The 112,189-nt window shown below is 71.2% G+C and carries 114 protein-coding genes and 1 riboswitch (1 of these 115 running past the window's edge); of the genes, 58 read left to right on the plus strand and 56 right to left on the minus strand.

Annotated features, from left to right (window positions below):
• A protein-coding gene (locus tag BCF44_RS44780) for a quinone oxidoreductase family protein (RefSeq protein ID WP_116180637.1) crosses the window boundary here: on the minus strand, window positions 1-787 show its 5' portion. It extends 182 nt beyond the left edge of the window; the window shows 787 of its 969 coding nt (coding positions 1-787); it begins with the start codon at window positions 785-787; its stop codon lies off the left edge, out of view.
• 30 nt (window positions 788-817) lie between these two features.
• The gene (locus BCF44_RS44785) at window positions 818-2,428 is read right to left on the minus strand and encodes a DUF885 domain-containing protein (protein ID WP_246016182.1); all 1,611 of its coding nucleotides are present in this window, start codon (window positions 2,426-2,428) and stop codon (window positions 818-820) included.
• A gap of 53 nt (window positions 2,429-2,481) precedes the next feature.
• On the opposite strand from BCF44_RS44785, the gene BCF44_RS44790 reads away from it, so the two are divergent.
• Window positions 2,482-2,778, plus strand: a complete 297-nt coding sequence (locus BCF44_RS44790; RefSeq protein WP_211353522.1) for a hypothetical protein — start codon at window positions 2,482-2,484, stop codon at window positions 2,776-2,778.
• A gap of 65 nt (window positions 2,779-2,843) precedes the next feature.
• Here the strand turns inward: BCF44_RS44790 and BCF44_RS44795 are convergent, their stop codons facing one another.
• From BCF44_RS44795 to BCF44_RS44805, 3 genes are read right to left on the minus strand one after another with little or no spacing between them, the layout of a single operon-like run.
• Window positions 2,844-3,821: an alpha/beta fold hydrolase gene (locus tag BCF44_RS44795; protein ID WP_116180639.1), complete on the minus strand. Its 978-nt coding sequence runs from the start codon at window positions 3,819-3,821 to the stop codon at window positions 2,844-2,846.
• A gap of 11 nt (window positions 3,822-3,832) precedes the next feature.
• Entirely contained in the window at window positions 3,833-4,921 is a 1,089-nt protein-coding gene (locus tag BCF44_RS44800; RefSeq protein WP_116180640.1) for a DUF1648 domain-containing protein, read from the minus strand.
• Complete coding sequence (locus BCF44_RS44805; protein WP_116180641.1) at window positions 4,918-5,310, minus strand: GntR family transcriptional regulator; 393 nt, start codon at window positions 5,308-5,310, stop codon at window positions 4,918-4,920. Before BCF44_RS44805 ends, BCF44_RS44800 begins: the two co-directional genes overlap by 4 nt.
• 200 nt (window positions 5,311-5,510) lie before the next feature.
• Here BCF44_RS44805 and BCF44_RS44810 point away from each other — a divergent pair, with 200 nt between their 5' ends.
• Window positions 5,511-6,011, plus strand: a complete 501-nt coding sequence (locus BCF44_RS44810) for a DUF4231 domain-containing protein (RefSeq protein WP_116180642.1) — start codon at window positions 5,511-5,513, stop codon at window positions 6,009-6,011.
• Window positions 6,012-6,301: 290 nt separating this feature from the next.
• A complete protein-coding gene (locus BCF44_RS44815) occupies window positions 6,302-7,477 on the plus strand; it encodes a right-handed parallel beta-helix repeat-containing protein (RefSeq protein ID WP_147328876.1) in 1,176 nt (391 codons plus the stop codon).
• A gap of 4 nt (window positions 7,478-7,481) precedes the next feature.
• On the opposite strand, the gene BCF44_RS44820 is transcribed toward BCF44_RS44815, so the two are convergent.
• Both BCF44_RS44820 and BCF44_RS44825 read right to left on the minus strand, forming a co-directional pair.
• Window positions 7,482-8,597, minus strand: coding sequence for an FAD-dependent oxidoreductase (locus tag BCF44_RS44820; RefSeq protein ID WP_116180644.1), 1,116 nt, complete (start codon window positions 8,595-8,597; stop codon window positions 7,482-7,484).
• A gap of 230 nt (window positions 8,598-8,827) precedes the next feature.
• Window positions 8,828-9,520, minus strand: a complete 693-nt coding sequence (locus BCF44_RS44825) for an RICIN domain-containing protein (protein WP_170218093.1) — start codon at window positions 9,518-9,520, stop codon at window positions 8,828-8,830.
• A 429-nt stretch (window positions 9,521-9,949) separates the two neighbouring features.
• Between BCF44_RS44825 and BCF44_RS44830 the strand changes: the two genes are divergently transcribed.
• The 3 genes from BCF44_RS44830 (at window position 9,950) to BCF44_RS44840 (ending at window position 12,897) form a co-directional block, all read left to right on the plus strand.
• Window positions 9,950-10,837, plus strand: coding sequence for a phosphotransferase family protein (locus BCF44_RS44830; RefSeq protein ID WP_116180646.1), 888 nt, complete (start codon window positions 9,950-9,952; stop codon window positions 10,835-10,837).
• A gap of 130 nt (window positions 10,838-10,967) precedes the next feature.
• Complete coding sequence (locus BCF44_RS44835) at window positions 10,968-12,374, plus strand: DHA2 family efflux MFS transporter permease subunit (protein ID WP_211353523.1); 1,407 nt, start codon at window positions 10,968-10,970, stop codon at window positions 12,372-12,374.
• Between the two features lie 61 nt (window positions 12,375-12,435).
• Window positions 12,436-12,897, plus strand: a complete 462-nt coding sequence (locus BCF44_RS44840; RefSeq protein WP_246016183.1) for a GbsR/MarR family transcriptional regulator — start codon at window positions 12,436-12,438, stop codon at window positions 12,895-12,897.
• 134 nt (window positions 12,898-13,031) lie between these two features.
• On the opposite strand, the gene BCF44_RS44845 is transcribed toward BCF44_RS44840, so the two are convergent.
• The gene (locus BCF44_RS44845) at window positions 13,032-14,006 is read right to left on the minus strand and encodes a COX15/CtaA family protein (protein ID WP_116180647.1); all 975 of its coding nucleotides are present in this window, start codon (window positions 14,004-14,006) and stop codon (window positions 13,032-13,034) included.
• A gap of 353 nt (window positions 14,007-14,359) precedes the next feature.
• On the opposite strand from BCF44_RS44845, the gene BCF44_RS44850 reads away from it, so the two are divergent.
• Window positions 14,360-15,523, plus strand: a complete 1,164-nt coding sequence (locus BCF44_RS44850) for a S53 family peptidase (RefSeq protein WP_246016184.1) — start codon at window positions 14,360-14,362, stop codon at window positions 15,521-15,523.
• Window positions 15,524-15,660: 137 nt separating this feature from the next.
• Window positions 15,661-16,842: a S53 family peptidase gene (locus tag BCF44_RS44855; RefSeq protein ID WP_116180649.1), complete on the plus strand. Its 1,182-nt coding sequence runs from the start codon at window positions 15,661-15,663 to the stop codon at window positions 16,840-16,842.
• Between the two features lie 59 nt (window positions 16,843-16,901).
• Here the strand turns inward: BCF44_RS44855 and murJ are convergent, their stop codons facing one another.
• The 4 genes from murJ to mptB form a co-directional block, all read right to left on the minus strand.
• On the minus strand, window positions 16,902-18,524 hold the full coding sequence (gene murJ / locus BCF44_RS44860) for a murein biosynthesis integral membrane protein MurJ (RefSeq protein WP_281283229.1): 1,623 nt from the start codon (window positions 18,522-18,524) through the stop codon (window positions 16,902-16,904).
• Window positions 18,525-18,561: 37 nt separating this feature from the next.
• The gene (locus BCF44_RS44865) at window positions 18,562-19,278 is read right to left on the minus strand and encodes an ABC transporter permease (protein WP_116180651.1); all 717 of its coding nucleotides are present in this window, start codon (window positions 19,276-19,278) and stop codon (window positions 18,562-18,564) included.
• Window positions 19,279-19,349: 71 nt separating this feature from the next.
• Window positions 19,350-20,288 carry an ABC transporter ATP-binding protein gene (locus BCF44_RS44870; protein ID WP_246016185.1) on the minus strand — a complete coding sequence of 313 codons (939 nt, stop codon included), beginning with the start codon at window positions 20,286-20,288 and terminating at the stop codon, window positions 19,350-19,352.
• Window positions 20,289-20,332: 44 nt separating this feature from the next.
• The gene (mptB, locus tag BCF44_RS44875; protein ID WP_246016186.1) at window positions 20,333-21,985 is read right to left on the minus strand and encodes a polyprenol phosphomannose-dependent alpha 1,6 mannosyltransferase MptB; all 1,653 of its coding nucleotides are present in this window, start codon (window positions 21,983-21,985) and stop codon (window positions 20,333-20,335) included.
• A gap of 229 nt (window positions 21,986-22,214) precedes the next feature.
• Between mptB and BCF44_RS44880 the strand changes: the two genes are divergently transcribed.
• The 10 genes from BCF44_RS44880 (at window position 22,215) to BCF44_RS44925 (ending at window position 29,957) form a co-directional block, all read left to right on the plus strand.
• Window positions 22,215-22,955, plus strand: a complete 741-nt coding sequence (locus BCF44_RS44880) for a helix-turn-helix transcriptional regulator (RefSeq protein WP_116180653.1) — start codon at window positions 22,215-22,217, stop codon at window positions 22,953-22,955.
• Complete coding sequence (gene sufB, locus BCF44_RS44885; RefSeq protein ID WP_116180654.1) at window positions 22,952-24,409, plus strand: Fe-S cluster assembly protein SufB; 1,458 nt, start codon at window positions 22,952-22,954, stop codon at window positions 24,407-24,409. Before BCF44_RS44880 ends, sufB begins: the two co-directional genes overlap by 4 nt.
• Before the next feature lies 1 nt (window position 24,410).
• Window positions 24,411-25,607 (plus strand): Fe-S cluster assembly protein SufD, encoded by a 1,197-nt coding sequence (sufD, locus tag BCF44_RS44890; RefSeq protein WP_116180655.1) that lies wholly within the window; start codon window positions 24,411-24,413, stop codon window positions 25,605-25,607.
• 2 nt (window positions 25,608-25,609) lie between these two features.
• Window positions 25,610-25,924: a non-heme iron oxygenase ferredoxin subunit gene (locus BCF44_RS44895; protein ID WP_116180656.1), complete on the plus strand. Its 315-nt coding sequence runs from the start codon at window positions 25,610-25,612 to the stop codon at window positions 25,922-25,924.
• A 40-nt stretch (window positions 25,925-25,964) separates the two neighbouring features.
• A complete protein-coding gene (gene sufC, locus BCF44_RS44900) occupies window positions 25,965-26,738 on the plus strand; it encodes a Fe-S cluster assembly ATPase SufC (RefSeq protein ID WP_116180657.1) in 774 nt (257 codons plus the stop codon).
• A 48-nt stretch (window positions 26,739-26,786) separates the two neighbouring features.
• Complete coding sequence (locus BCF44_RS44905; RefSeq protein WP_116180658.1) at window positions 26,787-28,070, plus strand: cysteine desulfurase; 1,284 nt, start codon at window positions 26,787-26,789, stop codon at window positions 28,068-28,070.
• Entirely contained in the window at window positions 28,070-28,528 is a 459-nt protein-coding gene (sufU, locus tag BCF44_RS44910; RefSeq protein WP_116180659.1) for a Fe-S cluster assembly sulfur transfer protein SufU, read from the plus strand. The genes BCF44_RS44905 and sufU overlap by 1 nt, the downstream gene beginning before the upstream one ends.
• Window positions 28,525-29,073 carry a Uma2 family endonuclease gene (locus BCF44_RS44915; protein ID WP_170218094.1) on the plus strand — a complete coding sequence of 183 codons (549 nt, stop codon included), beginning with the start codon at window positions 28,525-28,527 and terminating at the stop codon, window positions 29,071-29,073. The genes sufU and BCF44_RS44915 overlap by 4 nt, the downstream gene beginning before the upstream one ends.
• On the plus strand, window positions 29,070-29,453 hold the full coding sequence (locus BCF44_RS44920) for a metal-sulfur cluster assembly factor (RefSeq protein WP_116180661.1): 384 nt from the start codon (window positions 29,070-29,072) through the stop codon (window positions 29,451-29,453). Before BCF44_RS44915 ends, BCF44_RS44920 begins: the two co-directional genes overlap by 4 nt.
• A gap of 69 nt (window positions 29,454-29,522) precedes the next feature.
• Window positions 29,523-29,957, plus strand: a complete 435-nt coding sequence (locus BCF44_RS44925) for a hypothetical protein (protein ID WP_116180662.1) — start codon at window positions 29,523-29,525, stop codon at window positions 29,955-29,957.
• Here the strand turns inward: BCF44_RS44925 and BCF44_RS44930 are convergent.
• The 3 genes from BCF44_RS44930 to BCF44_RS44940 all read right to left on the minus strand — a co-directional run bounded on the left by BCF44_RS44930 (window position 29,920) and on the right by BCF44_RS44940 (window position 32,409).
• Complete coding sequence (locus BCF44_RS44930; protein ID WP_211353524.1) at window positions 29,920-30,672, minus strand: class I SAM-dependent methyltransferase; 753 nt, start codon at window positions 30,670-30,672, stop codon at window positions 29,920-29,922. The genes BCF44_RS44925 and BCF44_RS44930 overlap by 38 nt on opposite strands.
• 47 nt (window positions 30,673-30,719) lie before the next feature.
• Complete coding sequence (locus tag BCF44_RS44935) at window positions 30,720-31,229, minus strand: RICIN domain-containing protein (RefSeq protein WP_116180663.1); 510 nt, start codon at window positions 31,227-31,229, stop codon at window positions 30,720-30,722.
• Between the two features lie 112 nt (window positions 31,230-31,341).
• Window positions 31,342-32,409 (minus strand): 5-aminoimidazole-4-carboxamide ribonucleotide transformylase, encoded by a 1,068-nt coding sequence (locus BCF44_RS44940; protein WP_116180664.1) that lies wholly within the window; start codon window positions 32,407-32,409, stop codon window positions 31,342-31,344.
• 26 nt (window positions 32,410-32,435) lie between these two features.
• A riboswitch (ZMP/ZTP riboswitch) is annotated at window positions 32,436-32,520 on the minus strand.
• A gap of 18 nt (window positions 32,521-32,538) precedes the next feature.
• On the opposite strand from BCF44_RS44940, the gene BCF44_RS44945 reads away from it, so the two are divergent.
• The gene (locus BCF44_RS44945; RefSeq protein WP_116180665.1) at window positions 32,539-33,048 is read left to right on the plus strand and encodes a DinB family protein; all 510 of its coding nucleotides are present in this window, start codon (window positions 32,539-32,541) and stop codon (window positions 33,046-33,048) included.
• 3 nt (window positions 33,049-33,051) lie between these two features.
• On the opposite strand, the gene BCF44_RS44950 is transcribed toward BCF44_RS44945, so the two are convergent.
• The 3 genes from BCF44_RS44950 to BCF44_RS44960 all read right to left on the minus strand — a co-directional run bounded on the left by BCF44_RS44950 (window position 33,052) and on the right by BCF44_RS44960 (window position 37,242).
• Complete coding sequence (locus BCF44_RS44950; protein ID WP_246016187.1) at window positions 33,052-34,233, minus strand: carboxylate-amine ligase; 1,182 nt, start codon at window positions 34,231-34,233, stop codon at window positions 33,052-33,054.
• A gap of 163 nt (window positions 34,234-34,396) precedes the next feature.
• The gene (locus BCF44_RS44955; RefSeq protein ID WP_116180666.1) at window positions 34,397-36,115 is read right to left on the minus strand and encodes a GGDEF domain-containing protein; all 1,719 of its coding nucleotides are present in this window, start codon (window positions 36,113-36,115) and stop codon (window positions 34,397-34,399) included.
• A 53-nt stretch (window positions 36,116-36,168) separates the two neighbouring features.
• The gene (locus tag BCF44_RS44960; RefSeq protein WP_116180667.1) at window positions 36,169-37,242 is read right to left on the minus strand and encodes a lycopene cyclase family protein; all 1,074 of its coding nucleotides are present in this window, start codon (window positions 37,240-37,242) and stop codon (window positions 36,169-36,171) included.
• A 23-nt stretch (window positions 37,243-37,265) separates the two neighbouring features.
• Here BCF44_RS44960 and BCF44_RS44965 point away from each other — a divergent pair, with 23 nt between their 5' ends.
• Together BCF44_RS44965 and BCF44_RS44970 are read left to right on the plus strand one after the other, a co-directional pair.
• Window positions 37,266-38,813: a deoxyguanosinetriphosphate triphosphohydrolase family protein gene (locus BCF44_RS44965; RefSeq protein ID WP_116180668.1), complete on the plus strand. Its 1,548-nt coding sequence runs from the start codon at window positions 37,266-37,268 to the stop codon at window positions 38,811-38,813.
• A gap of 169 nt (window positions 38,814-38,982) precedes the next feature.
• Window positions 38,983-41,754, plus strand: coding sequence for a S8 family serine peptidase (locus BCF44_RS44970; protein ID WP_116180783.1), 2,772 nt, complete (start codon window positions 38,983-38,985; stop codon window positions 41,752-41,754).
• A 107-nt stretch (window positions 41,755-41,861) separates the two neighbouring features.
• Here BCF44_RS44970 and BCF44_RS44975 read toward each other — a convergent pair whose 3' ends face one another.
• Complete coding sequence (locus BCF44_RS44975) at window positions 41,862-42,725, minus strand: DUF6081 family protein (RefSeq protein ID WP_116180669.1); 864 nt, start codon at window positions 42,723-42,725, stop codon at window positions 41,862-41,864.
• A gap of 135 nt (window positions 42,726-42,860) precedes the next feature.
• Between BCF44_RS44975 and BCF44_RS44980 the strand changes: the two genes are divergently transcribed.
• Window positions 42,861-43,970, plus strand: coding sequence for an acyl-CoA dehydrogenase family protein (locus tag BCF44_RS44980; protein ID WP_116180670.1), 1,110 nt, complete (start codon window positions 42,861-42,863; stop codon window positions 43,968-43,970).
• Window positions 43,971-44,027: 57 nt separating this feature from the next.
• Here BCF44_RS44980 and BCF44_RS44985 read toward each other — a convergent pair whose 3' ends face one another.
• A complete protein-coding gene (locus BCF44_RS44985) occupies window positions 44,028-44,813 on the minus strand; it encodes an SDR family NAD(P)-dependent oxidoreductase (RefSeq protein ID WP_116180671.1) in 786 nt (261 codons plus the stop codon).
• Window positions 44,814-44,992: 179 nt separating this feature from the next.
• Here BCF44_RS44985 and BCF44_RS44990 point away from each other — a divergent pair, with 179 nt between their 5' ends.
• Both BCF44_RS44990 and BCF44_RS44995 read left to right on the plus strand, forming a co-directional pair.
• Window positions 44,993-45,424, plus strand: a complete 432-nt coding sequence (locus tag BCF44_RS44990) for a nuclear transport factor 2 family protein (RefSeq protein WP_116180672.1) — start codon at window positions 44,993-44,995, stop codon at window positions 45,422-45,424.
• Between the two features lie 217 nt (window positions 45,425-45,641).
• Window positions 45,642-46,457, plus strand: a complete 816-nt coding sequence (locus BCF44_RS44995) for an AfsR/SARP family transcriptional regulator (protein ID WP_211353525.1) — start codon at window positions 45,642-45,644, stop codon at window positions 46,455-46,457.
• Here BCF44_RS44995 and BCF44_RS45000 read toward each other — a convergent pair.
• From BCF44_RS45000 to BCF44_RS45015, 4 genes are read right to left on the minus strand one after another with little or no spacing between them, the layout of a single operon-like run.
• A complete protein-coding gene (locus tag BCF44_RS45000; RefSeq protein ID WP_116180785.1) occupies window positions 46,422-46,829 on the minus strand; it encodes a MaoC/PaaZ C-terminal domain-containing protein in 408 nt (135 codons plus the stop codon). The two genes, BCF44_RS44995 and BCF44_RS45000, sit on opposite strands and share 36 nt — an antisense overlap.
• Window positions 46,826-47,275: an FAS1-like dehydratase domain-containing protein gene (locus BCF44_RS45005; RefSeq protein WP_116180673.1), complete on the minus strand. Its 450-nt coding sequence runs from the start codon at window positions 47,273-47,275 to the stop codon at window positions 46,826-46,828. Before BCF44_RS45005 ends, BCF44_RS45000 begins: the two co-directional genes overlap by 4 nt.
• Window positions 47,276-47,277: 2 nt before the next feature.
• The gene (locus tag BCF44_RS45010) at window positions 47,278-47,763 is read right to left on the minus strand and encodes a flavin reductase family protein (protein WP_116180674.1); all 486 of its coding nucleotides are present in this window, start codon (window positions 47,761-47,763) and stop codon (window positions 47,278-47,280) included.
• Window positions 47,760-48,773, minus strand: a complete 1,014-nt coding sequence (locus tag BCF44_RS45015; RefSeq protein ID WP_116180675.1) for a beta-ketoacyl-ACP synthase 3 — start codon at window positions 48,771-48,773, stop codon at window positions 47,760-47,762. Before BCF44_RS45015 ends, BCF44_RS45010 begins: the two co-directional genes overlap by 4 nt.
• Window positions 48,774-48,917: 144 nt before the next feature.
• On the opposite strand from BCF44_RS45015, the gene BCF44_RS45020 reads away from it, so the two are divergent.
• The gene (locus BCF44_RS45020) at window positions 48,918-49,178 is read left to right on the plus strand and encodes an acyl carrier protein (RefSeq protein WP_147328877.1); all 261 of its coding nucleotides are present in this window, start codon (window positions 48,918-48,920) and stop codon (window positions 49,176-49,178) included.
• A gap of 6 nt (window positions 49,179-49,184) precedes the next feature.
• Here the strand turns inward: BCF44_RS45020 and BCF44_RS45025 are convergent, their stop codons facing one another.
• Together BCF44_RS45025 and BCF44_RS45030 are read right to left on the minus strand one after the other, a co-directional pair.
• A complete protein-coding gene (locus BCF44_RS45025; RefSeq protein WP_170218096.1) occupies window positions 49,185-50,513 on the minus strand; it encodes a helix-turn-helix domain-containing protein in 1,329 nt (442 codons plus the stop codon).
• Window positions 50,514-50,608: 95 nt separating this feature from the next.
• Window positions 50,609-51,616 (minus strand): acyltransferase domain-containing protein, encoded by a 1,008-nt coding sequence (locus tag BCF44_RS45030; RefSeq protein WP_116180678.1) that lies wholly within the window; start codon window positions 51,614-51,616, stop codon window positions 50,609-50,611.
• A gap of 346 nt (window positions 51,617-51,962) precedes the next feature.
• On the opposite strand from BCF44_RS45030, the gene BCF44_RS45035 reads away from it, so the two are divergent.
• The 11 genes from BCF44_RS45035 to BCF44_RS45085 all read left to right on the plus strand — a co-directional run bounded on the left by BCF44_RS45035 (window position 51,963) and on the right by BCF44_RS45085 (window position 61,960).
• Complete coding sequence (locus BCF44_RS45035; RefSeq protein ID WP_116180679.1) at window positions 51,963-52,790, plus strand: AfsR/SARP family transcriptional regulator; 828 nt, start codon at window positions 51,963-51,965, stop codon at window positions 52,788-52,790.
• A 205-nt stretch (window positions 52,791-52,995) separates the two neighbouring features.
• Window positions 52,996-54,264 (plus strand): beta-ketoacyl-[acyl-carrier-protein] synthase family protein, encoded by a 1,269-nt coding sequence (locus BCF44_RS45040; RefSeq protein ID WP_116180680.1) that lies wholly within the window; start codon window positions 52,996-52,998, stop codon window positions 54,262-54,264.
• Complete coding sequence (locus BCF44_RS45045; protein ID WP_116180681.1) at window positions 54,261-55,502, plus strand: ketosynthase chain-length factor; 1,242 nt, start codon at window positions 54,261-54,263, stop codon at window positions 55,500-55,502. Before BCF44_RS45040 ends, BCF44_RS45045 begins: the two co-directional genes overlap by 4 nt.
• 1 nt (window position 55,503) lies before the next feature.
• Window positions 55,504-55,758, plus strand: a complete 255-nt coding sequence (locus tag BCF44_RS45050) for an acyl carrier protein (protein WP_116180682.1) — start codon at window positions 55,504-55,506, stop codon at window positions 55,756-55,758.
• Window positions 55,758-56,687: an aromatase/cyclase gene (locus BCF44_RS45055; RefSeq protein WP_116180683.1), complete on the plus strand. Its 930-nt coding sequence runs from the start codon at window positions 55,758-55,760 to the stop codon at window positions 56,685-56,687. The genes BCF44_RS45050 and BCF44_RS45055 overlap by 1 nt, the downstream gene beginning before the upstream one ends.
• Window positions 56,684-57,601 (plus strand): MBL fold metallo-hydrolase, encoded by a 918-nt coding sequence (locus BCF44_RS45060; RefSeq protein ID WP_246016188.1) that lies wholly within the window; start codon window positions 56,684-56,686, stop codon window positions 57,599-57,601. The genes BCF44_RS45055 and BCF44_RS45060 overlap by 4 nt, the downstream gene beginning before the upstream one ends.
• Window positions 57,602-57,623: 22 nt before the next feature.
• The gene (locus tag BCF44_RS45065) at window positions 57,624-58,616 is read left to right on the plus strand and encodes a 3-hydroxyacyl-CoA dehydrogenase NAD-binding domain-containing protein (protein WP_116180684.1); all 993 of its coding nucleotides are present in this window, start codon (window positions 57,624-57,626) and stop codon (window positions 58,614-58,616) included.
• Entirely contained in the window at window positions 58,613-59,752 is a 1,140-nt protein-coding gene (locus tag BCF44_RS45070) for an acyltransferase family protein (RefSeq protein ID WP_116180685.1), read from the plus strand. The genes BCF44_RS45065 and BCF44_RS45070 overlap by 4 nt, the downstream gene beginning before the upstream one ends.
• A gap of 11 nt (window positions 59,753-59,763) precedes the next feature.
• On the plus strand, window positions 59,764-60,234 hold the full coding sequence (locus BCF44_RS45075; RefSeq protein ID WP_211353526.1) for a cupin domain-containing protein: 471 nt from the start codon (window positions 59,764-59,766) through the stop codon (window positions 60,232-60,234).
• Complete coding sequence (locus BCF44_RS45080) at window positions 60,231-60,953, plus strand: SDR family oxidoreductase (protein ID WP_116180686.1); 723 nt, start codon at window positions 60,231-60,233, stop codon at window positions 60,951-60,953. Before BCF44_RS45075 ends, BCF44_RS45080 begins: the two co-directional genes overlap by 4 nt.
• Before the next feature lie 14 nt (window positions 60,954-60,967).
• Window positions 60,968-61,960, plus strand: a complete 993-nt coding sequence (locus tag BCF44_RS45085) for a quinone oxidoreductase family protein (protein ID WP_116180687.1) — start codon at window positions 60,968-60,970, stop codon at window positions 61,958-61,960.
• Window positions 61,961-62,011: 51 nt separating this feature from the next.
• Here BCF44_RS45085 and BCF44_RS45090 read toward each other — a convergent pair whose 3' ends face one another.
• Window positions 62,012-62,812: an SDR family NAD(P)-dependent oxidoreductase gene (locus BCF44_RS45090; protein ID WP_116180688.1), complete on the minus strand. Its 801-nt coding sequence runs from the start codon at window positions 62,810-62,812 to the stop codon at window positions 62,012-62,014.
• A gap of 164 nt (window positions 62,813-62,976) precedes the next feature.
• On the opposite strand from BCF44_RS45090, the gene BCF44_RS45095 reads away from it, so the two are divergent.
• The 3 genes from BCF44_RS45095 to BCF44_RS45105 are packed head-to-tail and all read left to right on the plus strand — an operon-like array spanning window position 62,977 to window position 65,470.
• Window positions 62,977-63,951 (plus strand): 3-oxoacyl-ACP synthase III family protein, encoded by a 975-nt coding sequence (locus tag BCF44_RS45095; RefSeq protein WP_116180689.1) that lies wholly within the window; start codon window positions 62,977-62,979, stop codon window positions 63,949-63,951.
• A gap of 14 nt (window positions 63,952-63,965) precedes the next feature.
• Window positions 63,966-64,688, plus strand: a complete 723-nt coding sequence (locus BCF44_RS45100) for an SDR family NAD(P)-dependent oxidoreductase (RefSeq protein WP_116180690.1) — start codon at window positions 63,966-63,968, stop codon at window positions 64,686-64,688.
• The gene (locus tag BCF44_RS45105; protein WP_379801395.1) at window positions 64,685-65,470 is read left to right on the plus strand and encodes an enoyl-CoA hydratase/isomerase family protein; all 786 of its coding nucleotides are present in this window, start codon (window positions 64,685-64,687) and stop codon (window positions 65,468-65,470) included. The genes BCF44_RS45100 and BCF44_RS45105 overlap by 4 nt, the downstream gene beginning before the upstream one ends.
• A gap of 4 nt (window positions 65,471-65,474) precedes the next feature.
• Here the strand turns inward: BCF44_RS45105 and BCF44_RS45110 are convergent, their stop codons facing one another.
• Window positions 65,475-65,801, minus strand: coding sequence for an ArsR/SmtB family transcription factor (locus tag BCF44_RS45110; RefSeq protein ID WP_246016189.1), 327 nt, complete (start codon window positions 65,799-65,801; stop codon window positions 65,475-65,477).
• 97 nt (window positions 65,802-65,898) lie between these two features.
• On the opposite strand from BCF44_RS45110, the gene BCF44_RS45115 reads away from it, so the two are divergent.
• Window positions 65,899-67,362 carry an MFS transporter gene (locus tag BCF44_RS45115; protein WP_170218087.1) on the plus strand — a complete coding sequence of 488 codons (1,464 nt, stop codon included), beginning with the start codon at window positions 65,899-65,901 and terminating at the stop codon, window positions 67,360-67,362.
• A gap of 11 nt (window positions 67,363-67,373) precedes the next feature.
• Window positions 67,374-68,294: a zinc-binding dehydrogenase gene (locus BCF44_RS45120; RefSeq protein WP_116180692.1), complete on the plus strand. Its 921-nt coding sequence runs from the start codon at window positions 67,374-67,376 to the stop codon at window positions 68,292-68,294.
• Window positions 68,295-68,443: 149 nt separating this feature from the next.
• Here BCF44_RS45120 and BCF44_RS45125 read toward each other — a convergent pair whose 3' ends face one another.
• Genes BCF44_RS45125 through BCF44_RS45145 form a run of 5 tightly spaced genes read right to left on the minus strand, consistent with a single transcriptional unit; the run spans window position 68,444 to window position 74,348 of the window.
• Window positions 68,444-69,259, minus strand: a complete 816-nt coding sequence (locus BCF44_RS45125) for a hypothetical protein (protein WP_116180693.1) — start codon at window positions 69,257-69,259, stop codon at window positions 68,444-68,446.
• Window positions 69,256-71,295 carry an alpha-galactosidase gene (locus BCF44_RS45130; protein ID WP_116180694.1) on the minus strand — a complete coding sequence of 680 codons (2,040 nt, stop codon included), beginning with the start codon at window positions 71,293-71,295 and terminating at the stop codon, window positions 69,256-69,258. The genes BCF44_RS45125 and BCF44_RS45130 overlap by 4 nt, the downstream gene beginning before the upstream one ends.
• The gene (locus BCF44_RS45135; RefSeq protein WP_116180695.1) at window positions 71,292-72,137 is read right to left on the minus strand and encodes a carbohydrate ABC transporter permease; all 846 of its coding nucleotides are present in this window, start codon (window positions 72,135-72,137) and stop codon (window positions 71,292-71,294) included. The genes BCF44_RS45130 and BCF44_RS45135 overlap by 4 nt, the downstream gene beginning before the upstream one ends.
• Complete coding sequence (locus BCF44_RS45140) at window positions 72,134-73,063, minus strand: carbohydrate ABC transporter permease (protein ID WP_116180696.1); 930 nt, start codon at window positions 73,061-73,063, stop codon at window positions 72,134-72,136. Before BCF44_RS45140 ends, BCF44_RS45135 begins: the two co-directional genes overlap by 4 nt.
• Before the next feature lies 1 nt (window position 73,064).
• Complete coding sequence (locus BCF44_RS45145; protein ID WP_116180697.1) at window positions 73,065-74,348, minus strand: ABC transporter substrate-binding protein; 1,284 nt, start codon at window positions 74,346-74,348, stop codon at window positions 73,065-73,067.
• Between the two features lie 141 nt (window positions 74,349-74,489).
• Between BCF44_RS45145 and BCF44_RS45150 the strand changes: the two genes are divergently transcribed.
• Window positions 74,490-75,188 carry a FadR/GntR family transcriptional regulator gene (locus BCF44_RS45150; RefSeq protein WP_211353545.1) on the plus strand — a complete coding sequence of 233 codons (699 nt, stop codon included), beginning with the start codon at window positions 74,490-74,492 and terminating at the stop codon, window positions 75,186-75,188.
• 20 nt (window positions 75,189-75,208) lie between these two features.
• Here BCF44_RS45150 and BCF44_RS45155 read toward each other — a convergent pair whose 3' ends face one another.
• Complete coding sequence (locus BCF44_RS45155) at window positions 75,209-75,826, minus strand: bifunctional 4-hydroxy-2-oxoglutarate aldolase/2-dehydro-3-deoxy-phosphogluconate aldolase (RefSeq protein WP_116180699.1); 618 nt, start codon at window positions 75,824-75,826, stop codon at window positions 75,209-75,211.
• Entirely contained in the window at window positions 75,820-76,968 is a 1,149-nt protein-coding gene (gene dgoD, locus BCF44_RS45160; protein ID WP_116180700.1) for a galactonate dehydratase, read from the minus strand. Before dgoD ends, BCF44_RS45155 begins: the two co-directional genes overlap by 7 nt.
• A gap of 95 nt (window positions 76,969-77,063) precedes the next feature.
• Here dgoD and BCF44_RS45165 point away from each other — a divergent pair, with 95 nt between their 5' ends.
• Window positions 77,064-77,684 carry a cyclase family protein gene (locus BCF44_RS45165; RefSeq protein ID WP_170218097.1) on the plus strand — a complete coding sequence of 207 codons (621 nt, stop codon included), beginning with the start codon at window positions 77,064-77,066 and terminating at the stop codon, window positions 77,682-77,684.
• Here BCF44_RS45165 and BCF44_RS45170 read toward each other — a convergent pair whose 3' ends face one another.
• From BCF44_RS45170 to BCF44_RS45180, 3 genes are all read right to left on the minus strand, one after another.
• On the minus strand, window positions 77,685-78,377 hold the full coding sequence (locus BCF44_RS45170; protein ID WP_116180702.1) for an SDR family NAD(P)-dependent oxidoreductase: 693 nt from the start codon (window positions 78,375-78,377) through the stop codon (window positions 77,685-77,687).
• A gap of 9 nt (window positions 78,378-78,386) precedes the next feature.
• Window positions 78,387-80,504, minus strand: coding sequence for a DUF8189 domain-containing protein (locus BCF44_RS45175; protein WP_116180703.1), 2,118 nt, complete (start codon window positions 80,502-80,504; stop codon window positions 78,387-78,389).
• A gap of 152 nt (window positions 80,505-80,656) precedes the next feature.
• Window positions 80,657-81,640, minus strand: a complete 984-nt coding sequence (locus BCF44_RS45180; protein WP_116180704.1) for a helix-turn-helix domain-containing protein — start codon at window positions 81,638-81,640, stop codon at window positions 80,657-80,659.
• A gap of 227 nt (window positions 81,641-81,867) precedes the next feature.
• Here BCF44_RS45180 and BCF44_RS45185 point away from each other — a divergent pair, with 227 nt between their 5' ends.
• Window positions 81,868-82,431, plus strand: coding sequence for a hypothetical protein (locus BCF44_RS45185; protein ID WP_246016190.1), 564 nt, complete (start codon window positions 81,868-81,870; stop codon window positions 82,429-82,431).
• 5 nt (window positions 82,432-82,436) lie between these two features.
• Here the strand turns inward: BCF44_RS45185 and BCF44_RS45190 are convergent, their stop codons facing one another.
• A complete protein-coding gene (locus BCF44_RS45190; protein WP_116180706.1) occupies window positions 82,437-83,186 on the minus strand; it encodes a maleylpyruvate isomerase family mycothiol-dependent enzyme in 750 nt (249 codons plus the stop codon).
• A gap of 81 nt (window positions 83,187-83,267) precedes the next feature.
• On the opposite strand from BCF44_RS45190, the gene BCF44_RS45195 reads away from it, so the two are divergent.
• A complete protein-coding gene (locus BCF44_RS45195; RefSeq protein WP_116180707.1) occupies window positions 83,268-83,714 on the plus strand; it encodes a hypothetical protein in 447 nt (148 codons plus the stop codon).
• Here BCF44_RS45195 and BCF44_RS57040 read toward each other — a convergent pair.
• From BCF44_RS57040 to BCF44_RS45215, 5 genes are all read right to left on the minus strand, one after another.
• On the minus strand, window positions 83,689-84,048 hold the full coding sequence (locus BCF44_RS57040) for a PASTA domain-containing protein (RefSeq protein ID WP_211353528.1): 360 nt from the start codon (window positions 84,046-84,048) through the stop codon (window positions 83,689-83,691). The genes BCF44_RS45195 and BCF44_RS57040 overlap by 26 nt on opposite strands.
• Window positions 84,049-84,133: 85 nt before the next feature.
• Window positions 84,134-85,216: a hypothetical protein gene (locus tag BCF44_RS45205; protein WP_116180708.1), complete on the minus strand. Its 1,083-nt coding sequence runs from the start codon at window positions 85,214-85,216 to the stop codon at window positions 84,134-84,136.
• Window positions 85,209-85,739 carry an RNA polymerase sigma factor gene (locus tag BCF44_RS45210; RefSeq protein WP_170218098.1) on the minus strand — a complete coding sequence of 177 codons (531 nt, stop codon included), beginning with the start codon at window positions 85,737-85,739 and terminating at the stop codon, window positions 85,209-85,211. The genes BCF44_RS45205 and BCF44_RS45210 overlap by 8 nt, the downstream gene beginning before the upstream one ends.
• Window positions 85,736-85,876 (minus strand): hypothetical protein, encoded by a 141-nt coding sequence (locus BCF44_RS56130; protein WP_170218099.1) that lies wholly within the window; start codon window positions 85,874-85,876, stop codon window positions 85,736-85,738. The genes BCF44_RS45210 and BCF44_RS56130 overlap by 4 nt, the downstream gene beginning before the upstream one ends.
• An 83-nt stretch (window positions 85,877-85,959) precedes the next feature.
• On the minus strand, window positions 85,960-87,225 hold the full coding sequence (locus BCF44_RS45215) for a cytochrome P450 (RefSeq protein ID WP_116180791.1): 1,266 nt from the start codon (window positions 87,223-87,225) through the stop codon (window positions 85,960-85,962).
• Window positions 87,226-87,273: 48 nt separating this feature from the next.
• Here BCF44_RS45215 and BCF44_RS45220 point away from each other — a divergent pair, with 48 nt between their 5' ends.
• Both BCF44_RS45220 and BCF44_RS45225 read left to right on the plus strand, forming a co-directional pair.
• Window positions 87,274-88,005 (plus strand): alpha/beta fold hydrolase, encoded by a 732-nt coding sequence (locus tag BCF44_RS45220; protein WP_116180710.1) that lies wholly within the window; start codon window positions 87,274-87,276, stop codon window positions 88,003-88,005.
• Window positions 88,006-88,014: 9 nt separating this feature from the next.
• On the plus strand, window positions 88,015-88,839 hold the full coding sequence (locus BCF44_RS45225) for an LLM class flavin-dependent oxidoreductase (protein WP_116180711.1): 825 nt from the start codon (window positions 88,015-88,017) through the stop codon (window positions 88,837-88,839).
• Between the two features lie 119 nt (window positions 88,840-88,958).
• Here the strand turns inward: BCF44_RS45225 and BCF44_RS45230 are convergent, their stop codons facing one another.
• Window positions 88,959-89,984, minus strand: a complete 1,026-nt coding sequence (locus tag BCF44_RS45230; RefSeq protein ID WP_116180712.1) for a hypothetical protein — start codon at window positions 89,982-89,984, stop codon at window positions 88,959-88,961.
• 345 nt (window positions 89,985-90,329) lie between these two features.
• Here BCF44_RS45230 and BCF44_RS45235 point away from each other — a divergent pair, with 345 nt between their 5' ends.
• Window positions 90,330-91,958 carry an ABC-F family ATP-binding cassette domain-containing protein gene (locus BCF44_RS45235; RefSeq protein WP_116180713.1) on the plus strand — a complete coding sequence of 543 codons (1,629 nt, stop codon included), beginning with the start codon at window positions 90,330-90,332 and terminating at the stop codon, window positions 91,956-91,958.
• Between the two features lie 200 nt (window positions 91,959-92,158).
• Window positions 92,159-92,368, plus strand: coding sequence for a helix-turn-helix domain-containing protein (locus BCF44_RS45240; RefSeq protein WP_025357225.1), 210 nt, complete (start codon window positions 92,159-92,161; stop codon window positions 92,366-92,368).
• A 58-nt stretch (window positions 92,369-92,426) separates the two neighbouring features.
• On the opposite strand, the gene BCF44_RS45245 is transcribed toward BCF44_RS45240, so the two are convergent.
• The 6 genes from BCF44_RS45245 to BCF44_RS45270 form a co-directional block, all read right to left on the minus strand.
• Window positions 92,427-94,016: a penicillin-binding transpeptidase domain-containing protein gene (locus tag BCF44_RS45245; protein WP_116180714.1), complete on the minus strand. Its 1,590-nt coding sequence runs from the start codon at window positions 94,014-94,016 to the stop codon at window positions 92,427-92,429.
• A 102-nt stretch (window positions 94,017-94,118) separates the two neighbouring features.
• Window positions 94,119-94,841 carry a sugar isomerase domain-containing protein gene (locus BCF44_RS45250; protein ID WP_116180715.1) on the minus strand — a complete coding sequence of 241 codons (723 nt, stop codon included), beginning with the start codon at window positions 94,839-94,841 and terminating at the stop codon, window positions 94,119-94,121.
• Window positions 94,842-94,892: 51 nt separating this feature from the next.
• Window positions 94,893-95,207 carry an ArsR/SmtB family transcription factor gene (locus BCF44_RS45255; RefSeq protein WP_116180792.1) on the minus strand — a complete coding sequence of 105 codons (315 nt, stop codon included), beginning with the start codon at window positions 95,205-95,207 and terminating at the stop codon, window positions 94,893-94,895.
• A 60-nt stretch (window positions 95,208-95,267) separates the two neighbouring features.
• A complete protein-coding gene (locus BCF44_RS45260; protein ID WP_116180716.1) occupies window positions 95,268-96,293 on the minus strand; it encodes a WD40/YVTN/BNR-like repeat-containing protein in 1,026 nt (341 codons plus the stop codon).
• Between the two features lie 15 nt (window positions 96,294-96,308).
• A complete protein-coding gene (locus BCF44_RS45265; RefSeq protein WP_116180717.1) occupies window positions 96,309-96,866 on the minus strand; it encodes a nucleotidyltransferase family protein in 558 nt (185 codons plus the stop codon).
• Window positions 96,867-96,901: 35 nt separating this feature from the next.
• Window positions 96,902-98,080 carry a glycoside hydrolase family 88/105 protein gene (locus tag BCF44_RS45270; RefSeq protein ID WP_116180718.1) on the minus strand — a complete coding sequence of 393 codons (1,179 nt, stop codon included), beginning with the start codon at window positions 98,078-98,080 and terminating at the stop codon, window positions 96,902-96,904.
• 246 nt (window positions 98,081-98,326) lie between these two features.
• Here BCF44_RS45270 and BCF44_RS45275 point away from each other — a divergent pair, with 246 nt between their 5' ends.
• Window positions 98,327-99,397: a chitosanase gene (locus BCF44_RS45275; protein WP_116180719.1), complete on the plus strand. Its 1,071-nt coding sequence runs from the start codon at window positions 98,327-98,329 to the stop codon at window positions 99,395-99,397.
• An 8-nt stretch (window positions 99,398-99,405) separates the two neighbouring features.
• Here the strand turns inward: BCF44_RS45275 and BCF44_RS45280 are convergent, their stop codons facing one another.
• Both BCF44_RS45280 and BCF44_RS45285 read right to left on the minus strand, forming a co-directional pair.
• On the minus strand, window positions 99,406-100,107 hold the full coding sequence (locus tag BCF44_RS45280; RefSeq protein WP_116180720.1) for a class I SAM-dependent methyltransferase: 702 nt from the start codon (window positions 100,105-100,107) through the stop codon (window positions 99,406-99,408).
• Entirely contained in the window at window positions 100,107-100,700 is a 594-nt protein-coding gene (locus BCF44_RS45285) for a DUF4232 domain-containing protein (protein ID WP_116180721.1), read from the minus strand. Before BCF44_RS45285 ends, BCF44_RS45280 begins: the two co-directional genes overlap by 1 nt.
• Before the next feature lie 246 nt (window positions 100,701-100,946).
• On the opposite strand from BCF44_RS45285, the gene BCF44_RS45290 reads away from it, so the two are divergent.
• Both BCF44_RS45290 and BCF44_RS45295 read left to right on the plus strand, forming a co-directional pair.
• Window positions 100,947-102,785, plus strand: coding sequence for a beta-galactosidase (locus BCF44_RS45290; RefSeq protein ID WP_211353529.1), 1,839 nt, complete (start codon window positions 100,947-100,949; stop codon window positions 102,783-102,785).
• A 29-nt stretch (window positions 102,786-102,814) separates the two neighbouring features.
• The gene (locus BCF44_RS45295) at window positions 102,815-104,389 is read left to right on the plus strand and encodes a ricin-type beta-trefoil lectin domain protein (RefSeq protein WP_211353530.1); all 1,575 of its coding nucleotides are present in this window, start codon (window positions 102,815-102,817) and stop codon (window positions 104,387-104,389) included.
• On the opposite strand, the gene BCF44_RS45300 is transcribed toward BCF44_RS45295, so the two are convergent.
• Window positions 104,382-104,966 carry a TetR/AcrR family transcriptional regulator gene (locus tag BCF44_RS45300; protein ID WP_116180722.1) on the minus strand — a complete coding sequence of 195 codons (585 nt, stop codon included), beginning with the start codon at window positions 104,964-104,966 and terminating at the stop codon, window positions 104,382-104,384. The genes BCF44_RS45295 and BCF44_RS45300 overlap by 8 nt on opposite strands.
• 44 nt (window positions 104,967-105,010) lie before the next feature.
• Here BCF44_RS45300 and BCF44_RS45305 point away from each other — a divergent pair, with 44 nt between their 5' ends.
• Window positions 105,011-105,490, plus strand: a complete 480-nt coding sequence (locus tag BCF44_RS45305) for a GNAT family N-acetyltransferase (protein WP_246016191.1) — start codon at window positions 105,011-105,013, stop codon at window positions 105,488-105,490.
• Here the strand turns inward: BCF44_RS45305 and BCF44_RS45310 are convergent.
• Together BCF44_RS45310 and BCF44_RS45315 are read right to left on the minus strand one after the other, a co-directional pair.
• Window positions 105,459-106,298: an alpha/beta fold hydrolase gene (locus tag BCF44_RS45310; RefSeq protein WP_170218100.1), complete on the minus strand. Its 840-nt coding sequence runs from the start codon at window positions 106,296-106,298 to the stop codon at window positions 105,459-105,461. The two genes, BCF44_RS45305 and BCF44_RS45310, sit on opposite strands and share 32 nt — an antisense overlap.
• Window positions 106,295-106,897 (minus strand): phosphatase PAP2 family protein, encoded by a 603-nt coding sequence (locus BCF44_RS45315; protein WP_170218101.1) that lies wholly within the window; start codon window positions 106,895-106,897, stop codon window positions 106,295-106,297. Before BCF44_RS45315 ends, BCF44_RS45310 begins: the two co-directional genes overlap by 4 nt.
• 175 nt (window positions 106,898-107,072) lie before the next feature.
• Between BCF44_RS45315 and BCF44_RS45320 the strand changes: the two genes are divergently transcribed.
• The 5 genes from BCF44_RS45320 to BCF44_RS45340 all read left to right on the plus strand — a co-directional run bounded on the left by BCF44_RS45320 (window position 107,073) and on the right by BCF44_RS45340 (window position 112,123).
• A complete protein-coding gene (locus tag BCF44_RS45320) occupies window positions 107,073-107,780 on the plus strand; it encodes an alpha/beta fold hydrolase (RefSeq protein ID WP_116180725.1) in 708 nt (235 codons plus the stop codon).
• On the plus strand, window positions 107,777-109,039 hold the full coding sequence (locus BCF44_RS45325) for an NAD(P)/FAD-dependent oxidoreductase (RefSeq protein ID WP_116180726.1): 1,263 nt from the start codon (window positions 107,777-107,779) through the stop codon (window positions 109,037-109,039). Before BCF44_RS45320 ends, BCF44_RS45325 begins: the two co-directional genes overlap by 4 nt.
• Window positions 109,033-109,758 (plus strand): DUF1365 domain-containing protein, encoded by a 726-nt coding sequence (locus BCF44_RS45330; protein WP_116180727.1) that lies wholly within the window; start codon window positions 109,033-109,035, stop codon window positions 109,756-109,758. The genes BCF44_RS45325 and BCF44_RS45330 overlap by 7 nt, the downstream gene beginning before the upstream one ends.
• Window positions 109,755-111,017: an SAM-dependent methyltransferase gene (locus BCF44_RS45335; RefSeq protein WP_116180728.1), complete on the plus strand. Its 1,263-nt coding sequence runs from the start codon at window positions 109,755-109,757 to the stop codon at window positions 111,015-111,017. The genes BCF44_RS45330 and BCF44_RS45335 overlap by 4 nt, the downstream gene beginning before the upstream one ends.
• A gap of 68 nt (window positions 111,018-111,085) precedes the next feature.
• Window positions 111,086-112,123, plus strand: coding sequence for a carbohydrate kinase family protein (locus tag BCF44_RS45340; protein ID WP_116180729.1), 1,038 nt, complete (start codon window positions 111,086-111,088; stop codon window positions 112,121-112,123).
• Window positions 112,124-112,189: the final 66 nt, after the last annotated feature.

Consider the following 112,189-nt stretch of genomic DNA (forward strand, 5'->3'; position numbering starts at 1 on the left):
GCGTGGGCCGGGTGACGAACAGCGACCCGGCGGCGTTGAGACGCTGGAGGTCGAACGGCGGCACGGGCCCGCTGGCCGCGCCGTACAGGGCGAGCGTGCCCCGGATGCGCAGGCTGGCCAGGCTGGCGTCGAACGTGTCCTTGCCGACGCCGTCGTAGACGACGGCCACGCCCTGCCCGTCGGTGAGCCGCCGCACCTCCGGCGCGATCTCGGTCTCGGTGTACCGGATGATCTCGTCGGCGCCGGCCTCGCGGGCCAGCTTCTCCTTCTCGTCGGTCGACACGGTGCCGATGACCCGGCCGCCCAGGGCCTTGATCTGCTGGGTGAGCAGCAGCCCCATGCCGCCCGCGGCGGCGTGCACGAGCGCGGTGTCGCCGGCCTGCACGGGGTACGTGGAGCGGGTCAGGTAGTGCGCGGTCATGCCCTGGAGCATCGAACCGGCGGCGACGTCCAGCTCCACGCCGTCGGGCACGCTCACGGCGACGGCCTCGGGCACCCGGGTCAGCTCCGCGTAGCTGCCGATCGCGCTGGCCCACGCCACCCGGTCGCCGACCTTGAACCGGCTGACGCCGTCACCGACGGCCACCACCTCGCCGGCGCCCTCGAGCCCCGGCACGAACGGCAGCGGCATCGGATACGCGCCGGTCCGGTGATACGTGTCGATGTAGTTCACGCCTGCGGCGGCCACCCGGACCAGCAGCTCGCCCGCGCCCGGCGTCGGATCGGCCACCTCGGCCACCCGCAGCGCCTCGGGACCGCCGGGGGATTCGACCTGTACCGCCCGCATGGGCTCTCCTCCTGAGTTAGGACGTCTTTCTCAGCGCCAACCAGCTTGCTCGCCGGGTTGTTCCAGCACCACACGACGCGCCAGCCCGAGCGGCAGCGCGCCGGAGCCGGCGATCCGGTCGTGGAACGACTTGAGGGTGCCCAGCCCGCGGGCCAGGAACTCGTCCCGAGTGGCCTCGATCTCCAGGGCACCGGTCAGATAGGACGGAGCCTGCGTCGGCCACGCGCAGTACCGGCTGACCTCGACCTTGGCCGTGCCGGCCGTGTGCGTGTACCTGGTGGTCATGAACTCCTCGGCCTGCGCCACGGTCATGTCGCCGCAGTGCAGCTCGGTGTCGACGATGATCCGCGCCGCCCGGAACAGCCGGAAGTCCAGGTGCGCGAGCAGCTGGCCGGTGGTCTCGTAGTAGCCCTGCTCACGCATCATGCGCTCCGCGTACAGCGCCCAGCCCTCGGCGAAGTACGAGGTGCGGAACACCTTGCGCACCGGCCGCGGATTGCCGGCGTGCCACGAGAAGTGCCAGTGGTGCCCGGGATACGCCTCGTGCACGGCCATCGCCCGCAGGTGGTCGTACGCGTTGGTGCGTAGGCGCTGCTCGACCTGCTCCGGGGTGGCGCCGTCCGGCGTGAACGGCACGAGGTGGTGGCCGATGCGGGACGCCGTCATCGCGGGCGATGGCATGTAGGCCGGCACCGCGAACAGCGGCCGCAGGAACGTCGGGGTCGGCACCACCCGGCACTCCTCGCCCTCGGCGAAGGTCACCAGGTCCCGCTCGCGCAGGAACCGCCGCGCGCGCTCGGTCTCCTCGGTGACGGCCTCGAGCAGCGCGTCCAGCGTCGGCGGGTGGTTGTCCTGGAGAGCCCGCACCGCCGCCCGCCAGTCGCCGCCGGCCAGCTCCGTGGCCTCCGCGTGCAGCTCCGCGTACGCTGCTTCGCCGCGCGCGTGCAGTTCGGACGCGCCGTAGCCGAGCAGCTCGTACTCGGTGAGCAGCGTCGAGTACAGCTTCTCGCCCATCCGCCAGTCGCCGGTCGCCCGGTTCGCGAACTCGTCGAGGTACGCGGCCAGCGCGTCGGCGGCGTCCGCGGCCTTCTCACCGGCCTCGACCAGCCGGGCCCGGTCCTTCTCGTTCTCGACGCCACCCGGCAGCACGGCGGTGAGGAACTGTCGGGTCGTGCGCAGCTGGTCCAGGGCGCGGCGGACGATCAGCGGCGAGGCCAGCTCCGCGTCCAGGTTGGCCCGGCAGGCCGCGTACACGCCGGGCAGCTCGGCCAGCCGGCTCAGCGCCGAGGCCACCAGCTCCGGCTCCGGGCGCAGGCGGTGCTGGAACGAGGCGTGCAGCACGGAGAGCATCTCTCCCACGTACACGGCGGGGTCGCGCCGCCACGCCGGCCAGTCGGCGCGGGCCCGCTGGCCGCGCAGGTGGGCGAGCACCAGCTCGTGGTCGATGAGGTCGCTGAACTCGGTCGGCGCGGCGGCGTCGGTGAACCGCGTCAGCCATTCGGCGTGCGCCCGTTCCCGGGCCAGGAAACCGGCCTCGGAATGGTCGCCCAGCGTGTTGTCGTGCTCGGTGAGGCCGAGATAGGAGGCGGTCATCGGGTGCGCGGGCAGGTACCAGTCGAGGAATGAGGTAACGAGCGTCACTGCGCCCAATCTAGTCGCGTGATTCGGCCTGAGCGGGACTTATGGTGGGGCCCATGTCGGAACAGACCAAGATTCCGGGCCGGGCGGTGTCCTCGGCGAAGGCCTTCGTCGCGGCCCACGGCCGGCCCACCCGCGCGGTCGTCGAACGCATCGGCCGCGCCGGCGCCCGGGTGGTGCTCGTCGGCAACGACGGCGCGCTGGGCGACATCGTGGTGCCGGACGTGGCCACCGGCGAGGCCGTCGTCGGCGCAGTCACTGGCGTGCAGGCGGCGGAGTGGGACCGCGAGACCACCGCCGCCGCCAAGATCGGCCCCCGCCACCGCCGCCGCATGGCCGCCCCCAAGGTGTGACGTCTATGCGGTGAAAGGACCATTCCTGACGTTGAACGACAGGAATGGTCCTTTCCAAGCGGTGGTCAGCGGGACCAGGGGCGGGTCCAGTCGTGGAGGGCGGTCAGGAACGCCGGGGCCAGCGGCTGGTCGTTGACCGGGCTGCCGGCCGGGTGGAGGTCGTGGTCGATGCCGTCCAGCACGGCCAGGTGCGCGCTGTGCAAGGCCTGGACCAGCGGGGGAGTGGTGTCACACGGCACCTGGGTGTCGGCGGTCCCGCAGGTCACCAGCACCCGCGTGCCGGCCGGCACGTGCCGGGCGACGTCCGGCGGGTAGATCGCGTCGTCACTGCGCACGAAGACGGCCTGCGCCACGAACGACCGGAAGTACGCGGCGAACAGCGGGATCATGCCGGTGGTGTCGACCGGCTGCTCGGCCCGGAAGTCGGCGATGGCGGTGGCGACCAGCGATTTCTGCGTGCTGGCCTGGTCGGCCGGCAGGTTGGCGTCGGCGTACTCGCCGAGCTGCATCCGCACGAGGTCGAGCAGCCGCTCGTCCTGCGGCTCGACCAGGGCGAGCCCAGCCGGCCGCGGCCGCACCGAGGTGTCGACGAGGAGGGTGCTCATGCCGCCCTCGCTGTGGCCGACGACAAGCATGGAATGCGCATTCGTTTCGGGCTGTGCAACCAGGGCCGCATATGCGGCGTCGGCCTGGCGCACGAAAGCGCCCTCGTCGACGACCGGCGGCAGCGTGTGCGTCGGCCCGCTGCCGTACTTGTCGAACCGGAACGTCATGATGCCGTCCTGACCGAGGGCGTCGGCCAGCAGCGACAGCGTGTTCGGATGGAACGCGGGCAGCTGGTTTCCGTTGCGGTCTGTGGGACCGCTGCCGGGTAACAGCAGGGCGGCCGCCAGCCGTGCGCCAGGTTTGTGAGCTGGCACGTGGACCGTGCCGTAGGCGGTGAGGCCGTCGGCCTGGAACGAGATCTCCCGGTCCACCGCGGCGACGCAGTTGGCAGGAGTGAGGGTCGCGGCGAGCATGGCCGCGACGACGAGGCTGTGCATGAGATTCCCCTTCAGCGAAGAATGAGCGGCAGCAGCACGGCGAGCGTGATGACCACGGCGGTCAGTGCGACGCAGGTGACGAGCGCGAGCCGGTTGCCGATGTTGAGCGTCCACCCGAAACCGAAGCGACGCTGCACGAACCAGGACGGGTCGTCGGCGTTTCGGTAGATGATGCCGCCGATCCAGTTGCCGTCGTCGTCCCGATGGGACAGTCCGGTGCCCTCGTCGGCGGTGGCGTTCCTGTTGCGCCGCACCACGATGATCACCAGTATCGCGGTGCCGGCGGCGATCGGGATAAGGGTCAGCGGCAGCTCCACCGCGGCGTGCGGGCTGCCGTTCCACATCGCCCAGTCGGTCGCGAGCAGACCGAGGTCCAGCAGCGCCGCGAAGACCATGAAACCCTTGCCCAGCCGGACGGCGAACTCCCGGTGTGCGCGGATCGAGGCCGCCGGCCGCGCCGGATCCACGTCCGCCGGCCTGCGGAACACCAGCACGCCGATGACGCACAGCGCCGCCGTCAGTCCGGTTTGGATGAACACCACCGAGAACGCGCTGCCGACCGACTTGGCCGCGAACCGGTCGGCGTCGCCCACGCCGTTGAAGTGGACCGGCAGCATGGCCGGCAGGTCCGGGTAGCGGATGATGCCGATCACCGCGCTCGCCGCGACCACGGCGACCGGCAGCAGCATCCAGGCCCACGGGAACTTCGGAGGATCGCTGCGCAGCGACGTGTCGGCGGCGACCCCCTGGCGCAGCCCGCCGAACCAGTCCTGCTCGCGCTTCGCCGCCGTGATCACGCGGTTGGCGCGGTAGTACAGCACGTACCAAACGATCACCTGCGCCAGGATCGGCGCCGGCAGCAGCGCGATGCCGACCGTCAGCACGAGGGCGATGCCCACCAGGGTGATCAGCACGCCCGCGATGAGGATCGCGGTGCGGAAGCGGGCGGTTTCCCGCTGCACCACCGGGTCCTCGACCCGGTCGTCCGGCACGCGCACGCCGAAGCGCACGGTGCGCGCGGTCAGCGTCGGCGTCAGCCAGCCCAGGTAGACCAGCAGCGCCATCAAGATCAAGTGCACCACAACACCGGTCGTGGTCACGATGACTCATCCCCTTGTTGATTGTCGAAAGCCGCGAGCAGGTCCCGGCACGTGGCCAGCACCTCGTCCGCGGGTACCCCTTTGGCGACCGCCTCCGCGAGCAGCGTGCGCGCCCGCGCCGACCAGTCGGCGGCGAACGACTCGTCCGAGGCGGTGGGACCGACGACGGCCCCGGTCTTGCGGTTCAGCCGCACGAATCCCTGTTGCCGTAACAGGTCGTACGCCTTGTTCACGGTGTGGAAGTTGATGCCGAAGTCAGCCGCGAGCTGTCGGGTGGACGGCAGCGATTCGCCGTCGGGCAGCGTGCCGGCGGCGATGCCCTCCACGATGCGGTCCCGCAGCTGCTGGTAGATCGGCACCTCGCTGGACAGGTCGAGGCTGATGATCACGTGACCCCCCTCCTGTTGCTCTGTTGTAGTAGTTATAGAACAAAGCAACCAGGCGGGCAAGGAGGCTCGTCGGGTGTCGTTGATCACTGGCCGAATCCGTCGGTGTCCGGGCGTGGTTGTCGGGCCGGTCTCCCTGACTCGTCCCGGGCATCGCGCGTGACGGCTTGCTTCGCACATCGACTTGTTGTGAACCTTCACCCATGACCTCAGAGCAGCGTGCCGTGTTCAAGAGCCAGTGGGTCCTGGAGGCCCAGGGAGCCGGCGGCGAACCCGTTCCGCCCTCCGTGCTGGCCGAGTGGCAGCGCTATCAGAAGACCTCGTGGTCTGCGCGACGTCGACATTCCGTCGTCGAGGTGTCGAGCCTTGTCGTCAGCGCCGCCATCCCCGCGCTGGCAGCCTTCGCGTTCGACGCGAGGATCGTTGCCGCTGTCGGTTCGCTCGCGGTTTTGGTCAACGGACTCCGGGCGCTGGGTGGTTTCAAGGAGAACTGGACCAGCCGAACACGGGCGAGGTATGCCATCGAGCGAGAGATCGCTCTCTTCGCGGTGCACCACGGCAAATACGCCGGGCCCGGCGCGGCCGTCGCCTTGGTCGAGGCCGTCGAGGAGATCTGTGCCACGGAACGCGAAGGCTGGGCAGCTCTTCGACTGGCCTACGGCGGGCTTTCGGAGAAGTCGAAGACCACGCCACACGCAAGCTGACGGCACGGCGATCCGCCAAGTCCGGTCGGACGGGACGGTCGCCGATCGCCGGCGGGCGACCTCATGCCGTCGACTTGGGCGATTCGGACACCCCTGCGCCTGATGGATGAGGCTCGAAGACCGCATTCGGGGCAGCCGCACCCTCACGTCGAAGCACTGCCTTTTGGGACATGTTTCGGCGCGCCTATCGCCCGTATCGTGGGCGGCAGGGGGTCCTTCGGTTCGCAAATACGCGCTCCCGGATCTGTTTCCGCCCATCGGTCGCGGCAAATATCAGGAAGGCGCACGTGATGCTCTCTCGAAGTCGATTAAGACGCCCGGTGTCGCCGGGTAGGGTCTTCTCCGTCGCCGGAATCGGCATTCTCGTCGCCGTTCTCGGGGCGCCGCAGGCGCTGGCCAGCGCCCCCGGGGACGCGGTGCAGTGCGGCGACACGGTGACGGCCAGCATTCAGCTCGACAGCGACCTGAACTGCACCGGGGCGGCGCTCACCATTGCCGCCAGCGGCGTCACCGTCGATCTCGGCGGTCACACGGTGGTCGGGACGACCAGTGGGATATCGGCGCAGAACCAGACCGATGTGACCATTGTCAACGGAACCGTCGGCGGCGGGATATCGCTCATCGGGGTGAAGCCGAGCGCCTTCACGAACCTGCGTGTCGACAGCCTCACGCTCAAGCTGGGCACCAGAGTCGTGGCCACGGACTCGGTGATCCAGAACGGCAACATCAACCTTCAGGGCGACCTCTCGCTGGTCAGGTCCTCGATGATCGGCGTCCACACGCGCGCCATGTCCTCCGGGATCACCATGACCGACAGCACGGTGACCGACAGCGGATTCTCCACCAACGGGGTCGGCTTCACGTTGACCAGGAACACCCTGACGCGCACCGTGATAGGCGAGGACGAGTCCGGCAATCAGGTCGCGATCGACAACAAGTTCATTCAGAGCCACCTGGACGTGCTCCTGGTCAACAGTCTCGACATCGAGAACAATCAGTTCACCGGGCCGGGCTCCGGCCTGGCCGTCGACGACAGCATCTTCCGGGCGAGCACCGTCAAGGGAAACGTGTTCGACGGCGCCAGAGTGGGCATCGCCATCAACACCGCCAACTTCGGGCGGATCGACAACATCGCCATCACGCACAACGTGTTCTTCAACAACTCGGCGGCCGGGATTCTCCTGGAGGCCCCGAAGGGTGACGGCGCGCATGGCGTCGCCATCAGTGACAACGTGTTCGCGTCGAACGGCAAGGCATCGAACGGATTCGTCGACAGGCATGGCGTCCCCGTCGACGACGGCGTGCACGTCGACATCCCGGCCGGCAACCAGGTGACCATCGGCAACAACGTCACGCTGGACAACGCCGATCACGGCATCGAGGCGACACCGGGCACCGTGATCGACGGCGGCGGCAACATCTCGGTGGGCGACCCGAACGGCTGCGTCGGCGTCGTCTGCAAGTGACCCGCTAGGCCGGCTTCGTGGTCGGGGCGAACGCCGGGAGGGCGTCGAGGCTGTGGCGAACGGCCTCGGCGCCGTACTCGAACATCTGCCGTTCGTACGCGCCGACGGCGGCGACCAGGTCCCGGCGACCCTCGATCAGGTTACGCCGCAACAGATCGGCGTCGCGCAGGGCGGTGTTCGCGCCGTTGCCGCCGGTCGGGGAGGTGGCATGGATCGCGTCGCCGAGCAGCGTGACGGGACCGGGCGCCCAGCGCTCGCGGGGCTCGACGACCCGGATGGACAGCAGGGTGCTGTTGTCCGGGTCGGACTGCTCGACGAGCGCCCGCAGATCCGGGTGCCAACCGTCCATCCTGGACAGTGCGGCCTCCTGCGGGGTCGCCGCGCCGAGCGAGCCGTCCGGCGGCAGGATCATGGCCCAGCGCACGTAGTCGCGGATGTCCGGCAGGGTCACCTCGGGCGCGAGCTCCTCGGCGGCCTGCTTCGGCGGGGTCCGGAACCGCATCGCGCCGAGCAGCAGGCTCACGCCGTCGCCGGCGATCTTCGAGCCGTATGCCCGGGACAGGCCGGCGAACTGCTCGGTCAGCGACGTGCGGCCGATGACGAACCGGACGCCGGTGTCGGTCTGCCTGGTCTGCGGCGACAGCGCCGCGCGGACGGCGGAGCCGACGCCGTCGGCCCCGACGAGCAGGTCGGCGACGGCGGGGTCGCGATCCGCGAACCGGGCCTCGACGCGGCCGTCGGACAGCACCTCGTAGCCGGTCAGCGCGGCGCCGGTGTGCACCGGCAGCCCCGTCAGGAGCAGGTGCCGGAGCACGTGCCGGTCGACGACGAACCCGCTGCGGCCGGGGCCGAGCTCGCCGATCCGGTTGAGCTGCGAGTCCAGCACCAGCCGCTCGACATAGGTGTCGTCGACGATCTCGTCCAGCAGCGGGTGCCAGCGCGCCGGCAGACAGCCGCGCAGCGCCTCGAAACCGACTGCGTTCAGCACGAGCCGGTAGCCCTGGAACCGCGCGGTGATCGCCGGGTCGCGCTCGTACACGTCGACGTCGATGCCGGCGCCACGCAGGCCCTGGGCCAGGGCAAGGCCGCCCAGGCCGGCTCCGGCCACGGAAACTTGCATCACAAACCTCCCGAACAGGGGAAACGAACTTAGTTCGTCAATAACGAACTAAGTTCTACTCGACGAACTTAGTTCGTGTCAACCGCCGCCGAGGGGACGACCGCGACGGCGCGAGGAGGTGCGGGGCCGGTTCGCCGCCTGATCGGACGCCACGGGGTGTGCGGCCGGCGGCCGCACACCCCGTGGTCGGTCATTCGGTTGTCACGCGTCGGTCAGACGGCGAGGAGGACTCAGAACTCCCAGTCCTGGTTGAACCCCTCGATGCCGTGGTCGTCCCACAGCTGCACCGGCGTGCCCGGGGCGCCGATGTTGTCCGCGTCGGCGTCCAGCACCCGGCCGCTGTCGGCGTTGACCCACTTGAACAGCTCGTTGTTGGTCTGCACGTCGTAGTAGCCGGTGTCCACCAGCCACCACAGCTGGTTGGCCTGGTCGGGGCCGAGGTCGTCCCACAGCTGCACGTGCGTGCCGTTGTCGCCGATGGTGTCCAGGTCGGCGTCGAGCGGGCGGCCGCTGGCGTTGTTGACGATCTTGTACAGGCCGGCGGTGTCCGTGCCGGCGATCGTCCACTGCTGGTTCGACGCGTCGGCGCCGGCGTCGGGCCACAGTGCGACGCTGGTGCCGTTGTCGCGGATGGTCTCCGTGTCGGCGTCCAGCACACCGTAGTTGTCGAAGTTGTAGATCTTCGTGACCGGCGCCTCGTTCGCGTTCGGCTTCACGAACTTCGGGTTCACCGACGCGTCCGGCTTGGCGACCGACGCGAACGGAGCCGCCTTGCCGTGCGCCGCCGCGGTGGATCTCGCCACCTTGTGCGTGTGTGCAGACCCCGACGCGGTGGGCGCCGCCGAAGCCGTGCCGACGCCTGCGGCCAGCACGGAGCCGCCCAGTGTCATGACCGCGAGCGCGGAGAATACCTTCTTCATCATTGCCTTTCCTGAGTGTGAACCCATCCAGCGCGGGACGCTGGTTGGCGTGGTGGGCGCGCGGCGGCATGCGCAGCCGAATCGGCTGTCCTGCATGCACTTCGTGGTCCTGCCGCCGAAAGCTGAGTGTCGCGCGCGGACACTCGCCGGTTCGCGATCGACGCGGAGCGGCAGGCGTGCGCCTAGGGCCGCTCGAAGCGGCGCTCGGTGGTGATGTCCGCGGCTGTCCGGTCGAGGCACGGCTGCGCGAAGGAGGTGGCCTCGAGTCTGGCCACGACGACTGCTGCTGGCATGGTGTTCCCCCCGAATCACCCGCGGCGCCAGGAAGTCCTGGACTGCACCAGAGTACGGGATGTGGTGATCCGTGACCACGAAATCGAGCGGCAATCTTGTGGCGGTTCGCCCGCCGCGTCCTGTCGATAGATTCGGCACGTGAGCGAGTTGGAGCAGGTGGCGGCGGCGCTGGGCAGCCCGGTCGTCGGGACGCGGGTGCTGGCCGGTGGGTTCTCCCACGAGACGTCGCTGCTCACGTTGGCGAGCGGGCCGGTGGTGGTGCGGATCGGCGACACCGACCACGCGATCGAGGCCGCGGTCATGGCGGCCGCGCGCCGGCACGTCCCCGTGCCCGAGGTGATCGACGTCCTGTCGGTGGGCTCGCGGTCGGCGATGGTGCTGGAGTACGTGGTCGGGACCCCGCTGAGCGAGGTGCTCGACGACGCCGGGACCGACCTCGGGCCGCTCGGCGTCGAGGTCGGGCGGGTCGCCGCGGCCATCGGCGCGACGACGTTCGACCGTCCCGGGTTCTTCGCCGACGCCGACCTCGACGTCAAGCCGCAAATCCCGTGGTCGCAACAACTTCCCGAGTTCGCCGCCGGGTGCATGGATGCCGTGCCCGCCGCGCGGCTGGACCCGGCCACGCGCACGGCCTGGGCGGCGCTCTGCGCGGGCCACGCCCCGGCCCTTGCCGCCGTCGACGATGACGCCCGCCTGGTCCATGCCGATCTGAACCCCAAGAACATCCTCGTCACCCGCGTCCGCGGCGGATGGCGCGTCGACGCCGTTCTCGACTGGGAGTTCAGCTTCTCCGGCTGCCCGTACGCCGACGCCGCCAACATGACGCGGTTTGGCGCGGACTACCCGTCAGAGTTCGTGGCCGGCTTCCAGTCGGCCTTCGCCGACGAGCCGGCGGAATGGCTGTACCTCGGCCGGGTCATGGACATGTTCGCCCTCAGCGACCTGGTCACCCGCCCCGCCGGCAATCCCGTCGCCGACCGGGCGGCGCGGGAGATCCGGCGCTGGGTCGCCGAGTCACGCCGGTGAGGGCGCCCAGGTGGGCAATCAGGCCCTGGCGGTCGAAGTCGGCCTGCACGCGTGACCGCGCGCCGTCGTTCGTGAGGACGCCCGGTTCCGGTGCGTAAGGTGCGGGAGGAACGACGCCGGAGGGGGAGCAGTGCCGCAGCTGAGCCAGAAGATCGTCGTGCCCGTCGTGTACGTCGCCGCGGTGTTCATGTCGATCCTGGACAGCACGGTGGTCAACGTCACGCTGCCGTCCATCGCCCGTCAGTTCCAGGTGCAGCCGGAGCAGGGGCACGCGGTGATCATCGGCTACCTGCTCAGCCTCGCCGTGTTCATGCCGGTCTCCGGCTGGCTCGCCGACCGCTTCGGGGAGAAGCGGGTGTTCCTGACGTCGCTGGCGCTGTTCGTGGCGGCGTCGGCGCTGTGCGGGCTGGCGCAGAGCCTGCCGGCGCTGGTGGTGTTCCGGGTGGTGCAGGGCGCGGGCGGCGGCATGCTCGTGCCGGTCGGCATGGCGATGGTGCTGCGCGTGTTCGAGCCGGTGGAGCGGCCCCGGCTGACCCGGATGATGAACCTGGCCACGATCTTCGCGCCGGCGTCCGGGCCGGTGATCGGCGGCCTGCTCACGGTGCGGCTGTCCTGGCGGTACGTGTTCTACGTCAACATCCCCATCGGGGCGGCGGCGTTCCTGTTCGGGCTGCTGTTCCTGACCGGATCGTCGCCGGCGCTCGCGCGCCGCTTCGACGTGGCGGGATTCCTGTTGTCCGGCAGCGGTTTCGGCGCGGTGATCTACGCGCTGAGCGAGGGGCCGGAGCGCGGCTGGGACCGGCCGGACGTGCTCGTCACGGGGGCGCTCGGCGTCGCGCTGCTGATCACGCTGGTGCTGGTGGAGCTGCGGACCGAGACGCCCGTGCTGAACCTGCGGCTGCTCGGCAACCGGCCGTTCCGCACCAGCTCGTCGGTGCTTTTCCTGAGCACGGCGGCGTTTCTCGGCGTGCTGTATCTGATGCCGCAGTTCCTCCAGACGGTTCGCGGCTTCGACCCGCTGGAGTCGGGGCTCACGACGTTTCCCGAGGCGGTCGGCGTGGTGATCTGCCTCCAGGTCATCGCGCGGGTCTACCCGCGGGTCGGTCCGCGCCGGCTCCAGCTGGTCGGGCTGCTGGGGCTGGCGGCGGTGGTGGGCTGGATGGCGTTGATCGGCCTGGACACGCCGCGGTGGCAGATCGTGGCGCTGATGTTCCTGGCCGGCGTGAGCATGGGGTTCGTCTTCATGCCGACGCAGACCGCCGCCTTCGCCACCATGCCGACGGAGTCGCTCAGCCAGTCGTCCGCGCTGTACAACGTGGGCCGGCAGCTCGGCTCGGCCGCCGGCGTCGCCGGCCTGAGCACGGTGGTCGCCGCGCTCGGTTCGGACGGCGAGGGGCCGGGTCCGATCGCCTACCACGCCGGTTTCCTCACCGCGGCCACGTTCGCGCTGCTCGCCGCGGCCGTTTCGCTGACCACCCGGGACGCCGACGCCGCCGCGACCATGCGGTCCGTCGAGCGTGTCGCCGACCACGCTTAGCTTTCACCTCCTACACTGGGGCTTCAGTGTCGATTGAAGTCGATCGGTGGGGGTGGATGGCGTGGCGACGCAGAGCCAGCTGTCGGCGTGGATCGAGCGGATGGCGGCGCACTTCGTGCCGGAGGGCATCCCGCTGATCGGCGGCCGGATCCTGGCGTACCTGCTGGTGTGCGACCCGGTGGAGCGCACGGCGGCCGAGCTGTCCGAGGAGCTGGAGGCCAGCAGCGGCTCGATCAGCACCAACGTGCGGCTGCTGATCAACCTCGGCGTCGTCACCAAGACCACCCGCCGCGGCCGGCAGGCCGCCGAGTACCGGCTCAACGAGCAGGGCTGGAACGACATGATCGACCGCCGGCTGCGCGCCCTGGCCGGCACCCGCGAGCTGACCGCGGCCGGCCTGCGCCTGCTCAGCGGCGACCCGCAGCGGGCCCAGCGCCTGCGCAACATCGACGAGATGTACGGCTGGCTCGCCGACGAACTCCCCGCCGTCTGGCAGCGCCGCCCCCTCCCACCCCGCACCTGAACCCCCGCGAGTCACGCTGTCAGGCACACCGAAATCCGGTTTCAGGCACAAACGAGACCGGGCAGTTCGGATCTGCCCCAGAACGACATTCGGTGTGCCCCGCTGTGTTCGATTTCTGGGCGAACTCGCGGGGGTCAGTGGGTGGCTAGTTCGGGTTCGGGGGTGGTGGCCGGCTCCGGGCGGGTGGCGACCGGGGCGGGGCCGCGGGTGCGGCTGGCGGTCCAGAGGGAGGCGCCGGCGACCAGGACCAGGGTGGCGCCGAGGACGTGGACCAGGACCAGGATGTCCGGCACGCCGGTCCAGTACTGGACGAGGCCGACCACGCCCTGGGCCAGCACCACCGCGACGAGCACCCAGTAGCGCCGCCACTGGTCGCGGGTGGCGTCCTTGATCCGCATGCCGAAGCCCAGCGCGAACAGCGAGCCCATCAGCAGGAACACGAGATCGGCGTGGGCCTGGGCCAGCGCCGAGATGGGCAGTTCGAGCCGCGGCGTGTGGATGTCGCCGGAGTGCGGGCCGGCGGACGTCACCAGCGTGCCGGCGATCAGGATCACACCGACCATCACGGCCTGAGCCAGCTGCAAACCGAGCAGTGGCCGGGGAAGCAGCGGGCGGGGCTTCTCGTCACCCTCGCCGACGGCCTTGAACAGCAGGACGGCCAGCCAGATCAACGGCATGGACGCCAGGAAGTGCAGCGCCACCACCCACCACTGCAAACCGGTCAGCACGGTCATGCCGCCGATGACCGCCTGCGCCACCACGCCCAGCGGCATCATCAGCGCCAGCACGAGGACCCGTCGGCGTAGCGGCTTGGCGAACAGCGCCATCAGCACGCACAGCGCCGACACGACGCCGAGCCCGCCGCCGAGCAGCCGGTTGGTGAACTCGATCCACTGGTGCGCCTGGCCGCCGACCGGGTCCGCGACCGGCACGAGGCTGCCGGGCTGGCACTGCGGCCACGTGGTGCAGCCGAGCCCGGAGCCGGTGACCCGGACGACCGCGCCGGTGACCGCGATGCCCGCCTGCGTCACGACGGCGGCCCCGGTGATGAGGCGCTGCACGGCGCGGCTGGGGGACGGGACGCGGGACAGCAGCGAGGGGGTTGACACGAGTCGATGGTAGGACCGCTCGGTGGGCGGCCCGGCACCGGGCCACGGGGCCCACGTCGAGAGCGCCGGCGGGAGGACGCCGACCGCGCGGCAGCCCGAGCCGGCGGTCAGCGCGGACCGGCCCGGGTCGCCCGGGCTGCGTGCGCCGGCGCGGAAGCCGCCGACAACGCTGCCACCACCCGGGTCTGGTCCGTCTCGTCAGTCCCACACGGGCCGTTTGTCCGGATGTAGGGGTGGGGTGATCGGACGAGGGATTTCCCTCGTTGGCTCTCCGCAGTCGGATGCCTACGTTGGGGAAGCGCTTCCACTCTGACGGAGCGTGCTCAACCCCCACACCCTGCGTGGAGGTCCCTGTGAAATTCCGTTCCCTGCTAGCGGTTGCCGCGATGGCCGGCGCGGCGATGGCGATGACCGGCGCGGCCGCCATGGCGCAGCCGACCGGCGTCACCACCGTCCACTCCTGCGCCGCGAAGCCGGCCCCCGGCTACGCGGCCTGCAACGCCCTGCGCCGCACCGACGCGGCAGCCCGGGCGTTCTCGCCGGCGGCCCCGTCCGGTCTGAGCCCGGCCAACCTGGACGCGGCGTACAAGCTGTCCGCCTCCGGCGGCGCCGGCAAGACGGTCGCGATCGTCGACGCCTACGACGACCCGAACGCCGAGAAGGACCTGGGCACCTACCGGTCGACCTTCGGCCTGCCGGCCTGCACCACGGCCAACGGCTGCTTCAAGAAGGTCAACCAGACCGGCGGCACCAGCTACCCTACCGGCGACACCGGCTGGAGCGAGGAGATCTCGCTGGACATCGACATGGTGTCGGCGATCTGCCCGCAGTGCCACATCCTGCTGGTGGAGGCCACGAGCCCCTCCTACGTCAACCTCGGCACGGCCGTGAACGAGGCGGTCAAGCTGGGAGCCAACGCCGTGTCCAACAGCTACGGCGGCGGCGAGTCCTCGGCGGAGACGACCAGTTACGACACCTACTACAACCACCCGGGTGTGGCGATCACCGTCAGCTCCGGCGACTCCGGTTACGGCGTCGAGTACCCGGCGGCCTCCCGCTACGTCACGGCGGTCGGCGGCACCAGCCTCAAGACCGGCAGCGGCACCCGTGGCTGGACCGAAACCGCTTGGAGCGGCGCGGGTTCCGGCTGTTCCGCGTACGAGGCGAAGCCCAGCTGGCAGCACGACACCAGCTGCTCGCGGCGCGCCGTCGCGGACGTGTCCGCGGTGGCCGACCCGGCCACCGGCGTCGCCGTCTACGACACGTACGGCGAGTCGGGCTGGCTGGTCTTCGGCGGCACGAGCGTCGCGTCGCCGATCATCGCCTCGGTCTACGCCCTGGGCAGCTTCGCCGGCACGAGCGTCCCGGCGTCGCTGGCTTACGCCAACACGGGGTCGCTGTTCGACGTGACGAGCGGTTCGAACGGAAGCTGCGGCGGCACTTACCTATGTACCGCGAAGGCGGGTTACGACGGTCCGACGGGTCTGGGTACGCCGAACGGCACAGGAGCCTTCTGACGGTCAGCGCCGGGCGGGGTCACCCGCCCGGCGTTTCGTCCGGTTCGAGGGTAGGGAGCGGGTTTTCCCTCATTGGCGCACGGTAGCCGTCTCCTTACGGTCAGGGAGCTTCGTCCCGCTCCCTGTGGAGGTAACCGGTGACCTCGAAAGCCCTGAGAATCCTTGCCGCCGTCACACTGTGGGCCGGTGTGACGGCGCTGGGCGGCGCGACTGCCGCACAGGCCCAACCCCTGCCGACCATCACGACGACGCATGCCTGCAACACCACCCCGGCGCCCGGCTTCGCCGCCTGCAACGCCCTGGTGCGCACCGATTCCGGCGCCCGCTCGTTCGCGCCGGCCGCCCCTGCCGGCCTGAGCCCCGCGAACCTGCACGCCGCGTACAAGCTGCCGACGGCCGGCGGCGCCGGCCTGACCGTGGCGATCGTGGACGCCATGGACGACCCGAACGCCGAGAAGGACCTGGGCACCTACCGGTCGACCTTCGGGCTGCCGGCGTGCACCACGGCCAACGGCTGCTTCCGCAAGCTCAACCAGAACGGGGCCGCCAGCCCGTTGCCGGCCAGCGACACCGGCTGGGCCGAGGAGATCTCGCTGGACGTCGACATGGTGTCGGCGATCTGCCCGCAGTGCCACATCCTGTTGGTGGAGGCCAGTTCCGCGTCCTTCAACAACCTGGGCACCGCGGTGAACACGGCCGCGAGGCTCGGCGCGGTGGCGATTTCCAACAGCTACGGCGGCGGCGAGTTCAACGGCGAGCAGACCTCCGGCGACGCCTTCTTCAACCACCCGGGGATCGCGGTCACCGCCAGCTCCGGTGACTCCGGCTTCGGCGTGGAGTACCCGGCGGCCTCCCGGTTCGTCACGGCCGTCGGCGGCACCAGCCTGCGCACCGCGTCCACGGCCCGCGGCTGGAGCGAAACCGCGTGGAGCGGCGCGGGTTCCGGTTGCTCGCGGTTCGAGGCGAAGCCGACCTGGCAGCACGACACCGGCTGCGCGCGCCGCACCGTCGCCGACGTCTCCGCGGTCGCCGACCCGGCCACCGGCGTCGCCGTCAACGACACGTTCAACGAGAGCGGCTTCCTGGTGTTCGGCGGCACGAGTGTCTCGTCGCCGATCATCGCGTCCGTGTACGCACTGGCCGGCCGCCCGGCGGCGGGCAGCACCCCGGCCTCGCTGGCGTACTCGCACACCGGTTCATTGTTCGACGTGACCAGCGGGTCCAACGGCAGCTGCGGCGGCACGTACCTGTGCACCGCCAAGGCCGGCTACGACGGCCCGACCGGTCTCGGCACCCCGAACGGCCTCGGCGCCTTCTGATCTATGCAGGGAAGGACGCCTTACCCTCGTTCAGCGCGGGTAAGGCGTCCTTCCCTGCATCACCGCCGGACGAAAGAGGCGATCTTGTCCAGGGCGGGGCGGAGTTCGTGCACCCGTAGCAGCGCCATCATGCCGAACGCCGCGAGCAGGCCCAGGACGCCACCCCCGACAAGGGAAAGCCACGCGCCGGCGGCCCCGTGCACGCCGCCCGGCACGAACTTCCGGACACCCAGCTCGATCACCAGCGCCACGGCCGCGCCCCACACCGCCGCGACCCCGACCTTGACGTAGGTGCGCACCACCCGCCGGCTGCCCAGCCGACCGAATCGCTTACGCAGCAACAATTCCCCGACCAGCATGCCGAGGCTGAAGCTGATCGCGTCGGAGAACGTCAGGCCGAACACGACCTGCGACGGCGGCAGGATCGACGCCGCCAGCAGGCAGACCGGCACCTTCAGGGCGATCATCACCGCGTTGATCACGGTCGGCGTGCGGGCGTCCTTCATCGCGTAGAAGACCCGCATCTGCAACATGGTCAGCGCGTACGGCAGCAGCCCGAACGAGGAGGCGGTGATCGCCAGCCCGAGCCGCGTGGCGTCCGAGCCGCCCTTGCCGAACACGGTGATGCCCACGGCCAGCGCCGGCCCCAGCACGGTCATCAGGGCGCTGATCGGGGCCAGCATCACCGCCGACATCCGGCTGCCCAGCGAGAGGTCGTCCAGCAGCGCCGGGATGTTCTTGGTGGCGGCGGCCTTGCTCATCCGCGGCATGATCGCCGTCAGCAGCGACACGCCCAGCACGCCGTACGGCATCTGCACCAGCAGCCACGAGTACGTGTACACGGAGATGCTGCCGGTGGCGGCGTTGGTGCCGACGCGGGTGATGGTGATGTAGCCGACCTGGCTGACCACCACGTACGCGACGACCCACAGCGCCAGCCCGCCGAATTCGGACAGCCGCTTGTCCCAGCCCCACTTCCAGCGCGGCCGGTAGCCGGTGCGCAGCAGTGGCGGCAGCAACACGACCGCCTGGATGACGATGCCGAGCGTGGTGCCGAGGCCGAGCAGCAGCAGCTTGAAGTCGGTGATGCGGACCGGGTCGGTGGAGATGTCGCCCGGCAGCACGAAGTACGCGCCGATGGTGATCAGCAGCGTCACGTTGTTCAACACCGGCGCCCACGCCGGCGGCGAGAAGATGTTGCGGGTGTTGAGGATCGCGCCCACCATCGCGAACATGCCGTAGAACAGGATCTCCGGCAGCAGCAGGTAGGCGAACGCGGTCACCAGCGCGGGGTTGGAGTTGCCGCTGGCGTCGTCCACGAACAGCTTGGTCAGCAGCGGCGCGGCGGCGACCGCGAGCGCGGTCATGCCGATCAGCATGGTGAAGCTGACGGTGAGCAGCCGGTGCGTGTACTCCTCGCCGCCGTCGGGGTCCTCGTGCCGGGCCCGCACCAGCAGCGGCACCACCACGCTGGTCAGGACGCCGCCGAGCAGCAGCTCGTAGATGATGTTGGGCACGGTGTTGGCCACCGTGTACGAGTCGTTGATCGCCTTGGCGCTGAAGCCGACCACGGCGGCCAGCAGCAGCTTCGAGACGAAGCCCGTGATGCGGCTGACCAGGGTCGCCACGGCCATGGAGCCGCTGGCTCTGGCCAGGGACGGTTCTTCTTCGCGTTGTTCCACAGTCGTCGTGCTCAAGTCGGGGAGGGGCCCTCTCGGGTCAGGTCAGCCGGGTGGTCCTGGTGGCGATGCCGCCCGCGGCGGCCGCCCAGATGATCAATACCAGCACCGGTTGCCAGCCCGGCGCGCCGCCCCGGGTCAGCACGGTGTTCAAGGCGTCGGCGAGCGCCCCGGACGGCAGCAGTTCGACGACCGCGCCCAGGCCGCCCGGCAGCGAACTCGGCGGCAGCGCGATGCCGCCGGCCAGCAGCAGCACGAACCACACGATGTTGGCCACCGCCAACACGATCTCCGCGCGCAGCGCCCCGCCGAGCAGCACGCCCAGCGCGCCGAACGCGATCGTGCCCAGCAGCACCAGCACGACCGCCCAGGCGACGCCGCTCAGTTCCGGCGCCCAGCCCAGCAGCGCGGCGACGACGCCCAGCACGATCACCTGGATCGCGACGATCGTCAGCGCCGCCAGCACCCGGCCGGCGCCGAGCAGCCAGCGCGGGATCGCCGTGGCCGCAAGGCGTTTGAGCACGCCGTAGCGGCGGTCGAAGCCCAGCGCGATGGCCTGCCCGGTGAACGCCGAGGACATCACCGCCAGCGCCAGGATCCGCGGCGTCACGGCGTTCACGCGCGGCTCCGACAGCGGCACGATCTTCAGCAGCGTCAGGCCGATCAGCAGCGCCAGCGGGATCAGCAGGGTCAGCAGCACCTGTTCGCCGTTGCGCAGCGCCAGAGCCGCCTCGGTGCGGGCCTGCGCCAACAGCATCCGGCCGAGTTTTCCTCGACCGGGGGCGGGGGTGAATGTGCCGGGTGGGAAGGCCCGGGGAATTGACTCAGTCACGAGCGCAGCTCCCGTCCGGTCAGCTCCAGGAAGACGTCCTCGAGGCTGCGGCGGGCCACCCGGAGCTCCTCGGCCAGCACGCCCTGCTGCGCGCACCAGGACGTGACCGTGGAGACGACCTGCGGGTCGATGCAGCCGGCGACCAGGTAGGAGCCGGGGCCGACCTCGTCGACCTTGCAGTTCTCCGGCAGCGCGTCCACGAGCAGCTTGGTGTCCAGGCCCGGCCGGGCGCGGAAGCGCAGCTGCTGCTCGGCGGAGCCGCTGCTGGTCAGCTCGCGCGGGGTGCCGCTGGCCACCACGCGGCCGTGGTCGACGATCACCACCTGGTCGGCCAGCGTCTCCGCCTCGTCCATCAGGTGCGTGGTCAGCAGCACGCCGACGCCGTCGGACCGCAGCGCCTGCACCAGGTCCCAGACCAGGCGGCGGGCCTGCGGGTCCAGGCCGGCCGTCGGCTCGTCCAGGAACACCAGCTCCGGCCGGCCGACGAGCGCGCAGGCCAGCGACAGCCGCTGCTGCTGGCCGCCCGAGAGCCGCTTGTACGGGGTGCGGCGCGCGGCGCTGAGGCCCAGCACGTCCAGCAGCCAGGCCGGATCGAGCGGGTTCGCGGCGCAGGCGGCCACCAGCCGCAGCATCTCCTCGGTCCGCACGCCGGGGTACGCGCCGCCGCCCTGGGGCATCACGCCGATCCGCGCGCGCAGCGCCGCGCCGTCACGAATCGGGTCCAGGCCGAGCACGCGGACCGTACCGCCGTCGGGACGCAGGAAGCCCTCGCAGAGCTCGACGGTGCTGGTCTTGCCGGCGCCGTTCGGGCCCAGCAGGGCGAGCACGCTGCCGCGGTCCATCCTCAGGTCCAGGCCGTTCACCGCGACGGTGGACCCGTAGCGCTTCACCAGGCCCGACACCTCGACAGCCGGGGTGGTCGGGTGTGCGGTCACGACTGTCGAGCCTAGGGGGTGGCCCGAGCGCAGGCTCGTGGGGCTCATCCGCAGGGCTCCACGGTGGCGGGGGTCACGGTCAGTTCACCTCGGGGTTCACGTTCGGGGAGTTTGCCGCGCACCAGCAACAACAGCAGGCCGACCAGGATCAGCGCGGCCGCGGCGGCGGTCGGGATGAGGAACGCCCGGCCGTCGAATGTCGACCCGGTCGGCGGGGTGACCAGGGCGATCAGCGCGCTGAACACCGTCACCCACAGCCGGAACCGCTTGCTGGCCTTGGCCGTGGCCAGCGGGATGATCGCCCACAGCGGGTACCAGGGCTGAACGACCGGGCCCAGCACGACGAACCAGACCAGGAACAGGCCCAGCCCGGCCATCGCCGACAGCCGGCCGCGGTAGGCCTGCCACAGCAGGATCACGCCCGAGCAGGCGAAGCCCACCCAGCCGATGGCCCGGGCCGCGCCGACGGTGGCGTCGACGTGGTTGCCGAGCTGGAACAGGATGCCCAGGGCGACGCCGCCGAGCGCGACCAGCGTCACGGGGGACAGCCAGCTGATGATGATCGTGCCGCCGTTGAGCGTGCCCAGCCAGCCCCAGCCCAGGCCGCTGATGACCGTGATCAACGTCATCACGGCGACGCCGACCGCCGCCATCGCGCCGGCCGCCTTGAGCAGCTGCGGCAGGCCGCCGCCCCGGCGCCGGGCGATCATCACGCCGACGAAGCCCAGCGCCACCAGCGCCAGCACCTTGACGCCGCCGCCCATCGTGATCAGCGTCGCGCCGGCGAGAATGCCGACCAGCTCGCGGCGTGACCACGGCGGTATCTCGTCGCCCGGGCTGACGCGGGGCAGGTGCTTGATCGCGACGTGGAAGCCGGCCAGCATCAGGCCGATCGCCAGCGCCTCGTTGTGCACACCGACGACCAGGTGGAACAGCACCAGCGGGTTGGCCGCGCCCAGCCAGATCGCCGCCACCGGCGGGATCTGGAACCGGCGTGCCAGCCGGGGGATCGCCCACACGATCAGGCCCAGGCCGATCAGCGCCAGCACCCGCTCCAGCAGGATGCCGACCACGATGTTGTCGCCGGCGATGCCGGTGATCGCGCGGCCGACCGTGAGGAACAGCGGGCCGTACGGGGAGGGCGTGTCCCGCCAGATCGTCGGCACGTTGCGGGCCAGGAAGTTGTCCGGCCCCAGCGCCTGCGCCGCGCCCACCGTGTACGGGTCCAGGCCGCGCTGCACCACCGCGCTCTGCGCGAGGTAGCTGTAGACGTCCTGGCTGAACATCGGCGGCACCAGGATCAGCGGGATCGTCCACATCACCAGCGTGCGGTCCATCTGCGCGCGCGACAGCATGCGCGGGCGGCCCGGCCACACCAGCCGGCCCAGCCACAGCCAGGCCAGCACGATCATCAGCATTCCGGAGAAGGCGCTGGCCATCGCCACCGTCGGGATGCGGGAGAAGATGCCCAGCACCGGCGTGTCCAGTAGCGGGTTGATCGTGGGCGAGGCGCCCGCGCCGAGGCCGCCGCAGGCCAGCAGCAGCGAGCCGATCGTGCCGAACCGCCGGATCACCTGGAGCTGGCGGCGCTCCGCCCGGTCCAGCCGCAGCGGCGCGTCCTCGACCGGCACCAGTCCGGGCGGCGAGGTCTCACCGACCGACCCGGTCACCAGCTCGCGAAGTTTGGCCGCCAACACCCAGGCAGCGTATCCACCCGCGCGTGAGCCCCACCTCAACACCCGTCACCCGGCTGGCGCCCCTTTTTTTCACATGCGCTTCCCATGTGGCGTCAGGCGCCAAGTAGGAAGCGCATGTGGCAGAAGAGCGGGCCGCCGTCACCCGCTCGGGTGTGAGGCGAGTCACTCAGCGTGGTGTCAAAGCCCCCCTGGCTTTGCTGTACCGATCGAAATAGGCAACACTTGTGTTGTGAAAAACGTCGGGAGCGATCAGACGCAGGGTGCGGCGCCGCCGCAGCCGGCGGACGGCCGCACCCGGCAGGCGGTGGCGAGGCTGCTGCTCGAACGGGGACCGGTCACCGCGGCCGACGTCGCCGACGAGCTGGGACTGAGCCACGTCGCCGTGCGCAGGCACCTGGACGCCCTGCTGGCCGACGGTGAAGCGGCCACCAGGGACGCGCCGCTGCGTGGGCGCAGGGGGCGCGGCCGCCCGGCCAAGCTCTTCCTGCTGACCGAGACGGGCCGGTCCCGCTTCGGGCACGCCTACGACGACCTGGCGGTCGCGGCGCTGCGCTTCCTCGCCGAGAACGGCGGGGAGCAGGCGGTCCGGGCCTTCGCCGAGCGCAGGGTCGAAGCCATGATCGAACGGCACCGCGACGCGGTGACGGAGCCGAACCAGCCGGCGGAGCGGGCCAAGGCCCTCGCCACCGCGCTGACCCGCGAGGGTTACGCTTCGTCGTCACGGCACGTCGGCGCCGGGGAGCAGCTGTGCCAGCACCACTGCCCGGTGGCGCACGTCGCGGCCGAGTTCCCGCAGCTGTGCGAGGCCGAGACGGCGGCGTTCGCCGACATGCTCGGTGTCCACGTGCAGCGGCTGGCGACCATCGCCCGCGGTGACGCAGCGTGCACCACCCACGTGCCGGTGCTCCCGACCCAAGGTAAGACCCCGAACACGACACCACCCACCCCGGACGGAGGGGAACTCGCATGACTGCCGCTGCCGAGCAGCGCACGCCCACCACGGCCCAGACCACGCCGCTCACCCAGGAAGAAACCCTGGAGACCCTGGGCAAGTACGAGTACGGCTGGGCCGACGCGGATGTCGCTGGCGCCAGCGCTCGCCGCGGGCTGAACGAGGACGTCGTCCGGGACATCTCGGCCAAGAAGAGCGAGCCCGAGTGGATGCTCGAGCACCGCCTCAAGGGCCTGCGGCTCTTCGAGCGCAAGCCCATGCCGAACTGGGGCTCGGACCTCTCCGGCATCGACTTCGACTCGATCAAGTACTTCGTGCGCTCCACGGAGAAGCAGGCCGCCACCTGGGAGGACCTGCCCGAGGACATCAAGAACACCTACGACAAGCTGGGCATCCCGGAGGCGGAGAAGCAGCGCCTGGTCGCCGGTGTGGCCGCCCAGTACGAGTCCGAGGTGGTCTACCACAAGATCAACGAGGAGCTGGAGCGCCAGGGCGTCATCTTCCTGGACACCGACACCGGCCTCAAGGAGCACCCGGAGCTCTTCCAGGAGTACTTCGGCTCGGTGATCCCGTCCGGCGACAACAAGTTCTCCGCGCTGAACTCGGCGGTCTGGTCCGGCGGCTCGTTCATCTACGTGCCCAAGGGCGTGCACGTGGAGATCCCGCTGCAGGCCTACTTCCGGATCAACACCGAGAACATGGGCCAGTTCGAGCGGACGCTGATCATCGTCGACGAGGGCGCGTACGTGCACTACGTCGAGGGCTGCACCGCCCCGATCTACTCCTCCGACTCGCTGCACTCCGCGGTCGTGGAGATCATCGTCAAGAAGGGCGGCCGCTGCCGCTACACGACCATCCAGAACTGGTCGAACAACGTCTACAACCTGGTCACCAAGCGCGCCAAGGCCGAAGAGGGCGCGACCATGGAGTGGATCGACGGCAACATCGGCTCCAAGGTGACGATGAAGTACCCGTCGGTGTTCCTGATGGGCGAGCACGCCAAGGGCGAGGTGCTCTCCATCGCGTTCGCCGGCGAGGGCCAGCACCAGGACGCCGGCGCGAAGATGGTGCACCTGGCGCCGCACACCTCCTCGACCATCGTGTCGAAGTCGGTGGCCCGCGGCGGCGGCCGCACCTCCTACCGCGGCCTGGTCCGGGTGAACAAGGGCGCGCACCACTCCGCCTCCACGGTGAAGTGCGACGCGCTGCTGGTGGACCAGATCAGCCGGTCGGACACCTACCCGTACGTGGACGTCCGCGAGGACGACGTGTCCATGGGCCACGAGGCCACCGTCTCCAAGGTCAGCGCGGACCAGCTGTTCTACCTGATGTCCCGCGGCCTCACCGAGGACGAGGCGATGGCCATGGTGGTGCGCGGCTTCGTCGAGCCGATCGCCCGCGAGCTGCCCATGGAGTACGCGCTCGAGCTGAACCGCCTGATCGAACTGCAGATGGAAGGGGCCGTCGGCTGACATGGCCAACCCAACGACCGAGCAGCACGGGTTGACCGAGCACTCGCACGGTGACGTCTCCAAGGGGGAGCCAGTTGTCCCCCAGAGTTCGCGCGGTGACCGCTTCACCTCCTACGACGTCGACGCCTTCGAGGTGCCCGGCGGCCGCGAGGAGGACTGGCGGTTCACGCCGCTCAAGCGGCTGAACGGCCTGCACAACGGCACGGCGGCGGCCGGCGGTTCGGCCTCCGTGGACGTCAAGGAGTCGCCGGAGGTGCGCGTCGAGCGCGTCGCCCGCGACGACAAGCGCATCGGCGAGGGCGGCGTGCCGGCGGACCGCGTGTCCGCGCAGGCGTGGTCGGCCTTCACCGAGGCCACCGTCGTCACCTTCCCCAAGGAGACGAGGACGACCAGCCCGACGATCGTGACCGTCACCGGTCCCGGCGAGGGCAACGCGGCCTACGGGCACGTGCAGCTGCGCGCCGAGGCCTTCGCCGAGGCCGTGGTGGTCGTCGACTACCGTGGCTCCGGCACGTACGCCGACAACCTGGAGATCGTCGCCCTCGACGGCTCGAAGCTGACCGTGGTCGTCGTGCACGACTGGGCCGACGACGCCGTGCACGTGGGCGCGCACCTGGCCAAGCTGGGCCGGGACGCGACGCTCAAGCACACCGTCGTCACCATCGGCGGCAGCCTGGTGCGGGTCAGCCCGACCGTCACCTACGGCGACAAGGGCGGCGACGCCGAGCTGACCGGCCTGTACTTCGCCGACGCCGACCAGCACCTGGAGCACCGCACCTTCGTCGACCACGCGGTGTCCAACTGCCGCAGCAACGTCGTCTACAAGGGCGCGTTGCAGGGCGAGGGCGCGCACACGGTGTGGATCGGCGACGTGCTGATCCGCGCGGCGGCCGAGGGCACGAACACCTACGAGCTGAACCGGAACCTGGTGCTCACCGACGGGGCGCGTGCCGACTCGGTGCCGAACCTGGAGATCGAGACCGGCGAGATCGAGGGCGCCGGGCACGCCAGCGCCACCGGCCGGTTCGACGACGAGCAGCTGTTCTACCTCCAGGCCCGGGGCATCCCGGTGGACCAGGCGCGGCGGCTGGTCGTGCGCGGCTTCTTCCACGAGGTGCTCCAGAAGATCGACGTGCCCGAGGTGCGGGAGCGCCTGGAGGCCGCGATCGAGGCCGAGCTCCAGGCCGTGGGGGCGTGACGATGCTTCGGGCGTGTTCGCTGGCCGAACTGGAGGACGGCAAGCCGTTCCCGGTGGAGTTGGCGGACACGCCGATCGTCCTGGTGCGCCGCGGCGACGAGGTGCACGCGCTGCGTGACGAGTGCACGCACGCCGAGCTCGCCCTGGCCGAGGGCGAGCTCACCCGCAGGGGCCTGGAGTGCTGGCTGCACGGGTCGTGCTTCGACCTGCGCACCGGCGCGCCGTCCTCGCCGCCCGCCACCGAGCCGGTGGCCGTGTACGCGGTGACCGTGGCCGGCGACGACGTGCTCGTCGACCCGGACCACCGAACAAACTGACTTTCTGTTTCTAACCGCCACACAGGAGAACGAAGAACCGATGGCCACCCTGGAGATCAAGGACCTGCACGTCTCGGTCGTCACCGACGACGCCCCCAAGGAGATCCTCAAGGGCGTGGACCTGACGATCAAGGCCGGCGAGACGCACGCCATCATGGGCCCCAACGGCTCCGGCAAGTCCACGCTGTCGTACGCGATCGCGGGCCACCCCAAGTACGAGGTCACCTCGGGCGAGATCCTGCTCGACGGGGAGGACGTGCTGGGGATGGCCGTCGACGAGCGCGCCCGCGCCGGCATCTTCCTGGCCATGCAGTACCCGGTCGAGGTGCCCGGCGTGTCCATGTCGAACTTCCTGCGCACCGCCGCCACCGCCGTCCGCGGCGAGGCGCCGCAGGTGCGGCACTGGGTCAAGGAAGTCAAGAACGCCATGTCGGAGCTGGAGATCGACCCGTCGTTCGCCGAGCGCAGCGTGAACGAGGGCTTCTCCGGCGGCGAGAAGAAGCGGCACGAGATCCTCCAGCTGGCGCTGCTCAACCCGAAGATCGCCATCCTCGACGAGACCGACTCCGGCCTCGACGTGGACGCGCTGCGGGTGGTCTCCGAGGGCGTGAACCGCTTCCGGGCCAACGGCGAGTCCGGCGTCATGCTGATCACGCACTACACCCGCATCCTCAAGCACATCACCCCCGACTTCGTGCACGTCTTCGCCGGCGGCCGGATCGTCGAGTCCGGCGGCGCCGAGCTGGCCGCGCGCCTGGAGGACGAGGGTTACGTGAAGTACACCGGCAAGCAGGAAGCCGCGCAGGTCTCCTGACGTTGCACCTGTTGTGATGTGTCCGTTGAACGCGAGGAGGCGCCGGCAGTGACCACCACCGCTGCACCATTGGACGTCGCCGCACTCAAGGCCGACTTCCCGATCCTGGCCCGCACGGTGCGCGAGGGCAAACGGCTGGTCTACCTGGACTCCGGCGCCACGTCGCAACGCCCCCGGCAGGTGCTCGACTTCGAGCGCCAGTACGTGGAGACGGCCAACGCGGCCGTGCATCGCGGCGCGCACCAGCTGGCCGAGGAGGCCACGGACCTCTACGAGGACGCCCGCGAGAAGATCGCGAACTTCGTTGGGGCCGGCGTGGACGAGATCGTGTTCACCAAGAACGCCACCGAATCCATCAACCTGGTCGCCTACGCCTTCGGCAACGCGGCGTTCTCCGACGACCCGGCGGCCAGGCGCTTCGTGCTCGGCCCCGGCGACGAGATCGTCGTGACGGAGATGGAGCACCACGCCAACCTGTTGCCGTGGCAGCAGCTGGCGCAGCGCACCGGGGCCACGCTGAAGTGGTTCTCCGTCACCGAGGAAGGCCGGCTCGATCTGTCCGAACTGGACGATGTGATCACGCCGCGGACCAAGGTCGTCGCCTTCACCCACCAGTCCAACGTGCTCGGCACCGTCAACCCGGTGTCGGTGCTGGTGGCCAAGGCCCAGTCGGTCGGTGCGCTGACCGTGCTGGACGCCTGCCAGTCGGTGCCGCACGGGCCGGTCGACTTCCGGGCGCTGGGCGTGGACTTCGCCGCCTTCTCCGGGCACAAGATGCTCGGTCCGTCGGGCATCGGCGTGCTCTACGGGCGGTTCGAGCTGCTCAACGCGATGCCGCCGTTCATCACCGGCGGCTCGATGATCGAGCAGGTGTTCATGGACCGTTCGACCTTCGCGCCGCCGCCGCAGCGGTTCGAGGCCGGCGTGCCCAACACGTCGCAGGCCATCGGCCTCGGCGCGGCCGTGGACTACCTGCGGCTGCTGGGCATGGACCGGGTCGCCGCCCACGAGCACGAGCTCACCGGCGCCGCCCTGGCCGGGCTCCAGGAGATCCCGGGCGTGCGGATCGTCGGCCCGACCGAGAACGTGGACCGTGGCTCCGCCGTGTCGTTCGTCGTCGAGGGTGTGCACGCCCACGACGCCGGGCAGGTCCTCGACAGCCTCGGCATCGAGGTCCGGGTGGGCCACCACTGCGCGTGGCCGCTGCACCGCAAGCTCGACGCCGCCGCCACCGTGCGCGCCACCTTCTACGTGTACAACGACCTCGCCGACGTGCAGGCCCTGCTCGACGGCGTGCGGGAGACGCAGCGGTTCTTCGGGGTGAACGCCTGATGCAGCTTCAGCAGATGTACCAGGAGATCATCCTGGATCACTACAAGAACCCGCATCATCGCGGCCTGCGCGACCCGTACGAGGCCGAGGTGCACCACGTCAACCCCACCTGCGGGGACGAGGTGACCGTGCGGGTGCACCTGGAGGGCGAGGGCGCCGACGCCAAGGTCGTCGACGTGTCCTACGACGGCCAGGGCTGCTCCATCAGCCAGGCCTCCACCTCCGTGCTCACCGACCTGGTGATCGGCCGCACGGTCGGGGACGCCTTCGGCACGCTGGACGTGTTCGTGGAGCTGATGCAGGGCCGCGGCAAGATCGAGCCGGACGAGGACGTGCTGGAGGACGCCGTCGCGTTCGCCGGCGTCGCCAAGTACCCGGCGCGGGTCAAGTGCGCCCTGCTCGGCTGGATGGCGTTCAAGGACGCGGTCGCCCGCGTCGTCGACGGAGACGGTGCGTGACGACTCGGCTGTGGACCCTCGGGGAGTGGACCGCACTCCCCGAGGACACCAGCTGCCGTTTCGAGCTCGAAGACGGCGTGATGCTCGTCGGACCGAACCCGGGACCCCGGCACCAGTTCGTGGCCACGAAGCTCGCGCTTGCGCTGCAGGAGCAATTGCCCGAGCCCTGGGAGGTGCTGCCGGCGGTCGAGGTGATCACTCGGCCCGCCTTCCCGGCCTGCGTTCGCGTGCCCGACATCGTCGTCGTCGACGGCAATGCGATCGACTGGAACGCCGAGCAGCTGGCCGCCGCCGACGTGCTCGTCGCGATAGAGATCATGGAACCTGGCACGCGGGAGGCCGACACCGGTCGCAAGCGGCTGGAATACGCTGAGGCGGGGATCCGTCACTACTGGATGGTGGTTCCCACGCCGCCGGTCTCGCTGACGGTGGGATCGTCGTCGGCGACCGGCAGGGTCGTCCTCGACCTGCCGTTCCCGATCGAGCTCGACCTGACCGAACTGACATCCCGCCGCAGGCGGACCGAGAGGATGATGAACCGGTGACCGAGGACGTGGCCCGGACCGCCGAGGCGCTGCCCGAGGCGCCGGTGAAGGCCGACCGGCCGTCGCTGGAGGACATCGAGGAGGCCATGCGCGACGTGGTCGACCCCGAGCTGGGCATCAACGTGGTGGACCTGGGCCTGGTCTACGACATCCACCTGGACGACGACAACGTGGCCACCCTGGACATGACGCTGACCTCGGCGGCGTGCCCGCTGACCGACGTGATCGAGGACCAGACCCGGTCGGCGCTGACCGCCGGCCCGGGCGGCGGCGTGGTCAGCGACTTCCGCATCAACTGGGTGTGGATGCCGCCGTGGGGGCCGGAGAAGATCACAGACGACGGCCGTGACCAGTTGCGCGCCCTGGGCTTCACCGTCTGAGAGTTGTGAAACGGTGTCGTCACCGGCCCCTCCGACCGGAGGGGCCGGTGGCCTTTCAGGGGGCACACCGTGGAACTTCCGTTCATCGACGAACACCGCGAGCCGGTGGCCGCGCCGGCCGCGGCCGTGTGGGCGGCGCTGGTCGAGGGGATCACCCGCAGCCTGGGCACCTCGGCGCTGTCGGCGGTGCTCGGCACCGAACCGCGTCGCGCCAGCGGCGGGCCGTTCGAGACCGGCTCGACGCTGCCGGGCTTCGCCGCCGCCGAGGTGGTGCCGGAGCAGCTGATCCGCCTCGTCGGCCGGCATCGCTTCTCCCACTACGAGCTCATCTTCACCCTGACCGAGGAGCCGGGCGGCACCGTGCTGGCCGCCCGGTCCCTGGCCGATTTCCCCGGCCTGCTCGGCTCCGTCTACCGCGCCCTGGTGATCAGCAGCGGCGCCCACCGGCAGGTCGTCGGCCGCATGCTCAAGACGATCCGCCGGCACGCGGAAGCACGGCCCTGACCAGGAATCGGTGCGTGCGGACCTCGAAGGGCCCGTCCGATTCGATACGGGCGTGCAGCCGGCGCAGGGCCGGGTCGTACCGGTCGACGGTGAAGTCCGGCACCTGCCACGGCACCATCCGCAGCTGGTAGACGAGCGCGCCGACGTCGTGGAAGGCGAGCACCGGGAACTCCTCGACGGCATCGACGACGTCCAGCCCGGCGGCGGTCAGCGCTTCCGTTGCCACGTCCAGGTTCCAGCGCTTCGCGGTGACCGGCGCGTCGAGGGCCTCGTTGACACCCGAGCAGTCCTCGCTGCCGACCTGCTGCGTGAGCAGGGTGCCGCCGGCGGCCAGCACCCGGGCCAGGCCCGCGGCGTCGAAGCGGCCGTGACGGTTCAGCACCACGGAGAACTCCCCGTCAGGAAAGGGAAGTTCTTCCGTGGCGACGACCGTGACCCCCAGCGGCGCCAGCCGTTCCCGCGCCACGGGCACGTTCGGCGGCCACCCCTCGGCGGCCCAGGTCCGACCGGCGGGTGGGCCCAGCGCTGCCAGCAGCTCGCCGCCGCCGGTGTCGATGTCCAGCACCCGATCGGCGTCGACGAGCATCTTGCAGGCCAGCTCGGCGTAGTGCCACGACGGCTCCGCGCCCACCGCCCGTCCGGACAGCCAGCCGAAATCCCAGCCGTGCAACGGAACCTCCGCCGCGGCCGTCACCAGAGACTCGTAATCCCCCATGCCCGCCACCCTAGGGTCGCGGGCACGGGGGAGTCGAGCAGGTTACCTCAGCCCTCGTGCCAGTTCTGGTTGTTCACCCCCGTGCACCCGAACAGCTTGACGGCCGCCCCCTGGAGAGGGTTCGCGTCGGTGATGTCCAGGCACAGGCCGTTGGCGTTGTGCTCGTGGCTGCCGTCGAACGTCCACCGCTCGGCCGGCCAGTCCGAGTGGCAGTCGTAGACGTCGATGGCCGCCCCGGCGCGCGGGTTGTTCCACCGGTCGTCCAGACAGAGCTGCGGCTGGCCCGCCGCGGGGGTCAGGTCGCTGACGACGAGCCCGCCGGGCTGGTGGCTCCAGCGCTGGTTGGGCGCGCCGGTGCAGTTCTCCATGTCGACCTCGGCGCCGTGGAAGTTGTTGGCCTCGGCGATGGTCAGGCACAGGCCGCCGGCCGGCGACGTGATGGTGACGCCGGCCTGCGCGCTGTGCGGCGCGGCGGGCGCGCCCTGGGCGGACGCGACGGTGGGGACCACGGCGGCGGCCAAGGCCGCCGCCGCTGCCGCCACGAGCTGCAACTTCATGCTGTTCCCTCCAGTGTGGTGGTGACAGCACAAGCCTGCGCGACGCCGTTCAGGCCGTGATCATTAACGGTTTTGATCATGCGAATGCCTGAAAGGGCAAGGAAAGCGCGGATCAGTGGTGGAACAGCCGCAGGTCGGTGCGGGTGAGGTGGATGCCGTGCTTGCGGCACGCCTCGGCGACCTCGTCGGAGCGGATGGAGCCGCCGGGTTCGGCGATGTACCGGACGCCGTGCCGGGCGGCGTGGTCGACGTTGTCGCGGAACGGCAGATAGCCGTCGGAGGCGAAGGAGACGCCGGTCAGCCGCTGGAGCCATTCGGCGCGCTCGATGGCGGTGAGGTCCTCCTCGATGTACCGGATCTGCTCGTTGACCAGGTCCTGCCGCCGGGTGCCGGGGGCGACGTCGAGCAGCACCCGCACGGCGGGATGCCGCCGCAGCCACCAGATGTCGACCTTGCTGCCGGCGAGCCGGGTGCAGTCCACCCGGGACTGCTGCCCGGCGCCGATGCCCAGCGTCACGCCGTCGCGGACGTAGCAGACCGAGTTGGACTGGGTGTAGCGCAGCACGGCCATGCCCAGCAGCAGGTCGTCGACGGCGGCCGAGGGCAGGTCGGCGCCGAACAGGGACCGCGACAGCGGCACCGGATCCCGGTCCTGGGTCAGCCGCATGCCGAAGACCTCGCGGGTTTCCCGTTGCGGGGGAACGAAATCCGGGTCGGCCTCGACGACGAGGAAGCGGCCGCCCTTCTTGGCGCTCAGCGTGGCCACGGCGCCGGGCTCGAAGCCGGGCGCCACGATGCCGTCGCAGACGACCGCGCTGAGCAGGGCGGCGAGCTCGGCGTCGACGGGCGCGGACACGGCGGCGAAGTCCCCGTAGGACGACTTGGGGTCGGCGTCGCGGGCCCGCAGGTAGGCGCTGGCCACGGGGCCGAGCCCGTCCATGCCGTACAGCTCGGCGGTGACCTGGTCGATGGTGCCGGACAGCGCGGCGCCGGCGGGGGAGACGTGCTTGAACGACGTGGCGACGATCCGGCCCAGCGCCCGGGACGCCTCCCGGACCAGCTGCCACGCGTTCAGGGCGTCCAGCATGTTGATGTACGACGGCTGCCCGTTGAGGACTCTGACCGCCGATCCCTCGTACTCGGCGGCCTGTTGCGGGTTCAGGCCGTAGCGGAACTCCATCGCTGCCTCCTCAGCTCCTCTGCTGACGGAGGCGCCCAGGCGGTCGACGCTCGCATCCGGTCCCGGCCGCTCCCCGGTGGTAGCCCACCCTCGCCAGTCACGACCTGACCCAATGTTACCGTATCGAACATGAGTTCGAGCGAATTGCCGCGCGAATGGCCGGCCACGGACGCCGCCGACGAGCTGACGCTGCTCACCGAGTTCCTGACCTTTCTCCGCATCACCGCGGTGAACAAGCTGGCCGGGCTGGACCGCGAGCAGGCGGCGGCCACGCCGTTCCCGGCCTCGCCGGTGTTCAGCATGCTGGGCCTGATCCGCCACCTCACCTCGGTCGAGCGCTACTGGCTGTCCTGGGTGGGCGGCGGCATGGACGTGCCGAACCGCTGGGAGAGCCCCGATCGGGACATCGACTTCCGTCTGTCCGAACAGGACACGCCGGAATCCGTGGTGGCGGAGTACCGGGCGCAGTGGGCGCTCTCCCAGCAGGCCTTGGCCGGCAAGAAAGCGGGTGACAAGTCGAGCATCGACGACGACAAGACGGTGCGCTGGCTGCTGACGCACCTGGTGCAGGAGACCGCGCGTCACGTGGGACATCTGGACGTGCTCAGGGAATTCGCCGACGGCACCACCGGCGAGTGAGGCTCACACCAGTTCGTCCGCGCCGGCGGTCTGGGCGGTCAGCAGGTCCACCACGTCGGTGAGCTTGCCGTTGCGCCCGAACGCCCGCCGCTGCCGGGTCGCGCCGCATCCCTTGGCCACCAACGACTCCAGCAGGTCCAGGACGAGGTCGAGGTCGCCGGCGTCCTCCAGCGCCGGCCGCACCCGGCCGATGAGCTGGCGGGCCAGCACGGGCGTGGGCAGCGTGTGTCCGGTGACGGGGTTGACGCAGCTGCCGTCGAGCCCGTCGCGGGCGGCGCGCCAGCCGGCGGCCCGCAGCAGGTGGTGCGGCATGGCCAGCGGCGGCCGGGTGTCCTCCAGCGCCATTGCGACCATCGCTCGGGTCAGCGCCGCGATCAGCACGACCTCGTCGGCGGTCGCGGCGACGTCGCACACCCGCACCTCGATGGTCGGATGGCGCTGGGAGAGCCGGATGTCCCAGTACGCCATGTGCCGGTCCATGGCCGCGCCGGCCTGGAGCAGCGACCGCAGGGCGTGCTCGTACTGCTCGGGCGACTCGAACACCGGCGGCGGCCCGGACGTGGGCCAGCTCGCCCACACCAGGTAGCGCCAGCTCGCGTAGCCGGTGTCCCGGCCCTCCCAGAACGGGGAATTGGCGCTGAGCGCCAGCAGCACCGGCAGCCACGGCCGCAGGTAATTGCTGGCCCGAATCCCTTCCTCCGGCCCGGAAATGCCGATGTGCACGTGACATCCGCAGATCGACAGCCCGTCGGTGACCGCGCCGAACTCGGTGGCCATCTGCTGGTAGCGGGCGCTGTCGGTGAGCGGTGGCGGCGCGGCGCGGCCGAGCACGGGCGTGCCGGTGGCGGCCAGCCGCAGCCCGTGCCGGCGCGCCAGGGCGGCGAGGTTTTCCCTGCTGGCAACGATGTTCTCGCGAACCTCGGCCATGCTGTGGCAGATCGGCGTGGCCGTCTCCAGCTGGAACTGAGTGATCTCCGCCTGCAGCCCGGGCAGCCGGTCGGACGCCGCGGCCAGCACCTGCGGTGCGCGCGGCGACACCCGCCGGGTGCGGTAGTCGACCAGCAGGAACTCCTCCTCCACGCCGACGGTGAGGGGCGCCCGCTTCGCGGCCGCCCTGGGTGCGGGCACCACCAGCCGGTCCGTCTTGCCGTGCTGCTGATGCCCGCGCTCATTGATGGTGTGCACCGAAACTCCCGCCGCCGCCGTGGGGATAGTCGCGTTCCGTCACCGTGGTAATGCTAGGAGTGACCAACCGGACGCGCGTCCGGCGTTGGTGTGGTCCCCAGGCCCACGATGGTGGCAGCAGTAGGTCGGAGTGTGGGGAGTGCTAACCCGGCTGGCCCTGGCGCTACGCACTCACCGCGCCGCGCCGGGCCGGCGGCACCTGCGGCGCGGTGTTGGCCCCGCGCAGCACGTCGATCCGGTCCGAGCCGGGCCGGCCGAGCACCCAGCTGTCCCCGCGCAGCGCCTTGGCCTGCTTCTTCAGCGGGGCCAGCAGCCGGGACACCTCGCGGTAGTCGGTCACGCTGCCGGGAGAGCAGACCAGCGTGGCCAGCGACATCGACACGGCCATGCCGCCGGCGGCGTGTGTGCTGTCCAGCTGTCCGGACGACAGCGGCACCAGGTCGTCCAGGCCGGAGACGAACACGAAGTCGTCGCCGCCGACGTGCCCGACCTGCACGGTGGGCAGCACGGCGGCGGCGTCGGCCAGCGCGCGGCCGATCTCGCGGATCAGGTCGTCGCCGGCGGCGAACCCGGCCGAGTCGTTGACCTGCTTGAAGCCGTCCACGTCGAGCCAGCCGACGGCGAAGATCTCGCGGGTCGCGATGCGCCGGTCCACCTCGCGGGCCAGCGCGTCGCTGCCGGGCAGCCGGGTCAGCGGGTTGAGCGAGGCGGCCTGCTCCACCTTCATCTCGGCGATGCCGCGCACCACGTCCGCGGCGTGCACGACGCCGAGGCAGCGGTCGCGCGCGTCCACGATGACGACCTCGTCGTTCATCCGCTGCCGCTCGGCCTGACCCAGCAGGTCCAGCAGGTCGAGGCCGGTGGCGTCGCTGGGCAGGATGTACGGCCGGTCGGCCAGCCGGGCGGCGTCGCGCTTGGCGTGCAGGGCGTGCCCGTACGGGCCGGTGACGGCGAGCAGGAAGCGGTTTCGGTCGACCGTGAACATCGGCCGGTTGAGCTCGTCGACCAGCACGACCCCGCCGACCGTGCCCTGGGCCAGCAGCGACCGGACCTCCTCGGCGGTCGCGGTCACCGGCAGCATGGTCGCCGGGTGCAGGAAGTCGGTGACGCGAGGGCCGCTCGCGCGGCGGCGCACCGGGCCGGTGAGCTCGCCCTCGGGCAGCTTGGTCAGCGCCGCGGAGATGGTGGTCTCCACGTTGGGCCGGCGGCCGGCCTTGGCCAGCAGGTTGCCCTGGGCCATGCCGAAGCCGAGCCGGCGCACCGCGGCCAACTGCTCCTCGCTCTCCACGCCCTCGGCGACGAGCTGGGCCCCGTTGTGCTCGGCGAGCACGGCCAGCGCCTGCACCAGGGCGGCCTTGCCGGCGTCGATGGCCAGCCCGGCGACGATGCGCCGGTCCAGCTTGATCATCTCGGGGGCGAGCTCGGTGTACAGCGCCAGCGGCACGTCGCCGTCGCCCACGCCGTCCAGCGCCACGTGGAAGCCGCTGGTCCGCAGCAGGTCGAGGCCGGCGCGCAGGTTCTCGCGGCGCAGCCGGGAGAACGGGGTGCCGATCTCCAGCCACAGCGTGTCCGGCGCCCGGCCGGTGTCCCGCATCGCCTCCAGCAGCGGACCGATGAACTCGGCGGCCTTGGACACGGTCGCGGCCAGCACGTTGACGTGCAGCGGCACGACGTTGTTGTGCTCGGCGGCGGCCCGCACGGCCGCCGCGGCCAGCGCCGCGTCCGTCTCCAGCAGCTCCCCGGCGCGCGCGGCATCGCGTAGCAGCTCGTAGACGCTACGAGAGGCGGGCCTCGCCAGCGCTTCGATCGCGACGACTCCGCCGGTGTGCAGGTTGAACAACGGCTGGAACGCGAAGCGCACATCCTCCAGCAACCCGGTCACACGGCGATACTGGCGGCTGCGGTGTGAAATTAACGAGTGGCTTCACTATGTGTTCATCGAGTCGTTGCGGCAAATGCAATAGCGCTGCGTAACCGGGGTGACGCGGACCGGAACAGGGCCAGCATCGCAGCCGCCGTCCCGGTGAAGTTCTCACGCCCAGAGAGGTAATCCCGTTGATTTTCGGCGGGCAAACGGAAGAAATGCTCGAAGAACTCGGGGATGCGTGCCGGCGGCATGTGGAGCAATGCCGCCAGGCCCCGTCGACGCAATACATGCGTCATTCTGGCCGACATCGGCCAGATTGTGCGCGGTATCACGGCGGGCGTCTCGGCGATCGCCCGCGCGACCCGGGGGGCAAGCGTGAGCGCGGTCGCCACGCCGAAGCCGGTCGCCGGGTGGATCATGCCGGCGCGCGCGCCGAACGTCACGAGCCCGCCGCGCGGCAGCGGCGGGTCGAGCGGGAAACGGACCAGCTCGTGCTCCGGACGGTCCAAGGGCCACCCGTGCACGGTCAGCCGCCGGTGCAGTCGCTCGCGAAGCAGGCCGAGAGAAAGCCCGGGCAGATGCGCGAGCGAGGTCTCCTCAACCAGCACCCGCTCGCCGTCCAGCGGCAGCGCGTAGCAGAAGGTGGGCGGGTCGCCGGCCTGCCGCCAGTCCATGAACACCGCCTCGCCGGGCGCGAGCACGTCGGCCGGCAGCGCGACGCCGACCGCGGTCTGCTCGGCGTGCCGGCCGCGCGGCGGGCCGGTTGCGTCGACAACTACCCCCGCGCGCAGCGTGCGACCGTCGACCAGCCGCACCTCGGTGGGTGTGATCGCCTCGGCCCGCCCGGTGACGATCCCGATGTCCGGACGGGACAGATGCCGGCGGAGATTCTCGTTGTGCAGCACGAGGTATTCGCCGTCGAGCTTGTGCTCGGTGAGGGCGTGCGCCCGGACATTCGTGGCCCGGGCGGCGATCGCGTCGGCCGGCAGCGGCGGCAGCTCCCGCGCCCACGAGCCGTACGTGGCGCGCCACGGGCGTTCCGGCGCCCGGTCCAGCAGCATCGTGCGCAGGCCCAGGTCCGAACAGGCGGCCGCGAGGGCGGACCCGGCGGGTCCGGCCCCGACCACCAGGACGTCGACCACCAGACCAGGCTAACGTCACCGCTATGCACGACCTTCGGGCGCACCGCCGATCCAGCGAGACCTCGGCCGACCTGGCCGCCAGCCCGTTCCGGGCGGACCGGGACCGGGTGGCCAGCTCGCCGTTCTTCGCCCGGCTGGCCGGCGTCACCCAGGTGGTCAGCCCCACCGGCTCCGGCCTGCTGCTGCACAACCGGCTCACGCACAGCCTGAAGGTGGCGCAGGTGGCGCGGGCCATCGCGGAGAGGCTGACCGCCGTCGGCGACACCGCGGCCGTGCTGGACAAGCTCGGCGGCTGCGACCCGGACGTGGTGGAGGCGGCCAGCCTCGCGCACGACCTCGGGCACCCGCCGTTCGGGCACCTCGGCGAGGAGGTGCTGGACCGCATCGCCCGCAACCGGTTCGGGCTGGCCGACGGCTTCGAGGGCAACGCCCAGTCGTTCCGGATCATCACCACCACGGACGTGCGGGGGCCGGCGGCGGTCGGCCTCAACCTGACGGTGGCGGTGCGCGCGGCGGTGCTGAAGTACCCGTGGACCCGGCTGTCGCACCCGACCCCGCATCCCCGCGCGCTGCGGATCCCGCCGCGCGGCGCGTCGGAGCCGCCGGAGTCCGCCGGCAGCGGCTCGGCGAAGTTCTCCGCGTACGTCACGGAACTCGACGACTTCGAGCAGTCGAGGGCGCCGTTCCGGGGACGCATCGAGGACTGGCAGCAGACCGTGGAAGCGTCCGTCATGGACACTGCCGACGACATCGCGTACGCCATCCACGACGTGGAGGACTTCCATCGCGTCGGCGTGTTGCAGCACGCGACCGTGGCGGCCGAGCTGACGACGTGGCTCACCGAGGCGCTGGACCTGGCGGCACTGTCCAAAGAGGAGCTTGCCGCCCAGTCGCGGCTGCCGGGACGGTCGCTGGAGGCGATGCGCCGGCGGCTGCACGAGAAGGACTCTTGGGCGGTCGACGACGACGCCTTCGCCGCGGCGGTCCGCCGCGTGCGGACCGAGTTGGTGGACGGCCTGCTGGCGGTGCCGTTCGACGGCTCGGCCGAGGCGGAGCAGCGCGTCGCCGACTTCTCCGGCCGGTGGACCACGCGGCTGGTGGACGGCGTCGAGGTGCTGCTGGACCCGACGCCGAGGTCCGGTCACGTTCTGCTGGCGCCCGCGCAGTGGCACGAAGTGGCCGTGCTGAAGTTCGTGCACCGGCGGTTCGTGCTGCTGCGCCCGGACCTGGCGCTGCACCAGCGCGGGCAGGCCCGGTTGCTGACGAATCTCGTTGAGGCGCTTGACCAATGGCTGTCGGACCGGCACGAGTCGGACCGGCTGCCGCGGCGGCTGCACGATCTCGTGGAACTCGCCGACTCCGAGTACCGCGGGTTGGCCCGAACGGTCCCCGAGCTGCTCGCCGGACCGGCTGGCGACGTTCGGACTGGGCCGGATGCAGTACGCGCGCTGGCGCGGGGACGCGCCGTCGTGGACTTCGTGGCGTCGCTGACGGACGGTCAGGCGGCGGCGATGCTGGATGCGCTGTCCGGGCGAACCGGACAGCTGTGGACAGAAGCCTTTGTCCTGTAGATATCGACAAATCGTGATCATTGGCCCGCTTGGGCGACACCCGCAAGGCTGCTATGGGTGATCGTGCGGAAACTTTACGTTGGGCAGACGTCCGGTGATCACCGGCCGTCACGCCCGCGCCGCACCCCTGGAGGGCCAGTTGCGCAGATCGGTACGACCCAGAACCACTCTGTTAGCCGCCGGGGCCGCGTGCCTCACCGCCGTGCTCGGCCTCGCCGCCCCGGCGACCGCCGCGCCGCACCCCAATCCCGGCTACATGGCTGCCAACACCGCGGCGCAGATCGCCGCGCTCCAGCAGATCAAGCAGACCGAATCGGCGTCCGACCGCAAGGTCGACAGCCGCCTGCTCGTCGAGAACAAGCTGCGCACCGACCGCTCCGCGCACACCGCGCTGCCGCAGGTGCAGTCCGGCGTGAAGGTGGCCGCCGGCAACACCGTCCTGGTCGACATCCGCGCCACCAAGACGTCCGACGCTCTGGTCGACGCCGTGCAGAAGGCGGGCGGCCAGGTCAAGAACGTCTCGCAGCGCGAGGCCACCGTGCGCGCCGAGGTGCCGCTGGCGGCGGTCTCGTCGCTGGCGACCCGCGACGACGTCAAGCAGATCCAGCCCGGCAGCGACGCCATGACCTCGGCGTCGAGCGCACCCGGCCGGAACTCGGCCGACACCGACCCCGTCTCGAAGCAGACCCGCGACGCGCGGGTCGAACAGGCGACCAAGCCCGGAATGCGAGCCAACCTCGCCGCCGCGGTCGTCAGCCAGGGCGACCGCGCGCACGCCGCGGACACCGCCCGTCAGCAGAACGGCGTCACCGGCGTCGGCACCAAGCTGTGTGCGCTGTCGGACGGTGTGTCGTCGCTGGCCGCCTCGGTGGCCACCGGCGAGCTGCCGCCGGTCGACGTGCTGCCCGGCCAGGAAGGCAGCGGTGACGAGGGCACCGCGATGCTGGAGATCATGCACGACGTCGCGCCCGGCGCGGCGCTGGGCTTCGCGACCGCGTTCAACGGCGACGCCAGCTTCGCGGACAACATCCGCGCCCTGCGCAGCCAGGAACACTGCGACATCATCGTCGACGACGTCTTCTACTTCAACGAGGCCGCCTTCCAGGACGGCCCGATCGCGCAGGCCGTCAACGCCGTCATCGCCGACGGCGCGCTGTACTTCTCCTCCGCCGGCAACGAGGGCAACGTCGGCGACGGCACCGCCGGGCACTGGGAGGGCAACTACGTCGACTCCGGCCAGCCGATCGCCAAGTTCGCCGGCGGAGCCAACAACTTCGCCGCCGCGACCGGCGGCACCCAGATCCTCGAACCGCTGTCGGCGTCGTCCGCCGGCGTGCCGGTGACGCTGTGGTGGAACGACCCGCTCGGCCACGCCGGCGACGACTACGACCTGTACCTGCTGGATGCGGGCGGGAACGTGGTGACGTTCAGCCAGAACATCCAGAACGGCACGCAGGACCCGTACGAGCGGATCAACACCACCGGCGGCAACCAGCGGCTCGCCGTCGTGAAGTTCAAGGGCGACGCCAAGTATCTGTCGCTGTCGGCCCTGCGTGGCCGGTTCGTCGACTCCTCCGACGGGCTCAAGGCCTACGTGACGCCCGGCGAGACCAGCGGCCACTCCGCCGCCGCGGGCGCGTTCAGCGTCGCCGCCGCGCCGGCCGCCGACGCCTTCCCGCGCGCCCTGGAGCCCGGCGACCCGCCGAACCCGGCCGGCCCGTACCCCGGCACGTTCAGCTCCGCCACGAAGATCGAGCGGTTCAGCTCCGACGGTCCCCGTAAGATCTTCTTCAACGCCGACGGCACGCCCGTCGCCGGCGGCTCCGTGGTGCGGCAGAAGCCCGACATCACCGCCGCCGACGGCGTTTCCACCTCTGTGGCCGGCTTCTCCCCGTTCTACGGCACCTCGGCCGCCGCGCCGCACGCCGCCGCCATCGCCGGTCTCGTCCTGTCCGGCAACCCCGGCATGTCCAACGCCGACGTGCGGCAGGCGCTGACCGCCACCGCCGTCGACATCGGCGCGCCCGGCGTCGACAACCGCACCGGCGCCGGCGTGATCCTCGCCGACCGCGTGTTGGCCTACACCGGCGCCAGCCCGCAGCCGCTGGCCGTCGCGCAGGCGCCGTCGGTCAAGGGCCCCAACGGTTCCCCGTTCGTGAAGCCCGGTGACACGGCGACCGTCACACTGCCCGTGTACAACGGCGGCGACGGCACCGCGGCGTCCACCAGCGTCGTCGTCGACTCGCCGACGCCCGGCGTGACCATCGCGCCGCGGTCCAAGCGGTACGGCACCATCGAGGCCGGCCAGACCGTCATCAACTCGTTCACCCTCACCGTGCCGGCCACGCAACAGCTCGGCGTGCCCGTGGTGATCAACGCCAAGGTCACCTTCGCCGGGGCGCATTCGCCGACCACACAGACGTTCCAGATCCCGATCGGCCAACCGTCCACTGTGGTCCAGGACTTCGCGTACACCGGCGCGCCGGTGGCGATTCCCGACAACAGCGCCGTCGGGGCCAGCGTGCAGATTCCCGTCAGCGGCGTCGGGCGGGCCTCGAAGATCACGTTCTCCATCGACGGCACGTCGTGCAGCACCGCCGCCGGCTCCACCACCGTCGGCCTGGACCACACCTACGTCGGTGACCTGACCGGGACCCTCACGTCCCCGTCCGGCGCCACGGCCGTGCTGTTCCAGCGTCGCGGCGGCCCCGGCCACAACTTCTGCCAGGTCGTCTTCGACGACAACGCCGCCACCGCCTTCTCCTCCGTCAGCTCCACCAACGCGCCCTTCACCGGCTCCTGGAAACCCCAGTCCGGCCTCGGCTCGCTGCTGACCGACGCGGTCGACGGCACCTGGACGTTCAAGGTCGTCGACGGCGGCCCCGTCGACACCGGCAGCATCCGCGCCGTGTCCCTCCACCTCAACGGCTTCGTCGCCTAACCCCGGCGAGTCCCGCTCGGCGTCAGTGCGAATGTACGAAAACCGGCAGACACCCGTCTGCCGGTTTTCGTACGTTCGGTGTGTTTGTGAGCGCGACTCGCGGGGGTTCACCCGGACTGGACGGTGAGGCGGCGGGCGCGCAGGCGGGCGCCCTGGCCCCAGAGCGGGGAGCCGCCGACGAAGGCGCGGGGGAGTCGGTAGGCGCTGTCGGCCTCGGGCACCAGGCCGGTGCCGTCGGGACCGGCGGCGTGCAGCAGGCAGAGCAGGCCCAGTCCGAACGTGAGCTGCCGGGGCGCGGCCGGCTGTTCGACACCGCCCTGGTCGATCACGAGGTGCCGGTCGTCCAGGCACCGGTAGCCGATCTTGTCGATGACCAGCACCTGCTCGCCGTCGACGGCCCAGCGGGCGACGCCCGCGGCGCCGTCCAGGGCGATGCTCAGGCGATGCCAGTCGTCGGGCTGCCGCGAGGCCACCGGCACGGCGTAGGCGAACGACGCGTGGTCGCTGCCCGGCCTGGGCAGCCGCTCGTAGTAGGCGTACACCGCGGTCGAGGTGAGCAGGAAGTCCAGCACCACACCGGATTCCAGGTCCGCGGCGATGAAAACCCCCGCGGCCAGCCGGAAGTCGGCGGCGTGGCCGGCGACCGCCGGGCCGAACGGATGGCCGGCGGCCCCGAAGACGCGGGCCGAGACCTCGGCGGCGCCGGTCAGCGCGCCGGCGGCCGGCACGTCGAAGCCCGGCAGGCCCTGCGACGACCGGCGGGCCAGGATGGCGTTCCACTTCACGTGGTCGGTGGCCAGCTCGAACGCCGGCTCGCCGGTGGTCTCGTGCCGGCCGGCCGGCTCGACGGCCAGCCCGCCCGCGCCCGCGGTGATCACGCCGTCGCCCGCCGGCAGCGAGCCCAGCGGCCGGACCAGCCAGTCGGCCCCGAGGCCGCCGGTGAAGTCGTCGTCGAAGAGGGTGGCTGTCATGGCCTCACCGTCCTGGCGGCGTCTCGAGCGGCGGTGGACTCGCGATCCAGGGCCGGCCCGACACGCGTTCAAGCCATCCCTGAGTTCCCGCCGAGATGCTGCCACCGACACGTCTGCTATCGGAAGGGTGCGGAGATGGGCCAACTGCTGACGGCGGCGGTGGGCGTGGCGGCGCTCGCGGCCAAGCACGCCACCACCGCCGACCGTGATCGACGGGTCCCGGCCGAGGTCGCCGAGGCGGTGGTGGAGGCGGGATTCGCGCGGCACTTCGTGCCGGCCAGCCGGGGCGGCGACGCCGGCTCCTTCACCGAGCTGACGCGGGCGGTCGCGGCCGTCGGCGAGGGCTGCACCGCCACCGCCTGGATCGCGGCGCTGCTGGCGGCGGCCGCGCGCATGACCGCGCACCTGCCGGACGAGGGGCAGGCCGAGGTGTGGTCGGACGGCGCGGACACCGTCGTCGTGGCGGCGCTGGTGCCCTTCGGCAAGGCCGAACCGGTCGAGGGCGGCTGGCGGCTGAGCGGGGAGTGGCCGTACATCAGCGGCGTCGACTTCGCGGACTGGGCGCTGGTCTGCGGCAACGTGCTGACCGACGGCAAACCGGCGCCGCACTACTTCGCCGTGCCGCGGGCGGAGCACAAGGTCGTCGACACGTGGTTCACGCTCGGCATGCGCGGCACCGGCAGCAACACCCTCGTGCTGGAGGACGTCGTCGTCCCCGCGAGCCGGGTGACCGCCCGGGACTCGGTCATCGACGGCCGCGGCAGTTCGTCGCCGGCCCCGTGTCACAACGTGCCGCTGCGGGCGGTCAACGGACTGCCGTTCTGCGCGCCGGCTCTCGGCGCGGCGAGGGCCATGCTGTCGGGGTGGACGGCGTCGACCGGTCAGAAGATCCGCAACGGCGCCACCGCCGGCCGTCCGGTGGACAAGTCCGCGCTGAGCCTCACACTGGCCGAAGCCGCCGGCGAGATCGAGGTCGTGGAGCTGCTGCTGTCGCGGGCGGCCGAGATCGCCGACCGGGCGGACGTCACGTCGGGGGAGACGGCGCGCAGCGCTCGCGACTACGCGCTGGCCATCCGCCACCTGCGGTCCGCGGTCGACCGCCTGTTCGCCGCCGGCGGCACGAGCGTGCAGACGGAGAGCAGCCCGCTGGCCCGGATCTGGCGGGACGTGCACGCCATCGCCAGCCACATGGTTATCCAGCTCGAACCGGCGGCCCTGGCCTACGCCGAGGAAGTCCTACGCTGATCTCGACCGCCGTGCGCGGTGGAGCCGTTGCGGCCCCACCGCGCAGCCGGCGCGGGCTCAGTAGTTGCCCAGTCCGCCGCACACGTTCATGGCCTGCGCGGTGACCGCCGCGGCGGCGTCGCTGATCAGGTAGCTGACCATCGCGGCCACCTCCTCGACCTGGACGTACCGGCCGAGCGGCACCCGCGCGGTGATCCGGTCGAACGCCTCGGTCTCGTCCACGCCCCACAGCTGGGCGTAGTTCTGCCGCACCGTCGCCGCCATCGGCGTCTCGACGAAGCCGGGGCACACCGCGTTCACGGTGACGCCGGTCTTGGCCAGCTCCAGCCCGAGCGCCTTGGTGAAACCGACGACGCCGTGCTTGGCCGCCGAGTACGGCGCGGCGTGCACGACGCCCTGCTTGCCGCCGGTGGAGGCGATGTTGATGATCCGGCCGCCGGTCCGCCCGGCCAGGCCGCCGGTGGTGAGCACCTCCCGGGTCATGCGGAACACGCTGTTGAGGTTGGTGTCGATGACGTCGAACCACAGCTCGTCCGGCAGCTCCGCGGTGACGCCGCCGCCGCCCCGGCCGGCGTTGTTGACCAGCACGTCGACCGGCCCGTAGCGGTCCACCGCATTCTGCACGAACCGGGTGACCCGCTCCCCGTCAGTCACGTCGCAGCTGCTGCCGTCGACGTCATACCCTTTGTCCTGCAACGACTTCACCAGCTCGGCCACCGCGTCCTCGCGCCGGGCGCACACGTACACCCGGTGTCCCTCGGCCGCGAGGCGCTCGGTGATCGCGAGGCCGATCCCGCTGGTCGCTCCGGTCACCAGCGCGACCGATCCGGCCCGTTCCTGCATGGTTCCTCCACTCCGCAGCGCGACAGGCATCGGTGGCGAGCCTGGGTCGTCGCGGTGGAACCAGGGTCGACCCGTGGTGGAGCGGACGCCGGTCCCGGTCGCGACTCGAGCGTGTCTCAAGAGCGAGCCGAGACGGTGGCACGGTCACATGCACGCAGCGTTGTCGGCGGAGGAGTTCGATGAGTAACACCCAGACGTTCACCGACCTCTACGCGGAGGTCCAGCACTTCTACGCGAAGCAGGTGCAGCTGCTGGACTCGCGGGCGTTCGACGAGTACGCCGCGACCTACACCGAGGACGCCGAGTTCCAGCACAGTCCCGGCGTGCCGCCCGCGGTGACCCGGACGGCCATCCTGGCCGAGCTGCACCGCTTCCACGAGCGGTTCGAGGCCGATCCGGTGCAGCGCCGGCACTGGTTCAACGGGTTCGTGCTCGAGCCGCAGGAGGACGGCAGCGTGCGGTCGACCTTCTACGCCCTGATCGTGCACGTGCGGCCGGGCGTCCGGGAGCCGGAGATCGGGCCCAGCTGCGTCGTGCACGACGTGTTGGTGTGGTCGGACGGCGTGTTGCTGACCCGGTCGCGGCGGGTCGACCACGACCACGCGGCCTGACCGAGGTGCCGGGCCGCGGACGCGGCCCGGCGCCGAATCCGGGAAATGCCGAGCAGTGCTCGAATAATGCCGGGCCGAGTAGTCAAGAGGAGGCCCTCAAGTCTCGCTGGAGTTTCTTGAGTCTCGCTTGACCCTGTCTCGGAGTCACGGTTAGCCTTTTGGCAACCGATTGTCGGGGGAATCGGTTATCGGGCATCGTGCTTTCCTGGGGGAAATGATGGCGGGAATACGTGTCGCGCTGCTGGGGCCCTTGTCCGTGACGTACGACGGCGTCGCCGTGATACCGACGGCGGCCAAGCCGCGCCAGCTGCTCGCGTTGCTGCTGCTCAACGACGGTGAGACGGTGCCGATCGCGTCGCTGGTCAGCGAGCTGTGGGACGACGCGCCGCCGCGCAGCGCGCTGACGACGCTGCAGACCTACGTGCTCCAGTTACGCAAGGAATTCGCGAAGATTCCCGGAATGTGTCCGCAATCCGTCGCCCGCGACCTGTTGCAGACCCGGCACGGCGGATACCTGATCAATCTCGGCGGCGCCGAATTCGATCTGCATGAATACCGCGCTCTCCTCGACGCGGGAAACCGGTTCCAGCGGGCCGACGACCCGGCCGGCGTCGTCGCCGCCTGCACCCGGGCGCTGGGCCTCTGGCAGGGCGCCGCGCTGGCCGATGTCGACCAGGGTCGGTTCCTGCGGGCCGAGACGGCCCAGCTCGAACAGTCCCGGCTGACCACCCTGGAGACGCTGTTCGACGCCCAGCTGCGGCTCCGGCGGCACCGGGAGGTGCTCAGCGAGCTGGCGGCGATGGTGGTGCAGCATCCCCTGCACGAACACATCCACGCGCAGTACATGTTGGCGCTGCACCGTTCCGGCCATCGGGCCCGGGCGCTGGAGGTGTTCGGCCGGCTGCGCGGGGAGCTCACCAGCGAGCTGGGGATCGAGCCGTCCCCGCTGCTGCGCTGGCTGCACCGCGCGATCCTCGCCTCCGACAGCTCGCTGAGCTCACCCGAGTTCCGGCTGGAGAACGTGGTCGCCTGACACCGTCGCCGTGACCCGGGCGACCTGCTCGTCCCCACAGCTCACCACGATCCGCACGGTGACCGCCCCGTCGGCGTCGACGGCGGCGGCCGCACCTCGGACGTCGAGGAACGTGCCTTCCTCGGCCGGCACCGGCACCGCGCGCAGGAACTGCGCCCGGCAGTCGCGCACCGCCCCGGGATCGCCCGCCCACTCGGTGACCAGGCGCAGGGCCAGCCCCATGGTGAGCATCCCGTGCGCGACGACGTCGGGCAGCCCGGCGTGGACGGCCGCGTCGGCGTCGAGATGGATCGGGTTGCCGTCGCCCGACGCGGCCGCGTAGCGGGCCAGGTCGGCCCGGGTGACGGGGTACCGGCGATGGCGCACGGTCATCGCGCGCCCCCGCGGCATACCAGCGTCGTCGTCGCGTCGCAGACCGGCGCGCCGGCCACCGTGGTGATCTCCTGGTGGGTCACCAGCAGCTCGCTGCCGGCCACCGACTTGATGTCCTTGACCGTCAAGTGCACGAGGAGCTCGTCGCCGGCGTGGATCGGCCGGTGGTGGACGAAGCGCTGTTCCCGGTGCACGACGCGGCCGTAGTCCAGGCCGAGCTCGGGGTCGCGGGCCACCCGGTCGTCGGCGCGCCACACCAGCACGATCGGAAACGTCGGCGGGGCAACGAGATCGGGGTGGCCGAGGGCCCGCGCGGACTCGACGTCGTGGCAGGCCAGCGTGTCGTCGCCGATCGAGGACGCGAAGGCCCGCAGCGCCGAGCGGCCCACGGCGTACACCGCGTTCGGCGGGTAGGCGCGGCCGATGAACTCCCGGCTGAGCGTCATGCTCACCCTCCCACGAGTCGTCGGAACGAGCGGTTGAAATAGACCATCGGCGCGCCGTCGCGCACGGTCGCGGCGACCACCTCGCCGACCAGGACCACGTGGTCCCCGGCCGGCCACACGTTCACCGTCTCGCAGCTGAGCACGCACAACGCGTCCTCGACCGCCGGCGCGCCCTCGGCCGGCACGAAACCGGCCGCCAGCTTGTCCACGTCCTTGGTGGCGCAGCGGTTCGCGACGTCGACGTGGTGCTCGCGCAGGATGCTCACGGTGAACCGCGCACAACGGGAGAACGCCGGGAACGAGTTGGCCGACGTGGACAGGCACAGCAGGATCAGCGGTGGGTCGGCCGACACCGAGCAGAACGAGCTGGCCGTGAAGGCGAACGAGCGACCCTCGTCGTCCACCGTGGTCGCGACGGTGACGCCGGCGGGGTAGCGGGCCATCGCCGCCCGGAACGTGTCGGCGTCGATCCCGGCGCGGGCGGTCATCGGCGTTGCCCCGGCAGCAGCACGGCCTGCGCGGCCAGGTTCAGCCCGGCGCCGAAGCCGACCAGCAGGGCGATGTCGCCCGGCCCGACGTCGCCCTGTGCGAGCAGCCGGTGCATGGCCAGCGGGATCGAGGCGGACGACGTGTTGCCGCTGTCGCGCACATCCCTTGCCACCACGGCGTTCTCGGCCAGGCCGAGCCGGTCCGCGAGCACCTCGATCATGCGCAGGTTGGCCTGGTGCGGGATGAACGCCCGCACGTCGGCCGCGGTGACGCCGGCGGCGTCCAGCGCCCGCCGGCAGGCCGGCACGACGTTCTCGACGGCCCAGCGGAACACCCGCTTACCGTCCATCTTCATCATCGGCGGGTCCAGGGCCGGATCGGCCCGGAAGTCGCCCCACGAGGTGTTCATCCGCAGTGCCGCAAGGCTTTCCGCGTCGGCGGCGCGGATCGCGGGGCCGATGCCCTGCCGGTCGCCGGGACCGACGACGACCGCGCCGGCGCCGTCGGCGAACAGGAACGCGATGGACCGGTCGGCCGGGTCGACGATGTCGGTCATCCGCTCGACGCCGATGACCAGGACGTGCTCGGCCTGGCCGGTGCACACCATGTCGCTCGCGGTCGCCAGCGCGTGGCAGAAGCCCGCGCACGCCGCCGAGACGTCGAAGCCCGCCGCGTTCGGCAATCCCAGTCCGTCGACGACGGTGATCGCCAGCGGCGGCGTCTGCACGAGATTGGACATGCTGGCCACCACGACGCAGTCGATCCGGTCGGCAGGCACGCCGGCGTCCGCCAGCGCCTTGCCGCCGGCCGCGACCGCCATCGCGGTCAGCGTCTCCTCCGAGCCGGCGAAGCGCCGGGTGACGATACCTGAGCGTGCCTCTATCCAGTCCGGCGTGGAGTCGATGGTCCGGCACACCTCGTCGTTGGACACGGCCCGGGTCGGCCGGTACACGCCGACGCCGTGCAGGCTGCTGTGCTGGCGCCGGCCAGCGCGAAGCGACTCGATCACGCCGACCAGCCTGGGACCGCGGGCTACAGGCCGGGTCGAACGGGGCTCGAACGGCGGCGGCCGGTGGACCCGGGCTGGACCGGCGTTCGAGGCGGCGGGCGCATCGTCGGCGGCGACCCGGAGTTCACTCGCCCTGGAGGCGCCATGACCGACTTCCCCCTCGCCGAACTCAAGCGCGTCGTCGAATCCTGTGTGGGCACGGACAACGCCGCCGAGATCGAGGAGAGCACGCTCGACGTCGAGCTGGTCGAGCTCGGCCTGGACTCGCTCGCCGTGTACGAGGTGGTCACCCGGCTCCAGGACGAGCTGGGCATCACCGTGTCCGACGAGGAGATCGACGGCCTGCGCACGCCGCGCCAGGTGCTCGAGTTCGTCGGCGGCCGGCTGGCCACCGCGGCCGGCTGACCGTGCTCAGAGGCGCCCCGGCCAGTCGACCGCCGCGGCGTCCAGGGCGTTGCGGTAGGCCGCCAGCGCCGTCTCGGTGTCGCCGAGGCCGCTGGACAGGTCGCCGAGCGCCCGGAGGGCGATGGCGCTGCGCCGGCTCGGCGTCAGCGCCATCAGCACCTCGTTGGCCGCGAACACGTCCCGCATCGCCCCGGCCGCGTCACCGCCGTGCTGGCGGCTGCGGCTGCGGACCATCAGCGCCCACGCCTGTTCCAGGCGCGGCGGTTGCCCCGCGCTGAGGTCGAGGGCCCGCTGCGCCCGGGCGACGGCCGCCGGCAGGTCGCCCCGCAGCGCCGCCGCGCCGGCCAGACCGACCTCGCAGAAGGCCCGGTCCGCCGCCGTGCCCACCGAATCCAGCGCCGCATGCGCCCGGTGCAGCGCGGCCTCGGCGGCCCGCGCGTAGTCGACCCGATTGTGCAGCACGACGGTGGCCGTGACCGCGCACATCACCGCCGCCGCACGCGAGTCCGCCGCCGCCGCGTGGCCGGCGAGCGCCCGCTCGGCCAGCGACAGCGCCTCCGCGACGTGGCCCGCGTCGGCGGCCTTGCGACTCGCCCGCCAGTAGCCGTCCGCGTGCACGGCCGTCACCGCCACGGTCACGTGGTCGACATGCCGCAGCGCCAGGGCCACCGCCTCATCGACCCGGTTCGCCTCGTGCAACTCGTGCACGAGGCTGATCACCAGCTCCGAGTGGTTGGCCACGCCGCGCAGGCCGAAGCCCTCGGCGCGGTCGAGTGCGGCCGCCGCCAGCGCGAGGCACTCGCCGTGCCGGCCGACCTTGCGGTAGCAGCGGGCGAGCGCGGCGTCGACGTCCAGCGACGACCGGGTCGTCGAATCCGCGTGCAGCGCCTCGAGTTCGGTGATCGCCGCAGCCACGTCGCCGAGCAGTTCCACGGCCAGCGCGCGGCCGAGCCGACGGCGGTGGGCGAGCGCGGGGCCGAGCGGCTGGGCGGCCAGTTCGTCGAAGCCGGCCAGCGCCGCCTCAGGGTGGCCTGCCAGCAGTTCCAGCTCGGCGGTGAGCAGATCGAGGCGGACCTTGTCCTCGCCGGCCGGATCGGCGCCGTCGGTCAGGTACTCGACGGTGGCGCCGAGCCGCCGCGCGAGCAGTTCGAGCGTGCGGGACTGGGGCTCGCGGCGGCCCGCCTCGAGCAGTGAGATCGCGCTGGCCGACAGTTCGTCGCCGGCCAGGTCGGCCTGGCTGAGGCCGAGCCCCGTGCGCAGCCGCCGCACGCGCTGCCCGATCGTCTCCCCGGTCACCGGCGCCGCGTCGCGCAGGATTCCTCGGGTTCGGCTCACTTTGCCACCCCGCCTCGCCAAACGTAACCCACTGTTCACACGGTTCATTGTATTACGAGAAGTATCGAGAACAGAGGGAAATGCCGAAACCGGAGTTAAAACGGTGTCACGCCGTCCTTGACAGAGTGTGACACAGGTTCGGCGGCTGTCAATATCGTGCGGGCGGCGGTCCAGGAGTTGAGTGCGCCGTCCCGCCCGGCCGACAGCGCCGGCCGGACGGCGCTCACCCCGCGCCGAACCTGCGGATGGCGTCTGGCCAGCAGCGACAGGGTCTGCCCCGGACCCGTCTCGACGACCAGGCGTGGCCCGGCGCCGAGCAGGGCCTCCAACGCCGGCCAGAACAGCACCGGCGAGGTCAGCTGGCCCGCCCAGAACGCCGGGTCGACGGCCTCCCTCGGCTCCACGAGCCGGGCCGTCCGGGTGGACATGATCGGGATCGACGGCGGCCGCAGCCGGCAGCCGGCCAGCGCCTCCTCGAACGCGGCCGCCGCGGCGCGCATCGACGGGCTGTGGAACGGCTGACGGGCCGGCACCCGGCGGCCGGCGAAGCCGGCGGCCGCGAGCGCGTCCACGACCTGGGTGAGTCTGGGCTCGGGACCGGCGATGACGGTTTGTCGCGGCGCATTGCGGGCGCCCACCACCACGCCCTGCAAATCATCCGATTCGTCCAGATATTCGGCGATTTCCGCGACCGAGGCGCTCACCGCCACCATTCCGCCGTGTGGTGCGCGTGCGGTGGCCGCGTCGCGCGCCACCAGCAGCGCCGCCGCCTCGGTGGCCGTGAACACCCCGCCCAGCGCGGCCGCGGCCAGTTCGCCGACGCTGTGTCCGAGCATCACCGCGGGGTGCACGCCGTGTTCGCGCAGGCTGCGCCCGACGGCGTAGGCGGTGGTGAACAGCAGCGGCTGGGCTCGGGACGCGTCGTCCAGCGCCAGCTCCGGGTCCGCGGCCAGCCACTCCGCCCGCAGGGTCGACCCGCGCTCACCCATCGCGTCGAAGAGCTCGTCGACCGTGTCGGTGAACACGCGGTCGGCCCCGTACAGCTCGACGGCCATGCCGAGGTGCTGGGCGCCCTGTCCCGGCAGCAGCAACGCGACGTCCATGGTGACTCCCTCGATCGTTCGGCGGCAAAAGCGGTTCCCCGATTGGCGTCATGTTGGGGACCGCCGCTTGACATCGGGTTGAATTTCACCGTTTGTAACAACGCGTATATGTGCAATCGGGTGTAATGTGGCTCACACTGGCGACGTTTGTTGGTGAGGGTGCGGACAGCCGGTGTAGCTTGCGGTTGCGGCACATAATTCGTCGGGTCGTGTCAACCGCTCAGCGGCGCCGGTTGACGACCTCAGCACCGGGCTAGTCGGATAACGACAATGGGGATAGCCCGGTTTCGCACGGCGACCATGGTCACGGATCGACGACGAGGTCCAGGGAACGCAGGGGGAGAATATGGACATCAATGTTCTCGGCGTGTTAGCCGTGCGGCACCGCGGGGTGGACGCGGTGCCCACGGCGCGCAAGCCACGCAAGGTGCTCGCGCTGCTGCTGCTCAACGGCGGGCACGCCGTGCCGGTGTCGGCGCTGGTGTCGGAGCTCTGGGACGTCCGGCCGCCCAAGAGCGCGCTGACCACCATGCAGACGTACATCCTCCAGCTGCGCAAGGAGTTGGCGGCGGCGCTGGGCTGGTCGCTGGCCGAGGTCGCCGAGCGGCTGCTCCAGACGTGCGGCAACAGCTACCGGTTCGACACCGACCTGTGCCGGCTCGACCTCGACCGGTACTGGGAGCTGGACCGCTCCGCCACCGCGGCGCTGTCCGACGGGGACCTGCGGGCGGCGCACCGCGACTTCCGGGAGGCGCTGGCCCTGTGGGCCGGACCGGCGCTGATGGACGTGGAGCAGGGCCGGCTGCTGCGGGCCGCGGTGGCCCGCCTGGAGCAGTCCCGGCTGACGATGATCGAGCACCGGTTCGAGCTGGACCTGCGGCTCGGCCTGCACCGCGTGATCCTCGACGAGCTGGCCGGGCTCACCGCCCAGCACCGCTTCCACGAGGACCTGTGCGCGCAGTACATCCTCGCGCTGTACCGGTCGGGGCAACGCATCCGCGCCATGGGCGTCTTCCACGACCTGCGCAAGAACATGATCGACGAGCTGGGGCTGGAACCCTCGCCGAAGCTCCAGCGCCTGGTGCGCTCGGTGCTGACCTGTGACCCGGCCCTCGACGACACCCCGATCGTGCCGCTGCCCCGGCTCGCCGAGGCGGACCGGGCGCTGGCCTGATCCGCCGCTGGTCCCCGGGCGCCGACCGCGCCCCGCACACCGCTGTCCAGCCGGCCGTCGACTCGACGGTCGGCTGGAAGTCGTTGTGAGCCAAGGGAAAACCCGCGCGAGCGGTAATCGAGTCGCGTTTGAGCCGGCCGGGCGAGCGTGGACGCATCGCTGGCGCGCGGCCAGCTGAAGTGCGAGTCCAGCCAGGAGGTACGCGGTGAGCCGACGCGTGGTGATCACCGGCATCGGGGTCTTGGCGCCCGGCGGCGCCGGCGCCAAGTCGTTCTGGGAGCTGCTCATGTCCGGCCGCACGGCGACGCGGCGGATATCGTTCTTCGACCCGGCGCCGTTCCGGTCGCAGATCGCCGCCGAGTGCGACTTCGACCCGGCCGAGGCGGGCCTGAGCCGCCGGGAGATCCGGCGGATGGACCGCGCCGCGCAGTTCGCGGTGGTCAGCGCCCGCGAGTGCGCCGCCGACAGCGGCATCGTCTTCGACGACGTCGATCCGGCCCGGATCGGCGTCACCGTCGGCAGCGCGGTCGGCGCCACCACCAGCCTCGAACGGGAGTACCTCGTGCTCTCCGACACCGGGCGGAACTGGTTGGTGGACAACGACTACGCCTCGCCGCACCTGTTCGACTACTTCGTGCCCAGCGCGATGTCGGCCGAGGTCGCCTGGGCCGTCGGTGCCGAGGGCCCGGTCAGCGTGGTCTCCTCGGGCTGCACGTCCGGCATCGACTCGGTCGGCTACGCCTACCAGGTCCTGCAGGACGGCTCGGCCGACGTGATGGTGGCCGGCGCGTCCGACGCGCCGATCTCGCCGATCGCCGTGTCCTGCTTCGACGCGATCAAGGCGACCAGCCCCCGCAACGACGACCCGGAGCACGCCTCCCGGCCGTTCGACCGGACCCGGGACGGCTTCGTGCTCGGCGAGGGCGCCGCCATGTTCGTGCTGGAGGAGTACGAGCACGCGAAGGCCCGCGGCGCGCACATGTACGCGGAGATCACCGGCTACGCCACGCGGGCCAACGCCTACCACATGACCGGGCTCAAGCCGGACGGCCGGGAGATGGCCGAGGCGATCCGGCATGCGCTGGCCGAGTCGCGGCTGGATCCGTCCGAAGTGGACTACGTGAACGCCCACGGCTCCGGCACCAAGCAGAACGACCGGCACGAGACCGCGGCCTTCAAGACGACGCTCGGCCGGCACGCCTACGAGGTGCCGGTCAGCTCCATCAAGTCGATGATCGGCCACTCGCTCGGCGCCATCGGCTCCATCGAGGTCGCCGCCTGCGCGCTGGCGATCGAGAACGGCGCCGTGCCGCCGACGGCCAACCTGCACGAGAAGGACCCCGAGTGCGACCTGGACTACGTGCCGCTGCAGGCCCGTGAGCACCGGGTCCGCTCGGTGCTGACCGTCGGCAGCGGGTTCGGCGGCTTCCAGAGCGCGATGGTGCTGCGCGACCCCCGGGAGGGCGACCGATGACGACCACGCTGACCGCGACCGAGCCGACGGTGGTGACCGGTATCGGCGTGCTCGCGCCCAACGGCGTCAGCGCCGAGGACTACTGGCGGGCGACCCTGGCCGGGCGGACCGGCATCGGCCGGCTGACCGGGTTCGACGTGTCCGAGTACCCGGTCCGGCTGGCCGGCCAGGTCGACCTCGATCCGGCCGGGCGGCTGCCGGGCCGGCTGCTGCCGCAGACCGACCGGGTGACCCGGCTGGCGCTGGTGGCCGCCGAGGACGCGCTCGCCGACGCCGGCGTCGACCCGGCCGCGCTGCCCGAGTACGGCATGGGCGTCGTGACCTCGAACGCGTCCGGCGGCTTCGGCTTCACCCACACCGAGATCCAGAAGCTGTGGACCAGGGGCCCGCAGTTCGTCAGCGTCTACGAGTCGTTCGCCTGGTTCTACGCCGTCAACACCGGGCAGATCTCGATCCGGCACGGCATGCGCGGCCCGAGCGGCGTCGTCGTCGCCGAGCAGGCCGGCGGCCTCGACGCCATCGGCCATGCCCGCCGCAACCTCGCCCGCGGCGCCCGGCTCATGGTGACCGGCGGCGTGGAGTCGTCCTTCGACCCGTGGGGCTGGGTGTCGCACATCGCCAGCGGGCGGCTCACCACGGACGACGACCCGGCGACCGCGTACCGGCCGTTCGACCCGACCGCCTCGGGCTACGTGGCCGGTGAGGGCGGCGCGATCCTCGTGCTGGAGAACGAGTCGTCGGCACGCGAGCGTGACGCCCGGGTCTACGGAGAGATCGCCGGCTACGCCGCCACCTTCGACCCACGACCCGGGTCGGGCCGCCCGCCGGGACTCGGCCGTGCCGCGCGGCTGGCGCTGGAGCAGGCGGAGGTGAGCCCCGCCGACGTGCAGGTGGTCTTCGCCGACGCGGCCGGCACGCCCGAGCTGGACCGGCAGGAGGCCGAGGCGCTGGTGTCGCTGTTCGGCCCGTACGGCGTCCCCGTCACCGCGCCGAAGGCGCTGACGGGCCGGCTGTACTCCGGCGGCCCGCCGCTCGACGTCGCCGCCGCCCTCTTGTCCATTCGGGACGGTGTGGTGCCGCCGACGCCGAGCGCCGCCGGCGAGGACTACCGGCTCGACCTGGTCACCGGCAGCGCCCGGCGGCTGCCGGTGCGCACCGCGCTCGTGCTGGCCCGGGGTCGGGGCGGCTTCAACGCGGCCGCCGTCGTGCGCGAATTCCCTTCCACTCAGAGGAGTTGACATGTCCGACCGGATCACCCTGGCCGACCTGCGGCAGATTCTCGTCGAAAGCGCCGGCGAGGACGACCTGCTGCTCGGCGACATCGAGCACACGCCGTTCGCGGAGCTGGGCTACGACTCGCTGGCGTTGATCGAGACCGCCGCCCTGATCAAGCAGCGCTTCGGCGTGCAGATCGCCGACGACGCCATCGCCGGGCTGGCGACGCCGGCCGAGGTGCTCGACCTGGTCAACGGCACGCTGGTGGAGGCCGGCTGATGGAGACTCTGCGCGAACGCGACGTCGAGCACGGCATCGCGGTGGCCGCGCCGGCCGCCGCCGTGTACGACCTGGTGCGCGACGTCACCCGCTGGCCGGTGATCTTCGCGCCGACCGTGCACGTCCGGCACCTGGCGCGGGACGAGCGCGGCGAGCGGTTCCAGATCTGGGCCGTCGCCGGCGACGGCGTGCTGACCTGGACCTCGCGCCGCGAGTTCGAGCCGTCGGCCGTCGCGTTCCGGCAGGAGCGCAGCCAGCCGCCGGTCGCCTCGATGGGCGGCCGCTGGGAGTTCCGCGACTCCGCCGAGGGCTCGGAAGTCCTGCTGCGGCACCGGTTCGCCGCGACGGAGGAAGAGGCCGTCGGGTGGATCGAGCAGACGCTGGACCGCAACAGCGAGGCGGAGCTGGCCGGCCTGCGGCGCATCGCCGAGCTCGGCGTGCCGCTCGACCAGGCCTGCTTCACGTTCGAGGACTCGGTGGAGATCGCCGGCTCGGCCGCCGACGCGTACCGGTTCATCGACGAGGCGGACCGGTGGCCGGACCTGCTGCCGCACGTCCGGCGGGTGGACCTCGTCGAGACCGCGCCGGGCATCCAGCGGCTGGAGATGGACACCGTGACGAAGGACGGCGACACCCACACCACCAGCTCGGTCCGCGTCTGCTTCCCCGACGAGCTGATCGTCTACAAGCAGGTGCTGCCGCCGGCGTTGCTGATCGGCCACAGTGGACAGTGGTCGTTCCGGCCCACCGCGACCGGGGCCACCGTCACCGCGACGCACACCGTGCTGATCGACCCGGCGGCGGTGGCCGGCGTGCTCGGCGCCTCGGCCACCCTTCAGGACGCGCGCGCCTTCGCCCGCAAGGCGTTGGGCGGCAACAGCCTGACCACGTTGGCGCACGCCAAGGAATTCGCCGAGGCGGCACGGTGACCGCGCTGCGGGCCGAGCCCGCGCTGCGGGAGATCGCCGACGGCGTGCACGTCTACGTCCAGCCCGAGGGCGGCTGGTGCGTCAACAACGCCGGCGTGCTGGTCGACGACGAGGGCGTGGTGGTGATCGACACCGTCGCCACCGAGGCTCGCGCGCTGCGGCTGCGGGACACCGTCGACGGGCTGGGCGCGGGTCCCGTGCGCACGATCGTCAACACCCACAGCCATGGCGACCACACCTTCGGCAACTCCGTGTTCGGGGCCGGCGTCACCGTGATCGCCCACGAGCTCGCCCGGACCGAGATGGCCGCCGTCGGGCTGGGACTGACCGGGCTGTGGCCGGACGTGGCGTGGGGCGACATCCGGCTGCGGCTGCCGTCCGTGACCTTCTCCGACCGGCTGACCGTGCACCTGGGGGAGCGGCGGCTCGAACTGATCCATGTCGGCCCGGCGCACACCACGAACGACGTGGTCGGCTGGCTGCCCGACCAACGCGTGCTGTTCGCCGGCGACGTCGTGATGTCCGGCTGCACTCCCTTCCACCTCATGGGATCGATCGTCGGCACGCACCAGGCGCTGGCGGTGCTGCGCGCGCTGGAGCCCGAGGTCGTGGTGTCCGGCCACGGCCCCGTCGCGGGCGTCGAGGTGCTCGACGCGGCCGAGCGGTACCTGCTCTGGCTCGGCCGCCTCGCGGTGGAGGGCAGCGCCGCCGGCCTGGCGCCGTTGGACGCCGCCCGGCAGGCCGACCTCGGCGAATTCGCCTCGCTGCTGGACCCCGAGCGGCTCGTCGGCAACCTGCACCGCGCGTACGCGGAGCTGGGCGGCGAACGTCCGGGCGCGCCACTCGACGTGCTGGGCGCCTTCGGGGATATGGTCGAGTTCAACGGCGGCACGGTGCCGGAGTGCCTGGCCTGAAAGGGATCTGGAGACAGTGTCGATGACGGACAAGACCGTCGCCGTGATCGGCGGCGGCACGATCGGCCTCGGGTGGACGGTGCTGCTGCTGGCACGCGGCGTGCGGGTGCGGCTGAACTCACGTCGGGCGGACGCGGAGCAGCTGGCGACCGACGCCATGGAGCTCTTCCACCCGACTGTGCGCGGCGACAAGCTCGCCATCGCCGATGCCCTGGCGTTGCTGGAGATCCGGCACGACCGGGCCGGCGCGGTGTCCGATGTGGACGTCGTGCTGGAGAACACGCCGGACCAGCTGGAGCTCAAACAGGCGCTGTTCGCCGAGATCGAGCCGCACCTTGCCGACGGCGCGCTGCTGCTGTCCTCGACGTCCCGACTGCTGCCGGCCGACATGGGGGCGTCGATGGCCGACCGGTCGCGGCTCGTGGTCGGCCATCCGTTCAACCCGCCGCATCTCATCCCGCTGGTGGAGGTCGTGCCGGACGAACGGACCGATCCCGACGCCGTGTCCCGGGCGGTCGAGTTCTACCGGAGCCTCGGCCAGTCGCCGGTGGTGCTGCGCAAGGCCGTCCCGGGCTTCGCGGCCAACCGGCTGCAGGCCGCACTGCTGCGCGAGAGCATCCATCTCGTCCGCGAGGGCGTACTGGACATGGCCGAGCTGGACGAGGTCGTCACGCAGTCGGTCGGGCTGCGCTGGGCGACGGTCGGCCCGTTCCAGGCGTTCCATCTCGGCGGCGGGCCGGGCGGCCTGCGCAAGTGGCTGACCTCGGTCGCGCCGAGCATGCCGCGCACCTGGGCCGGACTCGGCGCGCCGGCGCTCGACCCGTCCACTGTGGACGATTTGAGCACGGAGGCGGAACGCCTGTTCGGCGCCGACGGGTACGAGCGGCTCAGCGCGCGCCGGGACCACCGGCAGAAGGCGATCCTGGACGTCCTCGCCGAGTCGGACTCGAGCCCGGCTCCACCGGTGCGGCCCATTCTCCAAGCACTTCCGGCCAATGGAGCTGATGACCTGTGACCACGACCGCGCCACAGCAGAGATCGGGCACGCTGCTGCCCTCGCTGACCGGGATGCGCTTCATCGCCGCGATGATCGTGTTCCTCTTCCACTCGACCTACGAGCTGCCCTTCGCCAACGCCGGCATGGGGCACGCGAGCCAGTTCGTCATGCAGAAGGCCGGCCCGATGGCCGTCGCCTTCTTCTTCATCCTCAGCGGTTTCATCCTCACCTACACCTGGAAGCCGGGCGTGCCGGCCCGCACCTTCTGGCGCCGCCGGTTCGCGCGGATCTTCCCCAACCACGCGGTGGCCTGGGCGGTCGCGCTGGTGTGCCTGCTCGCCCTCGGCCAGGCCGTCGGCCTGGACGTGGCGCTGCCCAACCTGCTGATGCTGCACCCGTGGATCCCGCGCGTGCAGAACATGTTCAGCATGGACGTGGTGAGCTGGTCGCTGGCCTGCGAGGCCTGGTTCTACCTGGCCGCGCCGCTGCTGTTCCTGCTGGTCAACAAGATCGCCGAGCGGCGGCTGTGGCTGTGGGCCGGCGTCGTGGTCGTCGCGATCTTCCTGGTCCCGCTGGTGGCCAACCTGCTGCCGGCCACGCCGATGTACTACACCAGCCCGGTGTGGCGGGTGTGGCTGGTCGAGCTGCTGCCGGTGACCCGAGCGCTGGACTTCTTCCTGGGCATGGTGCTGGCCCGCGTCATCAAGGCCGGCAAGTGGCCCGGGCTGGGAGTGCTGCCCTCGCTCGGCATCGTCGTGCTGGCCTATCTCGCCGGCATCTTCGTGTTGCCGGTGTCCTACGGCTACGTCGCCATCGGCACCTCGCTGGCGCTGGTGATCGGCGCCTGCGCGGCCGCGGACATCAAGGGCCGGCGCACGCCGTTCTCCAGCAACACCATGGTCCGACTCGGCGAGCTGGCCTTCGCCTTCTATCTGGTGCACTGGATGGTCCTGCACTTCGGGCACCTGGCCCTCGGACCGGGCCGGACGTGGGACACGCCGACCGCGATCGGGCTGATCGCGCTGGCGTTCGTCATCTCCGCGCCGCTGGCCTGGCTGCTGCACACGGGCGTGGAGCGCCCGGCGGAGAAGTGGATCAGTGGCCGGCGACGGCCGGCGCCGCGGCCGCGGCCGACCGCCGCGCCGGTGAGCTGAGGAGTGACACGGTGACCATCACCCCCGGCAAGGTCGTCGCGACCGCCGACGTCGAGCCGGTCCGCTGGACCGTCGAGCAGGGCCGGTTCCTGCTGCGGTCGACCGACACCGGCGGCCTGTTCTCGCTGTTCGAGCTGACCACGCCACCGGGCGGCGGCCCGCCGCCGCATCGGCACGACCGCGAGGACGAGACGTTCTACGTCCTCGAGGGGAGCTACGAGATCCGGCTCGGCGACGACCTGCACGTCGCCGGACCCGGCACCGTCGTGCACGGCCCGCGCACGGTGCCGCACGGCTTCCGCAACGTGGGCGACGCGCCGGCCCGGATGCTGTGCGTGGCGACCCCCGGCGGGGCCGAGCGGATGTTCGAGGAGCTGGCCGAGCTGGTGTCGGCCGGGCCGCCCGACCGCGACCGCGTGCTGGAACTGGCCGCACGACACGGTTTGTCCTACCTGCTGCCGTCGACGGGAGGGGCCCGATGAGCGCGATCGCGCTGGTCACCGGCGCCAACAAGGGAATCGGCTACCAGACCGCGCTGGCGCTGGGCCGGCTCGGCATGACGGTGGTGCTCGGCATCCGCGACCCGCAGCGGGCCGGACTCGCGCTCAAGCAACTCGCCGCGGCCGGTGTGGCCGCGCGGGCGATCCAGCTGGACGTCACCGACGAGCAGACGGTGAAGGCGGCCGCCGCGTTCGTCGAGACGAACTTCGGCCGGCTCGACGTGCTCGTCAACAACGCCGGAATCCTGGTGGACGCCGGCGTCCCGGTCACCGAGGTGTCCGCCGGCCAGATGCGGGAGACCTTCGACACCAACGTCTTCGGCGTGGTCGCGGTGACCTCCGCCATGGTGCCGCTGCTGCGGCGGTCGGCCGCGGCGCGGGTGGTCAACCTGTCCAGCGGGCTCGGCTCGCAGCGGCGCAACAGCGAGCAGCACGAACGGCTGGCCGCCTACCAGATGCTGGCGTACTGCTCGTCCAAGGCGGCGCTCAACTCGCTGACCATCCTGTACGCCAACGCGCTGCGGGCGGACGGGATCAAGGTGAACGCGGCGGAGCCGGGCTTCGTCGCGACGGATCTGAACGGGCACCGCGGACCCGGCACCGCCGCCGAGGGGGCCGAGATCGTGGTCCGGCTGGCGACGCTGGACGAGACCGGCCCCACCGGCACGTTCCAGTCCGCCGACGGGCCGATCGAATGGTAGACGGGAGTCACGCGATGCTGACCATGCCCATCGACAGCTACGGCGCGCCCGACGTGCTGCGGCCGGTACGGGTCCCAGTACCCGAGCCGGCAGCCGGCCAGGTGCGGATCGCCGCCGAGGCGATCAGCGTCGGCTTCGCGCAGACCCAGATCCGGCGCGACATCTTCCCCGCGCCGGTGTGGCGGCCGAAGCTGCCGGTCGTGCTCGGCGGCGATGTCGTCGGCGTCGTCGCCGCGCTCGGGCCCGATGTCACCGGTGTCGGCGTCGGCGACCGCGTGGGCGCGTTCCTGTTGGAGGGCGCCTACGCCGACCACGTCGTCGCCGAGGCCGCCACGCTGATCCCGGTGCCGGCGGAACTGGACGCGGGGGCGGCGACGGTGCTCGCCGGCAGCGGCCCCATCGCGGTCGGCGTGCTGAGCGAGGGCCGGCTCGCGGCCGGCGAGACCGTCCTCGTGCACGCGGCGGCGGGCGGCATCGGGCATCTCGCCGTGCAGCTGGCGAAGCTCGCGGGCGCCGGCCTCGTCGTCGCGACCGCCAGCACCCCGGCGAAGCTGGAGTTCGCCCGCTCGCTCGGCGCGGACGTGGTCGTCGACTACACGAAGCCGGACTGGGCCGACGAGGTGCGTGCCGCCACCGACGGCCGCGGCGTGGACCTCGTCCTGGACAGCGTGGGCGGAGACGTGCTGCGCCAAGGCATCCAGCTGCTCGCGCCGTCGGGACGGCTGGTGTTCTTCGGCTCGGCCGGCGGCGGCCGGGAGATTCCGAGCGTGTCCGTGATGGACCTCATCGGCCTCAAGCACGTCACCGGATTCGCGCTGAACACCTGGCGCCGGGCCCATCCGGACGCCTTCCGCGACGGCGTCGCCGAGCTGACCGAGCACCTGCGCGCCGGTCGGGTCGTGTCGGCCGTGCACGCCCGGCTGCCGCTGTCGGACGCCGCACGGGGCCACGAGATGGTGGAGGGCCGCCAGCACCACGGCACCGTGGTGCTCGTGCCGTCCGTGTGAGGACGCCGATCGGGGCCGCACCGACCGGTGCGGCCCCGATTCCTCGCTGTCTCACAGCAATGAGCCGCCGCTGACGTCGAACCAGTCGCCGGTGATCCAGCGCGCGTCCGGCGAGGCGACGAAGGCCACCACGTCCGCGACCTCCTCCGGCCGGCCCATCCGGCCCAGCACCGCCCGGCCGGCCAGCTCCGACCGGGCCGCGAGCACGGTGCGCACGCTGTCGGCGTCCCAGTTCTCCGGATGCCCCAGCCGCCGGGGCGTGCCGCTGGTGTCGATCACGCCCGGCGCCACCGAGTTCACGGTGATCTGCCGCGGCGCCAACGCCTTGGCCAGGTGCCGGGTGAAGACGTCCAGCGCGCCCTTGGTCATCGCGTAGGCGATGTCCGCCGGGAACGCGAGCCGGCCGACCACCGACGAGACGTTGATGATCCGGCCGCCGTCGTTGAGCCGCGGCAATGCCTGCTGCACCACGAAGAACGGCGCGCGGGCGTTGACCGCGAAGACCCGGTCGAAGTCCTCGGGTCGGATGCTCTCGATCGAGCCGGGCCAGCCGACGGCGGCGTTGTTGACCAGGATGTCGAGGCGGTCGCCGCCGGTGTGCTCGCGCAGGCCCGCGTCCAGTCCGGCGAACAGCTTGTCCACGCCGTCCGGCGCGCCCAGCTCGGCGGCGACGGCGAACGCCACGCCGCCCCGCTCGCCGATCTCGTTCACGACCTCCTTGGCGGCGGCCTCCTCCCGTGAGTAGTGCACGGCGACCGCCGCGCCGTCGGCGGCGAGCCGCAGCGCGGTGGCCCGTCCGATTCCCCTGCTGGCCCCGGTGATCAGCGCCGTCCGGCCGGTCAAGTCAGGCACGCCAACTCCCTTTCCTGCGCACGGTTTTCCCACGACGGTAAGCACTTCCACGATGTCCCCGGCTACAGAACGACTTGAGCGATCTCATCAATCGGACTTCGAGTCGGGTTCGAGGCGAGCCGGGCAGCGTTCGGCCTGGCCTGGGGGGTCCTTGAGGAGGCAACATGCCCGTCGGAATTCTCAACACCGGAAGCTATGTGCCCGACCACGTCGTCGGCAACGCCGAGGTGGCGCGGTGGAGCGGCGCCACCGAGGACTGGATCCGTGACCGTACCGGCGTTTTCGAGCGCCGTTACGCCGACGTCGGCACGCCGACCTCCGAGTTGGCCCACCGCGCCGTCGACGACATGCTCTCGCGCGACCCCGGGGCGTTGGCCGGCGTCGGCGCGATCGTGCTCGCGACGTCCACTCCGGACCAACCGCAGCCGGCCACCGCCGCCGTCCTGCACGGCCGGCTCGGCCTGCCGCCGATGCCGGCGTTCGACGTCAACTCGGTGTGCGCCGGGTTCCTCTACGCGCTCGTGGTCGGCTCCCAGCTGGTCACCGACGACCGCGGGGTCCTCGTGGTCGGCGCGGACATCTACTCGACGATCATGGACCGTGGCGACCGCCGGACGGTGACGCTGTTCGGGGACGGGGCCGGCGCCGTGGTGCTGGGCCAGGTTCCCGAGGGCCACGGCCTGCACGCGCACCGGCTGGTCACCCACGGCGAGCACCGCGGCCTGGTGGAGGTCGCCGCCGGCGGCACCCGCATGGCGCTGGACGAGCCGGCGCGGGAGAAGGGCGAGCACCTGTTCCGGATGCAGGGCAGAGCCGTGCGGGAGTACGCCATGGCCACCCTGCCCGGCCTCGTCGTGGAGACGCTCGACGAGGCCGGGCTGCTGTTGTCCGATGTGGACAGACTGGTGCTGCACCAGGCCAATCCCCGGATGCTGGCCGACCTCGCCCACGAACTGGGTGTGCGCATGGACCGCGTGGTGCTGTCCGCGCCCCGTTTCGGCAACACCGGCGCCGCGTCCATCCCGATCACGCTGCGCACCGCCGAGCGGCAGCGGCCGTTCGTGCGCGGCGAGCGGATCCTGTTCGCGGCTGTGGGTGGCGGCATGAGCGCCGGCGCGGCCGTGCTCACCTGGTACTGAGGAGAGTAGGAGCGATGCTGCTCAAGGGAAAGGTCGCCGTGGTCACCGGCGGCACCAGAGGCCTGGGACGGGCGATCGCCGAGGCCTACGCGATCGAGGGCGCGACCGTGGTGTGCGCGTCGCGTCGGCCCGGCCCGGCCGACGTCGACCTGATGGAGTTCGATCAGGTCGACGTCGCCGACCCGGACTCGGCGCAGCGGCTGATGGACCGGACCGTGGACCGGCACGGCCGGCTGGACGTGGTGGTCGCCAACGCGGGCGTCAACCACGACGGCAAGGTGCACCGGCTGCCGGTGGACCGGTGGAACGAGATGGTCGGGGTCAACCTGAGCGGCGTCTTCCACTGCACCCGGGCCGCCGTCGGACACATGGAGCGCCAGGGCGGCGGCCGCATCGTGAACGTGTCGTCGAGCATGGCGACCCGGGTCGCCATCGGGGCGGCCGGCTACTGCGCGACCAAGGCCGCCGTCGAGATGTTCACCAAGGTCTCGGCGATCGAGTTGGGGCGCAAGGGAATTCTGGTCAACTGTCTCGCGCCGGGCATCCTCGACGAGGGCATGGGGCGGGAGCTGACCGGGAACGACAAGGTGTGGGCGGCCTACCGGTCCCGGTTCGCGCTCGGCCGGCCGGGCTCGGCGGCCGAGGCCGCGCAGGCCGCGGTCTTTCTCGCCGCCGAGGCGAGTTCCTACGTCAACGGGCACGTGCTGGAAGTGAACGGAGGCCTGCTGTGGGCGTGACGACCACGCCGCTGGTGCGGCTGCTGGTGGACGGCGGGATCGGCACCATCATGGTCGACCGGCCGCCGGTGAACGCCCTGTCCGTCGCGGCGCAGGCCGATCTGCGGGCGGTGGCGACGCAGGCCGCCGAGCGCGACGACGTCCGCGCCGTGGTCGTCACCGGCGGGCGGCGGATCTTCTCGGCTGGCGCGGACATCCGTGAGATGGCGGAGATGTCGCACGCGGAGATGGCCGACCACGCGCCCCGCCTGCAGGCCGCCTTCGACGCCGTGGCCCGGATTCCCAAGCCGGTGGTGGCCGCGGTGAACGGCTACGCGCTCGGCGGCGGATGTGAGCTCGCGCTGGCCGCCGACCGCCGGATCTGCACCCCGCAGGCCCGGCTGGGCCTGCCGGAGATCCTGCTCGGGGTGATCCCGGGCGCCGGCGGCACCCAGCGGCTGACCCGGCTGGTCGGGCCGGCGAAGGCCAAGGACCTGCTGTTCACCGGGCGCCAGCTGGACGCGGTGGAGGCGCTGGAGATCGGACTGGTCGACGAGATCGTGGACGAGGCCGATCTGGTGCCGGCGGCGCGGCGGTGGGCCGAGCAGTTCGTGTCGGGGCCGGCAGCGGCGCTGCGGGCGGCCAAGGCCGCCGTGGACGTCGGGGCCGGCCTGCCGATGGCCGAGGCGCTGGACTGGGAGACGTCGCTGTTCAGCGACCTGTTCGGCACCGAGGACCGGCTGATCGGCATGCGCAGCTTCGTGACCGACGGCGCCGGCCGGGCGCGGTTCGTCGGCCGGTGACGGGTCAGTCCCGCGGCGCGGGCGCGTTGAGGACGGCCTCCAGCAGGCCGGGGAAGCAGGCGGCCAGGTCGTCCTCACGCAGCCGCACGATGCGGGCGGTGCCCTCGACGCGCTGCGAGATCACGCCGGCGTTGCGCAGGATGCGCAGGTGGTGCGACACGGTCGAGCGGGAGATGGTCAGCCCGGCCTGGTGGGCCGCGTGGTAGCAGGCCGACTCGCCCTGGCCGGCCAGCACCCGGACGAGCGCGAGGCGCACCGGATCGGCCAGCGCGGCGAGTACCGACTCGAGACGCAGCTCCGTCACGGCTGGCTGGGCGACCGCAATGTTCACATGACGAGCATAGCCGAGGCCTGGCCCTGATTCGATGATCGCAGTAATATACGACGAACATCGAATAGTTGACGGATGTCGAACAAGGGGGGGACCTGTGTCCGAGCTGGAACCGCGCCGCTGGTGGATACTGCCGGTGCTGTTGTCGGCGACGTTCATGTACGGCTTCGACGGCAACGCCGTGAACGTCGCCATCCCGTCGCTGCAGCAGGATCTGCACGCCGGCCAGGTCGCCCTCGAACTGGTCGTCGGCGGCTACGCCTTCTCCTACGCGATGGGCCTGGTGACCGGCGGCCGGCTGGGCGACCTGCTGGGCCACCGCCGGATGTTCCTGACCGGCATGGCCGGCTTCACCGTCGCGTCCGTGCTGTGCGGGCTGTCGCAGAACTCGGCCGAGCTGGTCGGCGCCCGCTTCATCCAGGGCCTGACCGCGGCCGTGATGGTGCCGCAGGTGCTCGCGCTGATCACGTCGATCTTCCCGGCCACCGAGCGGCCGAAGGCCCTGTCCTGGTTCGGCGTGGTGATGGGCCTGTGCGGCATCGCCGGCCAGGTGCTGGGCGGCCTGCTGCTCACCGTGCAGCTGTTCGACCTGGGCTGGCGGGTCATCTTCTTCGTGAACCTGCCGATCGGCATCGTGGTGTTCGCGCTGGCCTGGCAGTTGCTGCCGCGCGTCGCCTCGCAGCGCAAGCCCGGCCTCGACCCGGTCGGCGTGGTCGGCATCTCCGGCGCGATCGCGCTGGCCCTGGTGCCGCTGGTGATCGGCCGGGAAGAGGGCTGGCCGGCGTGGACCTTCGTGTCGCTGGGCGCCTCGGTCGTGGTGATGGCGGCCGCGCTGCTGTGGGAACGGCGACTGGCCAACTCCGGCGGCCAGCCGCTGCTGGACCTGGCCCTGTTCCGCATCCGCTCGTTCAACACCGGGCTGGCCATCAACATCGCCTTCATGGCGTTCTTCGCGAGCAGCATGTTCACGCTGAGCCTGTTGCTGCAGACCGGCCTCGGCCTGACGGCGCTGCAGGCCGGCCTCACGTTCGTGCCGCTGGCGGTGCTGGCCATGGCGACGTCGCTGCTGGGACGGCCGCTGGTGGCCAAGTACGGGCTGCGCACGCTGACCTTCGGCAGCCTGATCAACGTGGTCGGCGTGCTGCTGCTGGTGCTGGAGCTGCACACGCTGGGCGGTGCGGTCGGTCCGCTGTGGATGATCCTGCCGCTGGCCGTGATGGGCTTCGGGCAGGGCCTGGTGCTGCCGTCGCTGATCGGCGCCACGCTGTCGGGCATCCGTCCCGAGCAGGCCGGTGTCGCCGCGGGCGCGCTGACGACGACCCAGCAGTTCGCCGGCGCGGCCGGCCTGGCCGCCATCGGCGTGCTGTATTTCGCGACTCTGGGGTCGCGGACCGGGGCGGCGTCCTACGCTTCGGCCACCGAGATCGCGCTGTGGGTCGACCTCGGTGTGGTCGTGGTGATGACGGTTCTGACCCTGCTGCTGCCCAAGGGCCGGCCGGCCGCGCCGGCGCCCGCGCCGGCGGCGAAGGCCGAGGAGCCGGCCGCGGCCGCGAACAACTGAGAAGGGCGACGATGCGCGGTTACGTCACCGATCCCGCCGGCCGGGCCGGTCTGCTGCTGGCCGACGATCTGCCCGAGCCGACGCCGGCGCCCGACGAGTCGGTCGTCGAGGTGCGGGCGTTCGCGATCAACGCCGGTGAGGCGCGGCTGATCCAGATGCGGCCCGACCGCTGGCGGCCGGGGCAGGACGTGGCCGGCGTGGTGGTGCGGGCCGCGGCCGACGGCGGCGGCCCGCCCGTCGGCGCGCGGGTGGCCGCCCGACTGGACTGGGAGGGCTGGGCCGAGCGGGTGCCGGTGCCGACCAGCCGGGCCGCGCGGTTCGACGACCGCGTGTCGTTCGAACAGGCCGCCACACTGCCGGTGGCCGGGCTGACCGCGCTGCGGGCGTTGTGGCAGGGCGGGGCCGTGTTCGGGCGGCGGGTGCTGGTGACGGGCGCGACCGGCGGCGTCGGCCAGTTCGCGGTGCAGCTCGCGGCGCTGGCCGGCGCCCGGGTCACCGCGTGGGTCAGTGGCGCTGATCGGGAGGAGGAGGCGCGCGAACTCGGCGCGCACTCCGTGATCACGTCGTTGGCCGACGGCGACGGCCCGTTCCACCTGGTGCTTGACGGCGTGGGCGGCCCGGGGCTGACCGAGGCCCTGCACCGGACCGCGCCGGACGGCACCGTCGTGCTGTACGGCGGACCCGGCGGCGCGGCCGAGATCCGGCTCGGCGACTTCTACCGGTCGGCGCACAACGGCCGGATCGTCGGCTTCATCAGCGACGCCCCGGAGGACGCGATCGGCGCCGATCTGACCGTGCTCACCGACCTGGTCGCCGAGGGCCGGCTGCGGCCGCGGATCGGGCTGGCGGCGGACTGGCGTGAGACGCCCGCGGCGTTCGAGGCGCTGGCCGAGCGAAAGGTCCGCGGCAAGGCCGTGCTCACGATCGGATAACCGACCCCAACCCCCGCGAGTCGCGCTCTCAGACACACCGAATGTAGGTTTCGGGCAGAAACGAGTCTCGGGTCTCCGTTCTGCACGAAACCGCATTTCGGTGTGCCCCAGAGCGCGACTCGCGGGGGTTCAGCGCGACTCGCGGGGGTTCAGGTGGCGCGGATTACGGTGCGGCAGCGGTCTAGGACGGTTTCGCCGGGGTGGGCGGCGGGGGAGTGGTGTTCGAGTTCGGCGTAGCCGCCGTAGTGGCCGTCGTCCTCGAAGACCTGGATGACGTCGCCGGTCTGCTGGTACGGGCCGTCGCGGTAGTCGCCGCCGGGATGGACGTCGACGTGCCGCTCGATGACGAGGCCGGGCAGGGTGTACCGGAGCAGGCCGGTGGCGACGTCGGAGGTGAGCCCGAACTTGGTCATCTGCTTGCCGGCGAGGTCGATGGCGGCGGTTCCACGGGCGACGGCGAACCGGTGGGGGTCGACGGGGGAGGAAAGGTGGTCGCGGAAGGAGAAGCCGCCGGTGACACCGATCTCCAGCAACCCGCCCAGTGGAACCTGCACGACGCTCCAGGCGTCGACGGGCTGTCCACTTTGGACGTGGAGGACGGTCTCGGTCGCGTACTCGGCGACGTAGCGGGTGTCGGCGTGCACGGTGATGTGCCGCTCGACGACGACGCTGGTGGCGGCGCCGGTGTTGCGGTCCCGCAGCGTGGCGGTGAGCACGAGGTCGACGCCGTCGGCATGCTGGTGCACGACGTCCCAGTTGCCGGGGTCGATCTCGGTGGGAACGAGGTGCTTCGACAGGTCGTCACGGGCGGTGCCGGCCCAGAACCAGTCCCGCTCGGGCCCGAGCCAGAGCCGGTCGCCGCCGAGGTTCCAGCCGGAAGGCTCGGCAGCGACCCAGAAAGCGTCCCGGCCGCGCACCGAGGCCTGGAGGATTCGGCCGGAGGCGGGCGCGAAGGTGATGGTCACGACCGCTCCAGCACGATCACGTCCGCGTCGACGTCCGCCCAGCTGACGGGCAGTCCGGCTGACATCAGGTAGGCCCCGCTGTACGTGCCGTAACGCGCCGACGGTTCCAAACCGGACAGACGCACCCGAGGCTGCCGAGCCGACAGCGCGGGGGAGCCGTCCAAGGCGCCGGTGTTCCACGCCAGCACGACGACCTTGTCGGGACTGGTGTACTGGATGGCGAAAGTCGGATCCGAAGGCGTGCCGATCATGGTCACGGTGGCGGAGTGCAGGAACTCCCGCAGCTCCTTGTACTGCGCGACCAGCAGAGCCGCCTCGGAACGCTGGGAAACGGTCCACGACCGGATGTCCGCGCCGATGCCCAACGCCCCGGCCATGGCCAGCACGAACCGGAACCGCAGGGATCGCGGCCGCGGGTCGAACAGGCCGGGCGCGTCGGTGACCCACGAGCTCATCACGTGCGGGGCATGGGCGTGCAGGAATCCGTACTGAATGGACAGTCGATCCAGCGGACCGGTGTTGTCGCTGGGCCACACGACATCCGTACGGGCAATCGTCGCCAGCTCAACCCGAGCGCCACCGCCGGCGCAGCCCTCGATGGCCACGTTCGGATGGGCGGCCCGCAGGAAGTCCAGGATCCGCAGGTAGTTCCGGGCATGGGCGCCGTCCAGGTCGAGCGACTCCGGCGCACCCGCGCCGGGGCGCCCTCGCTCGGTCGGCGGCCGGTTCATGTCCCACTTCAGGTACCGAATCGGGTAGTCGGTGAGCAGATCGTCCAAAGTGGCCCGTACGAACTCGAACACGTCCTCCCGGCCCAGATCCAGCAGCAGCTGGTTGCGGATCAGGGTCGGCGGCCGGCCGTCGAGGTGGTACACCCAGTCGGGGTGCTCGGCGTACAGCCGGGATTTGGGGCTGATCGCCTCCGGCTCCACCCACAGCCCGAACTCCAGGCCGAGGGATCGGACCTCTTCCACGAAAGCCCCGAAGCCGTGCGGGAACTTCGCCGGATCGGGCGTCCAGTCGCCGAGGCCGCCGGTGTCGTCGTTGCGCCCCACGAACCAGCCGTCGTCGACGACGAAGAGCTCCGCGCCGACCTCCGCCGCGATCTTGGCCAGCTCCAGCTGCCCGTCGGCCTCGACGGCGAACTCCGTTGCCTCCCAAGAGTTGTACAGCACGCGACGGCCGCCGGGGGACAGTTGTCGCTCGTACGAATGCCACACCCGGGCCAGGCCGCCGAGACCCTCGGCGCTGTGCGCGGCGGCCACCTGCGGCGTCTCCAGCGACGCCCCGGGCTCCAGCAGCACCGCCGACTCGTGCGGCTGCCGGCCGATCCGCACCCGGCACGACCCGCTCAGCTCGATGTCGGCGTCGATGTGCCACGATCCGGGCCACGCCAACTGGAAACCCCAGGTGGGACCGTCGTCCGAAGCGTCCTGCACGGCCAGATACGGCGAATACCCATGCCCGGCAACGCCCTGTTGACTGCCGATCGAGAACCGACCCGCCGGCAGCACGACCTGCCGGAGCTGGAACTCCTGCGCCCACCGTCCAATGAGGAAAGACATCCGCGCGGTGTCGACCGGTACGCAGAAGCCGGCGGAGTCGAAGCGCTCCAACCGAATCGGCGCGGAGCCGGTGTTGGTCAGCTCGGTCCACCGCAGCAGGACGTCGGTGCCGTCAACCACCTTGTAGTACAGATCGGTACGCAGGCCGGTCAGGGCGTCTCCGAAGGTCAACCGCAGCGACGTGTCGGTGGCGGACGCCGAGTCGAACTGCCACCACAGTTCCCGCGCTGCCCCAACGGGTCCAGCCACCAGGTCGGCTCCGGCGAACGGCCGCAGCCCGAACGGGGCGTACTCGACGGGCGCGCCGTCGGCCTCGGTCAGATACGGCGTGCGACCGACGTTGGCCAGCGGCGACGGGCCGTCTTCGACGCCGAGAGGCCCCCACGACCGGAGCTCCGCCCAGCGGCGGTGCTCCGGCAGGCCGACGGTGTACGTGGTGGTCGCGAGACGCAGCGTCCACTGCTGGGTCACTTGACCGCCCCCAGCGCGAGCCCGGCCACGAAGTGCCGCTGGAACCGGAGGAAGACGGCGACGGTGGGGATGGCGGCGATCACCGAGCCGGCGGCGATCACGTTCCATTGCGACACATACTGTCCCTGAAGGCCGAGCAGCGCGGAGGTGATGGGCATCTTGGTGTCGGTGCGGATCACCGTGATCGACCACAGCAGGTCGTTGAACACCCAGGTGAACGCCAGCGCGGACAGCGAGGCCAGCGCCGGCCGGGTCAGCGGCAGGATGATCCGCCAGAAGATCTGGAGCGGCGTCGCGCCGTCGATCACCGCCGCCTGCTGGATCTCCGACGGGATGGCCCGCATGAAGCCGTACAGCACGAAGGTGTAGAAGCCCAGGCCGAAGCCGATCTGCACGCCGATCAGCGCGCCGAGCGTGTCGTAGATGCCCAGCATCTCCGCCATCTTCGACACCGGCACCAGCAGGATCTGCGGCGGCAGCAGGTTGCCGGCCAGCATCACCAGCAGCACCGTCCGCCGGAACGGCAGGTCGTAGCGGCTCAGCGCGAACGCCGAGATCGCGCCCAGCGCCAGCGTGATGATCACGGCCGGGATGGTGACCACGAGGCTGTTGACCATCGCCTGGAACTCGCCGCCGTCGATCCACGCCTGCGCGAAGTTGCCCAGCGTGAACGAGTGCGGCAGGCTGCCGACGCCGTTCGCGGCGACGTCGTCGAAGGTGCGCAGGCTGGTGACGACCACCAGCAGGATGGGCAGCAGCCACAGCACGGAGATGCCGCCGGCCACCAGGTGGTAGCCGCCGGTCTTCAACGCCGCCTGAGGTCCTTTGGGGCGGCGGCTCATGCGTCCGCGTCCCGGAACGCACGCACCAGGTACGTGAGGATGACCCCGAAGGCCAGCACGAAGATCACCACGGCCAGCGCCGAGGCGTAGCCCAGGCGCAGCGACTGGAATGCGGTGGAGTACATGTAGGTGCTCAGCAGTTCCGAGGAGTGGTAGGGGCCGCCGCGGGTGAGCGCCCACACGACGTCGAACGAGCGCAGCGAGTCGATGATGATCACCGACAGCACCACGGAGTTGACGCTGCTCAGCTGGGGCAGCGTGATCTTGGTGAACTGCTGCCACCTGGACGCTCCGTCCACAGTGGCCGCTTCGTACAGTGTCGGGTCGATGCCCTTGAGACCGGCCAGGTACAGCACCATGATGTAGCCGATCTGCCGCCACAGCGCCGGCACGATCACCGCGTACAGCGCGGTGTTGGCGTCGGACAGCCAGGAGTGCTGCCAGCTGTCCAGGCCCAGCGCGCCGAGAATCGTGTTGACCAGGCCGTCCGGCTGGTAGATCGCCTGCCAGATCAGCGCGGTGGCCACCAGCGAGAACACCACCGGCGTGAACAGCGCGGCCCGGTAGAAGCCCACGCCCCGGCGGTCCTTGAGCAGCAGCAGCGCCATGCCCAGGCCGCCCAGCGCGGACAGGCCGCCGAACAGCACCAGCCACAGCACGGTGTCCAGGAACGCCCGGCCGAAGGTGGGGTCGGAGAACAGCTCCGCGTAGTTGCCGAAGCCGACCATCACCGCCGGCGAGACGCCGTCCCAGCTGGTGAACGACAGGTACACGCCCTGGAGCGCGGGCCAGAACACCCACAGCGTCTCGACCAGCAGCGGCACCAGCACGAACGCCAGCAGCGTCGGGGAGAGGGTGCGGCGCCGGCGGCGCGGCCCCGCCGCCGAGGGCGGGGCCACGGCCGGCGCCGTGAGGGTCGCGGTCATGTCAGGAGTTCCAGACCTTCTTCGCGGCGGTCTGCCAGTCGGTGAGGATGGAGTCGATCTGCTCCGGGTGCTGGATGAACCTGATCAGCGCCGCGTCGGCGGTCGGCTGGAGTGCGTCGCTGGAGTCCCGGTTGAAGAACTGGGTCAGGTCGGCCGCCTTGTTCAGCATCTCCTTGCCCTTGGTGATCAGGGCGGTGCCGGCGTCCTTGGCCGCCGGGTTGGCCGGCAGCGAGCTGCCCGAGGACGACTTCAGGTACGCCTCCTGGGCCTCGACCGTGGTCAGGTACTTCAGGAAGTCCAAGGTCTGCTGCGTGCGCTTGGTGTGGGAGCTGGCGAAGAATCCGTCGGTGGGGGCCTCCTCGGCCAGTGGCACCGACGGGTCGACCACCGGGAACCGGAAGAAGCCGATGTCGTCCACGTCCTCCTTGGGCGTGGTGTCGAGCAGGAAGGTGCCGATCAGCATCATGCCGGTGCGGCCCTGGAGCAGGTTGGTGGTGGCGTCCTGGAAGGACAGCGCCGTGCCCTTGGGATCGAAGTGCGGCAGCGCCGTCTTCCACTGGTCGAACACCTTGTGCACCTGCGGGTCGGCGAAGCTGTGCTTGCCGGCCAGCAGCTCCCGGTGGTAGTTCGCGCCGTTGATGCGGATGTTGAGGTAGTCGAACCAGCCCGAGGCCACCCACGGCGTCGAGTTGTCGGCGCCGAGGCCGATCGGGGTGACGCCCTTGGACTTGATCGTCTCGCAGACCTGGAGGAAGTCGGCCCAGCTGGTGGGCTCCTGCACGCCCCACTTGGCGAAGTTGGACTTCCGGTAGAACAGGCCCCAGAAGTAGTAGCTGGTGGGGACGAAGATCTGCTTGCCGCTGTCGGTGCTGAGCTGCTTGAGCGCGTCGCTGTAGCCGGTGGCGCCGTTCCACACGTCGCTCACGTCGAGCAGCAGGCCCTTGTCGGCGTAGGAGCGGGCGACCGAGCCGGCGTACCAGGTCATCACGTCCGGCGGGTTGGACGAGGTGAGGTAGGTCGGCAGCTGGGTCCGGAAGGTCTCGGACGCGACCGTGTTCAGGCTGGCCTGCGAGCCGCCCTTCTTGTTGAAGGCGTCGATCAGCGCCTGCATGGCCGCCTTGGCCGACGGGGCGGAGAGGTTGGACTGCACGGTCACCGGACCGGTGGCCGACCCGCCGCCGGCCGAGCTGCCGGTCGAGGTCACGCAGCCACCGAGCGCGGTGGCCGCGCCTACGGCGCCGAGTCCGGCGAGGAAGTTGCGCCGGGAGAAGCGTGCGGTGGTCATCGGCGGCCCCTGTCGTGCACGTGGGTGGAGGTGACAGTGAGGTTGCAGCGGCGAGGCGTCGGTGTCAAGATATATTACTAAATTAGTATCTGCGGTCGCCGCGCGCTAAGGTATGCCCTCAGCGCGAGGGGTGGAGGGATGTTGGCCGGTTACCAGCTCAGGGGCGTGCACGGGCAGACCGTGGAGGCGCTCGCGCGGCGGATCCTGTCCGGGGAGATCCCCGAGGGGGCGACGCTGGACCTGCTCGCGCTGCGCGAGGAGCTGGACGTCAGCCTCACGGCGCTGCGCGAGGCGCTGAAGGTGTTGTCCGCCAAGGGCATCATCGACGCCCGGCAGAAACGCGGCACCTTCGTGCAGCCCCGCAGCACCTGGAACATGCTCGACGGCGACGTGCTGCGCTGGCGCTCGGCCGGGCCGCCCGACCCCGACCTGCTGGAGCACCTCGCCGAGGTCCGGTCGATCGTGGAGCCGGCCGCGGCCAAGCTCGCCGCGCAGCGGGCCACCGACACCGACCTGGCCGACATGGACGACGCGCTGACCCGGATGGCCGGCGCCGCCGGCAAGCCCGGCGAGCTCGTCGACGCCGACCTCGACTTCCACCGGGCCCTGCTCGGCGCCACCCACAACCAGCTGGTGGTGCAGATGGAGCGGGTCATCGCGAGCGGGCTGGCGATGCGGGACCAGGTCGTGCACAACGCCGATCCCGCCGACGATCCGGTGCCCAGCCACCGCAAGGTGCTGGAGGCCATCCGGGCCGGCGACGCCGAGGCGGCCGAGCAGGCCATGCGGGCGCTCGTGGACAAGGCCAGCGAGGACCTGCGGCGGATCTCCGGGCACTGATTGCCGGGGATCTCGGGCCGCTACGACGACGCCAGCTTGACGAAGCGGGCGGCCCGCTCGGCCAGGGCGGACAGGTCGCCGCCGGACGCGGCGTCGCCGACCAGCGGGGAGCCGACGCCGACCGCGATGGCGCCGGCGGCCAGGTACGCCTCGGCCTCGGCGAGGCCGACCCCGCCGACGGGCACGAACGGCACGTCCGGAAAGGGTTGGCGCAGGGCGGAAAGGTAGGCGGGGCCGCCGATCGAGGCCGGAAACAGCTTCACGGCCTCGACGCCCAGGGACAGCGCCGTCTCGATCTCGGTGGGTGTCAGGGCGCCGGCCAGCAGCGGCAGGCCGGCCTCGACGCAGGCGGCCGCCGAAGCGGAAAGCGCAGGGCTGACGGCGAAGGTCGCGCCGGCGGCGATGGCGGCGGAGGCCTGCGCGGCGGTGCGCACGGTGCCGGCGCCGAGCCAGCAGCCGTCGGGCGCCTCGACCGACGAGATGGCCTCCAACGCCCCAGGGCCGGTGAGCGACACCTCGACCAACCGCACGCCGGAGTCGAACAGCACCCGCACGGCGTCACGCGTCTTCTCGACGCCGTCGCCGCGGATGATGCCGACGAGGCGAGTCGTCCGCAGGATGTTCCCGAAAGTCACCACTCCGCCAGGCTCCCGTCCTCGTGCCGCCACACCGGCGACCGCCACGCGTGCCCGGCCTCGGCGGCCCGCCGCACGGCGTCCTCGTCGATCTCGATGCCCAGCCCGGGCCCGGTGGGCCGGGCCATCTGCCCGTCCACGAAGGCGAACGGGCCGGTGTCGGCAAGATACCCGGTGAGCTCGTTGCCGGCGTTGTAGTGCAGGTTCAGACTCTGTTCCTGGATCAGGAAGTTCGGCGTCGCGAACGCCACCTGCACGCTGGCGGCCAGCGAGATCGGCCCGAGCGGGCAGTGCGGGGCGAGGCTGGCGCCGTAGATCTCGGCCAGCGACGCGATGCGGCGCAGCTCCGAGATGCCGCCGGCGTGCGAGGGATCGGGCTGTGCGACGGCGATGCCGGCGTCGAGCGCGGGCTTGAAGTCCCAGCGGGAGTAGAGGCGCTCGCCGGTCGCGATCGGCACGGGCGAGGAGTCCACAACGGACCTGAGCACGTCGACCGGTAACTCTGGCAGGATCGGCTCCTCGACGAACAGCGGCCGCACCTCCTCGAGCAGCGGCAGCAGCCGGCGGGCCATGGCGGGGGAGACGCGGCCGTGGAAGTCGATGGCCAGCCCGCGCTCGGGGCCGAGCACCTCGCGGGCCTCGCGTGCGCGTTCGACGACGCCGTCGACGTCGGCGGGGGTGGCGATGGCGTCGATCGGGCCGCAGGCGTTCATCTTCACGGCGGTGAAGCCCCGGTCCACCTGGGTCTGCACCGCCTCGCGAATCCCGTGTGGACGGTCGCCGCCGACCCAGGAGTAGACCCGGATCCGGTCGCGGACGGGACCGCCGAGCAGCTCGTGCACGGGCACCCCACGCACCTTGCCAGCGATGTCCCACAGCGCCTGGTCGTAGCCGGCGAGCGCGCTGGAGAGCACCGGGCCGCCACGGTAGAAACCGCTGCGCCGCAGCACCTGCCAGTGCTCCTCGATGCGCAGCGGGTCCTGCCCGCGCACCAGGTCGGCCAGCTCGTGCACGGCGGCCTGCACGGTCTCCGCGCGGCCCTCCACCACCGGCTCGCCCCAGCCGACGACGCCCTCGTCCGTGCTGACCCGCAGGAACAGCCAGCGCGGCGGCACCAGGAACGTCTCGATGTCAGTGATCTTCACAGGCCCGCCTCACGGTTCGTCCGCCGATCATCACCGAGGGTACAACAAAACATTAATTATGGATACTTGTTGACAGGTCTCCTACGATGGCCTCCGTGTTGATCGACGTCACGCTGGCCATCCGGCCGGACATGCCGCACTGGCCCGGAAGCACGTCCCCGGTGTGCGAGTGGGAGACCCGCCTCGACCGCGGCGAGGAGTCCGACGCCAGCAAGTGGACGCTGTCCGCGCACCAGGGCACGCACGTGGACGCCCCGTCGCACTTCATCCCGGGCGCCGCCGGCATCGAGGACATCCCGCTGGACGTGCTGTGCGGACCGGTCCACGTCCTCGGCATCCCCGACGACAGCCCGATCCGCGCCGACCACGTCGCCGAGATCCCGGCCGGGGTGGAACGGGTTCTCTTCCGCACCACCAACTCCACCGCCGGCCGGCTGTTCCGGGAGTTCGACCCCGGCTACGTCGCGGTGAGCGCGCAGGCGGCAGAAGCGTTGGTGGCCAGGGGAATCCGGCTCGTCGGCATCGACTACCTGTCCGTCGAATGCTTCGGCGCCAACGATTTCCCCGCCCACCACACGCTGCTCGGCGCCGGCGTCCCGATCATCGAGGGCCTCGACCTCGCCGCCGCCCCGCCGGGGCCCTACGAGCTCACCTGCCTCCCGATCCGGCTCACCGACGCCGAAGCCGCACCGGCCCGCGTGGTGCTGACCCGCTGACTACGCCGAGTCCTTCTGCACCATCCAGCCGCCGTCGACCAGGATGTCCGCGCCGGTGACGAAAGACGCCCCCGGCGACAGCAGGAACGCGATCACCGACGCCACCTCGGCGGGGTCGCCGAGCCGGCGCAGCGGGGTGGATTCCTGGCTGCGCAAGCGGTCCTCTTCGGACACTCGGTCCCACGCGGCGGTCAAGATCGGCCCCGGCAGCACCGTGTTCACCCGCACCTCCGGCGCGTACTCCACGGCCAGCTGCCGGCCCAGCGACACCAGTGCGCCCTTGGTCGCCGCGTACGCCGGATGCCCCGGCAAACCGGCCCGCGCGTGCACCGACGACACCAGCACGATCGCTCCGCTTCGCGCGCGCAGCAAGGGAAGGAACCGGTGCGCGGCAAGGTAGGCGGCGGTCAGGTTGACGTCGATCTGGCGCGACCACTCGGCCGGTGACTGCTCGTGCAGCGGCTTCACGACGACGGTGAAGGCGTTGCTCACCAACGCGTCCACCTGCCCGCCGGCGGCCTCGGACACCTCGTCCCAGGTCGCCGGCGCGCTGACGTCGCCGCGGACGGCCACCTCGGGGCCCTCGGCGATGTCCACGCCGATGACCCGGTAGCCGTCCGCGGTGAGCCGCCGGGCGGTGGCCGCGCCGATGCCCGACGCGGCCCCCGTCACAACAGCGGTTCGATCAGACAAAGCAGCTCCTCACAGCACGGTCTGGTGCACGTGGCCGTCCACGCCCCGGGAGGCCACCCACGCCGAGCCTCCTCCGCCGGCCGCGACACCGAGGGTGCCGACGATGGCGTTGCTGGCGTACTCGCCGCGGGGGAACCATCCTCCCCAAGCACCGTCGGTGAAGTTGCGCTGCCACAGCGTGTAGTCACTGGCTCGGGCGAACATGTACAGCCGCCCGGAGGTCGCCAGCAGCGTCGGGGCGGTGCTGATCACACCGCCCAGACCGGTCCAGCCGGTGTTCTGCTCCCACAGCCAGGCGCTGTCGTCGAAGGCCCGCACCACGATGTGCGTGCCGTTGGCGTCGGCGACGGCACTGGGGCGGCCGTAGATAGGCTTGTCGCTGGGGCTCCCCAGCGACGTCCACGTGCCGTAGCCGCCGTTGTCGCGCTGCCACACCTTGCCGTCCGCACCCCGGGCCACCAGCGTCCACTGCGTGGGCGAGGTGAAGGCGACGGTGGGAGAGTCGGTCAGGTTGCCGCCGAGCCGCACCCAGCCGCCCCAGTGGCCGTTCTGGAACGTCCGCTGGTACGCCGCGTTGTCGGTGCCGCGCACGAAGACGTCGACCCGGTCGGCGCCGGACGCGTAGGCCGCCGGCTGGCCGACGATCTCGTTGTGCGTGGGGCCGCCGAGCAGGGCCCACTTGCCGCTGCCGACGGTGCTCTCCGCCAGCTGACCGGACGCGTCCCGTACGAACGTGTACGCGTGCGTGTCGTCGAACCGCACCAGCGCCGGGCTGTCGCTCGCGTTGCCGCCGAGGTCGTTGCCGGGCGTCAGGTCCGTGCCCTGGAGCTTCAGCATCACGGTGCCGTGCGCCGGAACCGTGGCGGTGTACGAGCCGGTGGTGGTGCCCTCGTCGGCGCGGGCCCGCAGGTCACGCACCTTGACGTTGCCGGTCAGCCCCGCCTTGGCGAAGTCGACGGTCATCGAGGAGTCGGCGTCGCTGCGGTTCAGCAGCACGACCGCCCGGTTCCCCTTGCCCGACAACACCTTGCTGTAGACGTTGCCGCCGCCGGAGTCCTCGACCCGGACGCCCTGGATGTCCAGCGGGTCCTGGTCGACGGCGAGGATCTCCGGGTTCTTCAGCGTGTCGAGCATCGACTGCGGCAGCGTGCGCGGGTCGGAGCCGATGATCAGCGGCGACGCCATCTCCGCCCACATCACGAACTGCGTGGTGGACTCCTCCTCGGTCAGCTCGGTGCCGCCGGTCGGGTAGGGACGCATCGGGATCAGGTAGTCCGGGTCGTTGTAGTGGCCGACGGTCTGCGCCTCGGGGTGCGCCGCGTTGTCGTCGGCGTTGCGCAGGATGTCCGACCACTCGCCGGGCGTCGGGTTGCCGAACGCCACGTCGGTGTCGGTGCGCCAGGACGTCGCCGCGCCGGGGCCCCAGGTGTAGGCGTAGCCGGCCTCGCGGGTCGACGGCCAGTCGGGCACGCCCCACGCGCCGGTGACCGGGTCGCACAGGTTGAGGATCATCTTGCGGCCGGTGTTGGCCACGGCGTCGGAGAACTGCTTGAACACGACCGCCGGGTCCAGCTTCTGGGCCAGGCCGCACAGGAAGTCGATCTTGATGGCGTCGAAGGCCCAGTGCGCGAACTGGTCGGCGTCGCGCTGGTAGTAGCCGCCGCTGCCCAGGCCGCAGTTCTTGCCGTCGTAGGCGCCGGCGTCGGTGTAGATGCCGGCCTTCAGGCCGAGACCGTGGAGGTACTTGGTCAGGTTGTCCATGCCGTGCGGCCAGCGCGCCGGGTCGACGACCAGGTTGCCCTTGCTGTCGCGCGGCGTGTTGTCGGCCTGCCAGCCGCCGTCCAGCCACACGATGTCGTAGCCGGCCTTGGCCAGGCCGCTGGACACCAGGAAGTCGGCCACGGCGTGCACGTTCTGCTCGGTCGGGCGACCCAGGCCGAAGTAGGAGTTCCAGCCCATGTACGGGGTGGGGGACACGACCCCAGAGCCCGGTTGGCCAGGGCCCGGTTGGCCGGCGCTCGGCTGGTCGGCGTCGGCGGTCCCCGTGGCCACCCCCAGCGGGGGGACCGCCAGCGAGCCGATGCCGAGCGCGATCGCGCAGGCGAGCGTGAGTCTGCGTAAGAACATCGATTCCCTCGTTCCTGGCGGCTGCGCTGCTGCCGGGTCGAAGGTTGCCGGTGGGGCACCCACCGTGTCAATATTTATTCGTAATTTACGAGCAGCTGTTACGGACGAAAAAACCCGCCGCCTGGGCGAGGCGACGGGCTCCTTCGGATGACCTAGCGGCTGGGCCAGTCCCAGCGGATGCCGAACACGCCGGGGCCGAAGCCCAGCGCGACCGAGTGCACGCCGCCGGACGGGTCGAGCGTGAGGTTGCGGCGGCGGGACGGGCCCTCCTCGCCGGCCGGCACCGCGTACTGCTGGCAGCGCGCCGGCAGCCGCGAGGAGTCGAACCGCACCTCGATGACGTACTCGCGGACCGGCAGCCGGAACTTGCGGCAGTAGGCGTTGCCGCTGGCCGGGAAGGTCGGGCCGGGGTTGTTGAGCTGGTACTCCATGATGACGGTGTCGCCACGGGCCAGCGTCCGGTCGAAGACCAGCTCGGCGACCATGATGCTGGACTCCTCGTCCACCGCCGTGCGGCCGACCCTGCAGTTGCTCAGGTTGGTCAGCTCCGGGATCACGCCCGGGCCGGACTCGGCGTCGTAGACGAGCACCCAGCGGTCGGCGCCGTCCTGCTCCGCGCGCAGCACCTGGCGCACCCACAGCGAGCGCTGACCGCCGTCGGCGGCCACCTCGATGCGGTCGTGCTGGCTGAGCCGGCCCAGTCGGCAGTCGGAGCTGGTGTCGACCCGGGACAGCAGCGAGGCCAGCCGCTCCCGCCGGGACCACAGCGCGTCGATCGGCAGCACGCGGGTGGGCCGGCTGCGGCGGCCGCGTGGCCGGGGCGGGCCGAGCAGCGCCGTGAGCGAGCTCGGCGGCACGCCGAGCACGGCTTCGAGGTGGCGCAGGGCCTCAAGGGACTCCGGCCGCTCGGGGCGTCTGCGGCCGGACTGCCAGTAGCTGAGCGTGGCGACGCTGATGGTGATGCCGCGCAGCCCCAACCGGTGCTGGATGCGGTCCAGGCTCAACCGGCTGGTCTTGATCGCGGCGCGCAAGGCGTCCGGAAACGGACCGGTGGCCAGCAGGCCGACCAGTTCGTCCCGGTCGGCTGGCACGGTGTCGACGAACGACAGGTCCGGATGACCAGCAGCGATCGTCATAGTGACTCCTCGCTGTCAACTTGTCACGCAGCAGTGACACTACTGGGTGAGCACGTGACCGTGGCACCTCTGAACGGAGGCTGTGTGTACTCCTAATGGCGTAAAGTATTACGTGGAGTCGCCAGGTGTCCAGCTGTAACCGGTTCGACGGTCCCGCGTACGGGTTGGTTCACCTTAGTGTCGGACCGCGGGCAAGCCCCCTTTCGGCCGCCCCGTAGGCTGATGCCGTGACCACCCCGAGACCCGCGGGCGACCGCGTGTTCGCCGACGTGGCCACCGCAGTGCTGGGGCCCGGCGACCACCGGTTCGCCGATCTCCTCGACGTGCTGGACCGAATGCCGGCCGGGCCGGTGGATGTGGTGCACGCCAACGACGACCTGCTGCCGCGGCTGGCCCACGAGAACGGGCTGGACGCCGCGCTGTCGGCGGCGCGGCTGGCGCTGCGTCCCGGCGGCCTGTTCATCGCCGCTGTGCCGGAACTGGAGAAGCTGCGCCGGTTGCGGCCGACCGCCCCGCCGCCGCGCGTGTCCGGGCGTGGCGACCAGCGCCAGGTCACCGTGCAGTTGTGGGACTGGGCCGAGGACGGCCAGTCCTACGGCCTGGAGGTGCTGCAGCTGGCCCGCTCCGGCAGCCAGTGGGAGCTGATCCGGGCCGTGTCCACCCGGCACCAGGTGATCACCGGCGCGCAGGTCACGGCCGGGCTCACCGCCGCCGGCTTCGCCGCCGTGCAGCGGCTGATCCCCAAGGAGAGCGGCCACCCGCTGCCGCTCTGGGTGGCCGTCGCCCCTTAGGACTTTCAGCCGAAGGTCACGTGCTTCGACCAGAACGCCAGCAGATCCGCGTCGCCGGTCACGCCGTGCGGCTCCCGCCGGCGGTAGATGATCAGCAGCAGCTCCGTCAGCGGAGCTTCGACCGTGACCGCCGCCGGCTCGTCGCCGCGCAGGTTCACGATGGCGTCGCCGGTGAGGTCCACGTGCCAGGCGGCGTCGATGTCGGTGGCACGGAAGGACAACGCCCGCCCCGGGCCGAGCAGGTCACGCTTGGCCGGGTTGAACTCGAAGTGCTGGGGCAGCGCGTCCAGTTCCATCCACTCGTCGATGGCGTCGACTGCGACATCCGGATCCGCGGCGTACTCGCGTCCGGCCGCCAGCATCGCGTCCGCTCGATGGATCAGGGTTTCGTGCACCATGCGGCGGGCGAAGAAGCCGACCGGCATAGGGGCGAGCGGCGTCCACACCGTGACGTCCGGTCCCGCCTCGGCGATCGTCGCCGACAGTCGCTTCGCCCCGTCCAGCAGCCACTTGGTCGGCGGTTCGCCCGAATCGTCGCCGTTCACGTCCCGGGACGGGTCGGGCACCGGCTCCTGGGCGCGGGTGCGGACGACCTCCTCGATCCAGGCGTGCGCGCCGCCGAGGTGGCGGAGCAGACCGCCCAGGCTCCAGTCGGGGCAGGACGGCACCCGCGCGGTCAGGTCCGCGCCGGCCAGGCCGTCGGCGAGCAGTTCGGTCTGGGTGACGATCTCGGCGCAGTGGCGCTCGAAGTCCATCGGTGCTGTCTCCTCAGGTAGGCGTCGGTCACCCTACGGTCGGAATCGCTTGCCGGTCCTCGACATCTAGGATGCCGATCCATGTGGGGGGCGATTGGCGGCGGGGTCGACCTGGCCGGTGTCGTGATCTTGGTCGTGATATGGATCCGGATGGCGAACGCCTATCAGCGGGCCGGCGTCCGGTTCCTCGCCATGTCGGCGCTGGTCGGCTTGCCGTCGGCGGTTCGCAAGCGGCTGATGAGCGCGATCCGGCATGGCGACGTCGTGCCGGCCGAGCTCCAGGACGTCGCTCTGCGGTGGGCACATCAGGAGGTGCTGCGCAGGGGCGTGTGCTGGTCCTCGATCGTGGGCATGGTGATGATGGTCAGCGGGCTGCCGACCTTGTTCGCGAGCACCGAACGGCTGTCAGCGGTCGCATTCTGGTTGGACCTCGTGGTGTTGTGCGGGATGGTCCTGGCCTTCGTCTACGTGTGGCGAGACCAGTTGGCCGCCGCGCGGCTGCTCAGGGGCAGCTCTCGGCCAGCTTGACCACGCCGAAGTCGATCTTCACCCCGGGCTGGATCTGCGAGCCGGCGGCGATGTTCTGGCTGCACACCTTCCAGTCCCGGTCCAGGATCTGGTGCCGGCCCTTGCCGCTCACGTCGTGCGAGCTGGTGAAGAAGATCTCGTAGCCGGTCAGCTTCTGGATCGCGTCCTGCGCGTCCTGAAGCCCCGCGCCGACCTCGTTCGGCATCGCCCAGTGGTGGATCTGGATCACCGGCGACGTCGTCGTGGCGCCGGGTGCCGGCGGCGTGTCGAGTTGATTCGGCGCGCAACTGCCGGCGACCGCCGCGAGCGCGATGCCGATGACGACCTTGAGCACGGCTCAACCTCCCCAGGACGAGTGCTCCCTCGATCCTCTCCGTGACCTCCGTTCGGCGGAATACCCGATCGTGTGAACGTCACGCTCAGACCGTATGGCCGAGCCGGATATCGGGATTGGTCACGCGCCACAGGTCGGGTCCGATCTGCTCGGATCGCGCCCGAATCCCGTCGACGAGATCGGAGGGCCATCGGGTGGCGCGGGACCACAGCACGCCGACCAGCGGCACGCCGGAAAGGTTGGCGTCGGACAGATCGGCATCGGTCACGTCGATCAGCGCCCGCTCCAGGATCGGCGTCGCCCGAGCCAACTCGCCGGCATCGGCCGTCTCGATCGCCGCGGCGAAGGCGCTGTCCCGCGACGCCGCGATCGTCGTCAGGCGTGCCCTGCCGACAGCGACCCGGAGGAGCCGGGCCAGCAGTGGTGGCGCGGTCCGGAACAGGTGCTTGATGTGCGGCTCGGCCAAGTTGATCTGGCCACCCGCAAGCGCCCGTCGGATGGCGGCCACGTGAGCCGCGCTGTCGGCGGGAAAGTCACCTGGGCCGCGCCAACCCTGGAGCCGGCCGGCGAACCTGGTCGCGTGGGCGAGGGACTCGCCGAGCGCCGCGGCGACGGCCAGGCCGGGCACCGCGAGGCCGAGTTCGGCGGCGATGGACGTGGCGGCGGTGAACTCGGTGAGGATCCTTTCGGTGGCGTCGGGGTGACGGACGAGGTAGCCACGCAGGCCCGGCCGGAGCTCCCGGGTGAGTCGTTCGCACAGCACCTTGACGGGCTCGAGCGCCGCCTCCCCGTCGAGGGCTCGATCGAGATCGACGACGTCCGCGGCGTGCGTGACTTCCGTCGCGGTGGCCTCCGCCACGACGACGATCCGGAGGTCGGCGAGACCGCCGACCGGGAACCACATGCGGGCCGCCAAACGCCACGGCGCCGGTCGGTGTGCGAAATCCAGGGCGTAGTCGAGCAGGAGGCTCGGACCGGTCGCCGGGCCAGGTCCGACGATCGCGGTCAATCCGGCGTCGAGGTCGAGGACCGTGTCCAAGGCCTCGCCCAGTGTCCGCGCGCGGGACGGCAGGGTGGCGTCGGCGAGTCCCGCGTCGAGGTCCAACACCTCGTCCAGCGCGTCGAGCAGGTTCTGGTCGGCGGACTCCAGCCGATCGTCGTCATTCACCGCTGGGCTCCTTTCCGCTCAACCAGGTGCTCAATGTTCTCCTCGCCCGCAGGAGGTGCTGCCGCACGGCGTCGCCGGTGAGGCCCAACTCCTCGGCGATCTCCGCCGGCTCGTAGCCCGCCAGTTTCCAGGCGATGACCTGACGTTGGCGCGGTGACAGCAGATCCATACCGCGGATCAGGTCGTGGCGGAGTTCCCAGCCGGCCACCTCGTCGCCACGGAGCAGGGGACCGGCCGGCAGCGGATCCACCGGCGATTCCCTGCCGTTGACCCGTAATCGGATGAACTCGCGGCTCGCCACCCGGTGCGCCCACGCTTTGGGGTGTTCGATCGAGTGCCACTGCTGGAACGCCTTGGCCATGGTGTCCTGGGCGATGTCGGCGGCCTCCGGCAGAGTGGCGCCGAGCTTGAGCAGGAAGGCGGCGAGAGGCTTGGTCGTCGCGCGATAGAACCCCGCGAATTCCTCGGCGGTGGTGTCGGGTCCGGCGGAGACCCGGGCCGCCTCGGGATCGTGGCCGGTCACCAGGTGCCCGCCTCCGGCCCGTCGTTGCTGATCTGCACGGTCAGCCGAAACCTGACGGCCCGCCGGCGGCGGACGCGAACCGTCAGCGCCGCCGCGCCCAGCAGGGGCCACACCAGATTCACCCAGAGCTCCGTCATCTCGGCCTCACTGTCGTCGGAACGAGGAACGGGGTTGAGAGGCGCGAAGGGCCGCCCGCGTGACTGCCTGTCACCCGATCGGCCTACCAGGTCACGGGCAGGCTCTTCACGCCGTTCTGGAAATTCGAGCGGAGTCGGACGGGCTCGCCGGCGGGACGGATCTCGCCGAGGCGGTCCAGCACGGCCGTGAAGACGGCGGTCATCTGGGCGCGGGCCAGCTGCGCGCCGAGGCAGAAGTGCGGGCCGTGGCCGAAGGTGAGGTGGTCGTTGGGGGTCCGGCCGACGTCGAACCGGTGCGGATCGGGGAACACGCGCGGGTCGCGGTTGGCGGACGAGAACCACACGACCACCTTGTCGCCGGCGCGAATGTCCACTCCGGACAGTGTGGTGTCGGCGGTGGCGGTGCGGCGGAAGTGCATCACGGGCGTCCACCATCGCAGCATCTCGTCGACGGCGGTGGGCAGCAGGGACCGATCCGCCAGCAGCCGCCGGTACTCCGCGGGATGGGACATCAGGGCGATCAGGCCGCCGGGGATGCCGTTGCGAAGGGTTTCGTTGCCGGCCACCGAAAAAAGCCAGAACAGGTTCTCGAACTCCTCGATCGAAACCCGGCCGCCGTCGTCGTCCACGTGCCGCATGAGGTCGCTCATCACGTCGTCGCCGGGTTCGGCCCGCTTGTGCTCGCCGAGCGCGGTGGCGTACGCGTACAGGTCGGGCATGCCCTGCCGGGTACGGGGATCGGGCATCCGGCCGTCGGGACCGGGCTTGGGACGCACGGCCAGCGCCGCCCGCGCCAGATCGGTGACGCCGGCGGCGTCCACGGTGTCGATCACGGCGTACTCGGGGTCCTGGAAGCCGATCACCCGACTGCTCCAGTCGAACATCAGCCGCCGGTCCCGGTCCGGCACGCCGAACACCTCGGCCAGCGTCAGCAGCGGCAGATCGGCCAGCTGCCTGGCGAGATCCGCGTGACCGTCCGGCTGCACGGCGGCGACCAGGTCGTCGGCCCATTCGGTGATCCGATCGGTCAACCGGGCGACCGCCCGCGGCGTGAACGCCCGCGTCAGCAGCCCGCGCAGCCGCGGATGGTCGGGCGGATCCATGTTGAGCATCATCCGCCGCACGTAACGGAGATCCTCCGGTGTCGCGGGGTCACGGATCTGCGTGCCGCCCAGATTCGACGAGAACAGGCGCGGATTGCGCAGCACCTGGCGCACCTCGGCATGCCGCAGCACGGCCCAGAAGTCCTGCACCCGAACGACCGCGGCCCCCTCGCGGAGGTGGTCGAGCAGGTCGTGCGGCACGGCGCGGACGTAGGTCTCGGGATCGTTGATGACGGCGGCGTCCACGGCCACGACGCTAGCCCGCCGGGCCGGTGGTGGGGAAAGATCCCATCGGTGGACACGCTGAGGGTGCGGACAGGCGGAGCCGGCGGACCGACCGTGGTGCTGTTGCACGGACTGGGCGCGACCGGCGCGGTGTGGGACGGCCTCACCGAGCGGCTGGACCGCCGCTGGATCGCCCCCGACCTGCCCGGACACGGCGGATCGGGCCGGCTCAAGCGCTACTCCTTCGGCGCCATGGCCGGCGCGGTCGCCGAGCACCTGCCGGCCGGCGAGCCGGTCACGGTGATCGGGCACTCCCTCGGCGGCGTGCTCGCGGTCGCCCTGGCCAGCGGCTGGTTCGGCGTGGACGTGCGGCGCGCGGTTGCGGTCGGCGTGAAGGTCGAGTGGACCGACGACGAACTCGCCGGCGCGACCGCGATGGCCCACCGGCCGGTGAAGATCTTCGGCAGCAAGGAGGAGGCGGCGCAGCGCTACCTCAAGGTGTCCGGCCTCGGCGGCCTGGTGCCCGCCGACCCGGACGGGCTGGCCAGCACCGGCGACGGCTGGCGCCTGGCGCTGGACCCGGCCACCTTCGCGGTTGGCCGGCCGGACATGCGGGGCCTGCTCGCCGCGGCCAAGTGCCCGGTGCTGATGGTGACCGGCGAGAACGACCCGATGAGCGCCCCGGAGCAGGTGCGGGCCCTCACCGAGCACGTCGAGGTGCTGCCGGATCTCGGCCACAACCTGCACGTGGAGGATCCGGTCACGCTCCTGGACGTGATCACTCGCACCGGCGACTGGTAGGAAGGCCACATGACTGCCCTCGGCACCGTGTTCCGACCCCAGTTCCCGCCGGAGATCCTGCGCGGCATGGCCGAAGCCGCCGACGATTCGGCGCTGGATCAGCTGTGGGTGTGGGAGGACTGCTTCTCGGAGAGCGGTGTCGCCAGCGCGGCGGCGGCGCTGGCGTGGACGGAGCGGGTGAGCGTCGGCATCGGGCTGCTGCCGGTGCCGCTGCGTAACGTCGCGCTGGCGGCGATGGAGGCGGCGACCCTCCATCGGCTGTTCCCCGATCGGGTGATCCTCGGCGTCGGGCACGGCCTCCAGGTGTGGATGGGCCAGGCCGGGGCGCGCGTGTCGTCGCCGCTCACGTTGCTGCGGGAGTACCTGGACGCGCTGCGGGCGTTGCTGCGCGGCGAGGAGGTCACCGTCGACGGCACGTACGTGAAGCTGGACAAGGTCCGCCTCGACTGGCCGCCGCTGAAGCCCGTGCCGGTGTTCGCCGGTGGCATCGGCCCGAAGACGTTGCGGCTCACGGGCGAGGCCGCCGACGGGACCCTGGCCGTTGCCGACCAGCCCGCCGACGGCGTCCGCCGGATCCGGGAGACCGTCGGCCCCACCCAGCCGATCATCGCCGCGCTCCACGTGACCACCGGGCCCGACGCCGCCGAGCGCCTGGCGCGGGCGGTGCCTTCCGGCGTCGGCGTGGCCGGCGACGCCGAGACGGTCGCCGCCGCCGTCCGCACGCTGGCGGCCGTCGGCGCCGACACGGTTGTGCTGCAACCGACCGGCGACGAACCGGACCCCGTCGGCTTCGTGCGTTTCGTCGCCGACGAGGTCCGGCCGCTCGTGCCCTAGCGACCGTCAGCCGGTCACGTGGCCGGTGTGAACCCCGCCTCTTCGGACACCGCATGCAGGGAAGGACGCCTTACCCGCGTTGGACGAGGGTAAGGCGTCCTTCCCTGCATAGTCGGGAGCTAGAAGCCGTCGGTCGAGTAGGCGGCGTAGGTGACCGGCGGGGCCTGGTCGACGTCGGCGCACTTCTGCTGACGGGTCAGCGGCCACTGGGTGAGGTAGCGGACCGGCCGGCCGGTGTCGGCGATGGCGCGGCGGATGCCGTCCGCGGCGGCGCCGTCGTCGAAGTAGGTCTCGCCGATGATCCACTGCTGGTGGTAGCCCAGCGACGTCATCTTCTGGTCGGCGTCGACGAACTGCTTGTACTCGTCGCCGTTCCAGTCGTCGCCGTAGAGGTGCAGGTCGAACACGTCGGGCGGGTTCGAGCCGTAGACGGCGGCCAGCTGCGTGGCCCGGTCGGCGATCCACACCGTCATGGAGAAGCCGACGGTGTCGTCGCGGCCGAAGGCGGCGGTGTAGTCGGACCACAGCCGCTGCGTGTAGGAGCGCAGCACGGACTGGTCGGACATCGGCATGCCCTCGTTGAGCAGGTCGATGCGGTACGGGATGCCGGCGTCGGCGATCAGCGGGTGCAGATTGGAGATCACGCCCCAGTCCTCGCGGTACGCCGAGGAGTCCATCGCCGACCAGCCGTGCGGGTCGTCGGCGCCGATGGGCAGGAAGGCGACCTCGATCTCCTGGAACCCGGCGGTCTTCACGGCGGCGAGGAACTCGGTCAGCTGCTGGCGGTCGACAGGGGAGAGATCGCCGGAGCTGGAGTCCATGACGGTGCCGGAGTCCGGCCCGTGCTGGTGGAAGATGCCGATGCGCAGCCGGCGCTGGCCGGCGGCGTACATCTGGTTCAGCTGCGCGGTGATGGTGTCCCGCGCGGCGTCGAAGCGGTCGATCACGCCGTACGGCTCACGGTCGCAGCCGCCGGTCAGGTCGTAGAAGTCGTAGTTCGAGCCGCCCGCTTCGAGCGGTCCGGGCGCCGCCGAGGCGGCGGGCGCGCACAGGGGCAGGAGCAGGGCCGCCGCCGCGAGAGGCAGCCACTTGCGCGGTCGGATCAAGGGAATCCCCTCACCGGTCGGGTTCCGGGCGCGCGGCATCGCAACAGGGAAAGCGCTTACCCCGGAGTGAGATCAATTGCGGCGGTGAATCGATCTCCAGTGGTCACGGAAAGTTGTTGATCTAGCAACTTCATTAGGCCGGTGGAGTGTAGGCATGCCCCGAACGGACTAGTCAAGACATTCACATTTGACGGGTCGTGACTGTGCGTCGGGTCACAACCCGTCGCCGAAACCCCGGGTTCGGCGAAAACGGCTCGCGCCGGCACGTAAACTCGTAGGCGTGATCAAGCTGATCTGCTAGGCGGCCGCCGGGCCCGCCGGCCACGAGCCGGCGGGCGGACGAGTCCTGCCCGCGATCACCATCCCGATTCCCGGAGCCTTGCCTTGATCACCGTCACCGATCTCGAACTGCGCGCGGGTTCGCGCATCCTGCTCTCCGACGCCACCCTGCGCGTCCAGCCCGGCGACCGCATCGGCCTCGTCGGCCGCAACGGCGCCGGCAAGACCACCTCGCTGCGGGTGCTCGCCGGCGAGGGCCAGCCGTACGCCGGCGAGGTCCGTCGCAGCGGCGAACTCGGTTACCTGCCACAGGATCCGCGCGAGGGCGACCTCTCCGTCACGGCCAAGGACCGCGTGCTGTCGGCCCGCGGTCTGGACCAGCTGCTGCGCGAGATGGAGAAGGCGCAGACGGCCATGGCCGAGCTGGTCGACCAGAACGAGCTGGACACCGCCGTCCGCAAGTACGGCAGGCTGGAGGAGCGCTTCGGCGCGCTCGGCGGGTACGCCGCCGAGAGCGAGGCCGCGCGCATCTGCGCCAACCTCGGCCTGGCCGACCGCGTGCTGGCCCAGCCGCTGCGGACGCTGTCCGGCGGCCAGCGCCGCCGCGTCGAGCTGGCCCGGATCCTGTTCGGCGCCTCGGAATCCGGCGCCGGCGGCAAGGCCGGCACCACGCTGCTGCTGGACGAGCCGACCAACCACCTCGACGCCGACTCGATCTCCTGGCTGCGCTCCTTCCTGCGCCAGCACACCGGCGGCCTGGTCGTGATCAGCCACGACGTCGAGCTGCTGGCCGACGTCGTGAACAAGGTGTGGTTCCTCGACGCCACCCGCGGCGAGGTCGACATCTACAACATGGGCTGGTCCAAGTACCTGGAGGCCCGGGCCGCCGACGAGAAGCGCCGCCGCCGCGAGCGGGCCAACGCCGAGAAGAAGGCGTCCGCGCTGATGGCCCAGGCCGACAAGATGCGGGCCAAGGCGACCAAGGCCGTCGCCGCGCAGAACATGGCCAAGCGCGCGGAGAAGCTGCTGTCCGGTCTGGAGGACCAGCGGACCGCCGACAAGGTCGCGAAGATCCGCTTCCCGGTGCCGGCCCCGTGCGGCAAGACCCCGCTGATGGCCGAGGGGCTGAGCAAGTCCTACGGCTCGCTGGAGATCTTCACCGGCGTCGACCTCGCGGTCGACCGCGGCAGCAAGGTCGTGGTGCTCGGGCTGAACGGCGCCGGCAAGACCACGCTGCTGCGGCTGCTCGGCGGCATGGAGAAGCCGGACGCCGGCGGGCTCGTGCCGGGCCACGGCCTGCGGATCGGCTACTACGCGCAGGAGCACGAGACCCTCGACCACGACGCGTCGGTCTGGGCGAACATCCGGCACGCCGCGCCGGACGTTCAGGAGCAGCAGCTGCGCTCGCTGCTGGGCACGTTCCTGTTCAGCGGCGAGCAGCTGGACCAGCCGGCCGGCACGCTGTCCGGCGGCGAGAAGACCCGGCTCGCCCTGGCGGGTCTTGTGTCGAGCGCGGCCAACGTGCTTCTGTTGGATGAGCCAACCAACAACCTGGATCCGGCCAGCCGGGAGCAGGTGCTGGACGCGCTGCGGCGGTTCGAGGGCGCGGTCGTCCTCGTGACCCACGATCCGGGCGCCGTTCAGGCACTGGAACCCGAGCGGGTGATCCTGTTGCCGGACGGCACCGAGGACCACTGGTCGGATGACTACCTGGAGCTCATCGAGTTGGCATGATCCGCTGGTCGAGCCGCTGATCTGCACCTTTGACACCACTGATCACTTCACTCACTCCGGTGATCAGCCAGAGGTAACTCAACGATCACTGAGCGATGATTTTGCTTGATCGCCTGGCGTTCGGGCCCGTCGTGTTCGATCATTGCGACGACAGGGGCCGCACGCGGCCCGACCTGCACTCCCACGGAAGGCGGGACAAGGTGGCTGACCTGAAGAAGGGCGCCCGGATCACGGGGCCCACGCGGGACAAGCTGGCCGCTGACCTGAAGAAGAAGTACGAGAAGGGCGCCAGCATCCGCGCGCTTGCGGAGTCGACCGGGCGTTCCTACGGCTTCGTGCACCGGGTGTTGTCCGAGTCCGGCGTGCAGCTTCGGGGCCGGGGCGGTGCCACGAGGACCAAGAAGAAGTAGGGCGAGGCTGCACCCGGACGACCAGATTCCGCTCGGCCGTCCGGGTGATCAGTAGGGATCAGCCGATCGCGCGCAGGAACGCGCCGGCCACGTTCACCGCGGGGCCGGACTCGTCGGCGTGCGGCAGCAGGACCGCGAACGCGACATCGCCGCGGTAGCCGACGAACCAGCCGTGCGCGGGTCCGTCGCCGACCTCGGCCGTGCCGGTCTTGCCGAACGTGTTGGGCAGCGAGGCCAGCGAGCGCGCGGTGCCGCTCGTGACCACCTCGCGCATCATGCCCTGCACCTGGCCGAGCACGGACGCCGACGGCGGTGCGATCATGCCGCTGGCGGTGGTCTGCTGACCCCTGATCAACACCGGCGTCGGCACGTGTCCGCTGTGGACGGTGGCGGCGGCGACGGCCATGCCGAACGGGCTCACCAGCACGGTGCCCTGGCCGAAGCCGTCGACCGCGCGGTCCACCTCGTCGTCGGCCGGGTCGACGCGCCCGGTGTTGGTCGTCATGCCCGGGATGTCGAAGTCCACGCCGAGGCCGAGCTGCTTTGCGGCGGTGGGCAGGTCGTTCGCGCCCAGATTGGCCGCCAGCTGGGCGAAAGTCGTGTTGCACGAGGCCGCGAACGCCGAGTGCACCGGCGTGGCGAAGTCGGGCGGGCTGCCGGAGGAGACGCCGTCCTCGTTGGGGATCGTACGCGGTCCGATTTGGACGGTGTGCGGGCAGGTCACTATGGAGTTCGCGGTCACGCCGTGCTGGAACGCCGCCGTGGCCGTGGCGATCTTGAACGTGGAGCCCGGCGGGAACGTCCCCGTCAGCGGGCTCAGCCCCGCCGTGTCGAAGGCGGAGTTGGTGGCCACGGCGAGGACTTCGCCGGTGGACGCCGACAGCGCGACCAGGCTGGCCTGCCCCTGGAAGCCGTCCACCGCCTTCTGTGCCGCGTCCTGCATGCCGGCGTCGATGGTCAGCGCGTAGGCCGCCTTCTTGGCGCCGTCCTGTTGCCGCAACGTCTTCACGTCCGCGCCCGAGGCGTCCACGACGGTGATCGAGTGACCGTCGACTGCCTGGAGATCGGCCCCGATCGCTTGCTGCACACCGCCTTTCAGCGTCCTCGGCACGGCGTCGAGCTTCATCGGGTTGCCGGCGCGGTCGGTCAGCGAGGAGCCGCCGGGAGTCGTGCGCAGCGCCAGCGACTGCCCCTTGCCCAGGTCGGGCTGGATCGCCGCGTCCGACCAGTGCACGAGCCACTTTCCGTTGCGCTGCACCAGTTGCAGCTGGACCTGGTACGGATAGTCGAGCTGGCCCTGGTTCCAGTCGACGGCCGCGGTGGCCGTGGTGTTCGTCGGCGCGCCGGCGAGGCTGGCCGTCAACCGTGCGCCGCTCATGTTCTTGTACAGCAGGGTGAGCGCCGCCGACGCCGACGTGGAGTCGTCGGTGAGGTCGGCGGCCGCCTGCGCGTTCGTCGCGGCGAACGCCTGCACGTAGGCGCGCGCGACATCGTTGGCGGACAACGGCTGCGGGTCGGTCGCCGGCGAGCTGTTCACGTAGTGCGACGGGGGTCCGGGGTGGAACAGCAGGTAGGCGGCGGTCGCGATGACGGCGACCACCGCCGTGCCGCCCGTGCCCAGGATCCATCGTCTGGTCTTCGGCTGCATATGAAGTTCAGGCCCCCCTTGGCGTCGGATCGCTGATCGGACGCTAGCCCTTCCCGGACTTCCTTTCCTCGGTATTACTACTCACACCCGGTGTCTACTGGGTCACGCCAGGACTTCGATCCGGGGCGTGTACTTGGCCAGCAGTGCCTTGTTGGCGGCGTCGCCGCCCTCGACGTTGGCGCTGCGCCACAGCGGCAGGTCGAATCCGGTCGCCGCCGCCCGGTCCAGCAGCCGCACCAGCAGCAGGTTCCACAGGAAGGCGTTGGCCAGAGAGGAACTCGGCGCGGTCACCGGGGCGCCGGCCGGGTAGGCGGAATCGCCCGGGATGACCAGATTGTCCAGCACGAACGTGGCCTCCTCGGCGAGCGTGGTGCCGGCCCGCTTCGGCGCCACCGAGCTCGTCGGCAGCGAGGTGAACGCCACCACCGGCGTGTCGGCCGCCTTGGCCTGCCGGGCCAGCTCCACCGGGTACGGGTTGACGCCCGAGGTGGAGAAGATCATCAGCACGTCGTGCTCGCCGAGCTCGATGCCGGCCAGCACCTCCGCGGCCAGCCCGGACCGCCGCTCCGCGGTGGTGCTCGACACCGCGCCGTGCATCGGCAGCAGCGACGGGTGGTAGAGCGGCCGCACGCAGGCCAGGCCGCCGGCGCGGTAGAACGTCTCGGCGACGGCGGCCAGCGAGTGCCCGGCGCCCGCGGACAGCACGACGCCGTCCTGGGAGATCCCGGCCAGCAGCACGTCCGCGACCTTGTCCAGGGTGTCGGCGTTGTGCCGCTCGATGCGGCCCAGCTCCTCGCGCAGCGAGGTGCCGTAGTCCTCGGTCATTCCACAGCCTCCGTGCCGGTGTGATTGGTCCATACCACTAAACCCCGGCCGTCAAGACTCCTCAACCATCCGGTCCAGATGGCGCTCCAGCGCGTCCAGGTGCTCCGACCACAGCCGCCGGTACGGCGCGAGCCAGTCGTCGAGCTCGCGCAGGGGATCCAGGCGCAGCCGGTAGCAGCGGCGCTGCGCGTCCACCCGCACCGTCACCAGGCCGGCCTCGCGCAGCACCCGCAGGTGCTTGGACACCGCGGGCTGGCTGAGCTCCAGCTGGTCGACGAGCTGGTTGACGGACCGCTCCTGCACCCGCAGCAGGTCCAGGATGCGACGCCGGCTCGGCTCCGCGAGCACTTCGAAGGTGGTGGCCACGCTGTTGGAGTACGTCACCGGCTATATGCTTGTCAAGGCATGAGCGAGCTTGCGAGCGATTCAATCGATGCCGAGCGTGCCGACGCGGCCTTTCTCGCCGGCGGCCCAGCAGGTCACCGGCGTCGGGCAGTCGACGGTGTCGAAACTGCCGGTGTCGAACTGCCGCCAGTGCCGGCCGCCGTCCAGGCTCAGATCGCTGCCGTTCGGGCCGACCGCGACCACCGCGTCGCCCAGCAGCCAGGCCGCGCCGGAGCGGTAGCCGCTGACCGTCGCGGACTGCCAGGACCGGCCGCCGTTCTGGCTGGTGGCCGCCGAACCGGTCGCGGGCGCCGAGAAGTCGCCGCCGACGGCGACGCCGTGGTCGCGATCGCGGAAGGCCACCGCGAACACGCCCGAGGACTGGCTGCTGGGCAGGGGAGTGGCCGTCGTCTGCCAGGTCCGGCCCCGGTCACTCGAGTGGTAGACGCGGGACTGCGCCCCGCCGCCGCTGCCGATCCAGGCGTCCCTGGGGCCGCTGGTGGCGATGCACTGCCCGCTGGCCGCGAACCCCGCCTCGCCGGGTTGCGCCGCCGGCATGCCGGCGTTGGGCAGGATCTGCCAGCTGCGGCCGCCATCGTCGGTGGCGAGGACCTCGAACCTGCCGCCGACCGGGTCGCCGACGATCAGGCCGTGCCGCTGGTCGAAGAACGCCATGCAGTCGTAGAAGGCGTTCGGGTCGGTGTTGGTCTGCGTCTGCTGCCACGACTTGCCGCCGTCGTCCGTGCGGTAGACGCGGGAGCTGTCGCCCGGGCCGATCGCCAGCGCGACCGCGTGCTGCGCGTCGAACGCCTGGATGTCGCGGAAGTCGAGGGTGGCCGTGTTCGGCGGGGCGACCTGGCCCCACGTCCGGCCGCCGTCGGTCGTGCGCAGGATCGTGCCCGCGCTGCCGCTCGCCCAGGCCGTCAGCGGGCTCACCGCCGACAGTCCTCGCAGGCGCGCGGTGGATCCCGTCGGATGCAGTCGCCAGGTGGGGCCCGTCGTCGCCTCGGCGGTCGTCGCCGTGGTGATCACCAGCAGTGCCGCCACGATTCCCGTGATCCACCTCATGGGGCGGACGCTACCTCACCGGGGAAGGTCCGCCGGGCGGTCGACGTCGTGCCCGTCCGCGACATCTTCACAGGGGATCTCCGTGACGTCGTGCCTTCTGAGATACGCCCGCGCGCCCCGGTCGCCCTCGGCCGAGTCGTGCACCCCGTGCCAGTGGTCGCGCCCGATCAGCACCGGGTGCCCGCGCATGCCGTGGTACGTCGCCGCCGCGAGCGCCGTCGGCGTGGCGTGGTCGATGATCCTTTTGATCGCCTCCGCGGTGACCCCCGGCAGATCCACCGTCATCACCGCCACCGCGGTCTCGTCGTGCAGGGCCTGGATTCCCGCCCGCAGCGACGATCCCATTCCCGTCGGCCAGTCCGGGTTCTCCACGACCACCGCGTCACCGAGGTCGGCGGCACGGACCTGGTCGATGGCCGCCCCGGCGACGACATAGACGGTGGCGCAGCCGGCCGCCCGCAGCCGATCGACCGTCGACTCCACGAACAGCCGGCCACGGTAGGGCACGAGTGCCTTGGGCATGCCGTACCGCCGGCCCTCACCGGCCGCCAGCACCAATCCCGCCACGGTCACCCGGCGATCCTAGATCGCCGGGTGACACGGAGGGGCTAGGCGCCGGCGCTGCGCATCTGTTCGTTCATGATCAGGAAGGCGCCGAGGCCGTGGGGGTCGTTCACGGCCTTCGGACGCGCCAGATAGAAGGCGGTGTCGCCGACGTTGGTGCCGATGCAGATGTCGGCGATGTTGGTCAGGCCGTCGCTGCCGACGGTGACCTGGGCCAGCACGCCCTTGTAGCCACGGTTGGCCACGGCCTGGTAGCTGTGGTCGATGTAGCCCTTCTGCACGGCCTTGGACAGCGTGTAGGTGAACATCGCCGAGCAGGACGTCTCGGTCCAGTTGCCGGCCAGCGTGGGCTTCTCCGGCACCTGGAACCAGCGGCCGGTCTTCGGGTCCTGGTACCTGCGGATGGCCTTGGCCAGGTTCTGCACGTTCTGCACGATTTTGGCCCGGTTCGGGTCGGACCGCGGCGTGTAGTCGAGGATGTCCACGCTGGCCATCGCGTACCAGCCGATCGACCGGCACCAGAACTCGGGGGAGTGGTGCGTGGTGGGGTCGGCCCAGGTCTGCGTGCCGGACTCGTCGTAGGCGTGGAAGAAGAAGCCGGACGGGTCGGCGAGGTGGCTGCCGTAGATCACCAGCTGCTTGGCCGCCTCGGCGTTGGCGTACGCGGAGTCGTTGAAGGTGGCGCCGTAGCGCTCCAGGAACGGCAGCACCATGTAGGTGCCGTCCAGCCACAGCTGGTGCTGGCGGCTGGTGGCGTGCCAGAACCCGCCGTCGGCGGTGCGCGGGTAGGTGTTCAGCCGGGTCCGGATCTGCGCGGCGGCCGTCTGGTACCGCGGGTCCTTGGTCTCCTGGTACAGCAGCACCAGCAGGTTGCCGGACTGCATCGAGTCGAGGCTGCTGAAGCTGTTGCTGACCTTGCCGTTGGCATCGACGAAGCGGTCCACCCAGGCCTTGATGTAGTCCAGGTACGCCTTGTTGTGGGTGCGCTTGTAGACCAGGAACTGGCCGTAGAGGTAGAGGCCGGTCTGGTAGCCCCAGCTGCCGAGCGTGTCCGGCGTGAAGCGCTTCGTCGTCGAGTCGACGACGGCCTTGGACCAGTCCGTGGTGGGCTGCGGGTGGGCGGGGGCCGCGGTGGCCGTGACCGGCAGGATCGGGGCGAGGCTGGCGACCAGGACGATCCCGATCCGTCGGATCCAGCCGCTCCGCGTGCGCGGGCTGGGCATCGTGCTCCTCTCGATGGAGCCCGCGGCGGGAGGCTCGTGGCGTGTCCTTGAACGAAGTACTCCGGTCACGGTCGGCGCGTCAAGCCTGGACATCCGATCTATGGCCCTAGTATCTGTCTGGAATACGCTTTCCTTGCTAAGGTCATCGGATGTTTTGATGGCTAGGCCGAACGGTTGAACCGGACGGGGCCTACCTGCGTAAATCCAGTGGTGTGCGCTATCCGATCGAGTACGGGGCGAACGCGAGTGGAGTCGAGAGCCGACAAGGCCGGTGAGCCCCGGTCGAAGGGATTCTGGGACACCCAGATCGGCGGCCTGCCGCTGCGCGTGGCGGTGCCGGTCGCGCTCGCGCTGGTGACGAGCGTGGGCATCGCCGTCACCACGCTGTGGGGCGGCGGCCCGAGCCAGGCCACCGCGTCGGGTCCCGTGCTGCCCACCGGTCCGTCGGTGATCACCCTGCCGCCGGCGGGCAGGCCGCCGGCGACCACCACCACGCCCGGCGGCACCTCCTCGACCGGCGGCACGACGACCACCACCAAGGTCCCGCCGCCGGCCGCCGGCCGCCCGCCCGCAGGTCCGACGCTGCCGGCGCAGGTCGTGACGATGCTCGACGACGTCACCGCCGTGTTCGAGCAGAGCAAGACGACCCCGCAGTACGCCACTATCGTCAACGATCACGACGGTTGCGGCTTCAAGGCCGGCTGGGCCAGCTTCTGCACCGCCCGCGGCGACCTGTTCACCGTCGTCAGCCAGTTCACCGACGCCGTGCCGAACAATCCGCTGCGCCGCTACCTGCCCACCCTGCAGAAGCTGGGCGAGACCCACAGCGACGACACCACCGCCCTCGGCGATTCCTTCATCAACGACTGGCGCACCGCCGCCGCCGACAAGCGTTTCGACGAGGTCCAGCTCAACGTCGGCCACGAGCTGTTCCTCACCCCCGCCCTGGCCATCGCCGCCCAGCTCAACATCCGCAGCAACCTGGGCGCCGAGGACCTTTTCGACACCGCGTTGATGATGGGCGCCAGCAGTTCCGACTGCGACGGCCTCCCCAAGCTGATCAGCGAGTCCATCATCGAGGCCTCCGGCACCCCGTTCTCCGGCGTCACCGAGCAGGCCTTCCTGGCCTCCTTCAACGAGGTGCGCCTCAAGCACATGCGCAACCCGTGCACCCCCGGCCGCCAGAAGGTGTGGACCGCCGCCGTCGACCGCGTGCAGGCGCTGCAGCAGTTGGCCGACCGGGGCGACTGGAAGCTCGACCCGCCGCTGACCATCGGCGCCGACTTCAACCTGACCATCCGCACCCCCAGCGACTAGGGGCTGACCTATCCCCTCAACAGAAACAACACAAAGCACGGGTTGTTCGTGAGCGAGCGGAAGTCCTCGGGGTACAGCTCCTCGGCCGCGGCCACCGGCACCGGTTCCTTGATCACCTCGATACCGAACCCGGCCGCCGTGAAGGCGTCGGTCATGGCGTGGACCGGCCGGGTCCAGAAGGTCAACTCGGCGGTCTGCCCGCCCATGGTCCACTCCTCGGACCAGCTGTACGTCTCCATGTAGTTGACCTTGTTCCCGTCCCGCCGCTGCAGGGTGAAGATCGCGAACGGATGGTCGACGGACAGGATCAGCCGCCCGCCGGGGCGGATCACCCGCCGCAGCTCGGCGAGGGTCGGCTCCCAATCCCGAAGGTAGTGCAGCACGAGCGACGCCATGACGTCGTCGAATGCGTTGTCGGGGAAGGGAAGTGGGTCGGCGAGGTCGGCAACCCGAAGATGCGCGGCGTCGCCGAGCCGGCGACGGGCCACCTCCAGCATGCCGGCGCTGGCGTCGATGCCCGTCACGGCGGCGCCCCGGTCGCGCAGCGCCGCGAACAGCGGGCCGGCGCCGCAGCCGGCGTCGAGGATCTGGCGGCCGGCCACGTCCCCGGCGAGTTCGAGCATCGCGGGTCGCTCGTAGTAGGCGTTGTAGATACTGGTCTCGTTCGACGCCGCATAGCCCTCGGCGATGCCGTCGTAGTCGTAGGACATCAGGCGGGATCGGCCAGGATGCCGTTGACGAAGGTGCCGGGATGGGTGGCGGAATCCTGCCGCAGCACGGCGACGCTCGACGGCCAGGCGGCGGTCAGCGCCTGCTGCTGACCGGGCGGGGTGGCCTGAACCTTGGTGGGCGTCCACGTCTTGGAGCCCATGCTGCCGACGGAATCGCCGCCGGGCTGGAGCACGGTGACGGTCGCGGTGGCCGTCATCCCGGGCTCGACATCGTTGTGCTGCACGCCGTTGTCGGTGCCGATGAGCTGATACGTGGTGCCGTTCGGGTCGTCCGGGCCGATCAGTGAGACGTCCGGCACGCCGTACAGGGCGCAGGTGTGCGCGGAGATGTTCTTGAACGTCAGTGGCACGTCGAGCTGGCCCGAGACGTCGTCGTGTTTCTTCGGTGTGCCCACGGAAAGCGACAGATCCGTGCTGGCGCAACGGGAATCGCCTTTGGTGGCGGAGACGGGCCTGGCGCCGGCGCCCAGGCCCGTCGCGTTGCCGGTGGGAGTGACGTCGGCGTTGACGCCGCACGCGCCGAGGAATCCGCCGGCCGCCAGCACGGCCACCGCTACCGCTGCCCTCTTCATGTCGTCCCCTTCCGTCGATCTTGTTGGAAGGATGTCCGGGCGGCCCCGAAGGTAGCTCGCGAATGGGGTTGATCACGGCGAAGCAACCTCGCGTATCGACGGGCGTCGGCCGCGACCGCCCCGTAACCGGTTCCGTAGACTCGGATGCTCGAAACTGCTCGGTTTACCTACTTTCGACGCATGGACACGCAGCGGCGCGCACCGTAGCGTCCGTTCGCGGCGGCTACCCAACGGTGGGAGACAGCGATGCAGATGCCCCGGCGTCGGTTCCTGGCGGTCAGCGGACTGGCCCCGCTGGCCGCGACGATGCCGGCGCGCACCGGGCGCCGGTTCGCCTTCGCCCCGAGTGGCGGCTTCCTGCTCGACGGCAAGCCGTTCCAGATCCGTAGCGGCGAGATGCACCCGGCGCGCATCCCGGTCGAGTACTGGCGGCACCGCATCGCCCTGGCCAAGGCGATGGGCCTGAACACGATCTCGATCTACGTGATGTGGAACTACGTGGAGCCGCGGCCAGGGGAGTTCGACTTCCGTACCGAGCGGCGCGACGTCGAGGCGTTCATCCGACTCTGCCAGGCCGAGGACATGTGGGTGCTGCTGCGCCCCGGCCCGTACGTCTGCGGCGAGTGGGATCTCGGCGGCATCCCGTCGTATCTGCTGGCCACCAAGGACATCAGGCTCCGCGCTGACGCCGACGCCCGGTACATGGCCGCGGTCCGTCGCTACGTCGGGGAGCTCGCGCCCCGGATCCGGCCGTTGATGATCGGCAACGGCGGACCGGTGCTGATGGTCCAGATCGAGAACGAATACGGCTCCTACGGCAGCGACCCCGCCTACCTGGACGCACTGCGCCGGCTGTGGCTCGCTCAGGGCGTCGACGGCCCGTTCTACACCGAGGACGGTCTGGGCCAGCTCGAACACAACCACAGCAACGTCGCCGGCGGCGCGATCGCGCTCAGCGGCGGCGACGCGTCGTCGATCGCCGCCGCACGCAAGGCCTTCCCGACCGTGCCGGCGATGGCCGGCGAGGTGTATCCGGGCTGGCTGACGCACTGGGGCGACACCAACCTCGCCGCCCCGACGGACATCTCGGGCGACCTCAAGGCGTTCATGGCCAAAAGCCTGTCGTTCAACCTGTACATGGTGCACGGCGGCACCAGTTTCGGCTTCCACGCCGGCGCCAACGCCAACGACCTGTCCGGCACCTACCAGCCCGACATCACCAGCTACGACTACGCCGCACCGATCACCGAGCAGGGCGTGGCGACGCCGCAGTACCACACGTATCGCAGTCTGATCGGCAGCTATCTCCCCGCGCTGCCGGCGATTCCCGATCCGAAGCCGACGATCGCGCCCGCCCCCGTCACGCCGACCGTGTACGCGTCGATCTGGGACAACCTCCCGGTGGCGGTCGAGTCCGCGGACCCGCAACCGTTCGAGATGCTCGGCCAGAGCTACGGATTCGCGCTGTACCGCAAGGAGATCGCCGGCACGGGAGCGCTGGACATCCGCTGGGTGCACGACTACGCGACCGTCTTCGTCGACGGCCGCTACCAGGGCGGCTTCTCCCGCACGCTGATCCCGGACGCCGAGTCGCGAAGGCTCAACGTCACCAACGACAACGCGCCGCTCGCCCTCGGCCCGTCCGACGGCGACACCACGCTCGACATCCTGGTCGAGGGCATGGGGCGGACCAACTACGGCCAGGCCATAGTGGACCGCAAGGGCATCCTCGAATCCGTTGCCCTTGCGGGAAAGCGGCTCACCGGCTGGCAGATCTTCCCGCTGCCGCTGGACGACGTCGCCGGCCTGAAGCCGGTCGTCGGCGACGCGGCGAGGCCCGGGCTGTTCTTCCGGGCCGCGCTGCACCTCGACACCACCGGCGACACCTACCTGGACATGTCCGGCTGGACCAAGGGCGTGGTCTGGGTGAACGGCAAGAACCTGGGCCGGTACTGGGAGATCGGCCCGCAGCACCGCCTGTTCTGCCCGGCGCCGTGGCTGCGGCCAGGGCACAACGAGATCCTCGTGTTCGACCTGCACCAGACGACGCCGAAACCGATCAGCTTCGCCCGCACGTTGAGTTGACCCGCACGTTGAGTTGAAAGGCATCCGCCGTGCGAACAACGCTACTGCTCGCCGCCGTCACGGCCGCGTCCCTGCTCACCCCGGTGACGGCGACCGCCGCCCCACCCCTGGCGGCCACCCCGCCGATGGGCTGGAACGACTGGGCGCACTACCAGTGCGACTTCACCGAGCAGACCATCCTGTCCAACGCCGATGCCCTGGTCGCCACGGGCCTGGCGGCCAAGGGCTACGACACCGTCACCATCGACGACTGCTGGATGGCCAAATCCCGTGACAGCAGCGGGAATCTCGTCGCCGACAAGACGAAGTTCCCCGACGGCATGGCCTACGTCGGCCAGTACCTGCACAACCACGGCCTGCGCTTCGGCATCTACGAGGACGCCGGCACCCTCACCTGCGGCGGTTATCCCGGCAGCTGGAACCACTTCCAGCAGGACGCGAACCGGTTCGCCGGCTGGGGCGTGGACTACCTCAAGCTCGACGGCTGCAACCTGCCGAGCGTCGCCGGCCAGACCGAGGAGCAGACCTACAAGTCGGCCTACGCCCAGCAGGCCGCCGCGCTGGCCAAGAGTGGCCGCAAGATCGTCTTCTCCGAGTCGGCGCCGGCCTACTTCCAGGGCCAGACCTCCTGGTACAGCGTGCTGAGCTGGGTCAAGCAGTACGGCCAGCTGTGGCGCGAGGGCTACGACATCGCGACCTACGACAAGAACAAGCCGGACGCCAGCCGCTGGGGGAGTGTGCTCGGCAACTACGGCTACAACAGCCCGATCGGCCGCTACGCGGGGCCCGGCAACTGGAACGACCCCGACTTCCTGATCGCCGGTGACGGCGGCATGACCGCCGACGAGTCGCGCAGCCAGGTCGCGCTGTGGGCGATGATGGCCGCGCCGATGATCCTCAGCTCGGACGTGTCGAAGCTGTCGCCCGAGGCGGTCGCCACGCTCGGCAACAAGGACATCGTTGCCGTGGACCAGGACTCGCTCGGCAAGCAGGGCACCGTCTACGCCCAGAACGGCACCACCGACGTGCTCTACCGGCCGCTGGCCAACGGTGACCGCGCGGTGGCGATTCTCAACCGCGGCGGCTCGGCAGTCACCACCAGCACCACCGTCGGGCTGAATTGTTCCTTCACGGCGAAGGATCTGTGGACCGGCGCCAGCTCGAACGCCATCAGCGCAACGATTCCTTCCCACGGCACGGCCATCTTCCGCGTCAAGCCGGGCAGCGACTGTGGTGCCGTCAAACCGGTCGGCCAGATCGCCGGCACCAGCGGCAAGTGCGTGGACGACTCCGGCAGCGGCACCGCCGACGGCAACCCGGTTGTCCTCTGGCCCTGCACCGGAACCGCGAACCAGCGCTGGCAGCTCTCCGGCAACACCGTGCAGACGCTCGGCAAGTGCTTGGCCAACAGCGCCAACAAGGCCGTTTTGTCCACATGCGACGGTAGCGCGAGCCAGCAGTGGTCGTACAAGCTGAACGGCAATCTGGTGAATTCGGGGCTGTGCCTGGACGTCACCGGCGGCGGCAGCGACAACGGGACGGCGCTGGAGCTCTACCAGTGCGGAGACAACCAGCTGAACCAGATCTGGTCGCTGCCTAGCTGAGCCCCAGGGCGGTCAGCGTCCGGTCCAGGGCGGCCTCCTGGAGTTCCGGGCTGTACGTCTCCGGATCGGCGGACGCCAGCGCGGCGGCGCCTTCGGCCATGCCCATCAGCACCAAGGCGGCCGTGGACACCTGGTCCGCCGACCAGGAGGGGGCGGTGGCGGCAACGAGTCGCAGGATTCGTCGCCGCCACGCCCTCGTGTTGATCCGGTGCAGCTCCAGCAGCTCCGGGTCGCCGACGGTCGCGGCCAGAAACCCTATCCACACAACGCTTTCCAGCGTGCCGGCCTCGGTGCTGGCCAGCCCTTGCGCCAACACCGCCCGCAACGCCTCCCGTGGTGAGCCGGCGGCCTCCTCCAACGCCTCGACCCGGAGCCGGGTGCGCTCGTGCAGGAGCTCGCGCGCGTGCCGGAGCAGGGCGCGGCGGTTGGGGAAGCGGTGCATGACCAGCCCGGTGGTGCAGCCGGCGGCCGCCGCCACCGCGCGGATGGTCAGGTGCTCCAGGCCCTGGTGGGCGAGTACGTCCCACACCGCCGCCGACAGCTGCTCCGCCGCCCGGGGATTCGCCGCTCGGGACATGACCGCCCTTCCGTCGTAACAACCGTTACCGTAACATCCGTTACGTGACCATCATCGAGCACCGCCCCTGGGACGACCCGGCCGGCGTCTACCTGCGGGAACGGCAGCACCTGGAGATCCTCGACCGGTACGACGGCGTCGACACCGAGCCGGGCGTGCACCCCAGCGCCGCCGACGTCGCGGTGTTCATGATCGCCTTCGACGACGCCGGCACGCCGCTGGGTTGCGGCGGCCTGCGCCGGCTCGACGCCACATCCGCCGAGGTCAAGCGCATGTACGTGGAACCGGCCGCGCGCGGCACCGGCGTGGCGACGGCCGTGCTCCGCGCGCTGGAGCAGACGGCCGTCGACCGCGGCTGGACCACCGTCCGACTCGAGACCGGCACCGGGCAGCCCGACGCCGTCCGCTTCTACGAGCGCGAGGGCTACGTCGCCATTCCGCTCTACGGCGACTACGTCGGGGCCGAGCTGTCCCTGTGCTACGAGCGGGTGCTCAGCTCCGGTGCGCCAGCAGATGCTCGATGAGCACCCGGCACAGCTGCTCCGGCGCCTCGTCGGGGATCCAGTGCGAGACGTCCTCGATGATCTCCAGCCGGTAGGGGCCGCTGACGTGCTGCTCGGTGGCCAGCACGCCGGCCGAGCCGATGGCGTTGTCCTCGGTGCTCCACACCATCAGCGTCGGCACCTCGATCTTGCCGACGTCGCCGTGCAGGTCCATCGCCCGGTACCAGTTCAGCGCCGCGGTCAGCGCCCCCGGCTGGGTGAAGCGCTCGAGGTAGTGCTCGACGTGGTCCTCGGGGACCTTCCAGTCGTAGATCCGGCGCAGCTTGTCGGCGTCGTCGGCGAGCAGCGTCTTCTCCGCCGACCCGGCCTGCCGGAACGTGGTGATGTAGCGGGAGCGCTCGTGCTGGTCCTCGTCGGTGGCGCGGGCGTGCTCGAACGCCGCCGGGTGCGGCACCGACACCGCCGTCAAGGTACGGATCCGCTCCGGCATCGCGGCCGCCGCCGCCCACGCCACGATCGCGCCCCAGTCGTGGCCGACCAGGTCGAAGCGCCGCCAGCCCAGCTCGTCGGCGATCGCCGCGACGTCGCCGACCAGCTCGTCCAGGCGGTAGTCGCTGACGTGCTCGGGCCGCACCCCGGGGGAGTAGCCGCGCTGGTCGGGCGCCACCGCCCGGCACCCGCCGCCGCCCAGCACCCGCAGCTGCTGCTCCCATTCCAGCGACGACTGCGGAAACCCGTGCAGCAGCAGCACCTCGCGGCCGCCCTCGTCGCCGCTGGCCAGCGCGTCGAACGTGCCGGCCGGCGTGGAGATGCGCGTTTTCTCGATCACACGGTCGACTCTAGCGCTCGCTCGTCGACGAGCTGATCCTCGTCCCATTGCGGCGTGTACCGGCGCAGGAACCTGTCCTGCCACAGCAGGGTCGCGCCCCAGACGGCCAGGCCGCCGATGGTGGACAGCAGCGCGCCGGCGGTGATGTCGGCGGGGTAGTGCACGCCGACGAACACCCGCGAGATCGCCACCAACGCGGCCACGCCCATGAAGTACGGGCCCCACTTGGCCGAGACGAAGAACCACACCGAGACGGCCAGCGCGAATGACGCGGTGGCGTGGTCGCTGGGCAGCGACACCCCCGGGTCGTGGGGGATCAGCATGTGCACCTGGTGGGTCTGGAACGGCCGCAGTGACAGGTGGAACAGGCGGACGACCTGCGACAACACCAGGGCGATGGCCAGCGTGGCCCCGACCTGGCCGATGCGCCACGCGCCGACCGGCCACCAGCCGTCCTGCCGCGCCCGCAGGTACAGCACGACGGCGCCGGCGGCGAACAGCAGGAAGATCAGGTACTTGGCGGCGAAGACCATCAGCAGGTCCAGCGGGCCGATTCTGCCGGCGAGCCCGTTGATCAAGCCGAAGATCTCGTCGTTCACGCCCGCTCCTCGCCGTCGATGCCGATACCGTCGATGTTGATCAAGGATGCCGCACCGGCGGTTCGCCCCTGATTCACCCCCTGGACACCTTCTCCACACTGCCAGGACATCCGGGCCCGCGTGTGTACGGAAAGTCACAGCGAACCGAAAGATCGGCTCGAACGAACGCCGGGGCATGCCCAGCTCAGTCGCCCCCGGCCTGCGGGAACGGGGTGGAGATCGGCGGCCCACCGGCGTGGCGCTGCTGCTGCACGGAGGCCGGTCCCGCAGCCACGAGCCGGCGCGGACCTCGCAGCTCACGTACCTGCGGATGGCGCCGTTCGCCCGCGACCTGGCCCGGCACGGCCGCGCCCACGGCCTGCTGGTGGCCCAGCTCAGCTACCGGTTTCGTGGCTGGAACGGCGGCGATCCCGTGGCCGACACGCGGTGGGCGCTGGACCGACTCCGCCGGCACGACGTGCCGGTGGTGCTGGTCGGGCACTCGATGGGCGGCCGCGCGGCCTTGCACGCCGCCGACGACCCGTCCGTGCTGGGCGTGTGCGCGCTGGCCCCGTGGACGGAGCCGGGGGAGCCGGTCGCGCAACTGGCCGGCAGGTCGCTGCTGATCGCGCACGGCGACCGGGAGCGCTGGACCGACCCGCGGCTGTCGTACGACTATGCGGTCCGCGCCAAGGCCGTCACCGACGACGTCTGCCGCTTCGACGTGCTCGGCGACGGGCACGCGATGCTCCGTCGCGCCCGCGAGTGGACGAGATTGGTCCGAAGTTTCGTGTTCGGACGCCTGAACTACGAACCGATGGCCCCGTGGATCGCGAACGCTGTCCGTGAGCCGTCGCCGCGGGGCCTGCGGGTGCCGCTGAGCCTGGAAGGGGCCGCCGGATGAGCCGGGCGAAGGTTGCCGTGATCGGGGCGGGCGTGTCCGGCCTGACCGCCGCCTACCTACTACAACGCCGCTACGACGTGACCCTGTTCGAGGCCGACGCGCGGCTGGGTGGCCACGCCCACACGCACGACCTTGCCACCCCGGACGGCGGCTACGTCGCCGTGGACAGCGGTTTCATCGTGCACAACGAGCACACCTACCCGAACCTGCTGCGGCTGTTCCGTGAGCTGGGCGTCGCCACGCAGGACTCGGAGATGTCGATGAGCGTCCGCTGCGACGGCTGCGGCCTCGAGTACGCCGGCGCGCGCCGGCTGCCGGGGCTGCTCGCCCAGCGGGCCAACGCGGTGCGCGGCCGGTATCTGCGGATGCTCGGCGAGGTCGTGCGGTTCCACCGGCACGCGCGGCGGGTGATGGCCGACGAGCGCGCCGGCGACGTGACGCTGGGAGCGTTCCTCGCGATCGGCGGCTATTCGACGTACTTCGTGCAGCACTTCATGGTTCCGGTGGTGTCGGCGGTCTGGTCGGCGGGGGAGTCGCTGTCGCCGAGCTACCCGGCGCGCTACCTGTTCGCGTTCCTCGCCAACCACGGCATGCTGTCGGTCGGCGGGTCGCCGCAGTGGAAGACCGTCGTCGGCGGGTCGCGCCGCTACGTGGAGCGCGCCGCGAAAGGCCTGTCGGCGGTGGAGATCTCCACGCCGATCCGGTCGCTGTCGCGGACGGCCGGCGGCGTCGCCGTCCGGGACGACGCCGACCAGCTGCACGAGTTCGACCGGGTCGTGGTGGCCACCCATCCCGACCAGGCGCTGCGGCTGCTGGCGGCGCCCAGTTCCGCGGAGCGGGAGGTGCTCGGGGCGTTCGAGTACTCCCGCAACGAGACCTGGCTGCACAGCGATCCGTCGGTGCTGCCGGTGAGCGCCCGCGCGCGGGCGTCGTGGAACTACCTCAAGACCACCTGTCACGACGGCGGCGGGCCGGTGCTCGTCAGCTACGACATGAACCGCCTGATGCGGTTGGACACCCCGGTGGGGTATGTCGTGACGTTGAACGCGACCGACCGGGTGGCGCCGGACTCGGTGGTCGCGAAGATGGTGTACGAGCACCCGATCTACACGCCGGCGGCGCTGGCCGCGCAGCGCCGCCTGGGGGAGTTGAACGACGGAACCGTTGCGTACGCGGGGGCTTACCACGGTTGGGGGTTCCATGAGGACGGTTGCGCCGCCGGGGTGCGCGCCGCCGAGTCTCTGGGCGTCACGTGGTAGCGGCGGCGTTGTACGACGCGGAGGTCGCGCACTCGCGGCGTGAACGCGTCGACCACGCGTTCAAGCACCGGGTTTTCCTGTGGCTGGTCGACCTCGACGAGCTGCCGACGCTGCCCCGCTGGCTGCGGCCGTTCGCGCGGTTCGAGGCCCGTGACCATCTGGGAGTGCCGTCTCGCACCATTCGTCAGAATCTGGACGCGTTCCTGGCTTTCCACGGCGTCGACCTGCACGGTGGGCGGGTGCTCATGCTGGCCAACGCGCGGTCGCTGGGCCACGTGTTCAATCCGCTGACGGTGTACTGGTGCCATCGGGGAACCGAGCTCGCCTGTGTCGTCGCGGAGGTGCACAACACGTACGGGGAAAGGCACTGCTACCTGCTCTTTCCCGACGAGGCCGGGCGGGCCCGCACCGACAAGGTGTTCTACGTGTCGCCGTTCCTGACGGTCGGCGGCGAGTACCTTATGCGCTTCGGCGAACCCGGGCCGAAGCTGTCCGTCACCATCGCGCTGCGCCAGGGCGAGAGCACGCCGCTCACCGCGACGCTGCGCGGCCGCCGGCTGCCGGCCACCCCCTCCACGCTCGTCGGGCTGCTGCTGCGGCGGCCGCTGACCACGCACCGGGTGTCCGCGCTGATCCGCCGGCACGGCATCGGCCTCTGGCTGCGCCGGATCCCGATCGTCCCCCGTACCCCGCACAAGGCCCAGGAGACAGTCCAATGAGCGAGACCACCCCCGGCACGGCGATCGGCCGGTCCCGCCACGCGGTTCCGTTCCCCAGCAAGGGAATCTGGCCCGGGCTGGCGACCGTGCCGCGGTCCCCGCTGCGCGCGGCCGTCGCGGAACGGCTGTTCCGGCACGCGGTGCGCACCATCCCCGTGCGCGTCGAGCTCCCGTGCGGGCGCGTGCTCGGCTGTGGCGGGCCGGACGCGCCGGTGATGCGACTGCACCGGCCCGCGCACTTCTTCCACCGGCTCGGCGCCGACGCCAAGATCGGCTTCGGCGAGGCGTACATGGTGGGCGACTGGACCAGTCCCGACGTGGCGGATGTGCTCACCCCGTTCGCCGCGCGGATGGCGACGCTGGTGCCGCGGCCGATGCAGACCCTGCGGCGGGTCGCCGAGCGCACCCAGCCGTCGGCCGAGGAGAACGACCTCGCCGGCGCCCGGGAGAACATCCACCGGCACTACGACCTGTCCAACGACCTGTTCTCGACCTTCCTCGACGAGACGATGACGTACTCCTCGGCCTGGTTCGCCGACCCCGAACAGGACCTGGTGGACGCCCAGCTCCGCAAGATCGACGGCGTGCTGGACCTCGCCGGCGTCGGACCGGAGACGCACGTGCTGGAGATCGGCACCGGCTGGGGCGCGCTGGCGATCCGGGCCGCGCTGCGCGGCGCCCGCGTGACCACGCTGACGCTGTCCGCCGAGCAGAAGAACCTCGCCGAGCGGCGGATCCAGGCCGCCGGCGTGGCCGACCGCGTGCAGGTCGTGCTGCGCGATTACCGTGAGGCACACGGCAGTTACGACGCGGTGGTGTCCGTCGAGATGATCGAGGCCGTCGGGAAGGGCTACTGGCCCACCTACTTCGCCACCCTGGACCGGCTGGTGCGGACCGGCGGGCGGATCGGGCTCCAGGCCATCACCATGCCGCACGACCGGATGCTGGCCACCGCGAACGCGTACACGTGGATCCACAAGTACGTGTTCCCCGGCGGGCTCATCCCGTCCGTGGAGGCCATCGAGGACGCCGTCGCCCAGCACACCGGCCTGCGGGTGCTGCACGACCGGGCGTTCGGCCAGGACTACGCCCAGACGCTGCGGCTGTGGCGGCGGCGCTTCCTGGACCGCTGGCAGGAGGTCGCCGCGCTCGGCTTCGACGAGACGTTCCGCCGGATGTGGGAGTTCTACCTGGCCTACTCCGAGGCCGGGTTCCGGGCCGGCTACCTGGACGTGCACCAGTTCTGCCTGGCCAAGTGAGCAGCGATCACCCGCCCGCGCGGCCGATGATCCTGGTCGGCGCGGCGGTCCCGCCCTAAGGTGCCAGGGTGGAAACAGAGCAGGTCCCGGCGTTCGACGTGCTGCTGTCCGGCACGGTGTTCCTGGACATCATCTTCACCGGCCTGGCGCACCAGCCGGCGGCCGGCACCGAGGTGTGGTCGACAGGGCTGGGCTCCAGCCCCGGCGGCATCGCCAACCTCGCCGTCGCGCTGAGCCGGCTCCAGCTGCGCACCGCGCTGGCCGCCGCGTTCGGCGAGGACCTGTACGGGGACTTCTGCTGGGACGTGCTGGCCAACCAGGAGAACGTCGACCTGACCTACAGCCGGCGGTTCTACGGCTGGCACTCGCCGCTGACCGTGTCGATGGCCGTCGACCGGGACCGCAGCATGGTCACACATGGTCACCCCTCGCCGGTGGCGTCCGATGAGCTGCTCAATCCGCCGCCGTCGACCCGTGCCGCGTACGTGCACGTCGACCTGCAGGAAGAGCAGTGGGTCACGGCCGTGAAGAAGCAGGGGGCGCTGCTGTTCGCCGACGTGGGGTGGGACCCGACCGAGCAGTGGGCCCCTTCCATGCTGCGGAAGCTCGACGGCTACGACGTGTTCCTGCCCAACTCGGTCGAGGCGATGCGCTACACCCGTGAGGACACCCCGGAGGCGGCCGCGCGGAAGCTGTCCGAACTGGTGCCGGTGGTGGTCGTGACGCGGGGCGGGAACGGGGCGTATGCGGTGGACGCCGAGCACGGGGTCACTGTGGACGTCGGCGGTCTGAACATGGCGGCCCTCGATCCGACCGGCGCCGGTGACGTCTTCGGCGCGGGCTTCGTGTTCGCGACTCTCGCCGGCTGGCCGCTGGCCGACCGGGTCAACTTCGCCAACCTCTGCGCGGCGCTGTCCGTACAGCACTTCGGGGGATCCCTGTCGGCGCCCGGCTGGTACGACATCGCCAGCTGGTGGCGCTACCTGGGCCGGCGGGACGCCGAGGAGCTGCACGCCTACGAGTTCCTCAACCACGTCCTCCCCACCGACCCCGCCGCCATGGTCCGCCGTGCCAGCCCCACCATCGGCCTCCGCGGCCTCAGCTGACCCCCGCGAGTCCGACCCCCGCGAGTCGCGCTCCCAGGCACACCGAATGCACGTCTCAGGCACACC

The sequence above is a fragment of the Kutzneria buriramensis genome, assembly GCF_003387475.1.
Classification (GTDB): Bacteria; Actinomycetota; Actinomycetes; order Mycobacteriales; family Pseudonocardiaceae; genus Kutzneria; species Kutzneria buriramensis.

Coding starts and splice junctions, on each gene's coding strand:
- BCF44_RS45320 (WP_116180725.1), top strand. CDS start 107,073: ATGCCCAGCTCAGTCGCCCCCGGCCTGCGGGAACGGGGTGGAGATCGG.
- BCF44_RS44975 (WP_116180669.1), bottom strand. CDS start 42,725: ATGACAGCCACCCTCTTCGACGACGACTTCACCGGCGGCCTCGGGGCC.
- BCF44_RS45175 (WP_116180703.1), bottom strand. CDS start 80,504: ATGTTCTTACGCAGACTCACGCTCGCCTGCGCGATCGCGCTCGGCATC.
- BCF44_RS45300 (WP_116180722.1), bottom strand. CDS start 104,966: ATGTCCCGAGCGGCGAATCCCCGGGCGGCGGAGCAGCTGTCGGCGGCG.
- BCF44_RS45190 (WP_116180706.1), bottom strand. CDS start 83,186: ATGGACTTCGAGCGCCACTGCGCCGAGATCGTCACCCAGACCGAACTG.
- BCF44_RS45225 (WP_116180711.1), top strand. CDS start 88,015: ATGACTGCCCTCGGCACCGTGTTCCGACCCCAGTTCCCGCCGGAGATC.
- BCF44_RS56130 (WP_170218099.1), bottom strand. CDS start 85,876: ATGACGGAGCTCTGGGTGAATCTGGTGTGGCCCCTGCTGGGCGCGGCG.
- BCF44_RS45285 (WP_116180721.1), bottom strand. CDS start 100,700: ATGAAGAGGGCAGCGGTAGCGGTGGCCGTGCTGGCGGCCGGCGGATTC.
- sufC (WP_116180657.1), top strand. CDS start 25,965: ATGGCCACCCTGGAGATCAAGGACCTGCACGTCTCGGTCGTCACCGAC.
- BCF44_RS45065 (WP_116180684.1), top strand. CDS start 57,624: ATGACGGACAAGACCGTCGCCGTGATCGGCGGCGGCACGATCGGCCTC.
- BCF44_RS45085 (WP_116180687.1), top strand. CDS start 60,968: ATGCTGACCATGCCCATCGACAGCTACGGCGCGCCCGACGTGCTGCGG.
- BCF44_RS44940 (WP_116180664.1), bottom strand. CDS start 32,409: ATGGAGTTCCGCTACGGCCTGAACCCGCAACAGGCCGCCGAGTACGAG.
- BCF44_RS45195 (WP_116180707.1), top strand. CDS start 83,268: ATGTGGGGGGCGATTGGCGGCGGGGTCGACCTGGCCGGTGTCGTGATC.
- BCF44_RS44825 (WP_170218093.1), bottom strand. CDS start 9,520: ATGATGAAGAAGGTATTCTCCGCGCTCGCGGTCATGACACTGGGCGGC.
- BCF44_RS45050 (WP_116180682.1), top strand. CDS start 55,504: ATGTCCGACCGGATCACCCTGGCCGACCTGCGGCAGATTCTCGTCGAA.
- BCF44_RS45120 (WP_116180692.1), top strand. CDS start 67,374: ATGCGCGGTTACGTCACCGATCCCGCCGGCCGGGCCGGTCTGCTGCTG.
- BCF44_RS44935 (WP_116180663.1), bottom strand. CDS start 31,229: ATGAAGTTGCAGCTCGTGGCGGCAGCGGCGGCGGCCTTGGCCGCCGCC.
- BCF44_RS45230 (WP_116180712.1), bottom strand. CDS start 89,984: ATGCCGCGCGCCCGGAACCCGACCGGTGAGGGGATTCCCTTGATCCGA.
- BCF44_RS44985 (WP_116180671.1), bottom strand. CDS start 44,813: ATGCAGGAACGGGCCGGATCGGTCGCGCTGGTGACCGGAGCGACCAGC.
- BCF44_RS45045 (WP_116180681.1), top strand. CDS start 54,261: ATGACGACCACGCTGACCGCGACCGAGCCGACGGTGGTGACCGGTATC.
- BCF44_RS45270 (WP_116180718.1), bottom strand. CDS start 98,080: ATGCCCAGCCCGCGCACGCGGAGCGGCTGGATCCGACGGATCGGGATC.
- BCF44_RS44945 (WP_116180665.1), top strand. CDS start 32,539: ATGAGTTCGAGCGAATTGCCGCGCGAATGGCCGGCCACGGACGCCGCC.
- BCF44_RS45135 (WP_116180695.1), bottom strand. CDS start 72,137: ATGAGCCGCCGCCCCAAAGGACCTCAGGCGGCGTTGAAGACCGGCGGC.
- BCF44_RS45010 (WP_116180674.1), bottom strand. CDS start 47,763: ATGACCGCCCGCGCCGGGATCGACGCCGACACGTTCCGGGCGGCGATG.
- BCF44_RS44980 (WP_116180670.1), top strand. CDS start 42,861: ATGGGCCAACTGCTGACGGCGGCGGTGGGCGTGGCGGCGCTCGCGGCC.
- BCF44_RS45325 (WP_116180726.1), top strand. CDS start 107,777: ATGAGCCGGGCGAAGGTTGCCGTGATCGGGGCGGGCGTGTCCGGCCTG.
- BCF44_RS45030 (WP_116180678.1), bottom strand. CDS start 51,616: ATGGACGTCGCGTTGCTGCTGCCGGGACAGGGCGCCCAGCACCTCGGC.
- BCF44_RS45250 (WP_116180715.1), bottom strand. CDS start 94,841: ATGACCGAGGACTACGGCACCTCGCTGCGCGAGGAGCTGGGCCGCATC.
- BCF44_RS44995 (WP_211353525.1), top strand. CDS start 45,642: ATGGCGGGAATACGTGTCGCGCTGCTGGGGCCCTTGTCCGTGACGTAC.
- BCF44_RS45260 (WP_116180716.1), bottom strand. CDS start 96,293: ATGAGGTGGATCACGGGAATCGTGGCGGCACTGCTGGTGATCACCACG.
- BCF44_RS44810 (WP_116180642.1), top strand. CDS start 5,511: ATGACCTCAGAGCAGCGTGCCGTGTTCAAGAGCCAGTGGGTCCTGGAG.
- BCF44_RS44795 (WP_116180639.1), bottom strand. CDS start 3,821: ATGCACAGCCTCGTCGTCGCGGCCATGCTCGCCGCGACCCTCACTCCT.
- sufD (WP_116180655.1), top strand. CDS start 24,411: ATGGCCAACCCAACGACCGAGCAGCACGGGTTGACCGAGCACTCGCAC.
- BCF44_RS45290 (WP_211353529.1), top strand. CDS start 100,947: ATGCAGATGCCCCGGCGTCGGTTCCTGGCGGTCAGCGGACTGGCCCCG.
- BCF44_RS45020 (WP_147328877.1), top strand. CDS start 48,918: ATGACCGACTTCCCCCTCGCCGAACTCAAGCGCGTCGTCGAATCCTGT.
- BCF44_RS45335 (WP_116180728.1), top strand. CDS start 109,755: ATGAGCGAGACCACCCCCGGCACGGCGATCGGCCGGTCCCGCCACGCG.
- BCF44_RS45000 (WP_116180785.1), bottom strand. CDS start 46,829: ATGACCGTGCGCCATCGCCGGTACCCCGTCACCCGGGCCGACCTGGCC.
- BCF44_RS45055 (WP_116180683.1), top strand. CDS start 55,758: ATGGAGACTCTGCGCGAACGCGACGTCGAGCACGGCATCGCGGTGGCC.
- BCF44_RS44895 (WP_116180656.1), top strand. CDS start 25,610: ATGCTTCGGGCGTGTTCGCTGGCCGAACTGGAGGACGGCAAGCCGTTC.
- BCF44_RS45005 (WP_116180673.1), bottom strand. CDS start 47,275: ATGACGCTCAGCCGGGAGTTCATCGGCCGCGCCTACCCGCCGAACGCG.
- sufU (WP_116180659.1), top strand. CDS start 28,070: ATGCAGCTTCAGCAGATGTACCAGGAGATCATCCTGGATCACTACAAG.
- BCF44_RS45180 (WP_116180704.1), bottom strand. CDS start 81,640: ATGACGATCGCTGCTGGTCATCCGGACCTGTCGTTCGTCGACACCGTG.
- BCF44_RS45145 (WP_116180697.1), bottom strand. CDS start 74,348: ATGACCACCGCACGCTTCTCCCGGCGCAACTTCCTCGCCGGACTCGGC.
- BCF44_RS45245 (WP_116180714.1), bottom strand. CDS start 94,016: ATGCAGCCGAAGACCAGACGATGGATCCTGGGCACGGGCGGCACGGCG.
- BCF44_RS44820 (WP_116180644.1), bottom strand. CDS start 8,597: ATGCAAGTTTCCGTGGCCGGAGCCGGCCTGGGCGGCCTTGCCCTGGCC.
- BCF44_RS44865 (WP_116180651.1), bottom strand. CDS start 19,278: ATGCTGTTGGCGCAGGCCCGCACCGAGGCGGCTCTGGCGCTGCGCAAC.
- BCF44_RS45080 (WP_116180686.1), top strand. CDS start 60,231: ATGAGCGCGATCGCGCTGGTCACCGGCGCCAACAAGGGAATCGGCTAC.
- BCF44_RS44965 (WP_116180668.1), top strand. CDS start 37,266: ATGCACGACCTTCGGGCGCACCGCCGATCCAGCGAGACCTCGGCCGAC.
- BCF44_RS44790 (WP_211353522.1), top strand. CDS start 2,482: ATGTCGGAACAGACCAAGATTCCGGGCCGGGCGGTGTCCTCGGCGAAG.
- sufB (WP_116180654.1), top strand. CDS start 22,952: ATGACTGCCGCTGCCGAGCAGCGCACGCCCACCACGGCCCAGACCACG.
- BCF44_RS45280 (WP_116180720.1), bottom strand. CDS start 100,107: ATGTCCTACGACTACGACGGCATCGCCGAGGGCTATGCGGCGTCGAAC.
- BCF44_RS45095 (WP_116180689.1), top strand. CDS start 62,977: ATGCCCGTCGGAATTCTCAACACCGGAAGCTATGTGCCCGACCACGTC.
- BCF44_RS45100 (WP_116180690.1), top strand. CDS start 63,966: ATGCTGCTCAAGGGAAAGGTCGCCGTGGTCACCGGCGGCACCAGAGGC.
- BCF44_RS44815 (WP_147328876.1), top strand. CDS start 6,302: ATGCTCTCTCGAAGTCGATTAAGACGCCCGGTGTCGCCGGGTAGGGTC.
- BCF44_RS45140 (WP_116180696.1), bottom strand. CDS start 73,063: ATGACCGCGACCCTCACGGCGCCGGCCGTGGCCCCGCCCTCGGCGGCG.
- BCF44_RS44930 (WP_211353524.1), bottom strand. CDS start 30,672: ATGGGGGATTACGAGTCTCTGGTGACGGCCGCGGCGGAGGTTCCGTTG.
- BCF44_RS44990 (WP_116180672.1), top strand. CDS start 44,993: ATGAGTAACACCCAGACGTTCACCGACCTCTACGCGGAGGTCCAGCAC.
- BCF44_RS45035 (WP_116180679.1), top strand. CDS start 51,963: ATGGACATCAATGTTCTCGGCGTGTTAGCCGTGCGGCACCGCGGGGTG.